At 42.1% G+C, this 115,343-nt stretch carries 106 protein-coding genes, 1 riboswitch and 1 other annotated feature (1 of these 108 only partly in view); of the genes, 54 read left to right on the top strand and 52 right to left on the bottom strand.

Translation table 11 applies throughout. From position 1 onward, the window contains the following. Positions 1–29 precede the first annotated feature (29 nt). The 5 genes from A9260_RS07485 to A9260_RS07505 are packed head-to-tail and all read left to right on the top strand — an operon-like array spanning position 30 to position 5,253. Positions 30–1,637, top strand: a complete 1,608-nt coding sequence (locus A9260_RS07485; protein ID WP_373604470.1) for an ABC transporter substrate-binding protein — start codon at positions 30–32, stop codon at positions 1,635–1,637. After that, a complete protein-coding gene (locus tag A9260_RS07490) occupies positions 1,637–2,599 on the top strand; it encodes an ABC transporter permease (protein WP_068697671.1) in 963 nt (320 codons plus the stop codon). The genes A9260_RS07485 and A9260_RS07490 overlap by 1 nt, the downstream gene beginning before the upstream one ends. Then, a complete protein-coding gene (locus A9260_RS07495) occupies positions 2,586–3,473 on the top strand; it encodes an ABC transporter permease subunit (protein WP_068697672.1) in 888 nt (295 codons plus the stop codon). The genes A9260_RS07490 and A9260_RS07495 overlap by 14 nt, the downstream gene beginning before the upstream one ends. After that, entirely contained in the window at positions 3,473–4,468 is a 996-nt protein-coding gene (locus A9260_RS07500; RefSeq protein ID WP_068697674.1) for a peptide ABC transporter ATP-binding protein, read from the top strand. The genes A9260_RS07495 and A9260_RS07500 overlap by 1 nt, the downstream gene beginning before the upstream one ends. Further along, on the top strand, positions 4,465–5,253 hold the full coding sequence (locus A9260_RS07505) for a peptide ABC transporter ATP-binding protein (RefSeq protein ID WP_068697676.1): 789 nt from the start codon (positions 4,465–4,467) through the stop codon (positions 5,251–5,253). Before A9260_RS07500 ends, A9260_RS07505 begins: the two co-directional genes overlap by 4 nt. 110 nt (positions 5,254–5,363) lie before the next feature. Here the strand turns inward: A9260_RS07505 and A9260_RS07510 are convergent, their stop codons facing one another. Next, positions 5,364–6,269: a manganese-dependent inorganic pyrophosphatase gene (locus A9260_RS07510; RefSeq protein ID WP_068697678.1), complete on the bottom strand. Its 906-nt coding sequence runs from the start codon at positions 6,267–6,269 to the stop codon at positions 5,364–5,366. A 341-nt stretch (positions 6,270–6,610) separates the two neighbouring features. Here A9260_RS07510 and cmoB point away from each other — a divergent pair, with 341 nt between their 5' ends. The 4 genes from cmoB (at position 6,611) to A9260_RS07530 (ending at position 10,992) form a co-directional block, all read left to right on the top strand. After that, positions 6,611–7,585 (top strand): tRNA 5-methoxyuridine(34)/uridine 5-oxyacetic acid(34) synthase CmoB, encoded by a 975-nt coding sequence (cmoB, locus tag A9260_RS07515; RefSeq protein WP_068697679.1) that lies wholly within the window; start codon positions 6,611–6,613, stop codon positions 7,583–7,585. 136 nt (positions 7,586–7,721) lie between these two features. Beyond that, positions 7,722–8,483: an ATP-dependent zinc protease family protein gene (locus A9260_RS07520; RefSeq protein ID WP_068697680.1), complete on the top strand. Its 762-nt coding sequence runs from the start codon at positions 7,722–7,724 to the stop codon at positions 8,481–8,483. 34 nt (positions 8,484–8,517) lie between these two features. Beyond that, positions 8,518–10,023: an inactive transglutaminase family protein gene (locus tag A9260_RS07525; protein WP_068697681.1), complete on the top strand. Its 1,506-nt coding sequence runs from the start codon at positions 8,518–8,520 to the stop codon at positions 10,021–10,023. Between the two features lie 3 nt (positions 10,024–10,026). After that, on the top strand, positions 10,027–10,992 hold the full coding sequence (locus A9260_RS07530) for an alpha-L-glutamate ligase-like protein (RefSeq protein WP_068697683.1): 966 nt from the start codon (positions 10,027–10,029) through the stop codon (positions 10,990–10,992). Positions 10,993–11,153: 161 nt separating this feature from the next. Here the strand turns inward: A9260_RS07530 and A9260_RS07535 are convergent, their stop codons facing one another. Together A9260_RS07535 and cysS are read right to left on the bottom strand one after the other, a co-directional pair. After that, positions 11,154–11,732 (bottom strand): thymidine kinase, encoded by a 579-nt coding sequence (locus A9260_RS07535; protein WP_068697685.1) that lies wholly within the window; start codon positions 11,730–11,732, stop codon positions 11,154–11,156. A gap of 99 nt (positions 11,733–11,831) precedes the next feature. Further along, the gene (gene cysS, locus A9260_RS07540) at positions 11,832–13,211 is read right to left on the bottom strand and encodes a cysteine--tRNA ligase (RefSeq protein ID WP_068697687.1); all 1,380 of its coding nucleotides are present in this window, start codon (positions 13,209–13,211) and stop codon (positions 11,832–11,834) included. A gap of 156 nt (positions 13,212–13,367) precedes the next feature. On the opposite strand from cysS, the gene A9260_RS07545 reads away from it, so the two are divergent. From A9260_RS07545 to A9260_RS07560, 4 genes are all read left to right on the top strand, one after another. Beyond that, on the top strand, positions 13,368–13,862 hold the full coding sequence (locus A9260_RS07545; RefSeq protein ID WP_068697689.1) for a peptidylprolyl isomerase: 495 nt from the start codon (positions 13,368–13,370) through the stop codon (positions 13,860–13,862). A gap of 64 nt (positions 13,863–13,926) precedes the next feature. Next, positions 13,927–14,646, top strand: coding sequence for a UDP-2,3-diacylglucosamine diphosphatase (gene lpxH / locus A9260_RS07550; RefSeq protein ID WP_068697691.1), 720 nt, complete (start codon positions 13,927–13,929; stop codon positions 14,644–14,646). An 82-nt stretch (positions 14,647–14,728) separates the two neighbouring features. Then, the gene (locus A9260_RS07555; protein WP_231892548.1) at positions 14,729–15,505 is read left to right on the top strand and encodes an EAL and HDOD domain-containing protein; all 777 of its coding nucleotides are present in this window, start codon (positions 14,729–14,731) and stop codon (positions 15,503–15,505) included. Positions 15,506–15,557: 52 nt separating this feature from the next. Then, positions 15,558–16,052, top strand: coding sequence for a YchJ family metal-binding protein (locus A9260_RS07560; protein ID WP_082957018.1), 495 nt, complete (start codon positions 15,558–15,560; stop codon positions 16,050–16,052). A 167-nt stretch (positions 16,053–16,219) separates the two neighbouring features. Here A9260_RS07560 and hisIE read toward each other — a convergent pair whose 3' ends face one another. The 9 genes from hisIE to A9260_RS07605 form a co-directional block, all read right to left on the bottom strand. Continuing rightward, entirely contained in the window at positions 16,220–16,855 is a 636-nt protein-coding gene (gene hisIE / locus A9260_RS07565; protein ID WP_068697692.1) for a bifunctional phosphoribosyl-AMP cyclohydrolase/phosphoribosyl-ATP diphosphatase HisIE, read from the bottom strand. Next, positions 16,852–17,625 carry an imidazole glycerol phosphate synthase subunit HisF gene (hisF, locus tag A9260_RS07570; RefSeq protein WP_068697693.1) on the bottom strand — a complete coding sequence of 258 codons (774 nt, stop codon included), beginning with the start codon at positions 17,623–17,625 and terminating at the stop codon, positions 16,852–16,854. Before hisF ends, hisIE begins: the two co-directional genes overlap by 4 nt. Positions 17,626–17,664: 39 nt before the next feature. Continuing rightward, positions 17,665–18,399, bottom strand: coding sequence for a 1-(5-phosphoribosyl)-5-[(5-phosphoribosylamino)methylideneamino]imidazole-4-carboxamide isomerase (gene hisA / locus A9260_RS07575; RefSeq protein WP_068697695.1), 735 nt, complete (start codon positions 18,397–18,399; stop codon positions 17,665–17,667). 28 nt (positions 18,400–18,427) lie between these two features. Further along, entirely contained in the window at positions 18,428–19,048 is a 621-nt protein-coding gene (hisH, locus tag A9260_RS07580) for an imidazole glycerol phosphate synthase subunit HisH (protein ID WP_068697697.1), read from the bottom strand. A 9-nt stretch (positions 19,049–19,057) separates the two neighbouring features. After that, on the bottom strand, positions 19,058–20,131 hold the full coding sequence (gene hisB / locus A9260_RS07585) for a bifunctional histidinol-phosphatase/imidazoleglycerol-phosphate dehydratase HisB (protein WP_068697698.1): 1,074 nt from the start codon (positions 20,129–20,131) through the stop codon (positions 19,058–19,060). Positions 20,132–20,158: 27 nt separating this feature from the next. Next, complete coding sequence (hisC, locus tag A9260_RS07590) at positions 20,159–21,211, bottom strand: histidinol-phosphate transaminase (RefSeq protein ID WP_068697699.1); 1,053 nt, start codon at positions 21,209–21,211, stop codon at positions 20,159–20,161. A 13-nt stretch (positions 21,212–21,224) separates the two neighbouring features. Beyond that, on the bottom strand, positions 21,225–22,520 hold the full coding sequence (gene hisD / locus A9260_RS07595) for a histidinol dehydrogenase (protein WP_068697934.1): 1,296 nt from the start codon (positions 22,518–22,520) through the stop codon (positions 21,225–21,227). Between the two features lie 3 nt (positions 22,521–22,523). Next, positions 22,524–23,420 carry an ATP phosphoribosyltransferase gene (gene hisG, locus A9260_RS07600; RefSeq protein ID WP_068697705.1) on the bottom strand — a complete coding sequence of 299 codons (897 nt, stop codon included), beginning with the start codon at positions 23,418–23,420 and terminating at the stop codon, positions 22,524–22,526. Between the two features lie 44 nt (positions 23,421–23,464). Continuing rightward, positions 23,465–23,593: a sequence feature (His leader region), on the bottom strand. A gap of 421 nt (positions 23,594–24,014) precedes the next feature. Beyond that, a complete protein-coding gene (locus A9260_RS07605; RefSeq protein WP_068697707.1) occupies positions 24,015–25,610 on the bottom strand; it encodes a Na+/H+ antiporter NhaC family protein in 1,596 nt (531 codons plus the stop codon). 89 nt (positions 25,611–25,699) lie between these two features. Continuing rightward, a riboswitch (Lysine riboswitch) is annotated at positions 25,700–25,884 on the bottom strand. 457 nt (positions 25,885–26,341) lie between these two features. On the opposite strand from A9260_RS07605, the gene A9260_RS07610 reads away from it, so the two are divergent. Continuing rightward, positions 26,342–26,764 (top strand): H-NS family histone-like protein, encoded by a 423-nt coding sequence (locus A9260_RS07610; RefSeq protein WP_068697712.1) that lies wholly within the window; start codon positions 26,342–26,344, stop codon positions 26,762–26,764. A gap of 301 nt (positions 26,765–27,065) precedes the next feature. Here the strand turns inward: A9260_RS07610 and A9260_RS07615 are convergent, their stop codons facing one another. Together A9260_RS07615 and topA are read right to left on the bottom strand one after the other, a co-directional pair. Beyond that, positions 27,066–28,370 carry an inosine/guanosine kinase gene (locus A9260_RS07615; protein ID WP_068697714.1) on the bottom strand — a complete coding sequence of 435 codons (1,305 nt, stop codon included), beginning with the start codon at positions 28,368–28,370 and terminating at the stop codon, positions 27,066–27,068. A 186-nt stretch (positions 28,371–28,556) separates the two neighbouring features. Next, entirely contained in the window at positions 28,557–31,193 is a 2,637-nt protein-coding gene (gene topA / locus A9260_RS07620; protein WP_068697716.1) for a type I DNA topoisomerase, read from the bottom strand. A 245-nt stretch (positions 31,194–31,438) separates the two neighbouring features. Between topA and A9260_RS07625 the strand changes: the two genes are divergently transcribed. Both A9260_RS07625 and A9260_RS07630 read left to right on the top strand, forming a co-directional pair. Beyond that, positions 31,439–31,684 (top strand): YciN family protein, encoded by a 246-nt coding sequence (locus A9260_RS07625; RefSeq protein WP_068697717.1) that lies wholly within the window; start codon positions 31,439–31,441, stop codon positions 31,682–31,684. Positions 31,685–31,855: 171 nt separating this feature from the next. Beyond that, entirely contained in the window at positions 31,856–32,659 is an 804-nt protein-coding gene (locus A9260_RS07630) for a glucosaminidase domain-containing protein (protein WP_068697722.1), read from the top strand. Between the two features lie 84 nt (positions 32,660–32,743). On the opposite strand, the gene aroA is transcribed toward A9260_RS07630, so the two are convergent. Continuing rightward, the gene (gene aroA / locus A9260_RS07635; RefSeq protein ID WP_068697723.1) at positions 32,744–34,024 is read right to left on the bottom strand and encodes a 3-phosphoshikimate 1-carboxyvinyltransferase; all 1,281 of its coding nucleotides are present in this window, start codon (positions 34,022–34,024) and stop codon (positions 32,744–32,746) included. Positions 34,025–34,142: 118 nt separating this feature from the next. Next, on the bottom strand, positions 34,143–34,598 hold the full coding sequence (locus A9260_RS07640) for a glycine zipper 2TM domain-containing protein (RefSeq protein WP_068697724.1): 456 nt from the start codon (positions 34,596–34,598) through the stop codon (positions 34,143–34,145). A 6-nt stretch (positions 34,599–34,604) separates the two neighbouring features. On the opposite strand from A9260_RS07640, the gene aat reads away from it, so the two are divergent. The 3 genes from aat to infA all read left to right on the top strand — a co-directional run bounded on the left by aat (position 34,605) and on the right by infA (position 36,328). After that, positions 34,605–35,309 (top strand): leucyl/phenylalanyl-tRNA--protein transferase, encoded by a 705-nt coding sequence (aat, locus tag A9260_RS07645; RefSeq protein WP_068697725.1) that lies wholly within the window; start codon positions 34,605–34,607, stop codon positions 35,307–35,309. Between the two features lie 32 nt (positions 35,310–35,341). Then, positions 35,342–36,040, top strand: a complete 699-nt coding sequence (locus A9260_RS07650) for an arginyltransferase (RefSeq protein WP_068697726.1) — start codon at positions 35,342–35,344, stop codon at positions 36,038–36,040. Between the two features lie 69 nt (positions 36,041–36,109). Then, entirely contained in the window at positions 36,110–36,328 is a 219-nt protein-coding gene (infA, locus tag A9260_RS07655) for a translation initiation factor IF-1 (protein WP_001040192.1), read from the top strand. A 174-nt stretch (positions 36,329–36,502) separates the two neighbouring features. Here the strand turns inward: infA and clpA are convergent, their stop codons facing one another. Both clpA and clpS read right to left on the bottom strand, forming a co-directional pair. Continuing rightward, positions 36,503–38,770, bottom strand: a complete 2,268-nt coding sequence (gene clpA, locus A9260_RS07660) for an ATP-dependent Clp protease ATP-binding subunit ClpA (protein ID WP_068697731.1) — start codon at positions 38,768–38,770, stop codon at positions 36,503–36,505. A 57-nt stretch (positions 38,771–38,827) separates the two neighbouring features. After that, positions 38,828–39,148: an ATP-dependent Clp protease adapter ClpS gene (clpS, locus tag A9260_RS07665; protein ID WP_068697733.1), complete on the bottom strand. Its 321-nt coding sequence runs from the start codon at positions 39,146–39,148 to the stop codon at positions 38,828–38,830. A gap of 444 nt (positions 39,149–39,592) precedes the next feature. On the opposite strand from clpS, the gene cspD reads away from it, so the two are divergent. The 3 genes from cspD to A9260_RS07680 all read left to right on the top strand — a co-directional run bounded on the left by cspD (position 39,593) and on the right by A9260_RS07680 (position 41,680). After that, positions 39,593–39,814 (top strand): cold shock domain-containing protein CspD, encoded by a 222-nt coding sequence (gene cspD, locus A9260_RS07670; protein ID WP_068697734.1) that lies wholly within the window; start codon positions 39,593–39,595, stop codon positions 39,812–39,814. A 420-nt stretch (positions 39,815–40,234) separates the two neighbouring features. Continuing rightward, the gene (locus A9260_RS07675; protein WP_373604471.1) at positions 40,235–41,140 is read left to right on the top strand and encodes a DMT family transporter; all 906 of its coding nucleotides are present in this window, start codon (positions 40,235–40,237) and stop codon (positions 41,138–41,140) included. Positions 41,141–41,152: 12 nt separating this feature from the next. Further along, positions 41,153–41,680, top strand: a complete 528-nt coding sequence (locus A9260_RS07680) for a MerR family transcriptional regulator (protein ID WP_068697736.1) — start codon at positions 41,153–41,155, stop codon at positions 41,678–41,680. Positions 41,681–41,693: 13 nt separating this feature from the next. Here the strand turns inward: A9260_RS07680 and A9260_RS07685 are convergent, their stop codons facing one another. Together A9260_RS07685 and A9260_RS07690 are read right to left on the bottom strand one after the other, a co-directional pair. Continuing rightward, positions 41,694–42,344, bottom strand: a complete 651-nt coding sequence (locus A9260_RS07685) for a DsbA family oxidoreductase (protein ID WP_068697738.1) — start codon at positions 42,342–42,344, stop codon at positions 41,694–41,696. Positions 42,345–42,426: 82 nt separating this feature from the next. Continuing rightward, complete coding sequence (locus tag A9260_RS07690; protein WP_068697740.1) at positions 42,427–42,975, bottom strand: carboxymuconolactone decarboxylase family protein; 549 nt, start codon at positions 42,973–42,975, stop codon at positions 42,427–42,429. A gap of 211 nt (positions 42,976–43,186) precedes the next feature. On the opposite strand from A9260_RS07690, the gene A9260_RS07695 reads away from it, so the two are divergent. Both A9260_RS07695 and A9260_RS07700 read left to right on the top strand, forming a co-directional pair. Further along, the gene (locus A9260_RS07695; protein WP_068697742.1) at positions 43,187–43,771 is read left to right on the top strand and encodes a TetR/AcrR family transcriptional regulator; all 585 of its coding nucleotides are present in this window, start codon (positions 43,187–43,189) and stop codon (positions 43,769–43,771) included. Positions 43,772–43,816: 45 nt separating this feature from the next. After that, the gene (locus A9260_RS07700) at positions 43,817–44,497 is read left to right on the top strand and encodes a haloacid dehalogenase type II (protein WP_068697743.1); all 681 of its coding nucleotides are present in this window, start codon (positions 43,817–43,819) and stop codon (positions 44,495–44,497) included. A gap of 187 nt (positions 44,498–44,684) precedes the next feature. Here the strand turns inward: A9260_RS07700 and A9260_RS07705 are convergent, their stop codons facing one another. Together A9260_RS07705 and A9260_RS07710 are read right to left on the bottom strand one after the other, a co-directional pair. Continuing rightward, positions 44,685–45,665, bottom strand: coding sequence for a nicotinate phosphoribosyltransferase (locus tag A9260_RS07705; RefSeq protein ID WP_269451465.1), 981 nt, complete (start codon positions 45,663–45,665; stop codon positions 44,685–44,687). Positions 45,666–45,756: 91 nt separating this feature from the next. Beyond that, complete coding sequence (locus tag A9260_RS07710) at positions 45,757–45,984, bottom strand: glutaredoxin family protein (RefSeq protein ID WP_068697940.1); 228 nt, start codon at positions 45,982–45,984, stop codon at positions 45,757–45,759. A 238-nt stretch (positions 45,985–46,222) separates the two neighbouring features. Between A9260_RS07710 and A9260_RS07715 the strand changes: the two genes are divergently transcribed. Next, complete coding sequence (locus tag A9260_RS07715; RefSeq protein WP_068697745.1) at positions 46,223–46,879, top strand: NAD(P)H-dependent oxidoreductase; 657 nt, start codon at positions 46,223–46,225, stop codon at positions 46,877–46,879. A gap of 22 nt (positions 46,880–46,901) precedes the next feature. On the opposite strand, the gene A9260_RS07720 is transcribed toward A9260_RS07715, so the two are convergent. After that, positions 46,902–47,696, bottom strand: coding sequence for an esterase/lipase family protein (locus A9260_RS07720; protein WP_068697747.1), 795 nt, complete (start codon positions 47,694–47,696; stop codon positions 46,902–46,904). 334 nt (positions 47,697–48,030) lie between these two features. Here A9260_RS07720 and A9260_RS07725 point away from each other — a divergent pair, with 334 nt between their 5' ends. After that, positions 48,031–49,455, top strand: coding sequence for a basic amino acid/polyamine antiporter (locus A9260_RS07725; protein WP_068697749.1), 1,425 nt, complete (start codon positions 48,031–48,033; stop codon positions 49,453–49,455). A gap of 118 nt (positions 49,456–49,573) precedes the next feature. Here the strand turns inward: A9260_RS07725 and A9260_RS07730 are convergent, their stop codons facing one another. Continuing rightward, positions 49,574–51,802 (bottom strand): NADP-dependent isocitrate dehydrogenase, encoded by a 2,229-nt coding sequence (locus tag A9260_RS07730; protein ID WP_068697751.1) that lies wholly within the window; start codon positions 51,800–51,802, stop codon positions 49,574–49,576. A 304-nt stretch (positions 51,803–52,106) separates the two neighbouring features. Here A9260_RS07730 and A9260_RS07735 point away from each other — a divergent pair, with 304 nt between their 5' ends. Continuing rightward, positions 52,107–52,799 carry a pseudouridine synthase gene (locus A9260_RS07735; protein ID WP_068697753.1) on the top strand — a complete coding sequence of 231 codons (693 nt, stop codon included), beginning with the start codon at positions 52,107–52,109 and terminating at the stop codon, positions 52,797–52,799. A gap of 122 nt (positions 52,800–52,921) precedes the next feature. Here A9260_RS07735 and A9260_RS07740 read toward each other — a convergent pair whose 3' ends face one another. Continuing rightward, the gene (locus tag A9260_RS07740; RefSeq protein ID WP_068697755.1) at positions 52,922–53,227 is read right to left on the bottom strand and encodes a hypothetical protein; all 306 of its coding nucleotides are present in this window, start codon (positions 53,225–53,227) and stop codon (positions 52,922–52,924) included. A 165-nt stretch (positions 53,228–53,392) separates the two neighbouring features. Between A9260_RS07740 and mnmA the strand changes: the two genes are divergently transcribed. From mnmA to purB, 3 genes are all read left to right on the top strand, one after another. Continuing rightward, positions 53,393–54,523, top strand: a complete 1,131-nt coding sequence (gene mnmA, locus A9260_RS07745) for a tRNA 2-thiouridine(34) synthase MnmA (protein ID WP_068697757.1) — start codon at positions 53,393–53,395, stop codon at positions 54,521–54,523. Positions 54,524–54,539: 16 nt separating this feature from the next. Continuing rightward, complete coding sequence (gene hflD, locus A9260_RS07750; protein WP_068697759.1) at positions 54,540–55,157, top strand: high frequency lysogenization protein HflD; 618 nt, start codon at positions 54,540–54,542, stop codon at positions 55,155–55,157. A gap of 183 nt (positions 55,158–55,340) precedes the next feature. Next, entirely contained in the window at positions 55,341–56,711 is a 1,371-nt protein-coding gene (purB, locus tag A9260_RS07755; RefSeq protein ID WP_068697761.1) for an adenylosuccinate lyase, read from the top strand. 303 nt (positions 56,712–57,014) lie between these two features. On the opposite strand, the gene glgA is transcribed toward purB, so the two are convergent. Together glgA and A9260_RS07765 are read right to left on the bottom strand one after the other, a co-directional pair. Further along, a complete protein-coding gene (gene glgA, locus A9260_RS07760) occupies positions 57,015–58,463 on the bottom strand; it encodes a glycogen synthase GlgA (RefSeq protein ID WP_068697763.1) in 1,449 nt (482 codons plus the stop codon). A gap of 271 nt (positions 58,464–58,734) precedes the next feature. Then, positions 58,735–59,766 (bottom strand): porin, encoded by a 1,032-nt coding sequence (locus tag A9260_RS07765; RefSeq protein ID WP_068697764.1) that lies wholly within the window; start codon positions 59,764–59,766, stop codon positions 58,735–58,737. A gap of 538 nt (positions 59,767–60,304) precedes the next feature. Between A9260_RS07765 and dinG the strand changes: the two genes are divergently transcribed. From dinG to xthA, 5 genes are read left to right on the top strand one after another with little or no spacing between them, the layout of a single operon-like run. Next, positions 60,305–62,374: an ATP-dependent DNA helicase DinG gene (gene dinG / locus A9260_RS07770; protein WP_068697766.1), complete on the top strand. Its 2,070-nt coding sequence runs from the start codon at positions 60,305–60,307 to the stop codon at positions 62,372–62,374. A 17-nt stretch (positions 62,375–62,391) separates the two neighbouring features. Next, positions 62,392–63,171, top strand: coding sequence for a sulfite exporter TauE/SafE family protein (locus tag A9260_RS07775; RefSeq protein WP_068697768.1), 780 nt, complete (start codon positions 62,392–62,394; stop codon positions 63,169–63,171). Positions 63,172–63,180: 9 nt separating this feature from the next. After that, the gene (locus A9260_RS07780; protein WP_068697769.1) at positions 63,181–63,729 is read left to right on the top strand and encodes a primosomal replication protein; all 549 of its coding nucleotides are present in this window, start codon (positions 63,181–63,183) and stop codon (positions 63,727–63,729) included. Positions 63,730–63,744: 15 nt separating this feature from the next. Continuing rightward, positions 63,745–63,906, top strand: coding sequence for a pleiotropic regulatory protein RsmS (rsmS, locus tag A9260_RS07785; protein WP_068697771.1), 162 nt, complete (start codon positions 63,745–63,747; stop codon positions 63,904–63,906). Positions 63,907–63,937: 31 nt separating this feature from the next. Continuing rightward, entirely contained in the window at positions 63,938–64,744 is an 807-nt protein-coding gene (gene xthA / locus A9260_RS07790; RefSeq protein WP_068697773.1) for an exodeoxyribonuclease III, read from the top strand. A gap of 82 nt (positions 64,745–64,826) precedes the next feature. Here the strand turns inward: xthA and A9260_RS07795 are convergent, their stop codons facing one another. From A9260_RS07795 to A9260_RS07810, 4 genes are all read right to left on the bottom strand, one after another. After that, the gene (locus A9260_RS07795) at positions 64,827–65,510 is read right to left on the bottom strand and encodes an ABC transporter permease (protein WP_068697775.1); all 684 of its coding nucleotides are present in this window, start codon (positions 65,508–65,510) and stop codon (positions 64,827–64,829) included. A 3-nt stretch (positions 65,511–65,513) separates the two neighbouring features. Beyond that, positions 65,514–66,254 (bottom strand): ABC transporter permease, encoded by a 741-nt coding sequence (locus tag A9260_RS07800; RefSeq protein WP_068697776.1) that lies wholly within the window; start codon positions 66,252–66,254, stop codon positions 65,514–65,516. A 167-nt stretch (positions 66,255–66,421) separates the two neighbouring features. Further along, a complete protein-coding gene (locus A9260_RS07805) occupies positions 66,422–67,198 on the bottom strand; it encodes an ABC transporter substrate-binding protein (RefSeq protein WP_068697777.1) in 777 nt (258 codons plus the stop codon). 77 nt (positions 67,199–67,275) lie between these two features. Beyond that, positions 67,276–68,046 carry an ABC transporter ATP-binding protein gene (locus A9260_RS07810; protein WP_068697778.1) on the bottom strand — a complete coding sequence of 257 codons (771 nt, stop codon included), beginning with the start codon at positions 68,044–68,046 and terminating at the stop codon, positions 67,276–67,278. A 611-nt stretch (positions 68,047–68,657) separates the two neighbouring features. Between A9260_RS07810 and A9260_RS07815 the strand changes: the two genes are divergently transcribed. The 5 genes from A9260_RS07815 (at position 68,658) to A9260_RS07835 (ending at position 75,368) form a co-directional block, all read left to right on the top strand. Further along, complete coding sequence (locus A9260_RS07815) at positions 68,658–70,196, top strand: DUF3360 family protein (protein WP_068697779.1); 1,539 nt, start codon at positions 68,658–68,660, stop codon at positions 70,194–70,196. Between the two features lie 330 nt (positions 70,197–70,526). After that, on the top strand, positions 70,527–72,803 hold the full coding sequence (gene pflB, locus A9260_RS07820) for a formate C-acetyltransferase (RefSeq protein ID WP_068697780.1): 2,277 nt from the start codon (positions 70,527–70,529) through the stop codon (positions 72,801–72,803). Positions 72,804–72,925: 122 nt separating this feature from the next. After that, on the top strand, positions 72,926–73,930 hold the full coding sequence (locus A9260_RS07825; protein ID WP_068697781.1) for a lipid A deacylase LpxR family protein: 1,005 nt from the start codon (positions 72,926–72,928) through the stop codon (positions 73,928–73,930). 127 nt (positions 73,931–74,057) lie between these two features. Then, the gene (gene pflA, locus A9260_RS07830; RefSeq protein ID WP_068697782.1) at positions 74,058–74,792 is read left to right on the top strand and encodes a pyruvate formate lyase 1-activating protein; all 735 of its coding nucleotides are present in this window, start codon (positions 74,058–74,060) and stop codon (positions 74,790–74,792) included. 75 nt (positions 74,793–74,867) lie between these two features. Beyond that, positions 74,868–75,368 carry a YfbU family protein gene (locus A9260_RS07835; RefSeq protein WP_068697783.1) on the top strand — a complete coding sequence of 167 codons (501 nt, stop codon included), beginning with the start codon at positions 74,868–74,870 and terminating at the stop codon, positions 75,366–75,368. 47 nt (positions 75,369–75,415) lie between these two features. On the opposite strand, the gene A9260_RS07840 is transcribed toward A9260_RS07835, so the two are convergent. After that, the gene (locus tag A9260_RS07840; protein ID WP_068697785.1) at positions 75,416–76,177 is read right to left on the bottom strand and encodes a MipA/OmpV family protein; all 762 of its coding nucleotides are present in this window, start codon (positions 76,175–76,177) and stop codon (positions 75,416–75,418) included. A gap of 184 nt (positions 76,178–76,361) precedes the next feature. On the opposite strand from A9260_RS07840, the gene A9260_RS07845 reads away from it, so the two are divergent. From A9260_RS07845 to A9260_RS07855, 3 genes are all read left to right on the top strand, one after another. Beyond that, entirely contained in the window at positions 76,362–78,296 is a 1,935-nt protein-coding gene (locus tag A9260_RS07845; protein WP_068697787.1) for a PrkA family serine protein kinase, read from the top strand. A gap of 229 nt (positions 78,297–78,525) precedes the next feature. After that, positions 78,526–79,797: a YeaH/YhbH family protein gene (locus A9260_RS07850; RefSeq protein WP_068697789.1), complete on the top strand. Its 1,272-nt coding sequence runs from the start codon at positions 78,526–78,528 to the stop codon at positions 79,795–79,797. Between the two features lie 22 nt (positions 79,798–79,819). Further along, the gene (locus A9260_RS07855) at positions 79,820–81,346 is read left to right on the top strand and encodes a SpoVR family protein (RefSeq protein ID WP_068697791.1); all 1,527 of its coding nucleotides are present in this window, start codon (positions 79,820–79,822) and stop codon (positions 81,344–81,346) included. Between the two features lie 90 nt (positions 81,347–81,436). On the opposite strand, the gene kdsB is transcribed toward A9260_RS07855, so the two are convergent. Genes kdsB through A9260_RS07880 form a run of 5 tightly spaced genes read right to left on the bottom strand, consistent with a single transcriptional unit; the run spans position 81,437 to position 87,431 of the window. Then, positions 81,437–82,189 (bottom strand): 3-deoxy-manno-octulosonate cytidylyltransferase, encoded by a 753-nt coding sequence (gene kdsB / locus A9260_RS07860; RefSeq protein ID WP_068697793.1) that lies wholly within the window; start codon positions 82,187–82,189, stop codon positions 81,437–81,439. A 1-nt stretch (position 82,190) separates the two neighbouring features. Continuing rightward, on the bottom strand, positions 82,191–82,370 hold the full coding sequence (locus A9260_RS07865; RefSeq protein WP_068697794.1) for a Trm112 family protein: 180 nt from the start codon (positions 82,368–82,370) through the stop codon (positions 82,191–82,193). After that, the gene (gene lpxK, locus A9260_RS07870; RefSeq protein WP_068697796.1) at positions 82,360–83,358 is read right to left on the bottom strand and encodes a tetraacyldisaccharide 4'-kinase; all 999 of its coding nucleotides are present in this window, start codon (positions 83,356–83,358) and stop codon (positions 82,360–82,362) included. The genes A9260_RS07865 and lpxK overlap by 11 nt, the downstream gene beginning before the upstream one ends. Before the next feature lie 3 nt (positions 83,359–83,361). Next, positions 83,362–85,110, bottom strand: coding sequence for a lipid A ABC transporter ATP-binding protein/permease MsbA (gene msbA / locus A9260_RS07875; protein ID WP_068697798.1), 1,749 nt, complete (start codon positions 85,108–85,110; stop codon positions 83,362–83,364). A gap of 32 nt (positions 85,111–85,142) precedes the next feature. After that, positions 85,143–87,431 (bottom strand): DNA internalization-related competence protein ComEC/Rec2, encoded by a 2,289-nt coding sequence (locus tag A9260_RS07880; RefSeq protein ID WP_306763794.1) that lies wholly within the window; start codon positions 87,429–87,431, stop codon positions 85,143–85,145. Positions 87,432–87,439: 8 nt separating this feature from the next. On the opposite strand from A9260_RS07880, the gene A9260_RS07885 reads away from it, so the two are divergent. Further along, on the top strand, positions 87,440–87,967 hold the full coding sequence (locus A9260_RS07885) for a DUF2062 domain-containing protein (protein ID WP_068697800.1): 528 nt from the start codon (positions 87,440–87,442) through the stop codon (positions 87,965–87,967). A gap of 290 nt (positions 87,968–88,257) precedes the next feature. Here the strand turns inward: A9260_RS07885 and lolE are convergent, their stop codons facing one another. The 3 genes from lolE to lolC are packed head-to-tail and all read right to left on the bottom strand — an operon-like array spanning position 88,258 to position 91,395. Next, entirely contained in the window at positions 88,258–89,502 is a 1,245-nt protein-coding gene (lolE, locus tag A9260_RS07890; RefSeq protein ID WP_068697802.1) for a lipoprotein-releasing ABC transporter permease subunit LolE, read from the bottom strand. Beyond that, positions 89,499–90,194 (bottom strand): lipoprotein-releasing ABC transporter ATP-binding protein LolD, encoded by a 696-nt coding sequence (lolD, locus tag A9260_RS07895; RefSeq protein WP_068697804.1) that lies wholly within the window; start codon positions 90,192–90,194, stop codon positions 89,499–89,501. Before lolD ends, lolE begins: the two co-directional genes overlap by 4 nt. Beyond that, positions 90,187–91,395 carry a lipoprotein-releasing ABC transporter permease subunit LolC gene (gene lolC / locus A9260_RS07900; protein ID WP_068697806.1) on the bottom strand — a complete coding sequence of 403 codons (1,209 nt, stop codon included), beginning with the start codon at positions 91,393–91,395 and terminating at the stop codon, positions 90,187–90,189. Before lolC ends, lolD begins: the two co-directional genes overlap by 8 nt. Positions 91,396–91,622: 227 nt before the next feature. Between lolC and mfd the strand changes: the two genes are divergently transcribed. Both mfd and A9260_RS07910 read left to right on the top strand, forming a co-directional pair. Then, positions 91,623–95,078 carry a transcription-repair coupling factor gene (mfd, locus tag A9260_RS07905; protein ID WP_068697807.1) on the top strand — a complete coding sequence of 1,152 codons (3,456 nt, stop codon included), beginning with the start codon at positions 91,623–91,625 and terminating at the stop codon, positions 95,076–95,078. A gap of 167 nt (positions 95,079–95,245) precedes the next feature. After that, on the top strand, positions 95,246–96,025 hold the full coding sequence (locus A9260_RS07910; protein WP_068697809.1) for a peptidoglycan binding protein CsiV: 780 nt from the start codon (positions 95,246–95,248) through the stop codon (positions 96,023–96,025). A gap of 67 nt (positions 96,026–96,092) precedes the next feature. Here the strand turns inward: A9260_RS07910 and A9260_RS07915 are convergent, their stop codons facing one another. The 7 genes from A9260_RS07915 to A9260_RS07945 all read right to left on the bottom strand — a co-directional run bounded on the left by A9260_RS07915 (position 96,093) and on the right by A9260_RS07945 (position 102,328). Then, on the bottom strand, positions 96,093–96,974 hold the full coding sequence (locus tag A9260_RS07915; RefSeq protein WP_068697811.1) for an amidohydrolase family protein: 882 nt from the start codon (positions 96,972–96,974) through the stop codon (positions 96,093–96,095). Positions 96,975–97,226: 252 nt separating this feature from the next. Continuing rightward, complete coding sequence (locus tag A9260_RS07920) at positions 97,227–98,516, bottom strand: NAD(P)/FAD-dependent oxidoreductase (protein ID WP_068697813.1); 1,290 nt, start codon at positions 98,514–98,516, stop codon at positions 97,227–97,229. 296 nt (positions 98,517–98,812) lie between these two features. After that, on the bottom strand, positions 98,813–99,352 hold the full coding sequence (ycfP, locus tag A9260_RS07925) for an alpha/beta hydrolase YcfP (RefSeq protein WP_068697815.1): 540 nt from the start codon (positions 99,350–99,352) through the stop codon (positions 98,813–98,815). A 236-nt stretch (positions 99,353–99,588) separates the two neighbouring features. Beyond that, positions 99,589–100,179 (bottom strand): penicillin-binding protein activator LpoB, encoded by a 591-nt coding sequence (gene lpoB / locus A9260_RS07930; RefSeq protein ID WP_068697817.1) that lies wholly within the window; start codon positions 100,177–100,179, stop codon positions 99,589–99,591. Positions 100,180–100,188: 9 nt separating this feature from the next. Then, entirely contained in the window at positions 100,189–100,578 is a 390-nt protein-coding gene (locus A9260_RS07935) for a YcfL family protein (RefSeq protein ID WP_068697819.1), read from the bottom strand. Next, positions 100,578–101,978, bottom strand: coding sequence for a COG3014 family protein (locus tag A9260_RS07940; protein WP_068697821.1), 1,401 nt, complete (start codon positions 101,976–101,978; stop codon positions 100,578–100,580). Before A9260_RS07940 ends, A9260_RS07935 begins: the two co-directional genes overlap by 1 nt. Continuing rightward, positions 101,978–102,328, bottom strand: a complete 351-nt coding sequence (locus A9260_RS07945) for an HIT domain-containing protein (RefSeq protein WP_068697823.1) — start codon at positions 102,326–102,328, stop codon at positions 101,978–101,980. Before A9260_RS07945 ends, A9260_RS07940 begins: the two co-directional genes overlap by 1 nt. Before the next feature lie 220 nt (positions 102,329–102,548). Here A9260_RS07945 and A9260_RS07950 point away from each other — a divergent pair, with 220 nt between their 5' ends. After that, positions 102,549–103,709 carry a Card1-like endonuclease domain-containing protein gene (locus A9260_RS07950; protein WP_068697826.1) on the top strand — a complete coding sequence of 387 codons (1,161 nt, stop codon included), beginning with the start codon at positions 102,549–102,551 and terminating at the stop codon, positions 103,707–103,709. Between the two features lie 89 nt (positions 103,710–103,798). Here the strand turns inward: A9260_RS07950 and udp are convergent, their stop codons facing one another. Both udp and A9260_RS07960 read right to left on the bottom strand, forming a co-directional pair. After that, positions 103,799–104,569, bottom strand: coding sequence for a uridine phosphorylase (udp, locus tag A9260_RS07955; RefSeq protein ID WP_068697828.1), 771 nt, complete (start codon positions 104,567–104,569; stop codon positions 103,799–103,801). Between the two features lie 335 nt (positions 104,570–104,904). Next, on the bottom strand, positions 104,905–105,321 hold the full coding sequence (locus tag A9260_RS07960) for a CBS domain-containing protein (protein WP_068697830.1): 417 nt from the start codon (positions 105,319–105,321) through the stop codon (positions 104,905–104,907). Between the two features lie 266 nt (positions 105,322–105,587). On the opposite strand from A9260_RS07960, the gene A9260_RS07965 reads away from it, so the two are divergent. Then, complete coding sequence (locus tag A9260_RS07965; protein ID WP_068697832.1) at positions 105,588–106,757, top strand: HlyD family secretion protein; 1,170 nt, start codon at positions 105,588–105,590, stop codon at positions 106,755–106,757. Continuing rightward, positions 106,747–107,805 carry a DUF2955 domain-containing protein gene (locus A9260_RS07970; RefSeq protein ID WP_068697834.1) on the top strand — a complete coding sequence of 353 codons (1,059 nt, stop codon included), beginning with the start codon at positions 106,747–106,749 and terminating at the stop codon, positions 107,803–107,805. The genes A9260_RS07965 and A9260_RS07970 overlap by 11 nt, the downstream gene beginning before the upstream one ends. 72 nt (positions 107,806–107,877) lie before the next feature. Here the strand turns inward: A9260_RS07970 and A9260_RS07975 are convergent, their stop codons facing one another. Further along, positions 107,878–109,314, bottom strand: coding sequence for a M48 family metalloprotease (locus A9260_RS07975; RefSeq protein WP_068697836.1), 1,437 nt, complete (start codon positions 109,312–109,314; stop codon positions 107,878–107,880). Between the two features lie 220 nt (positions 109,315–109,534). On the opposite strand from A9260_RS07975, the gene A9260_RS07980 reads away from it, so the two are divergent. The 5 genes from A9260_RS07980 to A9260_RS08000 all read left to right on the top strand — a co-directional run bounded on the left by A9260_RS07980 (position 109,535) and on the right by A9260_RS08000 (position 114,625). After that, complete coding sequence (locus A9260_RS07980) at positions 109,535–110,437, top strand: 1,4-dihydroxy-2-naphthoyl-CoA synthase (protein WP_068697838.1); 903 nt, start codon at positions 109,535–109,537, stop codon at positions 110,435–110,437. A gap of 253 nt (positions 110,438–110,690) precedes the next feature. Continuing rightward, positions 110,691–111,266: a hypothetical protein gene (locus A9260_RS07985; protein ID WP_068697840.1), complete on the top strand. Its 576-nt coding sequence runs from the start codon at positions 110,691–110,693 to the stop codon at positions 111,264–111,266. A gap of 13 nt (positions 111,267–111,279) precedes the next feature. Continuing rightward, a complete protein-coding gene (locus A9260_RS07990; protein WP_068697842.1) occupies positions 111,280–111,966 on the top strand; it encodes a response regulator transcription factor in 687 nt (228 codons plus the stop codon). After that, positions 111,963–113,348, top strand: a complete 1,386-nt coding sequence (locus tag A9260_RS07995; protein WP_068697843.1) for a sensor histidine kinase — start codon at positions 111,963–111,965, stop codon at positions 113,346–113,348. Before A9260_RS07990 ends, A9260_RS07995 begins: the two co-directional genes overlap by 4 nt. A 95-nt stretch (positions 113,349–113,443) precedes the next feature. Continuing rightward, complete coding sequence (locus A9260_RS08000; RefSeq protein WP_068697844.1) at positions 113,444–114,625, top strand: multidrug effflux MFS transporter; 1,182 nt, start codon at positions 113,444–113,446, stop codon at positions 114,623–114,625. 47 nt (positions 114,626–114,672) lie between these two features. Here the strand turns inward: A9260_RS08000 and A9260_RS08005 are convergent, their stop codons facing one another. Next, positions 114,673–115,272 (bottom strand): LysE family translocator, encoded by a 600-nt coding sequence (locus tag A9260_RS08005; RefSeq protein WP_068697845.1) that lies wholly within the window; start codon positions 115,270–115,272, stop codon positions 114,673–114,675. 59 nt (positions 115,273–115,331) lie between these two features. After that, a protein-coding gene (locus A9260_RS08010; protein WP_068697847.1) for an acyltransferase crosses the window boundary here: on the bottom strand, positions 115,332–115,343 show its 3' portion. Its footprint extends 885 nt past the window's final position; 12 of the gene's 897 nt are visible here — the last part of the coding sequence; the start codon falls outside the window, past its right edge; it ends in the stop codon at positions 115,332–115,334.

Below are 115,343 nucleotides of genomic sequence, written 5' to 3' on the forward strand. Positions count from 1 at the left end.
CGGTGCGTCAGCAGATGAAGACGGATATCTTGGAAAAACTGAAACTACTCTTTCTAGGGGCATGTGTTGTCACCCTGTCAGCTTGTGGTGAAGTTAACGTCTCAGATCAAATCAAGAATGATGGATTCATTTTTTGTGGGCAAGGTACGCCTAGCTCTTTTAATCCACAACTGGTGGATAATGACCTATCAGCTGATGCTATTGGCCCGCAGATATTCAATACTCTCGTGCACTTTTCTAATAAAGAATCCCGCCTAGAACCTATGCTGGCAACCCATTGGAGCGTTGACAAAACGGGTACTCGTTATCAGTTTACCTTGCGAAAAGGGGTTTCATTCCAAACCACAAACTGGTTTACCCCTAGCCGTGAATTTAGTGCTCAAGATGTTGTCTTCACATTTAAACGAGTCATAGACAGCCGCCATCCGTTTCACTATGTGGGAGGGGGACATTACCCTTGGTTCGACGCGATAGAATTTACTCGTATCTTAAAAGATGTCAGAGCCATTGGTGAGCATACGGTGGTATTTGAGTTGTATAAGCCGGATAACACCTTTTTATCGAATCTATCCACTTCCTATGCCAGCATTCAATCATCCGAGTATGGCGCATCATTGGTGGCTATCGATCAAAAACAACGCTTAGATCAATACCCTGTTGGCACTGGACCTTTTTATCTTGATCAATACAGTGTTAATGATTTCATTCGCCTTAGACGCAACCCGAACTTCTGGGGTACGCCGGCTAAAATGAAGCAAGTCGTGTTAGATGTTACCTCTCGCGGCACAGGCACATTAGCCAAATTGTTACGCGGGGAGTGTGATGTGTTATTTTCCCCTCGCTCAAGTCAAATACCGACCATTCAAGCTCACCCCGATCTGACGCTGCAAGCCTCACCGAGTATGAATGTCTCTTTTGTAGCACTTCGCACTTTAAATCCAGCGCTTAGTGATAAGCGAGTACGCAAAGCCTTAAATCTTGCCATCAATCGTAATGCCATTATTGATTCTGTCTATTATGGTTACGGTAGTGCCGCTTATTCGGTACTGCCTCCTGAGTCATGGGCGTATCAGCAAAACTCATCACAAGTACGTTATGACCGAAACTACGCCAGAGCGTTAATTCGTGAAGCTGGTTATAGCGATGGATTAAAGCTTTCTATGTGGGTTTCTCTGGAACCGACACCTTATAACCCTAGCCCGAGAAAAGTCGCTGAATTATTGCAGGCCGACTTTGCAGATATTGGCGTAAAATTAGACATCTATCTTGATGAACGCTCGACTTACCGTAGCCTTGCCGATGCCGACCTCATTCTTACCGGTTGGAGCGCTGATACCAGCGATCCAGACAATTTCTTTAGACCACTGCTTTCTTGTAGCGCCGACCGCACACGCATAAATATCGCGTCTTGGTGTAATTCAGAATTTGATTCTTTGATCAATTTGGCCAAAGAAACCGCAGAGCGACGTTATCGTCTCAATTTATATCATCAAGCTCAGTATTTATTGGATGACGAAGTGCCGATTCTACCGATTGCTCATGGCATGCAATTTAGAGCAAAACACAAGTCACTAAAAGGGTTCGACGCTAACCTGTTTAGTACACTCAGTTTTGAAAACGTTGAGAGGAAAAAATAGTGTTTATATATGCCATTCGACGTTTCAATCTATTTATCATTACATTAATGATACTGACATTAGTGGGTTACAGCATACTGCGACTTGATCCCACTTCACCTTGGGCTATTTCAGATTTTTGGCAAGGTTGGTGGCTCTATCTACAAGAGATCTCCCACCTTAACTTTGGCACGACCGCTCAGGGACAACCGGTATTTGAAGAAGTTAAAGTGGTCTTTACCGCCACTTTAGAATTATGCTTTTTTGCATTTATTTTAGCGCTTTGTATTGGTCTACCACTGGGGACGCTTGCCGGAGTAAGACAAAACAAATGGGCTGACCGACTGATTTCTTTCTTTTCTATGGCTGGGTATTCCGCTCCCCTATTTTGGGTCGCGCTATTATTGGTCATGTTGTTTTCACTGCGCTTAGAATGGTTGCCAATTTCTGGCCGCTATAACTTGCTCTATGATATTCCGCACATTACCGGCTTTGCTATGATTGATGCATGGCTAAGTAATAATCCGAATCGAGAAGCGGCTTTTGCCAGTGTAGTGATGCATTTAGTTCTGCCTGCGTTGGTGTTAGCGCTCGCTCCTACCACCCATTTTATTCGTATCATGCGCGCATCTGTTGCCGATGTGATTGGTAATAATTACATTCGAGTAGCCAAGATCAAAGGCTTATCAAAAATGGAAATTATTCTGCAGCATGTTTTACGTAACGCCATTCCGCCTATTATACCGCTGATCGGAGTGCAGTTATCGAGCATGTTAACCTTTGCCATTATTACCGAATCTATTTTTAATTGGCCCGGAATTGGTCGTTGGTTGCTCGATGCCGTCAGTAATCGAGATTACGTGTCAATACAAGCAGGCGTTATGGTAGTGGCAAGTTTCGTATTAGCTACTCAGATTTTATCTGAACTGATTGGTACTGTGATTAACCCGCTTGCAAGGAAGGAATGGTATGCTAAATACTAGTGTTTATCTTGAAGAGAGCATACCCACACAACGTGAGCGTTTCTGGCGTCACTTTAGAAGCAACAATTTGGCGATGTTTGGATTGTGGAACCTTGGTTTCATCCTCATCATCACCCTAATTTCGCCGTTCATTGCCCCACATGATCCCCTTACTCAGTCTTCGGTACTGCTGCAAGCGCCTTCATGGGCTAAAGAAGGCAGCATTGAGTACTTTCTAGGAACCGATGATTTAGGACGAGATATTTTATCGCGCTTACTCATGGGATCGCAGATAACGTTAGGTTCAGCCGTTTCCATCACCTTAATCGCCGCTTTTATTGGGTGCATTGTTGGTGCTCTTGCGGGAATGACCAAAGGTCTACTATCGAGTACCTTGAATCACCTACTCGATACCGTTATGTCCATTCCATCTTTGTTATTGGCTCTTATCTTTGTGGCATTTTTAGGCACCGGAATGGTCTCCATTATGTTAGCCATTTGTCTGGCATTGATTCCAAGATTCATCCGCAGTGTCTATCAAGCCATTCATACCGAAGTTGAAAAAGATTACATCATGTCGGCCAAGCTTGATGGCGCAGATAAATGGTACTTGCTGACCGTTTCTATGTTGCCAAATGTCTTAGCACCGATTGCAGCAGAGTTTACCTTTGCATTGACTATCGCCCTGCTTGATATCACGGCACTGGGCTTTCTAGGTTTAGGCGCTCAAGCACCTAGCCCGGAATGGGGCGCCATCCTTGGTGATTCGGTGGAACTGATTTACCTTGCACCTTGGACCGTTGTTTTACCCGGACTTGCCATCATGTACAGCGTTATTAACATTAACCTTGTGGGTGAAGGTATCCGTGATGCCCTCAATGCAGGAGTCGAGTAATGCCCGTTTTAGACTTTAGACACGTCACCATCGAAATAGATACGCCACAAGGGACCGTAAAGGCCGTTGATCGCATGAGTTTAACCATCAACGAAGGTGAAATTCGCGGGCTTGTAGGGGAATCTGGCTCAGGGAAAAGTCTATTAGCCAAAGCGATTGTTGGCCTAGAAAAAGACAATTGGAAAATTACCGCTGACCGAATGCGTTTGGGCAATGTTGACCTATTGGCACTCAAACCAAAAGAACGTCGCAAAGTCATTGCCAGTGAAATCGCCATGATCTTTCAAGAGCCTTCAACTTGTCTTGACCCAAGTGAGCGAGTTGGTCAACAGCTTGCAGAGTCGATTCCTTCACGGACTTTCCAAGGTAAGTTTTGGCAACGATGGGGCTGGCGCAAGAAAACATCCATTGCGCTACTGCATAAAGTGGGTATCAAAGATCACTCTCGTATCATGCGCAGTTACCCATACGAGTTAACCGATGGTGAATGTCAAAAAGTCATGATCGCAATGGCCATTGCTGCAAAACCAAAGATTTTGATAGCCGATGAACCCACCAATGACCTTGACCCCATTACTCAAACGCAAATTTTGCGCTTGCTTAGCCGAATGAATCAACTGCACAACACCACTATCATTCTTATTGGTCACGATCTTGCCGCGATTACGCAATGGGCTAAAAAGATCACGGTCATGTACTGTGGACAAAGTGTTGAATCTGCCCCGACAGAAAAACTGTTAACAGCACCTAAGCATCCTTATACACAAGCATTACTTGAAGCCCTACCCGACTTTAGTGGCTGGCTTCCACATAAACAAAAATTGCAGTCATTGCCCGGGAGCATCCCTCCTTTGCAACATTTACCGATAGGCTGTCGCCTTGGCCCTCGTTGTCCTTATGCGCAGCATAAATGCGTAAAAGCGCCGTTTTCTAAAAAAGAAAAAGGCCATAAATACAACTGCCATTTCCCTCTCAATACCAAGGTGGTTGAATGAGTTCGTTATTAGAGGTTAGAAACCTAAGTAAAACCTTTGTCAATCGCTATGGTTTGTTTAGAAAACAATATTTTGATGCGGTAAAACCGGTCAGCTTTACCTTAGAGCCGGGGCAAACCTTAGCCTTAATTGGACAAAACTCATCGGGAAAATCCACTCTTGCCAAAATGATTGCAGGGGTAATAAAGCCCAGTTCTGGTGAGATTTTTGTTAATGGCGATAAGCTTGAACATAGAGACTACTCTACTCGCTGTAAATTGATTCGCGTTATTTTCCAAGATCCTAATTCATCATTAAATCCAAGAATCCAAATTGGACAAATTTTGGAAGGACCTTTAAAAAGAAATACCGCCATGACAGCCGAAGCACGCAGAAAACGTGTGGTGAGCACCTTACGTCGTGTGGGGTTATTACCTGAGCATGCCTATTTTTATCCTCAGATGTTAGCGGCAGGACAAAAACAAAGGGTGTGTATTGCCCGAGCTCTGATCTTACAACCGTCCATTATCATTGCCGATGAAGCATTAAACGGACTCGATATGGCAATGCGCTCGCAAATCATTAATTTGTTGCTCGAGCTGCAAGACGAAATGGGACTGTCATTTATTTATGTATCTCAACAAATAGGGATCGTAAAACACATTTCAGACAAAGTGATGGTAATGGCCAATGGTGAAGTGGTTGAGGCCGGTGATACTCAGCAAGTACTGTCACAGCCACAGCATATTATTACGCAAAAACTGGTTGATAATCACTTTTTCAAAGCCCCTAACTATTCTAAATAATCTCGTATTGAGCGTTTATACCAATCGCAGTAAATCCCTCAAATCATAGATAAAAAAAAGCAGGATGATCTCTCATCCTGCTTTACGTTTAACTTAGCGATTATACGAAATTAAACTAGCTCAGCTTGTAGCCAAGGCCAGCCTTGTTTCTTACGGCTTAGTGTGTTTTCCATCATCAGTACGCCATTATCAGCGTGCTTGTCTAATTTAGCTGCCCACTCACCTTTGTAAAGAAGACGAGTTGTTGCAGTAGTAATGTCTGTCAGCATAACAGCAGCAAAGGCTAGGCCTTGCTCATCACAACGACGAACCAAATCTTGCTCTAGTGCCTCAATTTGACCATCAACTTGCTCTAGAGTGGCTAATTCGATTTGACCTACAACAACGTCACGACCATTAAATGGGTACGCTTTAAGATCTTTTTCTACTAGCTGTGCAGGAGATAGACCTTCAATGTCAGTTTTAGCAATCAGCAATGCTTTGATGAAAGCATCAACATCATCAACACCAGCAATTTGTGCTAGCTCTTGTACTGCGTCTTTATCTTTTTGAGTACAAGTTGGAGAAGCAAAACCGACAGTGTCAGATAAGATTGCAGACATCATTAATTTTGCAATCGGCGCTGTAATTTCTGCACCTTCAATCTTAAACATGTTGAAAAGAACAGTACAAGAACAACCAACAGGCCAAATCCAAGCTTCAAGTGGGTTCACTGTCATTACGTCACCTAGACGGTGATGGTCAACAATGCCCAAAATTTCAGCTTCGTTAACATCGTCAGGTGCTTGAGCTAAATCACTGTAATCAACTAGCCAGATTTTTTCGCCTGCAACTGAGTTACAAAATTCTGGTTGTTCTACGCCCGCAACTTCAAGGATATGTTGAGTTTCACGGTTGATTTCGCCTTGACGAATTGGCTTAGCGTCTAGGCCACGCGCCTTAAGAAGTTCGGTAGCAGCCAATGCTGAACAAATACTATCGCTATCTGGGTTTTTATGACCAACAACTAAAATCATTACTGTTCCTATAATGTTATCTAATGTTACGTCTACTATTAGACGTTAGAGTGCCAACATTATACCCAATCGATTGCAAGTTTCTAGTTATCTACTTGGGTTAACGCAACTGAATTGATACGCATTTAAGCTAGATCGAAGAAACAGTGGCTTCGGGGTCACTCTTGCCTCCCTTTGAAGAATTAAAGTTGGCCTCAGCGCCGTTGATAAAGACGCCAATATCACACTGGTTTCATTTGACTTAGATTTGACATTCTAGCTCGATTAAAACTATCAATTTTGAGCGATGCAGTGTATCGTTTTTCTCGCTCATATATCCATTTTGTAACAAGTTGAATTGCATGTTTAATTTCGCTAATTTTTATCAGTTAATCGCTCAAGACACACGCCTACAACCGTGGCTAGAAACCCTTCCTAAGCAACTTGCCGACTGGCAAAGTGCAGAACATGGCGACTTTGATCGCTGGTTGCGCGCGCTTAATAAAATTCCTGCGTTATCGCCTGATAACATTGAATTAAAAAGTGAAGTCAATGTTTCTAATGCCCAACCTCTGATTGACGGTGAAAAGAGAAAGCTAGAAAACCTACTCAAGACCTTCCACCCATGGCGTAAAGGCCCTTTCACTGTACATGACATTCATATTGATACCGAATGGCGCTCAGATTGGAAATGGGATCGATTGCTTCCTCATATTACGCCACTGCAAAACCGCTCAGTATTAGATGTCGGCTGTGGCAATGGCTACCATATGTGGCGCATGCTCGGTGAAGGAGCACGTCAGTGTGTCGGCATTGATCCATCACACTTATTCTTAGTGCAATTTGAAGCAATTCGAAAGCTAATGGACAACGATCAACGTATTCATTTGCTGCCTCTTGGCATTGAGCAACTGCCTGAATTAAAAGCCTTTGATACCGTGTTTAGTATGGGTGTCTTGTACCATAGACGCTCACCTCTTGACCATATTCTGCAATTAAAGAATCAACTTGTGCCGGGGGGTGAACTCATTTTAGAAACCCTAGTCATAGAAGGGGATGAAAACGCAGTACTGGTTCCAGCGGATCGTTATGCCCAAATGCGCAATGTCTATTTCTTCCCTTCGGCGAAAGCACTCAAGGTGTGGATGGAAAAATGTGGTTTAGTGGATGTGAAAATCGTCGATGAAAATACCACCTCGGTTGGTGAGCAACGAAGCACACAGTGGATGAAACATAATTCATTGCCTGAGTATCTTGATCCTGAAGACCCAAGTAAAACGGTTGAAGGCTATCCAGCTCCTCGTAGAGCGATAATGATTGCTAGAAATCCAAGTTAAAACATTGAAAGTGTTGTAAGTTTTTTATTTTACTACCGATAAATTCAAATAAGTGTTCTACACTTATCATTGCATAACTGGCTAGTTTTCTAACAAACAACAAGACAAGCTAATTACAAATATTAATAGGTTTATAATGCTCAAGTATATCGTCACCCTATCCGGCGCAATACTGCTATCTGGATGTGTAACATCTAAAGCGACACAACAAGAAACACGACAATATAGACAGGAATCTATACAAGCGGTTAAGTCGTCTGAAGATCACTTATCTAGCAAAATGGACTCCGTGCAAGTGTCCGTTGATGATCAACATAAGCAAATAGAAAAACTAGAAAAACAGCTTATTGTGATGTCAAAACGTATCGATAACTTAGCAAAACACAGTGCACGAGCGTTACTTGAGTACACAGCAAAACCTAAAAAAGAAGAAGTAGTCATCAAACCTAAGCAACAACCTCTGAGCGATCATTTGATTATTTTAGGATCTCTTGAAACGGTTCACTTAGAGGATGCAAATCAATCATTTGAAGCTCGCATTGATACTGGAGCGGCGACATCATCGTTAAACGCAACCGAACAGCATGAGTTTGAACGCAACGGTGATAAATGGGTGAAATTCAATATATCCAACAGTGATGTTGAAAATGAGCAGCAAATTTGGGTTGAAGCACCATTGATACGATATGCCAAAGTTCGCCAATCAAATACCAACAAATCACATCGACGTCCCGTTGTGGAGTTATGGATAAGCTTGGGAGACATTAAACAAAAGGCTCAGTTTACCTTAGCCGACCGTTCTCATATGACGAACCCTGTTCTATTGGGACGAGAGTTTATTAAAGACATTGCGTTAGTCGATGTTAGTAAAGAATTTATTCAAACAAAAAAACAGTAATACGGAATAGTTAGCCTCAATAATAGGGATTGTTATGACTTCAAGAGTGCCTTTTTACATATTTATTGCTTTGCTGGTAATTGCCGGAGCAACGCTATCATTCATGCGCCATGACGCTTATGGCGTGCCTTGGACTCCTGGTGAGAGCCGAGAGCTCTGGGATATTGAAGCCAGAGTAGAACTGGTCGCACAAGGTGAACCGGTCACGGTTTCATTAGCCGCTCCGGGGACGCAAAATGGATATACGTTAGTTGATGAATCAGCATCGTCACCAGGTTATGGTGTCGCTTATGTTAATTCTGATATTGGCCGACGCGCGGAATGGACAATCCGCTATGCCGAAGGTCCGCAGACTATTTACTACAAAGCGCAGTTTTTAGTCGACCCGCAAGCAAAAGTCGAAGCCGACGTCCCTAAAGGTGAGATAGAAGTACCTACCTTTGATGGCCCACAGCAAGCTGCCGCACAATCAATTGTTGATGAAGCAACCAAACGCAGTGCTAATGATGAAACATTAACCAGAGAGGTTATTCGCAAGCTTAATGATGCCAATAGCCAAAACTCGGCATTATTGCTTAATCAGTTTACCAAGCAAGAAGCGCTAGCTGCCCTACTCTCTTTAGCAAAAGTTCATAATAAAACCGTTGGGGTTATTCACCTAGAAGATGGCCGTCGCCGTCAATCTATTAACCCTATGGTTCAGGTCTGGAATGGCAAGGATTGGCTGTTGTTTGATGCTGAAACAGGGATTCAAGGTCAAAGCGAAAACACGCTAATCTGGGATCAATCAAACGTATCATTGCTTGATGTCACCGGTGGTCGTAATAGCCAAGTCTTATTCTCTATGATTGCGCAAGACATCACGCCACGAGCGGCGACGGAAAGCAAAGTTAATGCCGACGATCTACTGAACTTCTCTATTCACAGCTTACCCCTTGAAGAGCAATCGATGTTTAAAACCATCATGTTGATTCCTATTGGGGCACTGATTGTTGTATTTTTACGAATCATCATTGGTTTAAAAACCTCTGGTACCTTTATGCCAGTGCTGATTGCGGTGGCCTTTGTGCAGACACAATTAATCACCGGTATTGTGGGTTTCCTATTAATTGTCGGTACCGGCTTGGTGATTCGTAGTTATCTCTCCAAGCTCAACTTATTGTTAGTTGCGCGAATATCGGCAGTCATCATCACGGTAATATTGATCATTTCCGTCTTTACCATCGTTGCCTTTAACATAGGTTTGGTTGAAGGTCTGTCAATCACGTTCTTCCCTATGATCATTCTTTCTTGGACTATCGAACGTATGTCGATTCTTTGGGAAGAAGAAGGTCCTAAAGAAGTGGTATTACAAGGTGGCGGTTCATTATTAACGGCGGTGTTAGTTTACCTAGCAATGACCAATATCTACATTCAGCACTTAACGTTTAACTTTATTGGTGTACAGCTGATTGTTCTTTCGATCATTCTTATGCTTGGTAACTACACAGGATATCGCTTAACAGAACTGCGTCGCTTCAAGCCATTAGCGGAGGATTAAATTATGCTTAATCCATTTACTTCGCCATTTAAGATTCGTGCAAAAGGCATTATGGGCATGAATCAGCGTAATCACAGCTACATCAGTAAATACAATGATCGTAGAAAGTTCCCTTTAGTGGACGATAAGCTAAAGACCAAAAAAATCGCTGAGCTGCATGGTGCAACAACACCGGCTCTTATTGGCGTGATTGGTCAACAAGCGCAAGTAAAACGCATTCATAAAATGGTTAAAGAGTGGCCTGGATTCTGTATCAAACCTGCTCAAGGCAGTGGTGGTAAAGGAATATTGGTCATTATTTCCCATAAAGATGGGGTGTATACCAAACCCTCTGGGGATACGGTCAATGAGCAAGATGTTGAACGTCATATTAGTAACACCTTAGCGGGGCTGTTTTCTCTCGGTGGCAAGAATGACGTTGCCGTGGTCGAAAACCTCATCAAATTTGATGAGTGCTTTGAAGGTTACAGTTATGAAGGTGTACCTGACGTACGAATCATCGTATTTAAAGGCTACCCTGTTATGGCGATGATGCGTTTATCCACATCAAACTCGGATGGTAAAGCCAATTTGCACCAAGGTGCTGTTGGTGTCGGTATTGATATTGCGACAGGTAAAGCTGTGCGCGCGGTGCAATATGACTTACCGGTCACTCACCATCCTGATACCGGTAAAGATCTGATGCAATTGCAAGTGCCTCACTGGGAGCGTTTGCTTACTCTTGCATCAAGTGCTTGGGAAATGACCGGCTTAGGTTACATGGGTACTGATATGGTTTTAGACCAAGAAGAAGGCCCAATGGTACTGGAATTGAACGCTCGACCAGGTTTGGCAATTCAGATTGCTAATGGCGCTGGTTTACTGCCAAGACTGCACCATATAGAAAACCTAGGGGAAACGATTGAATACCCCAAAGCGGCAGAGCGCGTAGCGTACGCTGCGAAACAATTTGCGGCAAAGTTTGATTAATCGGTTGTCTCATTGGCAACAAACTGACTATAGCGACTAACGGTTATAGTCACTCACTAGCCAATAAGACCCTTATCATAAAGCCCTCATGATCATCATGAGGGCTTTTATTTTGGCTGCTTACTTTTGCCAGATCGTTCACAGTAGGATCGTGGGGATGACTAGCGCCCTAGTGCTTCTTTATAATGAACACGGCAAACGGACACATACTTATCATTGCCTCCAATGGCAACCTGATCACCTTCTGCAATCGGATTACCCTGCTCATCGGTACGAATGACCATATTTGCTTTGCGCCCACAATGGCAGATGGTTTTTAACTCGACCAACTTGTCAGCCCAAGCTAATAAATGAAGGCTACCTTCAAACAGTTCACCTAAAAAGTCCGTTCGCAATCCATAGCACAATACAGGAATATGCAATTTATCAACGACTTCGGTTAATTGATAAACCTGCTCTTTTGACAAGAACTGACACTCATCAACAAGCACGCAGTGATACTGCATTTGCTCAGTCAGTTCTTTCATCTTTTTATAGAGATCGGTGCTGTTATCAAATAAATGCGCATCAGCTTGTAGGCCAATTCTGGAGGTGACTTTTCCTTCACCGTAACGGTTATCTAACGCTGCGGTAAAGATTAGCGGGTTCATTCCTCTTTCTTGATAGTTGAAGGAGGATTGCAACAATGTTGTCGATTTACCTGCGTTCATTGCAGAGTAATAAAAGTACATTTGAGCCACGTTAAAGCCTTTCTTTATTGTTGTTCAAGGGAGTGTTACTTTTGATTAGTCAAAGAAAAGGGCTGATAAACATCAGCCCTATTTATACTAGGTCGGCAGCTACTTACGACGCCAAGTCGTACCTTGTGCGCTGTCTTCTAGAACAATCTTCATCTCGTTTAATTTATCACGAGCTAAATCAGCGTTGGCCCAATCTTTGGATGCACGAGAGTCGTTACGCAATTTAATTAGCGCTTCAATTTCTGCCACGTCGTCTTCAGCTTGACCGCCTTTCAAAAAAGCGTCTGGGTCTTGATGTAGAATACCAATAACATCAGCGAGTTCACGCATTAGCGCGCCTAGTTGGCTGGCTTTCTCAAGTTCTGCACCCTTTAAGCGGTTGACTTCACGAGCCATCTCAAATAATACAGCGTATGCTTCTGGTGTATTAAAATCATCGTTCATCGCCGTTGAGAAGCGAGAAACGTACTCTTCACCACCAGCAGGTGTTGCTGTGCTGTCGAGTCCACGCAAAGAGGTGTATAGACGCTCTAGTGATGCACGAGCCTGATTTAAGTTATCTTCACTGTAGTTTAATTGACTACGGTAGTGACCAGACATTAAGAAGTAACGTACTGTCTCTGTGTCGTAATGTTTTAACACATCACGAATAGTAAAGAAGTTACCAAGAGATTTAGACATTTTCTCTTGATCAATCATCACCATGCCACTGTGCATCCAAGTATTAACATACTGGGTATCGTGAGCACAGCAAGACTGAGCAATTTCATTCTCATGGTGAGGGAATTGCAAGTCTGAACCACCGCCATGAATATCAAAATGATCACCCAAAATAGATGAATTCATTGCTGAACATTCGATGTGCCAGCCTGGACGACCGTCACCCCATGGAGATTCCCATGTTGGCTCACCGGGTTTAGACATTTTCCACAACACGAAATCTAAAGGACTGCGTTTTGCGGTTTCAATATCAACACGAGCACCCGCTTGCAGTTGCTCAAGATCTTGTTTTGATAGTTTGCCATATTCGCCAAATTTGCTGACCTCAAACATAACATCGCCATTGCTTGCGACATAAGCAAAGCCACGTTCAATCAGCTTTTGCACAAGTGCAATAATTTCATCAATAAAGTCAGTCGCACGAGGCTCAATATCTGGGCGCTTCATATTCAATGCATCAAAATCAGCATGCATTTCAGCGATTAGACGCTCTGTAAGCACTTCGCAGGTTTCATTGTTCTCAGCTGCACGCTTAATGATTTTGTCATCGATATCGGTGATATTACGAACAAAAGTTAAATCATAGCCAAGATATCTCAGATAGCGTGACACGACATCAAAAGAAACAAATGTACGACCATGACCAATATGACATAAGTCATAAATCGTCACTCCACACACATACATTCCAACTTTCTTTGCATTGATGGGTTTGAATTCTTCTTTTTGGCGCGTCAGCGTATTGTATATCTTGAGCATTTCTTCAGCTTTAACTTCTACAAGTGGAAATAATGTGGCTAGTATACCAACACATAACTACATAAGTAACATAAAACTCGGTTAGCGGTTGATTGTGCTGACAGTTTGGTTAGAATTTGAGGCGATCTCTCTATTAAAAACGTTAAGGACGCTCTTATGATCACCCTTCACACCAATCACGGTGACATCACACTAGAACTGAACCACGAACTTGCTCCAATTACAGCAGCAAATTTTGTTCAGTATTGTAAAGATGGTTTCTACGACAACACTTTGTTCCACCGTGTTATCGATGGCTTTATGATCCAAGGCGGCGGTATGACGTCTGGTCTACGCGAAAAACCAACTCGCGATACCATTAAAAACGAAGCAAGCAACGGTCTTAGCAATGCGGTTGGTACAATCGCAATGGCACGTACTATGGAACCGCATTCAGCGAGTTCACAGTTCTTTATCAACATCAACAACAACACTTTCTTGGATTTTAAATCAGAAGACATGAATGGTTGGGGTTACTGTGTATTTGGTAAAGTGACTGACGGCATGGACGTTGTAAACAAAATTAAAGGCGTGAGCACTGGTAGCATGGGCATGCACCAAGACGTTCCTTTAGAAGAAGTTATCATTACTAGCGCAACAATCGCTGAGTAATGCATTACAAACCGCTTTAAATTCTATTTGAAGCGGTTTTTTAACCTAAATGGAACCCATGCCGATGCGCACACTGTTTATCTCCGATCTTCACCTAACGCCTTCCCACCATGCAATGACTGAAGCTTTTATTCGTTTTATGCGTGAAGACGCACCTAACGCGGATGCTGTCTATATTCTGGGTGACTTATTTGAGTTTTGGGTTGGTGACGATGATGATTGCCCACTAAACAAAACAGTGATGAATGAAATCCGAACTTTAGTCGATTCGGGCACGCCTTGCTTTTTTACTCAAGGCAATAGAGACTTTCTGGTTGGCAAGAAATTTGAGAAAAAAAGTGGTGCGACACTGCTTGGCGATGAAACATTAATTGATCTGTACGGCATTCCGACACTGCTTTTACACGGTGATACTCTTTGTACCGATGATGTAAAATATCAAAAATTTCGTCAAAAAATGCACATGCCATGGCTGCAATGGTTGTATAACCGCATTCCCCTTTCTTTTCGTCGTAAACTGGTCAAGAAAGTACAAAACAATGCCAATAGCCAAAAACAAACTAAATCTTACGACATTATGGATGTGAACCAAGATGCGGTTATGGATGCAATGCAAAGACACCATGCGCAAAACATGATTCATGGACATACTCACCGCCCTAACATTCATAATCTGGATCAGGGAAAAAAACGCATTGTGTTAGGTGACTGGTATACCCAAGCCTCAATACTTGAAGTAACACAACAAAGCACTCGCCTGTACAATCATCCATTTAGTGAGTGATATGGCTTCATCCAACAACACTTTTGATTTATCACAATTAAAAGTGACCTGATAACCGATATATTGAATGTACCCCTTATGAATGACGACTTTTTTTGTGTATAGCTCTTATATTGCACGCCAACCGATCTCAGACCGAAATGGTAATACCGTCGCCTTTGAGTTGCTGTATAGAAATAGCCCATTAAATCGATGCCCTAAAATCAATGGGGAATATGCCACTTGTTCAATTTTGGTCGATTTATTACTTGATGAATCACATCGATTGCTAAAAGGGGTTGATGCTTATATCAATTTTACCCACGACAGCATTATTCAAGGTCTACCTTTATGCCTTCCTCCTGAGCACTTAATCATTGAAGTTTTAGAGGGAGATTCTCCAAGTCCTGCATTAATTAGTGCCATAAAAGATCTGCACTTACGCGGTTATAAAATCGCTCTTGATGATTTTATACCTTCAGAACTCTGGGAGCCGGTGCTGCCTTTTATCTCGATCATTAAGTTTGATATTCAGTTGTATTCTCTTGAAGATTCCTATGCCTTCATGCAATCACATAGCGAATTTGACATTGTGTATGTCGCTGAAAAAATTGAAGATTATGATCAATATCAACAAGCGCTTAGATTTGGGTTCCACCGTTTTCAAGGCTACTACCTAGCAAAACCAGAATTACTCAAAAAACAAATACTCAACGACAGTTACCCTATTCACTACTATAAACTGCATAAACAAATCCATCATACTCAATTTCCAGAAGCCGATGCGATTACCCTACCAGATACCTTAGTAGCCAATGAGATTGAAGCATCCCCCTATCATCAGTTCATTGCCTTTTCTAAAGTGAATCGCAGTCAATAAATTTAACTAATGGGTGTATAATCAACAAAATTTTGTTAATTAAAGCCCATCTATGAATAGTATCGCTACGTCTGCTTGCCGTTGTCATAGCAAGAAACTTTATAAAGATTGCTGTCAACCAATCCACTTAGACCCTCGAAATGCCCTGCAACCTGAGCAACTCATGCGTGCGCGTTACTGTGCCCACGAACTCGACCTAGTCCAATTTGTCATTGATACTTACCATCCTAATTGTAATGCCCAAGCAGAAGCCGATGCTATTGCAGAGTCAGTACATGGAGAGTGGACTAAATTAGAAGTAGTAGAAAGCGCACAAGGCAGTCATGACAACGAAGGTTTTGTCACCTTTAATGCCTATTTTATCGAAGATAAACGCCAATATAGCTTTACTGAGAAGTCGCGATTTTTAAAAGAAGAAGGACAATGGTTTTATATTGATGGTGAGATGTATGACTACCCTCTTGCGGTAAAAAAACCAGCGGTTGGGCGCAATGATCCTTGTGCATGCGGCAGTGGCAAAAAATACAAAAAGTGCTGCGGCGCGTAAATCATACCAATCATAGTAAATCTCTGTTCAGCCTAGTTGAACATTTACTTACTGTTATTGTATAAAAAAGCCACTGAATTAAACAGTGGCCTCCTCTGTAACGTATCTCAATAAACTCTCTCAATAAGCTATCTTAATAACTTATCTTAATAACCTAGAAAGCGGGTCTATTTATGACGTTCTTTTAGTTTGTTGACCACATCATTTAAAGACAGCTCTTGATCGTTTAGCAACACAAGCAAGTGATAGATAAGATCAGCAGACTCACACACTAATTCCGCCTTATCACCCGACGTCGCCGCAAGCGCGACTTCAACGCCTTCTTCGCCCACTTTCTGCGAAATACGTTTGGTGCCACGGGCATACAAACTGGCAGTATAGGAAGAATCAGGATCGGCAAACTTACGCTCGCCCAGCAAAGTTTCAAGCTGATGAAGCCAAACCATTTGCGACTCTTCTTGCTTATCAGCGTCCCAACAGGTAGTTGTGCCCGTATGACAAGTAGGGCCGACAGGCTCAACTTTTACCAACAAGGTGTCGTTATCACAATCTAAAGCAATGTTTTTTAGTCGTAGACCATTACCTGAGGTTTCACCTTTAGTCCACAAGCGCTGTTTAGTGCGAGAGAAGAACGTAACTAACCCAGTTTCACCTGATTTTTGCAGTGCTTCAGGCGTCATATAGCCCATCATCAACACTTGGCTAGAGGTAAAATCCTGTACGATTGCTGGCACTAAACCATCAACCTTATCCCAATCAATTCTTTCTGCTAACGTTGTTAGCTCACTTACTGTAAAACTCATATTCTCACCTCGACTGCTTGGGTTTTAAGGTACTGTTTTAGCTCACCAATATTGATGATTTGTTTGTGGAATACAGAGGCAGCTAAAGCACCATCTACATTAGTTTCATTAAATACTTGCGCAAAATGCTCCATTGCGCCGGCTCCGCCTGATGCAATCAAAGGCACTTTACACACTTCACGAACCATATTCAGCTGTGTAGTATCATAGCCATTACGAACGCCATCTTGGTTCATCATGTTTAATACAATCTCACCGGCTCCGCGACGCTGAACTTCCTGCACCCAGTCTTTCGTTTCCCATTGCGTTGCTTTAGTGCGCGCTTCGTCACCCGTAAACTGATAAACCTGATACTTACCGGTTTCTTTATCAAAGTAAGAATCAATACCCACCACAATGCATTGCACGCCAAACTTATCGGCTAAGTGAGTAATTAACTCAGGGTTAGCCAGCGCCGGTGAGTTAATTGACACTTTATCAGCACCAAACTCTAAAATGCGTGAGGCATCTTCGGCTGTTTTTATGCCACCAGCAACACAGAATGGGATATCAATCACTTCGGCTACGCGAGCAACCCAGCTTTTATCTACCACTCTACCGTCACTTGAAGCGGTAATATCATAAAATACCAACTCATCGGCGCCCTCTTCAGCATAACGCTGAGCTAGAGGAACGATATCACCAATGATTTCATGGTTACGAAACTGAACACCTTTAACAACCTGTCCGTCTCGTACATCTAAACAAGGAATTATTCGCTTTGCTAACATAACACCTTCAATCCTTTTAAAAGCTAAATCTATTTACTGCTACGATTTCCAGCTTGCAAATGCTTGCTCAGCGGTAAACTTACCGTCCAGTAATGCACGACCGACAATCACGCCGCGTACACCACTGCCCTTTAGTGCTTCAATATCACTCAAGCTGCCAATGCCGCCTGAAGATTGAAAGTGTACTTGTGGGTAAAGCTGGCAAAGATCGACGTACAGCTCAACGTTAGAGCCTGTCAATGTGCCGTCTTTTGAAATATCGGTACACAGTACATGCTTTAGGCCGACGGTCAGAAAATCATCCAATAGCGCTTCGATAGTCACGCCCGAATCTTCTTGCCAGCCCGAAACGGCAACGTGACGCTTGCCTTCGCTATCAATATTCACATCCAGAGCTAAAACAATATGTTCAGGGCCGTATTTTTCCATCCAGCCTTTGACAAGCTCAGGTTGCTTAACCGCTGTTGAACCCACTACGACACGCTCAGCGCCAGCATCAAGCAAGTCAATCACATCTTGCTCAGTTCGCACGCCGCCGCCAATTTGAATATTAGCAGGGGTACTTTTTAGTAGCTTGCCAATCAAGTCTAACTGACGAGCGGTGGTATCTTTAGCGCCCGTTAAATCCACCAAATGCAGCCAATTTGCGCCCGCTTGATGGTATAAATTAAACTGCTCAGCAGGGTCTACTTTATATTCAGTTACCTGACCATAATCGCCTTGATACAATCTAACAACTTGACCTTCAATTAAATCTAATGCTGGAATAATCACGTCTTGTCCCTAAAGTCTGATATTTGAGCTACAGCTCTAAAAAGTTTTTAATTAATTGTGAGCCCGCTTTTGAAGAGCGTTCTGGGTGAAATTGCACCCCATAGTAATTACCACTTTGAATGGCTGCGCTAAAACGACTGCCGTAATCACAGCTTGCAATCGTATAGTCGCCTTCTGGCATCGCAAAGCTGTGCACAAAGTAGAAGTACTCGCCCGATTCAATGCCTTTAAATAGCGGATGCCCTGCCGTGGCTGAAACTGTATTCCACCCCATATGTGGCAGTGGTAAGTCCTTGCTATCTAGCTTGCGAACCTCTCCGTCACACAAGCCAAGACAAGGAACAATCTCATCGGCTTTTTGGCCTTTTTCTTCAGATAATTTGCCAAGCAACTGCATACCTAAGCAAATGCCCAGCATGGGTTTTTCTACGCGCTTAACAAGCTCAATTAAATTGCGCTCTTGTAAGTTACGCATCGCTTCACTGGCTGTGCCAACACCGGGCAAAAACAGCTTATCGGCCCCAAGAACAACCTCAGGATCTTTAGAGATGCTGACATCAAAACCTAGACGCTCTATAGCAAAACGAACTGACGACACATTAGCGCATCCAGTATCAATAATTACCACGGTTTGTGATTGATTTTCCACACTAACTCCTTACAACATTCCCTTGCTACTCGGTAGCTCAGTGCCTTCAACCTTAATCGCTTGGCGCAAAGTGCGGCCAAACGCTTTAAATAGACTTTCAATAATGTGGTGATCGTTATCACCGACAGAAGACAGGTGCAATGTACACGCCATGCCATCGGCTAATGAACGGAAGAAATGCACCGCCATTTCTGTAGAAAATCCGCCTACTTCTTCACGGCTAAATTTGGCATCAAATTTTAGATAGGCACGACCGGACAAATCAAGACAACATTGCGCCAGACACTCATCCATCGGCAAGCTAAAGCCAAATCGACCAATGCCACGCTTATCACCCAAGGCTTCTTTTAACGCCTGTCCAAGCGCAAGCGCGGTATCTTCTACAGTGTGGTGATCATCAATGTGCAGATCGCCATCAACAGAAAGTTTCAGCTGAAAACCGCCGTGTGTGGCGATTTGGTCAAGCATGTGGTCAAAAAAGCCAAGACCCGTTTCAATCTTATTACCGCCGATTTCATCAAGATTGACCGCAACACGAATGTCCGTTTCTTTGGTAGTGCGAATCACTTCTGCTGTGCGTGGGTTAGTGGTCAGTCTTTTGACAATGGCTGGCCAATCCAAGCTTTGAGGGTTGTATTGAATACCTTGAATTGCCATGTTCTCTGCTAGTTGAAGATCGGTTAAACGATCGCCAATAACCGCAGAGGTTTTAAAGTCGACTCGACCTGCTTGCAGGTACTCACGAACCAAACCTAATTTTGGCTTGCGACAAGAACAGTTATCTTCATTAAAGTGTGGGCAAATCAAGACTTCATCAAAATGAACACCTTGAGATTCAAAAATGTGCATCATTAAGTCATGCGGGGCATCAAAATCGGCTTGAGGATAGCTATCTGTGCCAAGACCATCTTGGTTTGTCACCATGACCAAACGGTAACCTGCGTCTTGCAGAGCCAATAAACTAGGAATCACTAGTGGCTCAAATTGCAGTTTGTCTAATCGATCAACTTGAAAATCTACCGGTGGCTCAACAATTAAAGTGCCGTCACGGTCGATAAATAAAATCTTTTGGGCTGTGCTCATTATTATTCCTTATTGTAATTCGGCGTCCTACGCTGCAGATTGAGCCAATTGTTGCTTAATAAATTCCAGTGTTTTGTTGCACTCTTCAAGGCTGCCAATACTAATGCGTACACAGTCTTTAATTGGAGAGTTACGTAAAATAATACCTGCATCCCACGCGGCTTTAAATAGCGCATCACCATCCGCAAAGCGAACTAGTAAGTAGTTACCAAAACCGGCATAAACGGTGACATTCGCCAACTTTTGAAGCTCAGTCTCGATATAGCCACGATGAGTATTCAAGGTGGTAATTTGCTTGGTTGCTCGCTCAAGCCCCTCTTTAGATAAAGCTTGAGAAGCAATATCCGCGACAGGCACAGGGACTGGGTAAGGTGCAATAACCTTTAATAAAACTTGAATAAGCTCTTGATTGGCTAAAGTAAAACCACAACGTAGCCCTGCCAAAGCAAAGGCTTTAGACATTGTGCGTAAAATAGCTAAGTTGGGATAATCTTTTAATAAGTCGACTGTTGACGCTTCTGGGCAAAAATCGATATACGCCTCATCCATTACCACGATGGCTTTATCTTTGGTCATTTCAAGCAGGGAAATAATATCCTCACGCTTAATCAAATTACCGGTCGGATTATTAGGTGAGCAAACAAACACTAATTTGCTGTTATCTAAATTGCGTTCAATAGCCGCTAAATCTAACTGCCACTCATCGGTTAACGGCACAACTTTACGCTCAACACCGATGGTTTCAGCACTTATGGCATACATGCCATAAGTGGGAGGACAATAGATAATGGCATCCTCACCCGGCTCACAAAAGGCACGAACTAAAAGCTCGATACCTTCATCTGCGCCGCGAGACGTCAATACTTGCTCTGGCGTAACGCCTGCATAAGAGGCGTAGGCGTTAATAAGTTGAGGTGGCTGACAGTCGCTATAACGATTTAAGCGAGATGCTTCAATCGTGTACGCATTATCAAAAGGCGATTCATTGGCATTAAGCCAAACGTCACCACTGCCACCGATTCGACGTGCAGACAAATAAGGGGTCAGTGCCTGAACTTGTTTACGAGCTAACTTTTCCATGTCTACTGCTTTCCTACTTAATGGCTGATAGTTTTTCCACTCGAATAGTCACGGCGCGTTTATGCGCATCAAGACCTTCGGCTTCTGCCATCGTAACAACCGTTGGTGCTAGAGCAGATAAACCATCAGCGCTAAGCTCTTGTACTGTCATACGCTTACTAAAGTCGGCTAAACCTAAACTTGAGCAAGTGCGAGTGTAGCCATAAGTCGGTAACACATGGTTAGTACCTGACGCGTAATCACCTACTGATTCAGGAGACCATTCACCAAGGAAAATTGAACCCGCATTATCCAGTAGCGGTAGCAACTCTCTTGGGTTACGAGTTTGAACAATTAAGTGCTCAGGACCGTAGTAATTAGAAATCGCAACAGATTGAGTCAAAGACTCTGAAATCACAATTAGGCTAGATGCTAACGCTTGCTGAGCGATGTCTTTACGAGATAATTGCGCCAATTGCTTTTGAACAGCATCGGTCACTTTATCTGCAATAAGAACTGATGGCGTCACCAACACAACTTGAGAATCAGGACCGTGCTCGGCTTGGCTCAGTAAGTCAGCCGCCACAAAATCAGCATCGGCAGTTTCATCGGCAATCACCATCACTTCTGAAGGGCCGGCAGGCATATCAATAGCCGCGCCGCCAAACTCATTACTCACTTGACGCTTCGCTTCGGTAACATACGCATTACCAGGACCGAAAATTTTGTCTACTTTAGCCACTGTATCAGTGCCATAAGCCATCGCGCCAATCGCTTGACCGCCACCCAGGTTATACACTTCATCAATATTACATAACTTAGCCACATACAGGATTTCGTCAGCAATCGGTGGTGGTGAACAAAGAACCACTTTATTACAACCGGCGATTTGCGAAGGTACGCCAAGCATCAATACGGTTGAAGGTAATGGCGCACTGCCACCTGGAATATACAGTCCAACAGTATTAATTGGACGTGTTACCAATTCACATACCACACCCGGCTGTGTTTCAACCTTTAATGGCGCAGGCTTTTGAGCTTGGTGGAACTTAGAAATATTACTGTAAGCTTGGTTAAGTGCTGCTTTCATTTCGTCAGACAAACGCGCTGATGCAGATTCAATCTCATCATTTGATACACGAATATTCTCAGGACGTACACCATCAAACTTTTCAGTCAGGTCAAGTAGTGCCTTGTCCCCTTCTTTTTTTACCTGATTTAATACTGCTGAAACCGCAGCCGTAATATTAGCGCCATCAGTTACCGCTGGTCGTTGAAGTACCGCGCTTTGTTGCTCTGCACTTAATGATTCCCAAGTTACCGTTCTCATCATTTACTCCATCATTTTTTCAATAGGTAGAACTAGGATTGAACTTGCTCCTAGTTCTTTTAACTGTTCCATCGTTTCCCAGAATAGATTCTCAGAGCTAACAAGGTGGATTGCCGCTTTTGATTTATCTGTAGAAAGAGGTAATACCGTTGGATCTTCTGCCCCTGGCAATAGCGCTGTTACTTCGTCTAATTTATCAAGAGGTGCGTGCAGCATGATGTACTTAGATTCTTTAGCTTGCTGTACACCTTGCATGCGAGTCAGTAGCTTATCGATAAGATCCAATTTCTCTTGGTCAAACTCGCCATTACGCTGAATAAGCGTAGCTTTAGAGCGGAAAATAACTTCGGCTTCTTTTAGACCGTTCGCTTCTAGCGTGGCTCCGGTTGAAACCAAATCAGCAATACCATCGGCAAGCCCTGCGCGAGGAGCCACTTCGACTGAACCAGTAAGCATACAAGTACTAAAGTCGATACCTTGCTCATCCATATACGCTTTAAGTAGGTGCGGATAACTTGTTGCGATACGTTTACCAGCAAGATCTTGAGGACCGGCATAGTCCAACTCTTTATCAACCGCGATAGAAAGGCGACATGTACCAAAATCCAAACGACGTAAAGATTTAAACTGATGCGGTTCACCTTTAGCTTTACGATCAAGACGAACTTCTTCTAGTTCATTTTCTCCGATAAAACCTAAATCAACCACGCCATCCATAATTAGGCCTGGGATATCGTCATCTCTAACTAGCAACAGATCGATAGGAGTATTTAAAGAATGAGCAACCAAACGCTCACCCATGATGTTGAATTTAACACCACTTTTTTTCAATAATTCCTGACACTCTTTACTCAGTCGACCTTTTTTCTGAATAGCAATTCTTAGACGTTGTGTTTGCATTGCAGATTCCCTTTGCTGATGTTCTAAATTAATAAACGTATAAAATGAAAAAACCCTTGGGGCTTAGCTCCCAAGGGTTTAAATCTGTATTGATTGATTTAACCACCGAGAGCTGTATCTCCCGGGTACGCGCAACTCACCCGAAAGATTAATATAGGCGATGATGGTGATGATGAATTTTCATATCTTGTTGGCGCATGTTTTTTAAGGCTTATTCAATTGGCTTACAAACACACTAACCAAGCGGTAAATATTTTGCAACCGTTAAATGGTGAAAAATTCGTTTTCAGAGTTATTTTTCTTATTCCTCTTGCCATTGCTAACAAACCTTCTTTTACCTAAGCCAAGGATTCATACCAATCACAGTAAGTAAATGATCAGAAATAGCGCAGGAAAAACACTTGAGAACAAGGCGAATATTTTTGATAAGTAGTTATTCTACAATCAAAAATTTCAACGCGGTTATCAAGTGTTTTAACCAGCTAGGCTGATCAGAGATTTACTACGATTGGTATCAGACTTAAAGTCATCATTTTTGGATGTAAAAAAGGGAGCTAAGCTCCCTTTCAATCGTTTAATGATGTTTTGTGCCCGCTAGCCTTTCTGGCAAGTCAGCTTACTCTTCGACAGAATTGATAGTACAAAACATACCGCCACAAATGCGCCACTCGCGGCCGCAAAAGAAATCAACACTGAATCCGTCATTCCCAAAACAATAAAGCCAACACAAGATATAAGCGCCACTGATAATGCGTATGGTAACTGTGTTGATACATGGTCAATATGATTACAGCGTGCGCCGGTTGAAGACAAAATTGTGGTATCGGAAATTGGAGAACAGTGATCACCAAATACCGAACCTGCTAATACTGCCCCTAACATAGGTAACATAAGAGCGATATCCGTAGACGCAGCCATATCACCTGCAATAGGTAACATGATGCCAAACGTTCCCCAAGAGGTTCCCGTTGAAAATGCCATAATGCCTGCCAGTAGGAACAAAATAACCGGTAACCAACCCGCATCAATATTTGCAACTTGCGCTAAAGAGGATAAATACGATCCTGTTTTCATATCGCCAATCACACTGCCGATAGACCAAGCAAAAATCAGAATAAGGATGGCACCAAACATTGATTTAAGGCCAACCCATAATGCATGACCAATTTTTGGTAGAGGTAAACCTTGGCGTAGTACGGTTCCTAACGCAACAGTCATACCAACCAGACCACCATAGATGAGAGAAGTACCCACATCCGTATTCTCAAACGCACCAAGCACGGTAAATGGCATACCAACATCGACTAATGCTGCTCCGCCGGTATACATCATTGCACCAACCGTTGCGATAATAAGTGCAAAAATAGGCAACACAAGATCGGCAATGCAGCCACTTGAACTTTGCTCAATATTTAGATCTTCATCGATAAGATCAACTTCATTACCGTCTTTATCATTATCAAAACCTCGACCTTGCGACGCTTTGATTTCATGATCGCGCATTGCGCCAACATCAATTTTGAACCACGCAACAGCAAACACCATTAATAGTGCAAATACTGCGTAGAAGTTCATCGGGATAAGGCGAATGTAAGCACCAAAGGCTGAATATTCTGTCACGTTATGGCTGACTAATATTCCACCTATAATGGTCATAATATAGGCACCCCAGCTTGATGCTGGCATGAGTACGCACATTGGAGCGGCGGTAGAATCTAAGATATACGCCAATTTTGCTCGGGAGACATAAAAACGGTCAGTCACCGGACGCGCAACCGCCCCTACCGCTAAGCTATTGAAATAATCATCAATAAAGATAAATACTCCAAGAAAGGCAGCTAATAGTTTTGAACCACGTTTGGTTTTTACACGCTCTTGTGCCCACTGAGCAAAGGCGCGAGTACCACCCGATAATGTCAATAAAGCGGTAAGCATGCCAAGTAGTAATAAAAACCCGACAATACTCATATTCCAAGCATTGATAGTACCGTCTTCAATAAATACGCCATAAACGGTATTAAAAATGTAGCTAGCAGCTCCGGTAAACGAATAATCTGCTAAAAGGAAACCGCCTAAAAGTATACCGGTCCCCAAGGAAAGGAGGACTCGACGAGAGATAATAGCCAACCCTAAAGCCAATAAGGGAGGCAGTAAAGAGATTGGAGATGAAGCAAAATCCGTTAAATTCATGATCTTCTTAATTTATATAATTAGTAAGAGATCTACTGCAGATAGGTATTCGACTAGATGTTGAATAAGCAACCCACCTAAAGATAGGTTCCCACAATAGCGCTCCATAGTTTAACAACACAATAGACTATGGCAGTGTTATCTCTTTCGAAAATAACCCCAACAAATGTTCATGATAAAAGCACTTGTTTCGGCAACGATTCCTTTCATTAACAATTACAACGGCATCACCCTATTGCTAACTACTGATAATAATTGCACCTCAACCCTAAAAAATCACACTTTGATACATTTTAATATGCTACCAGGTGTTCTAGGAGCGGAGCATTTTACTAACATAAAATAGAATTGCAATAGAAAGCCATCTTAGTTTATACAAGTGTTAAAGCGAACACGCCATTCATATTAGCTCATTACAAAAGCTATGATTTTAATATAACTTATTAATATATATCATGCATTTGTAGACCCCTATCTCTATTTGATTGTAATTTAAAACATTATTTATATGTATCATTAGGCCGAATCTTGAATTGTTTACACACAATTTTGTTTAAACTTACTATAAATTTATTGCTGTAATGATTAATCCCACTAGTATTTTCTTGAATTTAATTAATTTATATTTAATTATACAACTAGCTCTTATATAATCGATTTACTCTGTAGCACGATGGTGCACGTTGCTAAGTCAATATTTATTGACGATATTAATCTGATGGGATCCAAATATGTCTGAAATCACAAAAACACTCCTTAATATCCGTAGCCTTCGCGCTTTTTCTCGTGACCTAACTCTAGAGCAACTAGAAGAAGCACTTGATAAATTAACAACTGTTGTTGAAGAGCGTCGTGAAAACGAAGCAGAAGAACGCGCAGTACGTGAAGAAAAAGAAAGAAAGCTTGCTGAATATGCACAACAACTTCTAAAAGAAGGTATTGATATTGAAGAACTCGTTGCTGCTGTTGCAGGCGACACTTCAACTAAATCAAATAAAGCAAAATCAAAACGCGCACCTCGTCCAGCTAAATACGAATACGTAAATGAAAATGGCGAGCAAAAAACATGGACAGGCCAAGGCCGTACTCCATCAGCAATTCAAACTCAACTTGATGCTGGTAAATCTGTAGAAGATTTTCTGATTAAAGCGTAATAGTCATTTATTAGATTTACATTAGATACTAAAAAGCCCCTAAATTAGGGGCTTTTTTATTTGCGCAAATTAATGCTACGTTTTCAACATGTAAAAACGGATTCAACATCAGCTCAAATGTTCCACATTTATAAGCGAATATTCTGTATAAAACGATAATTTTTCAGCCGAGAATATACGGCTGAGTAAATAGTGAAGTAACGACAAAGCTACACCACAATGCCTTACACTCCGAATTCTTAGTATTGCTCTCTCAACATTTAATTGCGTCTGTTATCTTTATTCTACAAGCAAACAGCAATTATCTCTCCCAATACGCTTCTTCTAAGCTATCTTCTCTTTCCGGCAATCCTTTTGATAGTCGAGGAGAGTGTTGTGTTAACACTTCGTAGCTCACTCGATTAGAATATTTACAGACTTGAGAAAAAGAAGAATACGTTAAATATTCATATTCATGTTTACTTGAATTAGGGATGTTTTGTTTATGAAAACTATTTGCTGAAAGATCATGTAATAGAGCGGATAACGCTGCATCCCCTGCCCCGTTAGTATTTTGTATTTTTTCCGGCCCGCCCATATAAGGTGCAATATGAGAATAGACCTTTAATGGCGTACGACACTGGGATTTTAAAGCCGGACGACTAAACTCATAACGATTAAACTCTGCAATCTCTCCTGGTAAAAGAGGCAATGATGTTTCACGCTTTGTTGATTCTTCGGTATATCCAGCCATAAATAGCCCTACAGGACCTGCGGTACACAATACTAAATCGGCCCAATCAAGAACTTTATCTGCCGCAAGCAATGGATCGCTCTCTCCAGTTAACGCTTCAGCTTCTTCTTCATTCATCGCAATGACAGAAACATGATCTGAAATGAAATCCACCCAAAATTGCGGGTCATCTTGAATCACAAACTTTGTGCCTAAGGTTAAGACCACAGGGACATTATGCTTTTTCGCGTACTCTACCGCTCTCATGGTCGCTTTAGGCATAGGGTCGCCATCTTTACAGCGTACAAGGTAAGATGTCAGTACCAACGCTGACGCTTCTTTAAATACAGACTCAGGGATACTTTCAGGATGGAGTTGGTTCATCTTGCCTTCACTAATTGCAAAGGTGCGCTCGCCATTGTCAGAAATTAGAGTAAAACAACGTCCAATTGCGCCATCAACCCCTTGCAGATAGTTCAAATCCATTCGACTTGAGGTGTTACACAAGTAACGAAACCCATAACTGCCAATCTTAATATCAGCGCTCATAACGCCTAATAAAACAGACTTATCATCCGCTAATACAGAGTAGTTATGTAAGGTATTACCAATCGTGCCACCAGCGTATTCATTACTGATCAATTGCTGTTGTTTTAACTCGTTATACAACGACTCTGCGGTGTGATCGTCAATAACCAAAGAATGGCCTTTGCTTAGATTGAACTTGGCAATAAAGTCATCAGAGACTCTCGCCTCTATATCCACCAAAGTCTGGTCAACACCCACGACGTAAGTTTGATTGATGCTCGCGTCTGTTTTTGTTTTAGGGACTAAAGGATCACGAGTATTAACGGGAAAATAATGCTTTGATTTACGCTGGCCAGGAAATTTCATTCAAATTCTAAAACTGAGAGGATAGATGTAGAAATTGTAGACGTTAGAAATATGACCTTCAATACGTCGGCAAAACGCAAACGGTTAACTCATTTTTTTTAATGCTGAATGATTAAATAATAAACAAAAAAGAGCCAGACCGCTAACTGCGATACTGACTCTCATTGTTAAACGATAAAAAATACCTTATTCAGCTTTTGCTTTAGGCTTCTTACGTTTATCTGTGATTTCCCATTTACCATCGATAAATAGACCCGTCCAACCTGATGGTTTGCCATCAATTTCTGAACGAACATAGTTTTCTTTACTCTTACGACTAAAGCGAACAACGGTTGGTCTTCCATCTGGGTCCTCTGTTGGTGCATCCGCTAAGTATTGGAACTTAGGTGATAATCTCTCTTTAAATCGAGCCAACTCTTCAACCAATGGAGCGCGAGTCTCGCGAGATTTAGGGAAATTGCTGGCCGCCATGAATAGACCTGATGCCCCGTCACGTAATACAAAATACGCGTCGGACTGAGTACAAGGTAATTCAGGAAGATGCACTGGATCTTCTTTTGGTGGAGCCACTTCGCCATTACGCAAAATCTTACGCGTATTTTTACACTCTTCGCTGGTGCAATCCATGTACTTACCAAAACGGCCGTTTTTCAACACCATATCAGAACCACATTTATCACACTCAACCACAGGGCCGTCATAGCCCTTCACTTTAAACTCGCCGAACTCGACAACATGACCTTCACAGTTAGGGTTATTACCACACACATGAAGCTTACGCTTATCATCAATCAGATAAGCATCCATTGCCGTTTCACAGATTGGACAACGACGCTTAGCGCGCAATGCCGCCGTCTCTGGATCTTCCTCTAAGACGTTAATAATTCCGTCTTCATCACCTAGGTTAATGGTGGTTTTACAGCGCTCTTTTGGTGGCAGTGCATAACCAGAACAACCTAAGAAAACACCGGTAGAGGCGGTTCTAATGCCCATTGGGCGAGAACAAGTTGGACATTCGATATCCGTCATAACGATATGGTTTTGTTCCATACCACCTTGATCAGAATCAAGCTCAGCCGTTTCAAGTTCTGTCGAGAAGTCTTTAAAGAAACGATCAAGGACTTGTGTCCAAGTTGCTTCACCTTCTGCGATTTGGTCAAGCTTTTGTTCCATTCGCGCAGTAAAGTCGTAGTTCATTAAATCGACGAAACTGTTATCCAAACGGTCCGAAACAATCTCACCCATTTTTTCAGCGTAGAATCGACGTTGTTCTACTTTTACATAGCCACGATCTTGAATCGTAGAAATGATAGAAGCATACGTTGACGGACGACCAATACCACGTTTTTCAAGCTCTTTTACCAAAGCCGCTTCTGTAAAGCGCGCCGTTGGTTTTGTAAAGTGTTGCTTAGGCTCAAGCTCTTTTAGAGAAAGAGTATCGCCTAGTTTTACTTCTGGCAGGATCTGATCTTCGTTTTTACCCATTGGGCGTTGAACACGAGTCCAACCATCAAACTTCAGAATTCGACCTTTGGCTTTTAGCGTAAATTCGGCAGCTTTCACACTAATGGTTGTCGAATCGTATTGAGCGGGTGTCATCTGACAAGCCACAAACTGATTCCAAATCAACGCATACAGCTTGTGAGCGTCCTTATCAACGCCAACCAGATCAGGTTCTTGCACATCTACACTAGAAGGACGAATCGCTTCGTGCGCCTCTTGAGCGCCCTCTTTGCTGCCGTAAACAAGTGGTTTAGCCGGTAAATACTTGTCACCGTATTCGCTACCAATGAAACTGCGCAGATTTTCGACCGCTTCACTACTCAAGTTAGTTGAGTCAGTACGCATATAAGTGATGTAACCCGCTTCATACAAACGCTGCGCTAACATCATGGTCTTTTTAACGCCATACCCTAGTCGGGTACTCGCCGCTTGTTGCAGAGTCGAAGTAATATAAGGAGCAGATGGCTTACTTCTGGTTGGGCGATCTTCACGTTTACAAACTTCGTATTCGGCCTTTTCTAACAAGCTCAATGCCGCTTTGGTATCGGTTTCGTTAGTTGGTTTAAAGGCTGTGCCATTTTTTTGCGCCACTATCAGACGAAAATCAGCTGCACTTTGCGTGACCGTATTAGCATGAATGTCCCAGAACTCTTCTGGAATAAACGCTTTAATTTCACGTTCACGCTCAACAACAAGTTTTGTTGCAACAGACTGAACTCGCCCTGCAGATAATCCGCGAGCGACTTTCTTCCATAACAGCGGTGACACCATAAATCCTACAACACGGTCCATAAAGCGACGCGCTTGTTGAGCATTTACACCATCAATATTTAATTCACCCGGAGTTTCAAATGCCTGTTGAATGGCATTTTTGGTGATTTCGTTAAAGACTACACGTTTATATCGCTTTTCATCGCCGCCGATGATCTCACGAAGGTGCCATGCGATAGCTTCTCCTTCGCGGTCCAAATCGGTTGCGAGATAGACGTAGTCAGCGTCTTTTGCCAGTTTTTGAAGTTCAGCGACGACCTTCTCTTTACCCGGCAAGATTTGATAATTGGCTTCCCAATTGTGATAAGGGTCGATACCCATTTTTTTGATCAGCGACTTTTTCGCTTTTTCTTTTTTAATGCGTTCTTTTTCTTCTGCGCTCAATCCTTTGGTGGATATAGGCGTAGCCTTTTTACCGCTGGATTGACCCGCGGTAGGTAGATCACGTACGTGACCAACACTGGATTTAACAATGAAATCTTTACCAAGGTATTTATTAATTGTTTTTGCCTTAGCTGGTGACTCCACTATAACAAGAGACTTACCCATAACTGAACGTTCTGTCCTATATTTTGGTTCGCAAAAGATGCAAACTCGAATTTTGATTCTTTTTTTACTATTGAGCGATAATTTTACAAAATCAACCCATTTTTTCGATTTTGATACTATTTGTGCGTAAATCAATCAGCACGCTTTGCGTAAACGATAGACTGTTTTGCATGAATCTGCTGTTGTTTTGCTTAATTATCGATGTACACTTAGCGCCAATATTGACTAGAACAACAGGTAACAATATGAGTGATAAAAAACTGATTTCAGAGTTTGAGCTATTACTGATCGCAAACAACATCATCCAAGATCACGCAGACTATATAGAAGGGATGAGAGCAACATCAGTAATAGAAAACGAAGATGTCTTGATATTTAAAGGCGATTACTTCCTTGATGAAAACGGCTTACCCACTCCGACTACAACCGCTGTTTTCAATATGTTCAAATACTTAGCGCATCATCTGTCTAAAGAATTTACTCTACAATAACGTCTATTGAGCTCCTAAAATGGGGCTCTTTTTTTACGTTATTTTCAAATCTTCGACGTATCTAAAACTCACTAAATCACGAAACATAAGGTTACACTGATATCTAACAGATTATCCTTTTCATATAATGAGCGATATCACACTTTTAGCATATTCAGACAAGGAAAATTTGTGAGCTTTAAAAAATACAGACCAACAAATGGGGCAATTATTATTGGTAGTGTTGCTATCATTTTAGCTGCTTCACTTTTTTATCATTTTGGAATGGCAAGCAATAATTCCACTCTACGCTTTAAATCAGTCCCTTTACCTGACTTTGCGGCAATAACCGATGTGCATCAAAAGAAAAGTGAGTTTTTTGCTTTTATAAAACCTTATGTACAGAAGAAAAACGCCTTTGTTCAACAACAGCGAGATACGTTAGTTGCACTTAAAGCTAAGCTCGCTAAAAAAGAGACTCTATCTCAATCTGAACGTGATACTTTCTCTGAAATTGCCGCGCAATATCGTACAGAAATTAAAGATTTCAGTTTGAAAGAAATGAACACTTTATTAGTGCACGTTGATGTTATTCCCGAGCAATTAGTGCTTATTCAAGCAGCGAATGAAAGTGGTTGGGGAACGTCTCGATTTGCCAAACAAGCGAATAACTTTTTTGGTCAATGGTGCTTTAAAAAAGGCTGTGGTGTTGTACCTAGTCAACGTAAAGCTGGGATGACTCATGAAGTAGCAACATTTAACTCAGTCGGCGACTCTGTTGCCGCTTATGTAGACAATCTCAATACCAACCAAGCGTACTCAGGCTTTCGTGAGCTTCGTGCCAACATCACAGCTCAGCACAAAACACCAACCGCTGAACAGTTGATTTATGGCCTTAGCAATTACTCAGAGCGCTCTGATGACTACATCAAAGATATCTTAGCCATGCTGCGCCATAACAAAGCAATCTTGGAAGAAGCACCTAAAAGTAAATAGACCATTAAGTTACTTTTTCTAACAAAAAAAACGGGCTCCTATTTAAGGAGCCCGTTTTTATTTGCTTTTATTTCAATAGATAAATTACTTATCCGTAACCAGTCCTAGTAACTTATCAAAGTAATCTGGGAATGTTTTAGAGGTACACTTAGGGTCATTAATCGTGACAGAAGAGCCAAATGCAACCAAAGAGAAACACATCGCCATTCTATGATCATCATAAGTATCTATCGCAGCGTGATTGATTTGTTCCGGTGGTGTCACAATAATGTAATCCTCACCCTCTTCCACTGTCGCACCCACTTTGCGTAGCTCTGTTGCCATAGCCGCTAAACGGTCAGTTTCTTTCACGCGCCAGTTATAGACATTACGAATCGCCGTTGTGCCTTTTGCAAATAATGCCGCTACCGCAATGGTCATTGCCGCATCAGGAATATGATTAAAGTCCAAATCTACGGCTTTAAGCTCACCTTTACGCGCAATAATATAATCACTGCCCCACTCAATCTCAGCGCCCATTGCTTGCAGCGCATCAGCAAATTGAATATCGCCTTGAATGCTGTCTTTACCAATGCCCGTGACTTTGATTTCACCACCAATCGCCGCTGCCGCAAGGAAATACGATGCCGATGAAGCATCACCCTCAACTAAGAAATCACCGGGAGCAACATAATGCTGACCACCACGAACAATAAATTTTTTGTAGTCATAATTTTCAACACTGACACCAAACTGCTCCATGATGTGCAATGTGATATCGATATACGGCTTAGACACTAAGTCGCCATCAATATTAATCGTAATATCACCGTCAGCAAGTGGCGCACTCATCAAAAAAGCGGTCAAAAACTGGCTAGAGATAGAACCATCGATGGATACTTCGCCAGATTTAAGTCCAGTACCTTGAATTTTCAATGGTGGAAATCCATCATTCTCTAGGTAAGTCACTTCCGCTCCAGCCTCACGAAGTGCCGTCACTAAATGCCCGATTGGGCGCTCTTTCATGCGCGGCTCACCGGTAAGAACAAACTCACCTTTACTGGCACATAATGCCGCGGCTAAAGGACGCATCGCCGTACCCGCATTACCTAGAAACAGCTCTAAAGCATCAGGGGCATTAAATACACCGCCTAGGCCATCAACTTCACAGGTGGTCTTATCTTCTGAAAGACGGTATGAAACCCCAAGCTGTTTTAACGCATTAAGCATGTGACGGATATCATCACTGTCGAGTAGGTTCGTTAAACGCGTAGTACCTTGAGCTAAGGCTGCCAGTAACAAAACACGGTTAGAAACACTCTTAGAACCCGGCAGATTAACTTCGCCATTCACTTTTGATATTTGTTGTAGAGTTAAGCTTTCCATTGACTGTTTTCCTTGAAAGCAATTTTATGCCAAATCATGATGTTAAATATCATTTCAGATTATCGAAATTGAACGCAGAAAAACAGACTGAATTGACACTAAATTGGATAATTTTAATTTATTGTTGTAAATCGACTCGCACGCCATTGTCAAAATAGAGAATACGGACACTATCAGAGGCTGAAAATAGCATGTTTCGATCAATGTCTTGAATCACATCAATGAGGCGATCGTCATCTGTACGAATCAATAGCTCGACCAATTTATGTTCAACTTTATATTGCTGATGACCATAATGTTGCACGACGCCAGCACCGGCGACCGCGCCTAATGCTGTCGCCACCTCTCTTCCCGTTCCATCACCAAATTGATTACCAATCACACCACCGACTACCGCCCCTAATAAGGTTTGCCAGCCCTTTGCTTTAGAGTCGATAATTTGCTGCTGGGAAATATAGCGAACGGTCTCTACATGACCATAGACAACGTTATTAACCGGGCGCGCTGTATTTCTTTGATAGGCCGCTTGTGTTAATAATGGAAACAATAATAAAAGTGTAATTAGTATTCTCATTGTCTCATGACCTTATATCTTTCCGAATTAACCGCTGATAATAGCGAATTTCCTGACCCAAGTTTAGCATTGACTAAACCCAATGGGTTACTTGCATTTGGTGGCGATTTATCCACTGAAAGGTTACATAATGCTTATCGGCAAGGCATTTTTCCATGGTACAGCTATGGTGAACCTATTTTATGGTGGAGCCCATCGCCAAGGGCCGTCTTCATTCCTGAGACATTTACCCCATCGAAAAGTTTGGTTAAATTTCAGAAAAAACAAAATTATAAGGTCACAATAAATCATGCAACGGACCAGTTGATTGACCTTTGCGCCAGTACTCGGCCTGATGAAGAAACTTGGATAACGGATGAAATGTTGCATGCCTACCAAATGCTGGCTAAAGCGGGACATTGCCATTCAGTCGAAGTATGGCAAGACGAACAGTTGATTGGCGGCCTATATGGGGTCTCTGTGGGCAGTGTCTTTTGTGGTGAGTCGATGGTCAGCATCAAAACAAACGCTTCAAAAATAGCCTTGTGGTATTTTACTCAGCACTTTGTAAAACAGGGTGGCAAACTGATTGATTGCCAAATAATGAACCCTCATTTAGCGTCATTAGGCGCAATAGAGATACCCAGAAGTGAATTTCAAGGCTATCTTTTATCACATAGAGATCGGCCAATGGTCAGTCACTGCTTCTTCCCTCAAACCCTGTCTATTTAAGTTGATACCAGATTAAGGACGCGATTTAGCCAATGAATTCCGAGTTACAACAAATTCAAGTGGGCTTTACTCAAAATCACCCATGCAGCTATTTAAAAGACCAGCAAGAACGCGTTGCGGTCGCTTTGGATGAAGAACTGCAGTCAAGCCAAGGTTATGAGCTTTTATTGGCCAATGGCTTTAGACGCAGTGGCGAGACTATTTATCGCCCATACTGTGAAAGCTGCAATAAATGCACTGCGATTCGAATTGATGTAGAGCAGTTCAGAGCCTCAAAAAGTCAAAAACGATTACTGAACAAAGCCAAGCACATGCATTGGGAGGTCACTCACGATATCAGCGCTCATTGGTTTGAATTATATCGTCAATATATCGAGATTAGGCACTTTGAAGGCAGTATGTACCCGCCTAATGAAATGGATTTTAAGAAATTTATTCATTCAAATACGGTTCCAAGTGGCTTTTTACACATTTATGAGCAAGAAAAGCTCATCTCAATTGCCGTGACCGATCAACTCAACGATGCCAATAGTGCTTTTTACACCTTTTATAGCCCGCAACACTCGCTATCGCTAGGGACACTGTCAGTGTTATATCAAATTCAATATACCCGCTCACAGGGCAAAAAGTGGCTATATTTGGGCTATCAAATCGATGAATGTCCTGCGATGAATTATAAAGTCCGATTTGATTCGCATCAAAAGCTAGTAAATCAACGGTGGCAAGGGTAGAATATCGCCCAATGCGAATAGGTAGCTAATGAGGCTACCGAGATTACCCTTATTCTGATCGAGGATTCAATGGCTAAAGAAGACGTAATTGAGATGCAAGGCACAGTCCTAGACACTCTGCCAAACACTATGTTCCGTGTTGAACTAGAAAACGGTCACGTTGTGACTGCTCACATCTCTGGTAAAATGCGTAAAAACTACATCCGTATCTTAACGGGCGATAAAGTGACAGTAGAAATGACTCCATACGACCTAAGCAAAGGCCGCATCGTCTTCCGTGCTCGTTAATATCTCTGTTAACTATGCATAAAAAAACGGAGCTTAAGCTCCGTTTTTTTATGCACGCTCTATAAGACCAATCCGTAATACTAATCACAGTAAGCCTCTGATCATTGACTTACTGTAATTAGTATAAGTTTGAGCCTGCCATTACAAACTCAAACTTATTCAGAATGGCATCAATTAATGATGCAACGCTTCTTCTTCAGTATTGGCATAATGAAAGTTCAGTTCATCATCTTGTAGATTAACCGACACAGAGCCTCCATTCACCAACTCACCAAACAATAGCTCATTCGCTAAAGGTTTCTTCAGCTTCTCTTGGATCATACGAGACATCGGTCTTGCGCCCATCGCTTTATCGTAGCCTTTAACCGCCAACCAATGGCGAGCATTATCGGAAACTTCTAAAGAGACGCCTCGAGAATCTAACTGAGCCTGAAGCTCAACAATAAACTTATCCACGACTTGATGAATAACTTGCTCATCTAAGCTGTTAAACCAAATAATATTATCTAGGCGATTACGAAACTCTGGTGTAAATACGCGCTTGATAATAGCCATTGCATCAGGTGCATGATCTTGCTGAATCAGACCAATCGATTGTTTCTCAGTTTCAACGACACCAGCATTGGTCGTCATCACTAAAATCACATTTCTAAAATCAGCCTTACGTCCGTTATTGTCCGTCAGCGTCCCGTTATCCATCACCTGCAACAGCAAGTTAAAGATATCTGGGTGTGCTTTCTCTATTTCATCAAGCAGCACCACAGAGTGAGGCTGTTTAATAACTGCATCGGTCAGCAAACCACCTTGATCGTACCCTACGTAGCCAGGAGGCGCGCCAATCAAGCGGCTGATAGAGTGACGTTCGCCATACTCAGACATATCAAAGCGTAGTAGCTCAATACCTAGCAGTTTCGCCATCTGAGCGGTGACTTCCGTTTTACCTACCCCTGTTGGGCCGGCAAACAAGAATGAACCTACTGGTTTGTTTTCAGCGCTCAATCCTGCTCGTGATAACTTAATCGACTCACTAAGCACATCAATTGCCTGATCTTGTCCAAATACCAGCATCTTCATTTTGCGATCAAGATTTTTCAGGATGTCTTTATCTGAAGAAGATACTGATTTTTCTGGAATACGAGCCATCTTAGCTACCATAGCTTCGATATCCCCTACCCCAACGGTTTTCTTACGACGACTGCTTGGCACAAGTCGGCTCTTAGCACCCGCTTCATCAATCACATCAATGGCCTTATCAGGCAAGTGACGTTCATTAATGTATTTAGCCGAAAGCTCAACCGCAGCACGAAGTGCTTTATTGGTATAACGCACCTCATGATGCTCTTCGTACTTGGATTTCAATCCCATCAAAATCTTGGTCGTATCATCTAATGAAGGTTCAACTACATCAATTTTTTGGAAGCGACGAGACAGCGCACGCTCTTTTTCAAAAATGGTGCTGTACTCTTGATAAGTTGTTGAACCAATACAACGTAGTTTACCGCTACTCAGCAATGGTTTAATTAGATTAGCCGCATCCACTTGACCACCCGATGCCGCGCCTGCGCCAATAATGGTATGGATCTCATCAATAAATAGAATCGCTTCATCTTGCTTTTCTAGTTGCTTGAGAATGTTCTTAAAACGCTTCTCAAAATCACCACGGTATTTAGTACCCGCAAGTAAAGAACCAATGTCCAATGAATAGATCACAGAATCTGCAATGACCTCAGGTACGTCACCTTGCACTATTCGCCATGCTAGACCTTCAGCAATGGCCGTTTTACCAACACCTGCTTCACCTACCAACAAAGGATTGTTTTTGCGACGACGACACAGCACTTGAATGGTACGTTCAAGCTCTTGATCTCGTCCAATCAAAGGGTCGATATTGCCGTTTCGAGCCACAACATTGAGATTAGTGGCAAAATTTTCTAGCTGATCTTCTTGTTGCGCGGTTTCTTCCGTTGTTTCAGCATTACCAAACAATTCTGATGAGTCGTCTTTTGGTGTTTTAGTAATACCATGAGAAATGAAGTTAACAATATCTAAACGGCTAACGTCATTTTTCTTCAATAGATAAGCGGCGTGGGATTCTTGTTCGCTAAAAATAGCCACCAGCACGTTAGCACCAGAGACTTCATTTCGACCTGAGGATTGCACATGAAAAACAGCACGTTGTAACACACGCTGAAAACTCAATGTTGGCTGAGTTTCTCGGGTTGCGTCATCCACAGCAATCAGTGGTGTTGTTTGTTCAATAAAGGTATCCAGTTCTTGACGGATAGTTTCTAGATTTGCGCCACAGGCTTTCAGAGCCTCATTAGCCGATTGGTTGTCTAGAAGCGCCAACAGCAGATGCTCTACCGTCATAAACTCATGTTGTTTATCTCGCGCTTGAGAAAAAGCGCCATTTAAACTTGTTTCTAGTTCCTTGTTTAGCATACAGGCCTCCCTAAAACTTCAAAAACAACCACATCATTAATAGTAATTCGAATATGGTTATGCTCTTTCCATGGTGCATAGCAAAGGGTGTTCTTCCTGCTCAGAGTACAATGTAACCTGTGCAACCTTTGTTTCTGCTACTTCAGCTGTGTAAGTGCCACAACGTGCTTTCCCCTCATAATGCACCTGAAGCATGGTTTGAGCGGCTCTATCGGCATCCATACCAAAAAAGCGCTCAAGGATTTCAATAACAAAATCCATCGGGGTGTAATCATCATTATTTAAAATAACGTGATACATAGGGGGTGGTTTCACTTCGGTTTTTTCTTTCTCCAGCAAGTCAAAACCCGGAGTCACCCATTCATAAATCTCATTCATTTTTACGTCTTTTGTAGAAAAAACAATCACTCTTAATCGCAACAATTTATTACTGCTACTTAAGAGACTAATAGAGCAATTGTATCCCTGCAAATAAAACATTGCTATCGTTATCGACCGGTGAATATTCCGCCACTATTTGCTGTAAATCACCGCTATTCAGCCGGTAAATCATTCACAAACCATTACCGCGTAAACTAAGGATAAAAACGTCGCACTTGTCTAATTATCGACCTATAGTTAACATTCTGTTAAATTAACTCGGTCTATGTATTGACGAAAATGATTCTTTGTCTACATTATTCTATTGTTTGAATGAAAAATTGACGCGCTATTGTCCCCAATAGTAAACAGCATTCAATTTTCACAAACCTACACAATAACGAAGTGAAACTGTAACGAACACAGCGCACAACAAGCAGAAAATGCATAAGGATGTAAAGCATGGCAACAGGTACTGTTAAGTGGTTCAACAACGCCAAAGGATTTGGATTTATCTGCCCAGAAGGTGAAGACGGCGATATTTTCGCTCACTACTCAACGATTCAGATGGATGGCTACAGAACATTAAAAGCGGGTCAAACTGTCAATTATGAAGTAGAGAAAGGCCCTAAAGGTTCACATGCTAGTGCGGTTGTGCCAATAGAAACAGATTTAGCGAAGTAATCCATACTTTGTAAACAGTGTTTTAGACATAAATGTCTCTATCAAAAAATAAAGGAGGTATATATACCTCCTTTATTGTGTCTGCAATTTAACAACTGCTCCTTACAAGGTGAGATCACGAACGTTATTTGAACAAAATCATGTGCATTATCGGAACAAGCCTTTGTGGCATGGATGCCACAATGAAGCCATCAAGGATGATTTCACGGCGTCTTGTGGAGATGATGTTCATGATTGGTCGATAAGTGTTCACTCATGCGTTCGCCCTACTGCCCCGTAGATATGCACACTCCGTTATTACTCGCTTGACCTGTCTATAGGTATAGGCTCTAACATTTACCTCACTTCAAGTTCATAACGACAATTGTCGTCAAAAATAAAGAGGTAAGAGTGACGATATCTAAGAGCATAATTTCATTCATATTCCAAAGCAGCATCTTTCAACAGTGTCAAAATAAGCTAACGCCAAATCAAAAAGGCATTTTGCTGGCTCTGATCTCTACGGCAATGTTTACTTTTGTCGGAGTTTTAGTCAGAACACTCAGCAAAGATATCGATCCCTTTCAGATTCTATTTTTCCGCCAAGTTGTGTTTGTGTTTCTTTTATTGCCTTCTATGACGAAGAACATATCGGTGCTACTTAAACCCACACACAAGGGTCTGCACGTTATGCGTATCACCGGCGCTTTTATTGCCCTTTACTGTGGGTTTTTAACCGTCAGCAACATCCCTTTTGCCGATGCGACTGCATTAGGTTTTATTCAAGTGCTGTTTGTTGCACTTATTTCTCGATTTTTTCTTTATGAAATTATCAGTAAAGAGAGAGTATTTACCATCATTGTTGGCTTTGCTGGTGTCATGTTAGTCGTGCAACCCAGTTTTGATAATAGCCATGTTTTCTATATTTTTAGTGGTATTCTGGGCGCATTTGGCGCCGCTATTGCGGTAATTTGTGTGCGCAAAGTCGCTCAAGTTGAACCAAAAATAACCTTACTTGCTTATCAGGCTATTTTTGTTGGGCTGTTAGCCGTAATACCTGCATTAAATACTTGGCAATGGCCTAATCTTGAACAGTTAAGCCTACTTATTTTGGTTGGTGTGATTTCTTCGCTAGCGCAATGGGTTGGTGTGAGTGCCTACAAGTATGGGCAAGCCAATATTATTGCCAATGTTGAATACACAAAGATCATTTATTCATTATTATTTGGCTACTATCTATTTTCTGAAGTGCCTAACCAATATGCGATTTTAGGGGCTATCATGATCATTTTAAGTGCCCTATTGCCTTATATTTACAAAACAAAAATTACGTCAAAAGAGACATAACAAGGAATTATCATGCTCACGGTTACCCAACTTGCTCAGCAGTTTAATCTATCGCGCACGACCATTTTATATTATGAGCGTGAAGGGTTATTAATGCCGACAAGCCGTACTAGTCATGGTTATCGGCTCTATGGTGAAAAAGCGGTCGAAATACTGAGTAGAATCACTGAATATCGAGCTTTTGGCGTTTCGGTTAAAGACATTGGGCTGATACTTAAGCAGCACAATGAACCACTACGTGAGCAAATATTAAAGCAACAATTTACTCAGCTAGATCAAGAGATTAAGACATTACGTAAACAACAAAGTGCCATTATGGCTTTGTTGCAAGATCAGCCTCTACTCAACAGTGAACAGTTAACCAAACAACAATGGACAGAGGTCATGCGTGCCTCAGGTCTTAACGATGAAGACATGAAAAACTGGCATAGAAGATTTGAAAGCATGCAGCCCAATGGGCATCAAAAATTTTTAGAATCATTGGATATAAATGAACAAGAAATAAAAACAATCCGAGCATGGTCAAACCGCACAGATTGATTTATCAATAATATTAATCTTTATTTTGTTGCGCCATAAGCTCGGTCAAAACTTGTATATACGTTTCTTTTGGATGTGCACCTGTCAGTGCACTTTGCTGATTAAAAACGACAGTTGGCACGCTATCCACACCCATTTGTTGCCATTGAGCTTCAGTGTCTTTTACTTTAGTTCGAAGATCAGCATTCGCAAATAGCGCTAAATCAACGGATAAACCAATTTTAGCGGCCTCTGTCAGCAATACCTGACGATCTGAGATATCTTGATGCTCAGTAAAAAAGGCTGAAAATAAGCGCAGCTTTAACGCCGTCTGCAAATCAAATTGCTTAGCGTGTTCTAGCAAAATGTGCGCATCAAATGTGTTGACCATTTTCATGTCTGCAAAATAATCAAACTTAAAACCATATTCAGCACCGCGACTGGCAATTTGTGCCCGAGCTTGATCGCTATCTTCTGCTGAAGCGCCATATTTACGTGCAACATGAGCCCGCAGATTTTCGCCATCACTTGGCATATCAGGATTTAATTCAAACGGCTGCCATTCAATTTCGACACGTTCTTGTAAATCTAATTCTTTAATTGCCGCTTCAAGATATTTGTAGCCGACAATGCACCAAGGGCATACCACATCAGAAATAATATCGAGCTTAATTTTCTTATTCATCACAACACACCCTTCTCAAAATATCACTCAGACAAAGTCTATTTTATCAGCCTGAATGATATTTCTGTTTATTATTAGTTCATTACTTAGTCCAAGCAAACTGCTCAAACATAGGATCAACTGGCGTTTTGGCTACATGGTTAACATAGTTACTAATCACTTTTTGCGATAAACCCAGAATCACTTCCATGACTTGTTGTTGACCATAACCGGCAGCAAAAAACGCGGTCATTTGCTCACTAGTGACATTGCCACGCTCACGCACCATTGCCAGAGTAAAGTCATGCAGTGCTTGTAATTTTTCCGTCGGCATCGCCTCTTGATTGCGTAGCGCTTGTGTTAGCTCAGGATCAACATTCATTGAGTTAGCAATTGCGGTATGAGCAGGAACACAATATGTACATTCGTGTTCTACATTAATGGTTTGCCAAACTACGGTCAGTTCCTGCGCATCAAAAGAGCTTGCCGTGAATTGCTGATGCAGTTGTTGGTATGCTTTTAACGTTTCTGGAGACTCCGCCATAGCCGCGTATAAACCCGGTACTGCGCCCATTTGTTTAACGGCGCCTTCTAGCATCGGCTTGCTCTGCTGTGGTGCGCTATCTACGGTATGGAATTTGAATTTGCTCATTGTTGTTACCCCAATTGTGCTGGATGCCCTGTCAATGAATTAACTATAAACATACTTGAACGATCGCTCAAGTATTATTTTGAACGACCGTTCAAAACGTTAAGAGTCTTCTCTTTAGTTAATTAAAACCATCCTATATTTAACTTTACCTACCCACGATCCCCACTTACAATTGAACGAGTGTTCAACCCTTAATATCGAGATCATCAGCATGGCTAAAACAGCAAAATTTGACCGTCAGAAAGTCATTGATAAGGCCACCAATCTTTATTGGAAAAAAGGCTTTCATGCGACATCAATGCGTAATTTACAAGATGAGATTGATATGCGACCAGGCAGCATTTATTCAGCCTTTGGTAGCAAGGAAGGGTTATTTAAAGAAGCGTTGAGACATTATACGGATATGGGTTTGGCGCTCATCGAACGTTATAAAAATGAATTGACCTCCCCTAGCGAAATTTTGCAAGCATTTGTCAAAGCTCAAGTCATCGATACACAAGATAATGCACCAAATGGAATGTGCATGCTGGCAAAAACGATCGGTGAACTCACCGAAGAAAACCAAGAGTTGCTTGAGACGACCAAAAACCACCTAAATGAAATTAGTAACGAATTTTCCAAACTGATCCAAGAAGCTCAGTCATTAGGTGAAATCGACGCAGATAAAGATCCAGAAAACCTTGCCAGTCATCTTCAAATTCAAATTGCAGGCTTGCGAACCTTCGCTAAAATGAACAATGACAAAGCACTATTAGAAACAAAAATTGACGATATTTTCACTCATTATCCGTTCTAAATATCAGCTCTGAATATCCGAGCATAAACACTATGGGAAATCAGTATGCCAACGCAAGTAATCCTATTTGATATCAACGAAACGGTGCTAGATTTAAGTGTTTTAAAACCTAAATTTTTACACTATTTTGCTGATGAGCATTACATGAACACATGGTTTGCCATGCTACTTCATTCATCGACTGTTTGCTTAGTCACGGAAGTAAAAACGGATTTTAAAAGCCTAGCGCTTGCCAGTTTACATTCACTGGCCTCTCGCTTAGGCAAGCCTCTTTCAGATGAAGGTTGCTCAGATATACTCAGCACCATGGCAAACTTGCCGGCGCACCATGATATAAAACCGGCACTTACAGCATTAAAACAAGCAGGGTTTAAACTGGTCGCTTTTTCAAATTCATCCACAGCATTGCTTCAATCACAACTCTCCAATGCAGATCTAATTGAATATTTTGATGATGTCATTTCTGTAGAAAGTGCTGCGACATTCAAACCGTCGGCTAAGGCTTATCAATACGCTGTAGACACGTTGGCTTTACCGCCAAGTGAGATCTGTTTAGTCGCCACTCACGACTGGGATACACATGGGGCATTAAGCTGCGGATTAAAAGCCGCCTTTATTGAGAGATTGAGCGCCTTTTATAATCCACACTACCAAACACCAGATATCATAGGCACAGATATGGAAGAGATTGCCCAACAGATTATTACCAAATGGAAGCATCACTAATAGCCGCGATATCGATTTATAAGGTGAACATCCCAATATCTTCAATCTTAAATGATAATTGGTCATATGAATATTGACTGCGATGGAGTCAACTGTTTAGAGATTATCGTTGGCAGGTTGTAGCATAATGGTCAATATTCATTGACCATTAATAATAAGAAAGCGATTCAAAAATAATAATCAATAACTAAAACGGCTTATAACCTCGGCCAACTTTAGCAATTTCTTTACCATTGATACGAACAGCATCGGCAGTAAAAGTGTTGTTTATTTTTAGAAGTGAAGCACCAACGCCATAGACATCTACTGGTGTCTTTTCTTTTTCAAACAGTACAATTTTATCAATATCGAATCCTGACGAAACAATGATCTTAACGTGCTGTCCTTGATGTTTGTCCAAAGCTTCTCTTAACGACTTAATCATCAAAGGAGTCACACCAAACTCTTCATCATTAACGAACATCGCGTCAGACATATTGCCTGATGTGTCAACTCGTATAGAGACTAGATCTTGACCAAAGGCTTCAAGCGCCTTTAATGAGTCGGTAATGACGTCATTATTGAAATCGACTAAAGCACTTAATGCTTCGTCAGGGAAAGTGTCTTGATAGGCATGCAGCGCAGCAACAAGATCGCCCTCAAACATTTGGATTAAAGCATGAGGGACAGTGCCCACTGCTTTACCGGTATGCTGAGAAACGTGCGCATCTGTAACTTGAGTCTGAATGCCACCTAATGCAATCGCATACCCATCAAGTTCTTGATTCAGATAATGATCGGCTCTATCTCCCATAAAGATCACATCTTTACCGTTGGCAACTTGCATCACTCGGTATGCATTCGTTGCCAATGAAGTGCTTCTTGATAGTATTCCATCAATAATGCCTTCGTATTCACCAAAGTCAGAATAGTGCCCTTCTAGCTCTAAAACGATATCCCCTTTATTAATAAGGTCGCCTTCACTACGATGTTTAATAGCGTACTTTGAGGTATCAGTTTGTTTCTTTAGAAGCTCAAGAGACTCATTAAGACCACCAAGAATCGAATTATCCACTCGTTGGAAGAATTGCAAAGTCACCACAGAGTTTGGTCTGTGTTTTTTAACTATCTTTGATGTTTTGTCGAAGTATTTAGCTGAATAGCGAAGCATTCTCACTTCCTTTATCATTTCTGTCTTACAGTATTCTTTCAAAACTCACTGTAAATACAATATTTGGCAATGTAATATTTTTGGAAACTAATCTTTATCGAACCTAGAATTACGCTTTATACATACGCTCAAAGTTTTTAGGCTCCCAACCCACCATATACTGATCACCAATTTTGAGTACCGGTAACGAGCGCGCGCCGATTGCATCCAGTTCTTTACGACCGCGTTGCATTTTTGCATTGGTTAGTCGGTATTTATAGCCTTTAGCGTCTAAATAACGTTGCGCATCCTTACAGTGAGGGCATTTGTCCTTCACATACAAAACCAGTCTTTTCATTGTGCACCTGTAAGAGAATTTTTGCTGATTATGCGAGATCATCAATATGATCGCAAACTTCATCCATAATTTGTCCTTTATTATCCTTTTACATTGATGATTGTTAAATAGTATTTGAAAGTGAATTGCATAAAATGCGGTTTATCTACTATCTGTAATCCAATACGCTAGATTGATATACCCAATCATTTGATAAAGTGTGGAGACACACGCTTCCAACTAACGAAGGTTCAAAATTATGACTCATCCAATTATTACTGATTTAGAAAACCGTTACACTGCAAAACGTTACGACACATCAAAGCGTATCCCGCAACAAGATTTAGACGTCATCTACGAAGCAATTCGTTTATCTGCTTCATCTATCAACTCTCAACCTTGGAAATTCATCGTCATTGAAAGTGATGAAGCTAAGCAACGTATGCACGATACCTTTGCTAACAAGTTCCAGTTTAACCAACCTCACGTAAAATCAGCATCGCACATCATATTGTTTGCCTATAACCCTCGTTATTCAAAACACGATTACGCTAAAGTAATCGATAAAGGCATCGAAGACGGTCGTACTCAACAAGAGCAACGTGAAGCTGCATTTGGCGCGTTTGCCTTTGTGGATCTCAACACGGATAAAACCGGCAATAACGCTACGTGGACCAAATCTCAAACTTACCTAGCATTAGGAAATACTTTACACGTTGTGGCAAGATTAGGTATCGATTCAACTACAATGGAAGGTATCGATAGCGAGCTTATCGGTGAGGCATTTGCAGAAGAATTAGATGGCTATGTTTGTGATGTTGCTCTGGCTATTGGCTACCATCACAAAGAAGAAGATTATAATGCTAGCTTGCCAAAATCACGCTTAGCAATGGAAGACGTATTGAAAGTTCTCTAATTCTTTATTATAGAACTCAATATTAGAATTCGATAACTTCGGCGTTTTCACTACTAGTAAAGCGCCGTTGATTCAAATAGCTCACAACTAAATCAGTGACTAATGGGTCACTGCGTAATGTGTCATGTTTTATATCCACCGAAATAAAATCTTGCATCCCTTCCAATTGCGTAGACTCAACCGAGACTAGCCCATCGTTTGAATTATCAAACATGTACTTCAAAATGGGATAACTGTGAGTCCCTGCAATCACGCCAAATGGGTAATCGGGGTTAGGTAAAGAGTTTGGTAAACTATCAGATTTAGTGGTGAGTGATGCCGCTGTACCTCCAGCTAAAGGCAGCAACTTAACACTAGAAAAGAAATCGGCAACGTCACTGCCTTTATTTGGCGTCCCTAAAAACACTACTTCACCAAAGTGAGATGAGTGAGTCACCATTGGCTTTTTAGCCAGGTAATCCCGAATCACTAACCCCCCAAGAGAATGCCCAACAAAATGGATTCGGCTACCTTTATCTTGGGCAAACTGACTCTCAAACTGATCAATACATTCATCAATCTGCTGTGTACTGTCTTGTAGGGTTTTATCTAAGGCACGTCCAAGGGTTGAGTAATCGACCACACACACTTGATAGCCGTGTTTAGATAATCGAGTGGACATCTTTTCCATTGAGGAGGCACTACGAGCAAGACCATGCACAATAATGATTTGTTGATTTTGATGAGAGGAGAATTCGTCTTCTACGATCGGCATATCAGACTGGCTACAACCAAATAAGCCAATACCAAATAAGGTAAGTAACGTGTTTTTTTGCATAGATTAGACAACTCCTACAACTCATAAAATCAGCATAACAAACCGGGCGATATCCCTCATCCATTTTTTATGGAATATTAGATAACACTATGCATATCACCCAGTTGATTATCGACTGGGAATTCTAGGCCTATCTTCCCGCTTTAAACCGATCAACATTGGAATGATAGTTTTTATATCAAACCCCGATTTATGCTACTTATTCATATCAGCGATCAGTATAATTCCGCTCCTTTACGGCAATTTACGTCTATTAAGCTCATAAATTGCTTATTGAACATTCATTTTGACAAAATTACAGCGCTGTAATGTCGATTAAACGGTTTATAAAAATATGAGTAAAAAGAATTCTGTCGGTTTAGCGGGCTTAATTGCCATCGTATTTGGTTCTATGATTGGCAGCGGAATATTCAGTATCCCGCAAAATATGGCAGAGCAAGCGTCTATCGGCTCTGTTGCGTTAGCCTGGCTAATTACTGGCCTTGGGATGTTATTATTGGTACAAACATTCAGAATCCTTGCAGAACACAAACCTAACCTCAACTCAGGTATTTTCTCTTACGCAAAAGCAGGTTTTGGCGAATACATCGGCTTTCATTCTGCTTGGGGCTATTGGTTAATGAGCTGTATGGGCAACGTTGCCCTTGCGGTCATGATCAATGACTCACTAGGTTTATTTTTCCCAGTATTACTACAACATGGTATTGAGACTGTCGCTCTTTGCTCTGCCCTACTATGGGGAATGAATGCCATTGCATTACGCGGCACAGCAAGCTCTTCATTCATCAACATCATCTCAACAATTTGTAAGCTCATTGGCTTGATCGTTATCATCGCTATTATTTTGTATAGCTTTGAACCCGCAAAGCTGTCCGTTGACGTCTGGGGCGAGCAGCAACACTTGGGCTCAGTAATGACTCAAATCCAAAGTACAATGATGGTGACTTTGTGGTGCTTTGTTGGGATAGAAGGTGCGGTTGTATTATCAGGCCGTGCTCGTAAGAAATCGGACATTGGTAAAGCAACGTTAATTGGTTTTTTAGTTGCGATTAGCATGTACAGCCTAATCTCAATCTTATCGTTTGGTATTCTTCCTCAGCAAGAGCTTGCACAGCTTTCTAACCCGTCTGCGGCCTCTTTGTTAGCGGTTGCTATCGGTCCATTTGGGCATTTACTGGTGAACATCTGTGTGCTGGTCTCTGTGTTTGGTGCATTGATTGCTTGGACTATGCTAGTAGCAGAAGTACCGTATGAAGCGGGTAAAGTTGGCGAATTTCCTAAGTTCTTTAGCCGTACTAACAAGAATGAAGCTCCGGTTGCGGCATTAAATGTCTCGACGATCTTTATGCAATTTTGTGTGTTACTGGTCGTCATGTTTGAAAATGTCTACCTTGCAGCCATTAACATCGCCTCAGTTATGGTGCTTCCTTGTTATTTTCTTAGCTGTCTCTACTTATTGAAGATCTCAATCAACCATAAAGAACTTGGTCTTGAAAAACGTAATTATGGCTATGTCATATTATCGGCTGTTGCGGCACTATTTTGTGCATGGCTAATTGCGGCTGCAGGTCTTAAATATCAATTGATGGCAACCATTTTGTACACTATTGGTATCCCATTTTTCAAATACCAGCATTCTTCTCGAATCAAAGCGGGTGAAAAAGTCTATTCCACCACAGATAAATGGATTGAACGTATACTCATTATACTTTCTATTATTTCAATTTATCTAATGGCTACAGGCGCTCTTCAGGCCTAACTAATCCCCTATATGGATCAAAAAAGCCCCCAACAGCACAATACTGCTCTTGGGGGCTTTTTGTTATCAAGTGTTTTAATCAGCTAGACTGATACGTTACTTGCTACGATGGGTTTAACTACACGTTATCAATAATTTGGTTCAACGTATCACTTGGGCGCATCAGCTTAGAAGCAACAGCATCGACTAGTGCATAATATCCACCTAAGTCTCCTGCAACGCCTTGTGCTTGATTCAACTCAGCAACAATGGCAACTTCATTACTTGCCAGTGTCTTAGCGATATCAGCAAATTGGCTAGCTAACTCTGCATTCTTATTCTGACTTGCCAAAGCTTCAGCCCAGAATCTTGCAAGGTAGTAATGGCTACCACGGTTGTCCAACTCCCCTACGCGGCGAGATGGGGATTTGTTCTCATCTAAGAACTTACCCGTTGCAGCATCAAGAGTTTGCGCTAATACACGTGCTTTCTCGTTACCAGTCACTTCACTCAAGTGCTCTAAAGAAGCCGCTAGAGCTAAGAACTCACCCAGTGAATCCCAACGTAAATGGTTTTCTTTTTCCACTTGTTGAACATGCTTAGGCGCAGAGCCACCAGCGCCAGTTTCAAATAAACCGCCGCCATTCATCAGCGGTACAATTGACAGCATTTTAGCGGATGTGCCTAGCTCTAAAATTGGGAAAAGATCCGTTAGGTAGTCACGCAATACGTTACCAGTAACGGAAATAGTATCTTCACCCTTAGCAATACGAGCAAGGGTAAATAATGTCGCGTCTACTGGTGACAATACGCGAATATCTAAACCGTCAGTATCAAACTGAGGTAAATACGCTTCAACTTTCTTAATCAGTTCAGAATCATGTGCGCGGTTCGCATCAAGCCAGAATACGGCTGGAGTATTTGACAGACGAGAACGGTTAACCGCAAGTTTAATCCAATCTAGAATTGGTGCATCTTTTACCTGACACATGCGGAAGATGTCACCTTCCTCAACTGACTGCTCAAGAAGTACCTTGTCGTTTGCATCAACAACGCGAACAGTGCCCGCTTGAGAAAGAATAAAGGTCTTATCATGAGAGCCATATTCTTCTGCTTTTTGCGCCATAAGACCGACGTTTGGCACACTACCCATCGTCGTCGGATCAAATGCACCATTTTCTTTACAGAAATCAATAACTGCTTGATAAACACCAGCGTAACAACGATCAGGAATCATTGCTTTAGTATCTTTAGGCTTGCCGTCTGGACCCCACATCTGTCCAGAAGTACGAATCATCGCCGGCATAGAAGCGTCAACAATCACATCAGATGGGACATGCAAGTTAGTGATGCCACGATCAGAGTCAACCATTGCCAGTTCTGGGCGAGTTTCATAAACCGCATTGAGCGCAGCAATAATTTCAGCTTTTTTCGCTTCAGGTAATGATTCAATCTTCGCGTAAACGTCGCCAAGACCGTTATTCACATCAACACCGAGTTCATCAAACAATGCACCGTATTGATCAAATACTTCTTTATAGTACACCTTAACTGCGTAACCAAAGATGACCGGATCAGACACTTTCATCATGGTTGCTTTTAGATGCAATGACAGTAATACGTCTTGCTGTTTCGCTTCTTCAATTTCTTTTTCAAAGAAGGCAACTAACGCTTTCTTATTTAAAACAGAAGTATCGATGATTTCTTTATCTTGTAGAGCAAATGCAGATTTAAGAGGTTGAACACTGCCATCGTCACCATGAAGTTCGATACGAACCTCGGTTGCTCCGTCAGTCGTTAATGATTTTTCACTACCGAAGAAATCGTTTCCCTCCATGCTCGCAACGTGTGACTTAGACTCTTTAGACCAAGCGCCCATTGAATGTGGATTTTTCTTAGCGTAGTTTTTTACAGAAGCAGGAGCACGGCGATCTGAGTTACCTTCACGCAATACAGGGTTTACCGCACTGCCTTTAATTTTATCGTAAATAGACTGAACTACTTTTTCTTCGTCAGTCTTAGCTTCTTCTGGGTAATCGGGTAAATCGTACCCTTTTGCTTGCAGTTCTTTAACTGCTGCTTTTAGCTGTGGAATCGAAGCTGAGATATTTGGCAATTTGATAATATTGGCTTGTGGCGTTTTCGCCAGTTCACCCAATTCGCTCAGAGCATCACCGATGCGTTGCTCTGGTTGTAAATATTCAGCGAAGTTGGCAATGATACGTCCTGCCAATGAAATGTCTCTTGTTTCTACTGCGATATCTGAAGAGGCAGTAAAGGCTTGTACCATTGGCAAGAATGAGTAAGTTGCCAGCGCTGGAGCTTCATCTGTAATAGTGTAAATAATGGTGGGCTTTTGTGCAGACATGAAATTTCCCTATCGTAATTTTTGGTTCACTAGCGTGAATCGTTGCTAGTGTCTGTCAGATTGTTATATTCGCATCATGCGAATTATTATTAATGTAATAATTTGGGCTTTGTAAACTTTGGGTTATCAATACCTAAACGCCATTAATAATACAAGGCGCACTCACTAACCTATCAAATAATCGGCAGTGATAGCAATCGTGTTATCATTGGCTTAACTCGTTTGCTGCGCGTATCATAAAGCAAATGTTGTTTGGTGAGAATAAACTCACACAGTTTGTTTACAAAAATGCAAGGTAGTTAACATGTCTAGCGGCAACCGCCGATCGCAAAGCGCGGCTTACCCTTCCGGTAAAACAGAAAAATCCAATACAAAAGCGTTCAACTCGAGCTCTCGTTCTCGCTCTGATACGCGGAAAAAACAGCCTAGACAGAATAAACGCGTCTCATTAGCTGAACAAAAAATTGTATTATTTAATAAACCGTTTGATGTATTGAGCCAATTTACCGATGGTGATGGTAGACAAACACTGGCGGATTTTATTGATGTTAAAGATGTCTATGCCGCAGGGCGTCTTGATAGAGACAGTGAAGGGTTACTGTTATTAACTAATGACGGCATTTTACAAGCCAAGCTTACCCAACCTAACTCTAAGTCGCCCAAAACCTATTGGGTGCAAGTTGAAGGTGCGCCAAGTGAAAACGAACTCGATAAACTTCGTCAAGGTGTTGAGCTTAAAGATGGTATGACACTGCCTGCGACTGTCGAAATCATGACTGAGCCAGCCGTTTGGCCAAGAAATCCCCCAGTAAGATTTAGAGCTGCAATTCCAACCACTTGGTTATCTATCACCATTATTGAAGGACGTAACCGACAAGTTCGCCGAATGACCGCCAATATTGGCTATCCAACATTACGTTTAATTCGTTATTCGATAGGAAAATACAGCTTAGGCGAGTTACCTAATGGTCAGTGGAAGATGGCTGAGTCGATTTAATTCATTGATTATGCGGTTATTTCCAGAACGCATTTAATCCCAGAACACGGTTAATCCCAGAAGATAGATATAAGCTTCTGGGATTAGCAATACTGGCCATTGTGATTATTCACAAATGACCGTTATTCGCCTTCCATAAATCCTAAGTCAGGCAAACGGTCTAAATGCTCGGCGTAGCGTTTTTCATTAAATTCAGCGCCATTATTGACCACATCAAACACTTCAATCGCCACTGCGCAACCGATCATCGCTACAGAATCATCACGACTATTGCCAGTCATCATCAAACGCATCAAAGTTTCTTTAACTTTCAGTGGATTGCCCGATTCAATTTGGTTCTCAACGATTTCCAATAACTGGTCTTGAGCTTCTTGCTCTTGTTGATCTAGATCTTGCGATTGTTGCTCTTGCTGCGGTTGATCTTCCATAGTTACTGCGCCTTTCATCAAAAGTAATAAAATAATCGCGCACAGTATGACAGAATTTCTTTATACTTTTCACTCAATTTAAAGGCTGATTTTGCCCTGTAAACTGTCCCTATGACAATGTTTCTGGTAAAATCTGCGACCGTGTTTATCTAGTGGTATTATTGAATGTCTGACAACAGCCAAAAGAAAGTCATCGTCGGCATGTCCGGTGGCGTTGATTCATCTGTCTCTGCATATTTACTTCAACAGCAAGGTTATCAAGTTGAAGGCCTGTTTATGAAGAACTGGGAAGAAGATGATAATGAAGAATATTGTACAGCAGCAGAAGATCTCGCTGATGCACAAGCGGTCTGTGACAAATTAGGCATTCATCTGCATACCATTAACTTTGCTGCAGAATACTGGGACAACGTGTTTGAATATTTCCTTGAGGAATACAAAGCAGGTCGTACTCCTAACCCTGATATTCTGTGCAACAAAGAAATTAAATTTAAAGCTTTTTTAGAATTTGCAGACGAAGTACTCGATGCCGATTTTATTGCTATGGGCCATTACGTGCGCCGCACCTTCCCTACCGCAGAACAAATTGCCGCAGGTGAAAACCCGCGCATGCTTCGTGGACTCGATGGCAACAAAGACCAAAGCTACTTCTTGTATACTTTAAGTCACGAGCAAGTTGCTCGCAGCCTATTCCCAGTTGGTGATATCGAAAAACCTGAAGTTCGCCGCATTGCAGAAGAACAAGGCTTGATCACGGCTAAGAAAAAAGATTCTACTGGGATCTGTTTTATCGGCGAGCGCAAATTTACTGATTTTCTTTCTCGCTATTTGCCTGCTCAGCCGGGTAAAATTGAAACGCCAGAAGGTCAAGTTATTGGTGAGCACATGGGACTGATGTATCACACTCTAGGCCAGCGTAAAGGCCTACACATTGGTGGCCAAAAAGGCGGCGGTGGTAACGAAGACCCATGGTACGTTGCAGAAAAAGACCTAAAACGTAATGTTCTTATTGCGGTTCAAGGTGCAGACCACCCATTGCTAAAATCTGAAGGTTTAATGGCCTCTCAGCTACATTGGGTTGATCGCACACCAATTCGCGAAACAATGGTCTGTAGCGTAAAAACAAGATATCGCCAAAGCGATATTCCATGTACCATTATTCCTGTAGACGACGAAAACATAAAAGTGATTTTCGACGAAGCACAAGTGGCTGTTACACCAGGACAATCTGCCGTATTTTACAACGGCGATGTCTGCTTAGGTGGCGGCATCATCGAACAAAGAATTACAAAATAAGATAAGGAGTTCTTAAGTGGCAAATACAAACTATGACCGTACCATCGCTTTTGCTGGCATCTGCCAAGCTGTTGCTTTAGTTCAACAAGTGGCAAAAGACGGACATTGTGATTCTGCTGCTTTTGAAACTTCCATAGCTGCGATTATCAATACCAACCCAGCCGATACTATCAGTGTTTTCGGTAATGAACGAGACCTTGCATTAGGCCTTAAATTCTTATCTAAAGGTCTCGATAGTTCAACTACTGGTAACGATTTAACCCGCTATATAATCAGTATTATGGCATTGGAGCGAAAGCTGAGTCAGCATGATGATGCGATGTCAAAACTGGGTGGTAGAATTCAACAGATTGAGCGTCAAACAGAACATTTTGACCTTTTTGAAGAGCAAATGATCAGCAACCTTGCCAGTGTCTACTTAGACGTGATTAGCCCTATTGGTCCACGTATTCAAGTGACTGGTAATCCTGAGATGCTGCAACAGACCCCAGTGCAAAGCCGTGTACGCGCCCTACTTCTCTCTGCTATTCGAAGTGCCGTATTATGGAGACAAGTCGGCGGAAAACGCCGCCATCTCATCTTTGGTCGTAAAAAAATGATCGAGCAAGCAGAGATCCTTTTAGCAAGAATTTAATCAATAGCTCGCATTTTGTTGCGGGCTATTTTTTTATGATCTCTATCGCGGCAAGCTCTTTATTGCTCACTCTTTATTACGAATAAGTAAATTAGCGCAAACGTTTGCGCAATAGTAGTGACAAGTACGCTTGTTACTGGTATAAATCTCACAAAATTTAGAAACTCAACTCGGGAGAACAACATGGAATTGTCAGCATTAACTGCTGTTTCACCAGTAGACGGCCGTTACGGAAGTAAGACAATTGCGCTACGTAGCATCTTTAGTGAGTATGGCCTCCTAAAGTACCGTACTATCGTTGAAATCCGCTGGCTACAAAAGCTTGCAGCAACCGATGCAATCGCAGAAGTACCAGCGTTTAGCGCTGAAGCGAACCAATTTCTTAATAACGTAGCGGCTAACTTCAATGAAGAGGATGCACAACGTATTAAAGATATCGAGCGCACAACTAACCACGACGTTAAAGCGGTCGAGTATTTCCTAAAAGAAAAAGTAGCGGGTGTACCTGAGCTTCACGCAGTAAACGAGTTCATCCACTTTGCTTGTACTTCAGAAGATATCAACAATACGTCTCACGCTCTAATGCTTAAAGAAGCACGTGAAACTGTCATTCTTCCTGAAATCAAAAACATCATTGATGCGATTAAAGCGCTTGCAGTTGAATACCGCGATATTCCTTTGCTATCTCGTACCCACGGTCAGCCGGCTTCACCTTCTACTCTAGGTAAAGAAATGGCAAACGTTGCCTACCGTATGGAACGTCAATACAAGCAAATCGAAGCAGTAGAAATTCTAGGTAAAGTCAACGGTGCAGTAGGTAACTACAACGCTCACCTTTCTGCCTACCCTACCGTTGATTGGCACCAGTTTGCAGAAGAGTTCATCACTGAATCTCTTGGCGTAACATGGAACCCATACACAACACAAATTGAACCACACGATTACATCGCTGAGTTGTTTGATGCTGTTGCTCGTTTCAACACTATCTTGATCGACTTTGATCGTGACGTTTGGGGTTACATTGCACTTGGTCACTTTAAGCAAAAAACCATTGCTGGCGAAATTGGCTCTTCAACTATGCCGCATAAAGTTAACCCGATTGATTTTGAAAACTCTGAAGGTAACTTAGGTCTAGCGAACGCAGTATTTGGTCACTTAGCTCAAAAACTGCCTATCTCTCGCTGGCAGCGTGACCTTACTGACTCTACGGTTCTTCGTAACCTAGGTGTAGGTGTTGGCTATGCAATCATTGCTTATACTTCAACGTTGAAAGGTATTAGTAAGCTTGAAGTTAACCGCGCTGCATTGCTTGCTGAGCTAGACAAAAACTGGGAAGTATTGGCAGAACCAGTACAAACAGTCATGCGTCGCTACGGCATTGAAAAGCCTTACGAAAAACTGAAAGAATTGACTCGTGGTAAGCGCGTTGATGGTGAAGCTATGCGTAACTTCATCGACGGCCTAGAGCTTCCAGAAGACGAGAAAGCTCGCCTGAAAGAGATGACTCCAGCAAACTACATTGGTCAAGCTATTGAGTTGACTGATAAGCTGTAATTATACCAATCGTAGTAAATCTCTGATCAGCCTAGCTGGTTAAAACACTTGATAACTGCGTTGAAATTTTTGATTGTAGAATAACTACTTATCAAAAATATTCGCCTTGTTCTCAAGTGTTTTTCCTGCGCTATTTCTGATCATTTAATTACTGTGATTGGTATTACTAAGCTATATCATTAAAAATAAAAAGCCTGAATATCATATTCAGGCTTTTTTTTGGTTAAACCATTTTTTAGTTAAGTCACTTTTTGGTTGAACAATAGGCATTAAATTTTAATGCCTATTTCATCGACTTAATGATTAAAATGCACTTTTAAACATTTCTAAATATTTTTCAGCCGCGACATCCCAGCTAAAGTCTTTAGTCATTGCGCGCAGCTGCATCTCAGAAAATTCACTTGGCTGCTGCAGATACAATAACAAAGCGCGCTGCATACAAATCAGTAACTCTTCAGCTTTTGGCTCACGGAAAGCAAAACCTGTGGCAATACTTGGGTCTGTATCGTAATCGTTCACAGTATCTTTTAATCCACCTACACTGCGTACGATTGGCAAAGTGCCATACGCCATTGAGTACAGCTGGTTTAAACCACACGCTTCAAATTCTGATGGCATCAAGAAGAAATCAGAACCTGCTTCGACAAGGTGCGCTAAACGATTGTCGTATGCTTCAACAAACGTAAATTTATCGAGATGTTGCTCAGAAACCTGACGAAGTTGCGCGGCAATAGCAGGATCGCCAGTACCGATAATCACAATCTGCACGTCATTTTTCAAAAAGCGCTCAAGGATCGGCAAGATATAATGGAAACCTTTCTGATCGGTCAGGCGACACACCATACCAAACATAGGAAGCTTAGCCACTGGAAGGCCAAATTCATTTTGCAGTGCAATTTTATTGGCGGCCTTACCCGTTTTAAAGCTTGCTTTAGTAGCTTTAAATTTCTTCGCTAAATATTTATCCGTTGCCGGATCCCACTCGCTGTAATCACAGCCATTCACAATGCCGCAAAAATCGGCTTGGCGAGCAACAAAGTCATTCACTAAACCATGAGAACCCAGTGGCGTTTTTAACTCTTGAGCGTAATTAGGGCTAACAGCATTTAATTTGTCAGCATATTGAATACCAGCACGGAGCATACTAATGCAATCGTGGCCATAATTCACTGTGCTACTTTCTACCTGACTAAGCTCAGGAATAATGCTGACCTCACGATAAGGATAAATACCTTTAAACAACGCATTGTGAACACTAAGTACACTTTTCATGTTTTTATAAAATTCGTTATTGGCAAAGCGGGTTTTCAACAAAAATGGTACTAAACCTGTATGCCAATCATTGGCATGTATCACATCCGGTTTAAAATCGAGCTTTGGCAGTGCATCTAAACTTGCCGCAGAGAAAAAGGCAAAACGCTCGCCATTGTCTGCATATGCTTCATTACGCTCTGCATATAATTCTGGGCGATCGAAATATTGATCACACTCGAAGGCATAAACAGGTACACCATTTAAATCAAGTTTACGAACTTGATATGACGTATGAGGAAAGTGATCAAGCTTCGTCGATAAAACTACAGGGCTTTGATCAAAGTTAGGTAACTTTGTATAGCCAGGGATTGCAATGGCAACCGTTGAACCTAAATTTTGTAATGATTTTGGTAGCGCTTTACCAACATCAGCCAAGCCGCCGCTTTTTACTAATCCTTCAGCTTCAGAGACGGTAAACCAAACTTTTAATTGTGACATTTTTCGGAAAATCCTGTTTTCAATAGAGCTGTAGACAGCTTCTGGTTATGTTTACTTATGAAGTTGACATGCGTCATTTCTAAGCAATTTTAACATAATAAACAAACGATTGCGCGAAACGCATTCACCATATTGGTAACACTTTATTGATAGAGAAATGTTTAATTTCACTATAAACCGCTTTCAATATGATACGCACCATTTAGCACAACATTCAGAAACGAAAATGCCCAGCACAAGGCTGGGCATTGAAGTATTTTTTAACTAGTGATTACCAGTAAACGCGAGCACCGATAGCAAAGCTACTTGCTCCATCAGCATCTCCTACGATACCGACTGAATTATCAGAGTCTTTGTTTGTGTAACCTAAAGTAGTACCATCACCATAACCGTATTCTGCATAAATACGAGCCCAAGAGTTAAACTTATGCTCAACACCTACGTATAAAAGAGTACCATCAGAATCACCATCGTTGAAAATATTTTTAGCGTCTTGAGTTACGTATTCCGCACCACCATAAAGTGCGGTTTTGTCCACTACTTGGAATTTACCCGCAAGAGAGAAACCATTTTGTTCAATTTTAGCATTACTATTTTGATCTGCTAATTCAGAAAAGTAATAAGTAAAGCCAACTTTATGGGCATCAAAAGCATATTCAGCAGTCAATTCAGCAAATGTATTTTCTAGACGTGCTACTGAAGGTACTTGAACATCATCTTCATCACGTTCTATTGCATCACCTTCATAACCTACACCTGCGTGTAAAGATAGATCACCAAATGCGGTTCCTGCAAATACTTCATAACGGTCAGACTTTCTCTCATCATTATTCAAAGCATAAGTAGCTTGAACCCAAAGATTTTCACCATCTAGCTTATATTTGATTAAAGAATCATTTGTTCCTTCAGTATAAAGAAGAGCAGAGCCACCAAAGAAATATGAATAATCTGCACCGTATACATCATCCGCTACAGTGATTTGCTTACCAAAGGTAAGTGACCCGAAATTACTATCAACACCAACCCAGTGATAACGATTAGTAACACCGGAATCACCAATGCCAAGCTCAACATTACCAATTGCAACAACAGAGTCGGAAAGTGCGTAAGACGCATTAATACCTGTACGGGATGAACCTGAGCTCAAATCAGCTTTATGGTCATTTGATTCTTTAAACTTAAGTTCTTGACGAAGTTGTCCGTAAAAGTCTACAGAACCATCTTCAGACTTATAAATTTCTGCAGCGTTTACAGAGGTAGCAGCTAGAGAAGCTACTGTTAGTGCTAATAGTGTTTTTTTCATGTTAATTTACGTCCTTTTCTTTTAACTAGAATCTAATGTGATTCATAAAATTCATTTATTTTTATAATTATCCAAAAGATAAATATCTACCGTATTTACTATCTCTCTGGAGTTGCTGATACATTGCAATTTTTATAAAGCACTGTCAACAGTTCTAAAAACAATGAAAATTAAAATAAAAATCATTAAAAAACAGCTACTTGCGAGCGTTCAACGAAAGAGTTCACATTTTTAACAACTGAGACAGAATGCAGTGACAACTATTTCAGCTTCATGTCACGCAAACTAATATTCTATAAATGACAGGCATTCCAGTTGAAAACACTAATTGAAATCAAGCCAAAGAAAACTTCACAAACTTTTTCACTAGTGGCTCTCGACCATCAACATCAAACAAAGTTTCAAACGATGCTTACCCCCTTTAATGGTTTTGTGATAGTGGTCACGCTATTTCTTTATTAAATAGCCTAATACGAAGCCCTCTTTCCATTTTGTAGATGTGTTATTATGGTTTCAGCATGTCACTGTCTGAATTCCAATGAACCCTAAAATCCAACAAGCAATCCGTCACAGCTACCAGAATCTGCACGACCAATTGGATAATTTTATTCCTCGTCGAGCGCAAAACTATTTAGTAGCAGAAATCACAAAAACACTCACTGGCACCTACCATAAGAGCAATCGTTTAATGGTTGCTGAAGCGGGTACAGGAATTGGTAAATCACTCGCTTATTTAATGTCAGCTATTCCAGTGGCTAAATTCAATAATCGAAAAGTGGTGATTTCAACGGCAACAGTGGCGTTACAAGAACAGCTTATTAACAAAGACCTGCCTTTATATCGTCGCCTTGTTGATTTTGAGTTTTCTTTTATCTTGGCTAAAGGACGTCAACGATATTGCTGTGCGGAAAAATTAGCCGCAGCATCAGGGGCAGACGATTCACAAATCGCAATGTTTGAAACCAAGCCTAAGCCTTCTGATGTTCATTTACTTGAAAACATGTATAAAGCGCTGTCCGAGAATAAATGGGATGGTGATCGGGATTCGTGGCCTAAGCCGATAAAGGATGATGTGTGGCAAAGTATTGTCAGCGACAAACACAGCTGCAATAACGGTCTCCCTGCACACAGGGGTTGTCCATTTCAGAAAGCACGCTCAGAACTGGATAAAGCTGATGTGGTTATTGCCAATCATAGCTTAGTCATGGCCGACCTTGATTTAGGTGGCGGCGTGATCCTATCTGAGCCTGAGAATACTATTTATGTGTTTGATGAAGCGCATCACCTGCCAAAAGTAGCAAGAGATCACTCTTCAGCATCAGCAAGCTTAAAAGGTGCCGCTGCGTGGCTAGAAACTCTCAACAAAAACAGCAGTAAGCTATCCTCTTTGGCTGATTCGAAACGTGTTGACCGTTTTTTAACTGAGCTGCAAAATTCCATTGCTGAGATCATCCCTAGCCTAAATAATGTTTCCCGCCAGCTTGATCCGGCAGGCTTTAAAGAAAATCGACTGCGTTTTGAACATGGCGAATTACCACCGTGGCTTGTTGAACAGAGTAAAGAGCTCAAAACCATTTGTACTAAGGCTGCGCAAGCATTAGCAAAGATAACCGACTTAATTACAGAAAGAGTCAAAGATGGTGAAGTGTCAGCAAGGCTTGCCGAGCCGGCGCTTGCTGAGGCTGGTTTCTTTTTACAAAGACTTGAAAACCTAGCCAAGGTTTGGCATTTGATGGCTGAACCATCAAGGGATAAAGGTGCTCCCCTTGCTCGTTGGATAGAAACAAACCCAGAACGAGAATTGGATTTCATCGTTAGCGTGTCACCTTTAGAAGTTGGTTGGTCATTGGATCAGCGACTTTGGAGTAAATGTGTCGGCGCGGTATTAACATCGGCAACCTTAAGAGCGCTCAATTCATTTAATTTCTTCTGCCAACAAAGTGGCGTTAGCTATGACAAAGAAGACGGCACTCAATTTCTTGCCCTAGCCTCACCTTTTGACTATCAAAACAATGCAGAATTGATCGTCCCTAACACTAAATATGAGCCACAAGCCCCGCAATTTACCGAATATCTGAGTGAAGAGCTTATTAATTGGCTAGTTCCTGATAAAGCAAACCTTGTACTGTTTGCTTCTTATTGGCAAATGAATCAAGTTGCGGATGCTTTACAAAAAGAACTCACTAAGAAAGGCTGGCAACTGCAGGTTCAAGGCGACAGTTCACGAATTGAAATTATAAAAAATCATAAAAAAGCCATTGAGAAAGGCAAAACCAGTATTTTGTTTGGCACAGGCAGTTTTTCTGAAGGGTTAGATTTACCGGGGAATCTATTAGAGAATCTAGTGATCACTAAAATTCCATTTGCGGTACCCACCTCTCCTGTCGAGGAAGCGCATGCAGAATATATCGAAAGTCGCGGCGGAAATCCGTTTATGCAGATTGCGGTACCCGAAGCGAGCAAAAAGCTGATTCAATCGGTAGGTAGATTACTGCGAAAAGAGCAAGATTCTGGTAGAGTCGTACTATTCGACCGTCGCATTGTCACTAAGCGCTATGGCAAAGCATTATTAGAGTCGTTACCCCCATTTAAACGTCGTATCGATTAGGATTAACTTAGTACTCAATGGAATACCTAGAACCAAGCATGCTGCTAATATTGGCCATTGTTGCCTTTATCGCAGGTTTTATTGATGCGGTCGCCGGAGGCGGAGGAATGTTAACCGTCCCTGCCCTGTTGTCTATTGGCTTACCTCCACATATGGCTTTAGGTACCAATAAACTGGCGGCCTCTTTTGCGTCTTCAACGGCTGCATTTACTTATTATAAGAAGAAACTGTTTAAGCCAAAATTGTGGTTTCCTAGTTTTATTGCCACCTTAATAGGCGCAACCTGTGGCACCTTGTTTGTCGATGCTATATCGACGCAATGGTTAGAAAAGGCGCTGCCGTTAATCATATTAGCGACGGCTCTTTATACGATCATTCATAAAACGCCAGATGCGAACAAAAATGCACTCCCAGAACCCGGTACTAAACACACTGCCACACAGGTGGCGCAAGGTTTAGGACTGGGATTTTACGATGGCGTAGCCGGTCCTGGTACTGGTGCTTTCTGGACAGTCAGCAGTATGGCATTGTACCGCCTGAATATTTTGCTAGCATCAGGTCTGGCCAAGGCGATGAACTTTACCAGCAATTTCACCTCTTTAATTACTTTTGCAATTTTGGGGCATATTGATTGGGTTTTAGGGTTAACCATGGGATTTTGTCTCATGCTTGGCGCTTATTTTGGCGCGCATTCCGCAATACGCTTTGGCGCTAAATTCATCCGTCCGGTGTTTGTTACTGTAGTAACCATTTTAGCGGCTAAACTTGCCTATGACGCTTGGTTTGTTGCACTTTAAGGTGAAGATATGAGTCAATTTTCCCAGCTCAAAGAAAAACTGACACAAATGGCCTATAGCGCAGGTCAACTTGATAAACAGCGCGGTGAGCACCATCAAGCGTTATTTGATAGCAGCTTGTTCACTTGTCGCTCTAGACTACTTTCACCATGTGTTGAAGAAGTTAAAAAAACTTATGACGCTATTTGTCGTGAGCAGCAACACGGACTTCTCACAACACAACGAGCTGAATACCTTTCCGAGCGATTGCTGGCTCAAATTAGCGCAATCACTCGCGAGCTCTCAACGTCTCATTTTCGTAAAGACGAACCAAAGCATAAAAGCTACTATCGCAAACCTATCAACGTTTATTACCAAGATCTTGCCAAGCATAAAGATTGGGAGCGTCAGTTGATGGAAATGGTAATGGATCGCCAGCAGTCTTTAGATAACGCCACCGGATTTAATCAAGGTCAAGCCCAACAAGCTTTACTGACCGCAGAGCAACGTCTTAAACGCTGCCAAGAAGCCATCATAAAAATCGAAAAACAAATCACCTTTAGAGAGCAACATCAATAATGAGTAGCCACAATCATGAGTGAGCCTAAATCACCATTAGAGAATGCCCCAGATGATATTAAATTAGCTGTCGACCTCATTTATTTGTTCGAATCCAATGAGGTGGATATTGATACCGCTCTTTCAGCATTAGAGATTGTTAAAAACGATCTTATTAGCAAAAAACTAAACCAATAGAATAGTCACGCTCAATCAATGGAATTACATAATGAAAGTAATTAGTTTTAACATTAATGGTCTTCGTGCCCGCCTTCATCAACTGCAAGCCATCATAGATAAGCATCAACCAGACGTCATTGGCTTACAAGAAATTAAAGTTCATGACGAGGCATTTCCTTTAGCGGATGTTGAAGCTATGGGCTATAAGGTTTATCACCATGGTCAAAAAGCCCACTACGGCGTTGCCATGCTATGCAAAAAAGAACCAATATCGGTACAAAAAGGCTTTGCCAGCGATACTGACGAACACCAAAAACGCATGATCATGGTGACTGTTGAAGATGAGCAAGGTCAACCCGTCACAGTCCTAAACGGTTATTTCCCGCAGGGTGACAACATTGCGCACGAAACTAAATACCCATATAAACGTCAGTTTTATAAAGATTTAATGACTCATTTACGCACTCACCACAACAGTGACGAACAAGTTATTGTAATGGGCGATATTAATATTAGCCCTAGCGATTTGGATATCGGCATCGGCGAGCCAAATCGTAAGCGTTGGCTAAAAACCGGAAAATGCTCATTCCAACCAGAAGAGCGTGAATGGTTAAAAACCTTAATGGATTGGGGATTTACAGATACCTTTAGAGCGCTACAGCCAGAAATCAACGACCGTTTTTCATGGTTTGATTATCGCTCAAAAGGATTTCCTGATAACCGAGGTTTGCGTATCGACGTAATATTGGCAACCCCAAGTTTAGCCAGTAAGTGCATTGAATCAGACGTTGACTACGAATTACGCGGTATCGAGAAACCTTCAGATCACGCGCCGATTTGGGCTACATTCAAATAGCCTTACATCAATAACAAAAAGCCGAATCATATTAATATGATTCGGCTTTTTTATGCTTGAGTCGTTTATAGGCGACGCAATACTATTTTGACTCTAAAGGCCTTAAATACGCTAGAAAACGCTTTTCCAAGTTTTTGAAGGTAAACAAAATGATAAAGCTTAAGCACATATAAAATAGGCCAGCGGTCAAAAATGACTCAAATGGCGCATAATAACGAGAGTTCACTAAACGTGCCGCGCCAGTTAAATCAAGAATGGTAATAATACCGGCCACCGCTGAGCCATGAAGCATAAATATCACCTCATTACTGTAAGCGGGCAGTGCTCTGCGCAGTGCACTAGGTAAAATAATTCGGCGGTACGTAGTAAAAGGGCTCATGCCATACGCTTTAGCTGCTTCTACTTCACCTTTTGGTAAGCCATTTATCGCGCCACGGATGATTTCTGAGGTATACGCTGATGTATTAAGCACAAATGCCACTAACGCACAAAACCATGCATTTTCCCACATAGTGTCTTTAACAGGATAAAACTGGTCCATTCCGTAATAGATAAGGTAAAGCTGCACTAAAAGCGGGGTTCCACGGAAAAAGTAAATAAATGACCACGTTGGTGCAACCAACAGCCAGTTTTTACTATTTCTGGCAATGGCTAAAGGAATCGCAATACAAATACCAAGAACCAAAGACAACGCCACCAGCCAAGCTGTGGTATACAACCCTTCTAGATACACATCAATGCTATCGACGATAATAGAAAAATCCATAGGTTATCTCGCTTGAATGCTGAACTTGCGTTCAACGATCTTTAACAGACCAGTTGAAACCGCAGTAAATAATAAGAAAATAATCGAAACCGCCATATAGAAAGTAAACGGCATTTTGGTGGTGCCAGCCGCAAGAGAGCTCACTCGAACCATATCTTCTAAACCGATAATTGAAACCAATGCCGTCGTTTTAAGCAGCACTAACCAGTTATTACCAAAACCAGGCAATGCATGTCGTATCATCTGTGGCAGTAAAATGCGTCGAAAGGCAAGCACTGGGCTCATGCCATAAGCTTTACCCGCTTCTAATTCGCCACTGTCTACAGCCAAAATTGCACCGCGGAATGTCTCGGCCATATACGCACCAAAGATAAAACCAATGGTTAGGATACCGGCAACATAAGGACTGACATCAATATAATCGGGTAAGTATGAAACCCACTCATGACTTGGGTCACTGGCAGTAAAGTAATTGTTTAACCATTCATTTACCGCATACAGGCTATTGTTGAGAAGGATTTGTCCGCCAAAGAAAATCAGCATCATTAAGACTAGATCTGGGATACCACGGATAATCGTAGTATAGAGCGTAGCAATGCCTTTTAAAATTCGATAAGAAGACAGCTTGGCTAAGGCCCCTAACATGCCCAATATAGTCGCAAGCAATAATGAAAATATTGCCACTTCTAATGTCAGCAATGCCCCTTTTAAAATCGTGGCTTCATATCCCTGTAAATCAAACATAATTTCTTTTCAACTCTATCATGAAGGCCAATTACCAATTTAATGTCGATTTTTATTCGTAATGTTTTCATCTCGCTAAGCTGCGAACATAAGCACTATGAGTAAAATGAACATAATCTGGCCCGAAAACCATGCGTTCTCGGGCCACAAATTATTTATCGTGCAGGTTAGTCACCGTAGACATCAAAGTCGAAATACTTCGCTTGGATTTCTTGGTAAACACCTTTTTCACGTAGCGCAAGAATGGCCTTGTTCAATTTTTCTGTTAGGTCTTTGTCTTGCTTACGAGTTGCAATACCAAAGCCATCACCAAACCACTTAGGATCTGTAAGTGATGGACCAACAAATTCATATTTGTCGCCATCTGCAGAATTAAGCACACCTTCTTCTAACGCTGATGCATCACCCAATACTGCGGTAATACGACCGTTTGCTAGATCAAGATAAGCTTCATCAAATGAACCGTAACGTACGATTTCAACTTCATCGCCGTAGTTATCCGTTAGGTATTTGTCGTGAGTTGTTGCACGTTGCACACCAATCTTCACCCCTTTAAGTCCCGCTTTAGTGAACTCAAGGTTTGCGCCTTTCTTAGCAATGAAGTTATTTGGTACTAGTGCGTATTTATGAGTGAAGTCGACTTTTTTCTTACGCTCTTCAGTAATGGACATCGCCGCGATAATTGCATCGTATTTGCGCGCAAGTAGTGAAGGAATCATTCCATCCCAATCTTGAGCAACTAACTTACATTTAACCTGCATTTCTTTACAAAGTGCATTGGCCATATCAACATCAAAACCGCTTAATGTGCCGTCAGCTTCTGTTTTACTAAAAGGAGGGTAAGCGCCTTCAATACTAAAACGAACTTGCTTCCATTCCTTTGCTTGTGCCATACCGGAAAGTGCTGTTGCTGCTAAAGTTGCAGCTAGTAACCACTTTTTCATATCCATACTCCTGTGATTTTAGTATTTTCAGTTGTGTTTAAGTAAGCGCTCATACGCGCTTTTTTTAGAACATCGATTTAGTAAATAGATGAAATAAATTGTTGTAGACGTTCTGATTCTGGTTGAGTGAATAGCTTGGCAGGATCGCCCTGCTCTTCAACAAGACCTTGATGTAAAAACATAACGTGACTTGATACATCGCGAGCAAATGCCATTTCGTGAGTCACCACCAACATGGTTCTGCCTTCTTCGGCAAGATCGCGCATAACGCCAAGCACTTCTCCGACCAATTCAGGATCCAGTGCCGAGGTAGGTTCATCAAATAACATGACTTCGGGATCGACCGCTAGTGCTCTTGCAATCGCAGCGCGCTGTTGTTGCCCACCGGACAAGTGTCCAGGGTAGTAGTCTTTTCGCTCGTACAAGCCCACTTTTTGTAAAATTTGCTTTGCTTTTTCAATAGCTTGAGCTTTAGGTACGCCTAATACGTGTACAGGCGCTTCGATAACATTTTCGAGCACGGTTAAATGAGACCAAAGATTAAAGCCTTGAAAAACCATCGCGAGTCGAGAACGAATACGTTGAACTTGCTTTGCATTGGAAGGCATAGACTCGCCAAGACGATTATTTTTCATCTCGATCAATTCGCCGTTTACCCAAATCTCGCCTTTTGTTGGCGTCTCTAGCAGATTGATACAACGTAGAAATGTGCTTTTACCAGAGCCTGAACTGCCGATAATAGAAATGACATCGCCTTTGTTAGCCTCTAGAGAAATACCTTTAAGCACTTCGTTCTGCCCAAAGGTTTTATGCAAATTGTTGATGGTGAGCGCGGATACATCCGTCATGCGCTTGATTCTCCCTGTAATCCTAGAGTCAGCCTAAGTTGATGAAAGCAAGGTATCATTTGCAAAAAGGTTTAGCAATGACCAAACCTGCCTGCTTAATGAGGATATTTAATCATTATACCTGCCTATATATCCGTTCGACATCATAAAAATCAAATAAATTCACGATTAACAACATGTTAACTAACTATAAATGTAAATGAAAAACCACAAAAGTCACTAAAAAACTCACAATTTAGCAACAAAAAGCAAAGCTTTTAACGCTAATTAAGCTCAATGGTGCAAATACTAAAACGCTACATATTTGAAACAAATGTCAGCAAGCAATTCACTAAACTGAGCGTAATAAGAGCTAACTAGAATAGGGATTAATAGTTTTATTTCAGTAGGTTCTTTCACTGATCAAGATCAAAAGATTATGATGATAGGCTTGTTACACTTCGCTACAAATTCAAATTTGGTAAGTATTTTTCAAATTATTACCTAAAATTATTCCTATATTTACGTGCCACAACGCTATAAATATGCGAAATTACACCGGCGCGGAACAACAGTACGCGTTTTGATTAAATAACCTAGATTCATTTCTACCCATAAGTTAACGAGGATTTATGTCCGACGCTGTCAACAACGAGCAGTCTGATACTGAAGAAAAAAGCTATTCAGAACTGCATAAACCAGCCTCAGAATTCGCAAGCCGATCTGACTACCTAGATCATGAACTTCAAATCATGAAGCCACGCCGTTTCGGTTTAAACCTACCAGGGCGTGATTTCCGATTTGAGCTTGAAGATTTAGTTCCTGCCCTTGCTGGTACTATCGGTATTATTGCAATGTACTCAGCAGTAATGATGTCATGGGCTGACGGTTTATCCCAAGCACATGGTATTCACCTGGGTAAAGAATTCGCCATTGAAGTGGCACGTGTAGAAATGCTGATCCCAGCACTTCTTTTCTGTGTTTTAGCTTCTGGTTTTATTAACCCGAGAGCTAACTTGGCCGGTAACCACGGCCCAATGATTCCATTAATCGGTTCTATCGCACTTGCCGGCGCTCACCCTTTAGCTCTTGCTATTTTGATCGGTATTTTCGGTTTACTACTGAGCTTCTTTAAAGGGGGGTCGAAACTCGTTAACCTCACCTCAGAAGGTACCGCAGGGGGATTATTAATGTTCCTCGGCTTTACCGGGACCATGAGTCAGATTGGCGATATCCAATCTTGGGCTGTTGGTCTACAGTCAGCTGACGTTGCTGCGGGTAGCTTGGGTTATATCGGTTTAGTGGTATTAGGTATTAATATTGCTATCTATGCTTTCTTAGCAAAAATTGGTATGCGTTGGTTGGCCATTCCTGTTTGTGCAATCGCAGGCTTGATTATTGCTCTAGGCTTGGGTGCAGGCTTTGACCTGACATTTGAAACTCAAATGGGTATTCCAAACCTAAACCCTGTTTACTGGTGGGGCAGCACAGAGCAAGGTTGGCAACTTGGACTACCGGGTATTCCACAATTTATTGCCTCTCTACCATTTGCAATTCTTGCAGTAGCAATGTGGTCTCCTGATTTCCTAGGTCACCGTATCTTCCAAGAATTGAACTATCCTAAGAAAACTGAAAAAGTTCTTATGGACGTAGATGACACAATGACTATGTGTTCTATCCGTCAAATGGTGGGTACCGCTGTGGGTGGTGGTAACATCACTTCATCTTGGGGTACTTACATGATCCCAGCAGCCATTGCTAAACGCCCTATTCCAGCCGGCGCAATCTTGCTTGGTCTAATGTGTATCGTTGTGGCTATTCTTGGCTTCCCTATGGATGTTGCCGTATGGCCTCCTGTTATGCGTATCGCTCTGCTTGTAGGTGTATTCCTACCGCTACTTGAAGCGGGTATGCAAATGGTTCGTGAGACAAAAGACTCACAAGCTGCCGGTATCTGTATCTTTGCCGCTATCGTAACGAACCCTGTATTGGCATGGGCTCTTACTATGTTCTTAGATAACAATGGCTTTATCGGTGACAAAGCACGTGCAGAGCGTCTGTCATTTGCTGATAAAATCATCATTCCTGTTTCTGTGTTTGTAGTTTGTCTTGTCGCGATGTTGGCAGTAGGCATGCTAGAGCCACAATATGGTTTGAAAGCGTTCCTATAACAAAATCAAAGGGTAGTGCTAAAGCACTGCCCTTTTTTCTTTAAAAGTTTGATTAACCCTATAATCTCGACTAAACATTTTGAAGCACTTTTAATGTCGAATTGCAGTTATTGAACACAAAGTTTTCAAAAAAACCCTTTTATTAATTTAGTTTAAAACTTATAATTATTTTTGAGGGAATTGAGTGGCAATATGAATAAGCTGCGTTACTGATCAACTTATTCATATTGTTATTAATCTTAAGTGTGCTGTGTCTTTTATGACACTTAGCTAACCAATTGTGGGAAGCGAGACAGCACGTATTTTTGCTACTAATAAGGTAGGTACATCATGGCAGAGCAATTTGCTAAAGCTTGGGAAGGTTTCGCTGAAGGTAACTGGCAGACCGAAGTTAACGTTCGTGAATTCATTCAAAAGAACTACACCCCGTTTGAAGGCGACGAGTCATTTCTTGTAACTGAAGGTACTGAAGCAACTGATACGCTTTGGGCTAAAGTTATGGAAGGCATCAAGCTAGAAAACAGCACCCATGCTCCTGTAGATTTCGATACTTCGGTTATCTCTACCATCACGTCTCATGACGCTGGTTACATTAACAAAGATCTTGAAACTATCGTTGGTCTTCAAACTGAAGCTCCTCTTAAGCGTGCGCTTATCCCTAACGGTGGTATTCGCATGATCGAAAGCTCTTGTAAAGCATACGATCGTGTACTTGATCCAGAAGTTAAGAAAATCTACTCTGAATACCGCAAAACACACAATGCTGGTGTTTTCGATATCTACACTCCAGAAATCCTAGCTTGTCGTAAATCAGGCGTACTAACAGGTCTTCCTGATGCTTACGGCCGTGGTCGTATCATTGGTGATTACCGTCGTGTTGCTCTTTACGGTATTGATTTCCTAATCAAAGACAAAAAAGCTCAATTCAACTCTCTTCAAGAAAGATTTGAAAAAGGCGAAGATCTTCAACTGACTATGCAACTTCGTGAAGAAATTGCAGAGCAGCATCGTGCACTAGGCCAAATCAAACAAATGGCTGCATCTTACGGTGTTGATATTTCTGAGCCAGCTCAAACTGCTCAAGAAGCTATCCAGTGGACTTACTTCGGCTACCTAGCTGCTGTTAAATCTCAAAATGGCGCGGCAATGTCTCTTGGCCGTACTTCTTCATTCCTTGATATCTACGTTGAACGTGACATTGCTGCTGGCAAAATCACTGAAGAACAAGCTCAAGAAATGATTGACCATTTCGTAATGAAGCTACGTATGGTTCGTTTCCTACGTACTCCTGAATACGACGAATTGTTCTCTGGTGACCCAATCTGGGCAACAGAATCAATGGGTGGTATGGGTCTTGACGGACGTACACTAGTTACACGTACTAACTTCCGTTTCCTAAACAGCCTATACACTATGGGTCCAAGCCCAGAGCCGAACATCACTGTTCTTTGGTCTGAAAAACTACCTGACGGCTTCAAACGTTTCTGTGCAAAAGTATCTATTGATACTTCTTCTATCCAGTACGAAAACGATGACCTAATGCGTCCTGACCTTGAGTCTGATGACTACGCAATTGCTTGTTGTGTATCTCCAATGGTTGTTGGTAAGCAAATGCAGTTCTTCGGAGCTCGTGCTAACCTTGCTAAAACTATGCTTTACACTATCAACGGTGGTGTTGATGAAAAGTCTAAAGCACAAGTTGGCCCAGCAATGCCTAAAATCACTGAAGAAGTTCTAGACTACGATGACCTAATGGATCGTATGGACCACTTCATGGATTGGCTTGCTACGCAATACGTGACTGCACTAAACAGCATTCACTTCATGCATGACAAATACAGCTACGAAGCAGCGCTTATGGCTCTACATGACCGTGACGTTAAACGTACTATGGCATGTGGTATTGCAGGTCTTTCTGTTGCAGCTGACTCATTGTCTGCTATTAAATATGCAACAGTTAAACCAGTTCGTGACGAAAATGGCGTTGCTATCGATTTTGACATCGAAGGTGATTACCCTAAATTTGGTAACAATGACCCACGCGTTGATGACATCGCATGTGGCCTTGTTTCTACGTTCATGAACAAAATCCGTCAGCTTAACATGTACCGTGATGCTATCCCGACTCAGTCAATTCTTACTATCACTTCAAACGTGGTATACGGTAAGAAAACTGGTAACACACCTGACGGTCGTCAAGCTGGTGCTCCTTTCGCTCCTGGTGCTAACCCAATGCACGGTCGCGATGAGAAAGGTGCTGTAGCATCTCTAACTTCAGTAGGTAAACTACCGTTTGCTGATGCACAAGATGGTATTTCTTACACTTTCTCTATCGTACCAAATGCGCTAGGTAAAGAAGAAAGCAGCCAACGTGCTAACCTTGCTGGTCTAATGGATGGTTACTTCCACCATGAGAACGCAGTAGAAGGCGGTCAACACTTGAACGTTAACGTTCTAAACCGCGAAACTCTACAAGATGCAGTTAAACACCCAGAGAAATACCCTCAGCTAACTATCCGTGTATCGGGTTACGCTGTACGTTTTAACTCTCTAACTGCAGAGCAACAAGCTGACGTTATCGCACGTACATTTACTGAGTCTTTCTAATATTAGAATTTAAACTTAGTTACTAATAATATGAAAACCTCGCCTTGGCGGGGTTTTTTGTTTTTGGTATTTGTAATAAGCTCTAGGGATATGACAGGATGTTTATATGAACACGGAGTAGTATGTCTAATCTATCACCTTTAGCTCGTTTTTTTATTCCCTCCATTTTCGCAATGGCCCCCCTACTTTCATTTGCACAAACCAACAGCTCCTTTAACTTTGTTATTGATAACGACAGTATTGTTACCACAGACAAAGATTATTCAAATGGACTTTTTTTGTCCTATTCAAGTGATCTTGATATTAAGCCCAATGGCTTTTTTGACTCTCTCCCCGGTACTCACTTCAGTGCTTCGACAAGCGATGGCACCGTGCACAAGTTCAGTATTGAGCTAGGACAAAAAATGTGGACGCCTAAAGACATTGAAGACCCCAATCCCATTATTGATGAACGACCGTATGCAGGGCTTTTATATCTGTCTTCAACCCTCTACTCAATTGCCCCTTCAACGGTAAACTCATACAATTTTTTGCTCGGCACTGTAGGGCCTAATGCCTATGCAGAAGAGACACAAAAATATGTGCATAGCATTATTAAGTCTGAAGACCCACAGGGCTGGGATAACCAGATTGAAAATCAAATGGTGCTGAACTTTGCCTATCAAAGAGCCGATAAGTGGTACCAATCACCGCTATCTGGCACAACCACCCACGAAGTGAGTACTCCTAGCCGATTGATGCTAGGTAACTATAGAAGTGAAGTGGCGACTGGGATAATGTGGCGCTGGGGTTCAAACCTAAACGATAGTTTTGCCAGTGCTAAAGTGAATAATGAATCGACTCTAGACCCAAGCCTTATCATTAGAGGCCAGAGTGGATGGTTCTTATTTTCTGGCATCGAAGGTCGCGTTCGCTTTAATGACATCACTATTGATGGTGACCGACCAGATGATGACATTACTGCCAATGATATCGAGCATTTTCAAGGCACTGCCACTGTGGGAATGACTGGCTATTACAAAGGATGGGGAGCGAGTTTAGCAATATCCACAAAAAGTCGTGACTACACAGAAGACCAAAATTCCGTTCATACAAATGGTTCTTTAGCTCTGTTCTGGCTATTTTAATTTTTGGTCACTATGAATCCATAAAAATCGATGGATATAGAAGCTTTATCGATACTCTGGTCTAGGTAATGACCTTTGTTTGTAATACACTTACCCCATTCTTGAAACGTTAGAATTGAGAACATTTATGATAGGTAAAATTCACTCATACGAGTCATGCGGAACTGTTGACGGACCTGGTATCCGTTTTATTGTATTTCTACAAGGCTGTCTTATGCGCTGCATGTATTGTCACAACCGTGATACATGGGATACGCATGGCGGTAAAGAAGTCACTGTTGATGAACTAATCAAAGAAGCGACGTCTTACCGACACTTCATGAACGCCTCTGGTGGCGGTATTACTTGTTCTGGCGGTGAAGCGATGCTTCAGCCTGAATTCGTTCGTGATTTCTTCCGTGCAGCACAAGCTGAAGGTATTCACACCTGTCTAGACACCAATGGTTATATTCGTAGCCATACTGACGTTGTTGATGAGGTTCTTGAAGCCACTGATTTAGTGATGCTTGACCTGAAACACATGAAAGATGAAATCCATCAAGATTTCATTGGTGTTTCCAACAAACGTACGCTTGATTTTGCTCGTTACCTGAAAAAAATCGGCAAAACAACTTGGATTCGTTATGTCATTGTTCCTGGTTATACCGATGATGATGAATCTGCGCATATGTTAGGCGAGTTCATCAAAGACATGGACAATATCGAGAAAGTAGAGCTTTTGCCTTACCATAAACTTGGTGCACATAAATGGGAAGCTCTTGGCTATGATTATCCTTTAGAGGGAACAGAGCCACCGTCAAAGGAAACAATGGATAATATTGTTAGCATCCTTAGTCAATATAACGATAACGTAAAATATTAACTTAAACTCTATCCCAGTGATCTCAACACTGATGGGATAGAGTATTTTCATCAAATATATAGAGGCCATTGATTTATGGAAATGACCAACGCACAGCGTTTAATCCTTTCAAACCAATACTACCTAATGTCTAAACTTTCTCCTGAAAGCCAAGACAAATACGAGCGTCTACAAACGATCGTTGAACGTGGTTACAGTCTACAAATGCGTGAACTGGATAAAGATTTTGGTTGTATCAGTGAAGACGAATGCCGTCAGGTAATCGATATCATGGAAATGTACCATGCGATGCAAGAATCTTTTAAAATGCTCAACGAAACAGAACAAGCAAACGTTGATAAACGTCGCCTAATGTTCCTTGGATTTGACATTGCAACAGAAGCAAGCCTAGTAAACTACGTGCGTTTCTTAACTGAATCTGAAGGTCTATACCCTCAATTCGAAAAAGCGACTCACCAGTTCAACAGCCAAATGCGTATGCTAGAAAAATACCTACGCATGCTAACAACATGGCGCAACTGCCCTCGTCAATACCACTTATGTGCTACTGAGATCACTCAGATCTTTAACGCATAATATGAGTTGATGAGTTAGAACCTAGAATGCTTAAACTGTTCTAGGTTCTAAAAAGCGTAAACCACACCCATATTAACCGCAAATGAATCGGTTTTATCTAACAGAGGACTGGCCTCTAAGTCTCCTTCTAGATTAGTGTAACGTACCCCCGCGGTTGCAATAATATGCTGCGTAAATTTGAATACCCCTCTTAAACTTAAAAAGAATTCTCCATCACCATCAGGTGTAAACTCCTGTAGTCCATTAATACGCGCAGCTTCTTCTGCAGAAACCCCGTATAAATGGTTGTTCAGCTTAGATGAATTCCATGAGTAACCTATAGAGGGCGTTAACATCCAACGCTGAGTACGAATAGGGACGCTATAGACTGTTTCCGCATACATACCATCATGCACCCCTGCAACATCCCCAGCGAACGTCACCTGAAATTGGCCAACAGAACGGTTAACGTATTGATATGTCACACCACCGAGCCCTGTGCTTTTTCGTTTGTCGACTTGCTGAATAATCGGGTCATCAGAATCAGAGGGATGTAATGTCCGAGGATCATAGGCTAGACGAAAGATGACGTTGTGTGGTGAGCGACGCTCCCATATTCGATAACCCGCAGTAAAACCGCGCAAATATACATGTTCACCTTCATAGCCAATAATCGGGATCACCACCTTGTTAGATGGCGTATCTTTGTATACTGCTGGAGAATAAGATGCGCCAACCCCTAATGACCAACTAGCAATAACAGGACTAGACGTAAGCGAAACTAACACGATAGCTAAACTACACAACTTCACAGGCAAATCCTTTTGCATTAGCGTTGAAATATTGTTACGTATTTGTATCTCTTATAGTACACCTATTTTATTCAGTGGCTTAATGCTAAAAAGAAAATCTTTTATGTTTCAAGCAAATCTGTTTTTTCATGTCTAGTCTTAATGTTGGGATAAGCGGAACGACTAGCTTGGATCTTATAACATTTTAAAGGGGATTTTTGTTATGAGTATTTTTGAACATTTCCAGCATAGATATGAAGCAGCAAAAGAAGAAGAGCTCTCCATTCAAGAGTTTTTATCATTGTGTCACGACGATAAGATGGCGTACGCCAACGCAGCTGAGCGCCTACTACAAGCCATTGGCGAGCCAGAACTGATTGATACTGCACTCGATCCACAAATGAGTCGCATCTTTTCCAATCGGGTAATCGCGCGATATGACACTTTCAAAGACTTTTATGGCATGGAAGACGCGATTGAACAAATCGTTTCCTATCTCAAACATGCCGCTCAAGGTCTCGAAGAGAAAAAACAAATCCTCTACCTGTTAGGCCCTGTTGGCGGTGGTAAATCATCCATCGCAGAAAAACTCAAAGCCTTAATGCAACAACTGCCTATTTATGTACTGTCGGCTAATGGTGAACGCAGTCCGGTCAATGACCATCCTTTCTGCCTATTTGACCCTGTAGAAGATGCTGAAATACTTCGCAGTGAGTATGGCATCAACAAACGATACTTAGGCTCAATTATGTCACCGTGGGCAGCCAAGCGTTTGCACGAGTTTGGCGGCGATATTACCCAATTTAAAGTCATCAAATTACGTCCGTCCATTCTTGATCAAACCGGCATAGCAAAAACAGAACCTGGGGATGAGAACAACCAAGACATCTCATCATTGGTCGGTAAAATTGATATTCGTAAACTAGAACACTATTCACAAGATGATCCTGATGCCTACAGTTACTCGGGCGCTTTATGTAAAGCAAACCAAGGGCTAATGGAGTTTGTCGAGATGTTTAAAGCGCCGATCAAAGTGCTTCATCCATTACTCACAGCCACCCAAGAAGGCAACTTTAACGGCACAGAGGGCTTATCTGCCCTTCCCTTTGACGGAATGATACTTGCTCACTCCAATGAATCAGAGTGGCAAACATTTCGCAATAACAAGAATAACGAAGCCTTTTTGGACCGTGTCTATATTGTCAAAGTGCCCTACTGTCTTCGCGTTTCTGAAGAAGTCAAAATATACAATAAGCTTTTACAAAACAGTGAATTATCACATGCACCATGCTCACCTAGCACTCTTGATATGCTGGCACAATTTAGTATTTTGTCGCGCTTAAAAGATCCAGAAAATTCATCTCTATTTAGTAAAATGCGAGTCTACGATGGTGAGACATTAAAAGACACCGACCCGAAGGCAAAAAGCCATCAGGAATATAAAGATTTTGCCGGCATGGATGAAGGCATGTCAGGTCTATCGACGCGATTTGCTTTTAAAATTTTGTCACGAGTGTTTAACTTTGACCAAACCGAAGTCGCCGCTAACCCTGTGCATTTATTCTATGTGATTGAGCAACAAGTAGAGCGAGAGCAATTTCCCGCCGATCAAGCAGAGCGTTACCTAGAATTTGTAAAAGGCTTCTTAGTGCCGCGTTACGTTGAATTTATCGGTAAAGAGATTCAAACCGCCTATCTTGAGTCTTACTCTGAATACGGGCAAAACATCTTTGACCGTTACGTCACCTATGCCGACTTTTGGATACAAGATCAAGAGTATCGAGATCCAGAAACCGGACAATTATTTGACCGTTCATCGTTAAACGGTGAGCTTGAGAAAATCGAAAAAACCGCCGGCATCAGTAATCCCAAGGATTTTCGAAACGAAATCGTAAATTTTGTTTTACGTGCTCGCGCCAATAACGGCGGAACCAACCCTCTTTGGACAAGCTATGAAAAGCTGCGCACGGTCATTGAAAAGAAAATGTTTTCCAATACCGAAGAGCTGCTTCCTGTTATCTCGTTTAATGCCAAAACATCCACAGAAGATCAGAAAAAGCACGATGATTTTGTAGCAAGGATGATGGAGAAAGGTTATACCGAAAAGCAAGTGCGCTTACTTTCTGAGTGGTATTTACGCGTTCGTAAATCATCCTAAACGCAATCAGATGGACTATAGCCCTTTTATTAATACGCCCTTAGTAATTTTAGTAATTTTAGTAATTTTAGTAATTTTAGTAATTTTAGTAATTTTAGTAATTGTTGAGAAAGAGCTATAGAGGCAACCTTAGGTTGTCGCGCAAGGAATATACTCGTGTCACCACAGCTAGACGGCACGAGTATCACCCCACTATATTTTTATTAGATATGAGTAATCGAGGTGGCGCATGGCTCAGTTTATTGACCGAAGGCTAAACGGCAAAAATAAAAGTACTGTCAATCGACAGCGCTTTATTCGTCGTCATAAACAAAAGATAAAAGAAGCGGTGTCCGATGCGGTCAATCGACGTTCAATTACGGATACCGAAACTGGCGAAGACATCACTCTACCTAAAAGCGACATTACCGAACCTTTTTTTCATCAAGGTAAAGGGGGCTTACAAGAGCGAGTTCACCCCGGTAACGACCAGTTTATCCGTGGTGACAAAATAGATCGCCCACCCGGTGGCGGTGGAAACGGTGGTGCTGGTGAGGGAGACGCTAGTGCTGACGGAGAAGGCCAAGATGAGTTTATTTTTCAAATATCCAAAGACGAATATCTGGATATATTATTTGAAGATCTCGCCCTTCCTAACCTAGAAAAAAAACAAGTCAACAAGATCACTGAATGGAAAACGCATCGCGCTGGTTATCAAACTGCGGGCATCCCCTCTAATATTTCCGTTGTACGCTCTCTTAGACAATCTCTCGCACGGCGCACTGCAATGTCAGCTGGTAAAAAACGTCGCCTCAATGAACTAGAGCAACAACTCAGTTTTTTGAGCCACAATGAGCCGGCAATACCATTGCAAGAAAACGAGATTAAACAACAAATCGAAGATATTCGCGATCAAATCCGCCGAGTACCCTTTATTGATACCTTTGATCTTAGGTATAAAAACTACGAAAAACGTCCCGTGCCTTCAAGCCAAGCCGTTATATTCTGTCTAATGGACGTATCTGGCTCAATGGATCAAGCAACTAAAGATATCGCCAAACGATTTTATGTCTTGCTGTATATGTTCTTAAATAGAACCTATGAAAATGTTGAAGTGGTTTTTATTCGCCATCACACCCAAGCAAAAGAAGTGGATGAGCAAGAATTTTTTTATTCTCAGGAAACGGGCGGCACTATCGTTTCTAGCGCATTAAAATTGATGGATGACATTCTTAAAGAGCGCTACCCAACAAATCAATGGAATATCTACGCCGCTCAAGCATCCGATGGCGATAATTGGGCCGACGACTCTCCTCGATGTAAGAAAATACTCAGCGAAGATCTGCTGCCCATTTGCCAATATTATTCCTATATCGAAATCACTCGTCGTAGCCATCAGACCCTATGGCATGAATATGAAAAACTTGGCAACGAAACGGATAATTTTGCGATGAAAAATATCCGAACAACGGAAGACATCTTCCCTGTCTTTAGGGAGCTGTTTCAAAAGGAAAGCAGTTGAGAAATACCGTTAAGGATGCGCTATGTCAGTAGAAACAAAATCAAAAACATTACCAGATGGTCCCGATTGGACATTTAATCTGCTTGAGCAATACCACCAGCAAATTAAACGGGTTGCTCAGCACTATAAATTGGATACCTACCCCAACCAAATAGAAGTCATCACGGCCGAACAAATGATGGATGCCTATTCCAGTATTGGCATGCCAATTAATTACCATCATTGGTCGTTTGGTAAGAAATTCATTCAAACACAGCAAAACTATAAACATGGGCAAATGGGTCTAGCCTATGAAATCGTCATCAACTCTAACCCTTGTATTGCCTATTTAATGGAAGAAAATACCGTCACCATGCAAGCGTTGGTCATGGCTCATGCAAGCTATGGTCATAACTCGTTTTTTAAAGGTAACTATCTATTTAAGACTTGGACTGACGCCAGTTCCATTGTCGATTATCTGTTATTTGCGCGTAACTACATTACGCAATGTGAAGAAAAATACGGAGTCGATGAGGTAGAAAAGCTATTAGACTCCTGTCATGCCTTGATGAACTACGGTGTCGATCGCTATAAAAGGCCAGAAAAGATTTCCATTGCCGAAGAAACTGCCCGCCAACAAGAGAGAGAGCAATACCTGCAATCACAGGTTAATGAGTTGTGGCGTACGGTGCCTAAACACTCAGACAGTTCGACTATGGAGAAGACACGCTTTCCTTCTGAGCCTCAAGAGAACATTTTATACTTTATAGAGAAACACGCGCCACTGCTTGAGTCTTGGCAGCGAGAGATCGTGCGTATCGTTCGTAAGGTAAGTCAGTACTTTTACCCGCAAAAGCAAACTCAAGTGATGAACGAAGGCTGGGCCACTTTCTGGCACTATACCATTTTAAATCACCTGTATGATGAAGGGTTAACCTCCGATAAATTCATGCTTGAATTCTTACATAGCCATACCAGCGTTGTCGCTCAACCGGCTTATAACAGCCCTTACTTTAATGGAATTAACCCCTACGCGCTTGGCTTTGCCATGTTTCAGGATATTCGCCGAATATGCGAACAGCCAACCGATGAAGACAAAGAGTGGTTTCCTGAGCTTGCCGGCAGTGATTGGTTAACCTCCCTACATTTTGCAATGCAGAACTTTAAAGATGAAAGCTTTATTAGCCAATATTTATCACCAAAACTGATTCGAGAATTTAAGCTATTCTCAATAAAAGATAATGACCGTAAAAATTACATTGAAATTGGCGCAATACACGATGAAATGGGTTACAAAGAGATCAGAGAAAAGCTCGCCGCTCAATACAATTTAAGTAATTTAGAACCTAACATTCAAGTCTGGAACGTCGATGTGAGAGGCGATCGATCCCTGACTTTGCGTCATATCCCCCATCAAAGAATTCCATTGGCTGAAAATCATGATGAGGTGCTCAAACACCTTTATCGATTGTGGGGCTTTGATGTGAAACTTGAAGAATTGAAAGAGTCAGGTCATAGCGACCTATTGGCCAGTTGCCCTAAACGCACCGATTATGGCAAATACATCTAATGGTATTTACTCAAACAACAAAGGGAAGCGATAGTCGCTTCCCTTTTTATATTCATCAATGCCAAACCATACTTATATCAATCGTAGTAATTAACGTTGAGAAAGTATCGCTCGCACCGCATCGAGATCATCTTGCGTATCCACACCCGGTGCTGGCGTTTCTTTTGCTAAGGCTACGTGAATTTTCTCACCATACCAAAGCACTCTTAGCTGCTCGAGGCTTTCGATTTTTTCAAGTACCGAAGGTGCCCAATTGATATAACGGCTAATGAAACCTGCACGGTAGGCATAAATACCAATATGCCTCATCAAAGGTTGCTTCAACTCAGATTTATCGACGCTAAATTGGTCACGATCCCAAGGAATTGCGGCGCGACTAAAATATAAAGCATAGCCTTGATCATCGGTCACTACTTTAACCGCATTAGGGTTAAAGGCTTCATCGGCATCTTCAATAGCCACACCCAATGTCGCCATCGGCGCAATTGAAGCGGCTAAGTTATCGGCGACTTGTGAAATAACCGAAGGCGGGATTAACGGTTCGTCACCTTGTACGTTAACGACAATGTGTTCGTCGCTAATTCCTAATTTTTCAACAACCTCAGCTAAACGCTCGGTACCTGACTCGTGGGCTGTTGAGGTCATGCATACATCACCACCAAAGGCTAACACAACATCAGCAACTCGCTTATCATCAGTAGCAACAACAACCTGATCGGCGCCAGACTGAATCGCTTGTTGATAAACATGCTCAATCATCGGCTTACCACAGATATCCGCTAACGGCTTACCAGGAAGTCGAGTTGATTCATAACGTGCAGGAATAATGACCGTAAAAGCCATTTTAGCGTCCCTCATCCATTGATATAGTACGAGCTTCAGATTCAAGAAGCACTGGAATACCTTCTTTAATTGGGTAGGCCAATCGGTCTAGCTTACACACCAACTCATTTTTATCTTTATCAAAAGCCAGCTTACCTTTACACACTGGGCAAGCAACGATCTCTAACAACCTATGATCCATATTCCTTCAAAACCTCTTGAATTTTGTTCATGATCTTGTGACGATTTTCATCACTAATTTGTGCAGATACCGGTAAATACCACCAATTATCATCGGCAAATTCACGGCATTTAACAGCGTCTTTTTCTGTCATTATCAATTGCTCACCCTCGGTGAGCAAAGAGATAATCTCTGATTTGTGTAATGCTTTATGATCGGTGAAGCCTTTGCTATTAACCACATCCGCTTGCATTGATTTTAAAGTATCAAAAAATCGAGGAGGATGACCAATGGCGGCAATCGCAAAAAGAGGCCCCAGTTCATTCACTGAACGCTTCTCACCTGAAAGTAAATTGACCGCCAGCGTTGCTTGTAATGTCATGCTAATTTCGTGGTGTTGAGCAACACCACCATTAGTAATCAAAAAATCAACATCACTTAAACGCGCCATACCTTCTCTCAAAGGCCCAAGAGGAATAAGCTGCTGATTACCAAAACGTCGCTGCCCATCAATCACAATCAACTCTATATCTCGCTGCAAGGCATAATGCTGTAGACCATCATCGGTAATCACAATATCAACATTGTGTTGCAATAAATGCTGCACAGCGTTTGCTCTTATGGGATCGACAACTACAGTCGCACCCGTGCGCTGCGCAATCAGTTTTGGTTCATCACCGCAATACTGAGTCGGGGTTTCATTTCCGACAAGCAGAGGATAGCAAGGCGCTTTTCCTCCATAGCCGCGAGAGACCACACCGACGTTAAGCCCTTGAGCTTGTAAAGTCTCCACCAACCAAACGACAACGGGTGTTTTCCCGTTGCCTCCCGCAGTAATGTTACCCACTACCACCACCGGAATCGGCGCTTTAAAGCTGGCCTTTTGTCCGTTCAAATACGCGTATTTTCGTCTTTTGCTAATCCAAGCAAATAACAAGCTCAATGGCCAAAGTACAGGCCAAAATAGCCAGCGAAGTGGATTAGAACTAAACCAAAGTAGGTGAATCACGAATCAATCACCGAACTGGATTTTATGTAGTTGTGCGTAGGCTTCGCCTTTTTCTAACAACTCGGCATGCGTACCACGTTCAATGATTTCACCGTCATCAACCACCAGTATTTCATCGGCGTTTTCGATAGTCGATAATCTGTGTGCAATCACCAACACCGTTTTATCTTTTTGTAGCTCATCAAGTGCCGACTGAATCGCTCTTTCTGATTCGGTATCTAATGCAGAGGTTGCCTCATCAAGAATCAACACAGGCGCATCACGAAGCAGAGCACGAGCAATCGCCACTCTTTGGCGCTGTCCACCCGATAGGCTCGCGCCATTCTCACCAATCATGGTGTCTAAGCCATCCGGTAAGTTCTTAGTAAACTCAAGAGCGTGAGCCAATTTAGCCGCATGTTCAATTTGCTCTCGGGTATATTCCCCTTCAGCAGCATAAGCAATGTTGTTGGCAATAGTATCGTTAAATAGGTGTACATTTTGCGAAACCAAACCGAACTGCTCACGTAAATTAGTCAGTTTATATTGATTAATATTCTCGCCATCAAGCCAAATTTCGCCATTGTCTACTTCATAAAAACGAGTGAAGAGATTGGCAATGGTACTTTTGCCTGAGCCTGACCGTCCCACCAGTGCGACGGTCTTTCCTTGGGGAATGGTAAAGTCGACATGAGACAATGCTGGAGTCTCTTTACCTTGATAGGTAAATGTCACATCTTTTACTTCTACACGGCCTTTAGCACGTTCAATGTGTTTATGACCACTGTCTTTCTCGGTATCTAAATCCATAAGAGAGAACAAGGTATGCGCTGCAGCCATACCGCGTTGGAAATCAGAAGTAACGTTAGTCAGAGATTTAAGCGGTCTCATCATGCCAAACATCGCTGAGAAGATAACCGTGAATGCACCCGGTGTCAGGGTGGCTCTGATTTGATCAAAGCTTGCTAAGTACAACACTGCCACCAAAGCAAAAGAGGCAATCAATTGTACGATTGGGTTAGCAGCCGCTTGCGCTGTGACCATTTTCATAGTCTGTTGGCGCATGGTGTTGCTCACTTTATCAAAGCGCTCTTCTTCAACCTTTTGACCGCCATAACTTAATACGACTTTATGCCCTTTAAGCATTTGCTCAGCAGAAGATGCCACGCTACCCATAGCGGTTTGCATATTTTTACTGATTTTACGAAAACGTTTTGACACGACACGAATGGCAAACGCAACCACAGGTGCAACCACCAGAAGAACTAACGATAACTGCCAGCTATTCCAGAACATTAAGGTCAGTAGCCCAATAATGCTAGCCCCTTCACGTACCAGACTGACGAGTGCTTTACTGGTTGCAGCCGCAACTTGTTCACTGTCGTAAGTAATGCGCGATAGCAATCCCCCCGTAGACTCTCTATCAAAGAAAGGAACAGGCATGTGCATGAAATGATTAAATATCGCACGGCGCATTAACATCACGACATTACCCGATACCCAACTCAAGCAGTAAGTCGATACAAAGCCCGAGAGACCTCTGACTACGATCATACCAAAGATGATAAACGGTAATATTTTTAAGAAATTAGACTCGACATCACCAAAACCTTCATCCAGTAAAGGCTTTAATAAAGAGATCATATAGGTATCGGCAGCAGCATTAATAATCAATGCGAAGGCTGCAACGGCAAGTCCCAATTTATATAAACGAATGTATTTCCACAGTCGCGTAAATGTTTTCCAAGTAGACTCGTCTTCTAGTTGTGACATAAGAATTGCTTTATTTTTTATTCAGTTAATTACTATTCTACTCTGTTACGCAAAATCTGCCTATACCAAGCGTCGTTTTGTGTGCCACGTAAAGTGGTAACCTTTGTTTTACCATTCAAAAAATGGACAGTTATCTGTCCCGCCTCACCCGTATCTAGCCACTGAGTCCCTAATTTCTCATAGCGTTGCACAACTTTTGGACTAGGAAGCAACCAACGACCATTTTTGGCCAATGAGGCTATTGCGACGTCAGCATCGACATTTTGCACAAAAGAGGAGGTTGAAGAGGTTTGACTGCCATGATGAGGCACAATAACGATATCGGATTTAATCATTTGATGCGCTAAATGATATTCCGCAACCGCATCAATATCTCCAGTCAGTAACGCGCTATGTTGTCCATCGGTCACTCGAACAACGCAAGAATGAGGGTTATACGCTCGTTTCACCGTTTTTGGGGGCCACACAACTTGAAAACTTAATCCTTGCCACCACCAAAACTGTCCTCTAACACAGGGATTAGATTGAGTATTACTCTGTGGAGTTACCTTTTGAGAGGTAAAAAGATAAGGCGGCAAAAAGCGCTGTAAAACATACTCCATGCCACCTTGATGATCATTATCCCAATGACTGACAAAGACTCCCTCTAATTGCGCGCCCCTAGCCAGAATAATGGGCTCAATCACTGACTGAGCGATGCTTCCCTCATCCCAAGCCGCGCCAGTATCATAAAGCACAATTTTATCCCCAGATTGAATTAAGATCGCAAGGCCATGCCCTACATCTAATACATCAATGCGCCAATCCGGTTGTTTACCAGTTAACGCTGTCATAGCCAACACACAACATAAAGATAGGACGGCGATGACTCGAAACCAACGACTTAAACACACCACACAAAATAACAGCGCCAGTAACATAATCTGTAAGTGTGAAGTCTGTAGCCACAGTAAAGAGTAGGATTCAAATAAGGTGAGCAGATTTTGTAATAGCATCAGACCTTGATTGGCTAAACTCAGCATGAATAACCCAATAGGCTCTGAAACTGTATTGAATAAAATTCCAAGCAACAACAGGGGTACTACATACAAAGAGACTAAAGGCACAGCAACCGCATTAAAGGCGATAGACAACCAAGCAATACCCCCTAATATCCATGCCGATATTGGAGCAAGACCTAAGCTTAAATACAGCTGAACTTTGAACCAAATACGCCAACGTTTGGTTATCAATCCATCATTGGATGTCAAACTAGGATCAATGTCTTTATTAACTGATGGCTCTAAAGCCAACAAGATAACCATCACTGCGCCAACACTTAGCCACAAACTTGATGACACCGCTGACATAGGTGATAGACCAAGAACTAATGCTAAAGTCAGCCATAATATACGCCAGCGAGTGAGCCTAATCCCGAGGAGCCATGTACAACTAAATAAAATACACATCAATAAAGCACGCTGAGTCGGCAAGCTAAACCCTGCCAGCCATGCGTACAATGAAGCTAAGATAATCGCTGAAAAAATCGGCAAGCATATTAAAGCGGGGCAAAAAATCCGCAATATATGCCCAATCCACCACCCAAGCATTGCCGCAAGACCAATGTGTAACCCCGATATGGCAATAAGGTGAGCCAATCCAGTTTGCCTAAAATTATGCCATTGCTGCTTATTAATTAGGGAGCGGTCACCAAATAGCAGTGCTAGCACTACCGGTTGAGATTGCAAATCCATCGTTTGTTGATAAACACGTTCAAACCAACGACCCCGTAAATTGGCCGGTGCCACTCGCTCTAAAACATCCGTTACTTTTGCTTGTGCCTGTACCCGCTGCGAGAAATAATATCGCTCCGCATCAAAGCCGGCTTCATTACGTAATCCATAAATAGGTTTTAATCTGGCGGACACCTTCCATGTCTCACCCACTTTCATTTGTGATGCCAGTTCTATTGGGACTTTAAGCAAAACTCGCCCTGAAAAAGTATCCCTACATGCATATATTTTTGATATGTTAACTACTGAATTTGCAAAATAAAGATTTACTCTAAACGTGCTGTCCAATTGAATATTTATGGTAAGATCCTCAGCACATTCAAACAAGGTGTTGATGTCTCTTACAAAAATATGACTGTGTACTAGACTAATCACTGACGCTAATAAGATACCTATCAAGCCTCTAAGTATCTTTAATCGATAGCAAAGCAGCACTAAGATAAGTATAGGGATACACCACTTTACATCATGAAGTGTATGCCAATGCATTGCGGCGATGATCGTCGCTGAGAATGAAATTAAATTCCAGTTACCTAGTAAGAGAGCCATTTTCCCTCATGCCTAGAAAATTTATTCAACGCTTCATGCCGGACCATGAACTGATAAAACGTCAGAAAGCGCTTAGGATATTCGGAAATGTTCTTTACAACCCAAACCTGTGGGTTTTGAACCGCCGCTCAGCTTCTGGTGCATTTGCTGTTGGCCTATTCATGTGTTTTGTGCCACTTCCAAGCCAGATGATCATGGCAGCAGGACTGGCTATCGCCTTTGGCGTTAACCTTCCGCTGTCCGTTGCTTTAGTGTGGATCAGCAACCCCATCACTATGCCTATCATGTTTTACTTAGCCTATAAATTAGGGGCTTGGGTATTACAACTCCCTACCCAATCGTTTCACTTTGAACTGTCGTGGGATTACCTTATTTCGCAAATGTCGACCATTGGTCCTCCGTTTTTACTTGGTTGTGCAATTTGCTCTATTGTTCTCTCTATCGTCGGTTATTTCGGTATCCGCGCTCTTTGGCGATACTCAGTGGTACGTAGTTGGCAAAAACGAAAACTCAAACTAAATTTGTTTACCAAATAAATTAACGACTTAATTGAAAAGCCTAGACATAAAAAAAGCGTTGCTCATTCAGCAACGCTTTTTTAGTTCTTTATTCATACCTAATCGATTCTAAAACTAGGGCGAACGCATGAGTGAACACTTATCGACCAATCATGCACATCATCTCCACAAGACGCCGTGAAATCATCCTTGATGGCTTCATTGTGGCATCCATGCCACAAATCCATACAACAAAGACTGGTTCCGATAATGCACATGATTTTATTCAAATAACATTCGTGATCTCACCCTGGTTCTAAGATCCATCGTTATTTGGAACTCAGCACCGTTGCGGGGTTGAGTTTAACCGCCTTACTGGCCGGAAACCAAGTGGCCAACAAACTAAGAACAATGGCGGTACCCGATACAATTAACACATCCATAAAGTTAACTTCTGATGGTAAAAAGTTTACAAAATACACATCACCAGATAGAAACTTATGTCCAATTATGCTCTCAACCACCTGAACTAACGATGTAAGGTTCAGCGCAATTAACACGCCAAACACACTACCAGCCACTGCGCCCAGTACGCCCGATAACACGCCCTGCCACATAAAGATGCCTTTAATCAATGAGTCTTGAGCGCCCATAGTGCGTAAAATAGCCACTTCTGCTGCCCTATCTTTGACTGCCATCATTAAGGTTGAAACGATATTAAAAGAGGCGACACCAATAACAAGAACCATCACCAAATACATGATGGTGCGTATCATCTGTATATCGCGATAGATATAACCAAAATCTTGCTTCCAACTATTAATGTAAACATACACAGGTAAATGGCTACCCAGCGTACGCATAAGATGAGTCGCGTCAAAAACATCGGTTGTTTTAACTGAAATACCACTGACGGTATCGCCTAATGCAAGATAAGACTGGGCGTCTTGTAGCGGTATTAAAGCTAATCCATGATCAAGCTGACCACCAAGCGAAAAGATACCACTGACATTTAAACGAACTCGCTTCGGTGCCTGTGTCCGCCCATTTTTAGACGCAACCGGAATCATTAAAGAGATCCCATCCCCCACATCAACACCCAGCTGGCGAGCAATACCTTGCCCTAAAATCACTTGTTTGGAGCCAGCTTCAAAATGCTGCCACGCATCACATTGAATATAATCAGACAGTTTAGTCACTTGCCCTTCAAGCTTAGGGATAACTCCCCTCACCTGAATGGCTTTTAGATGAGTGCCTTTTTCTGCAAGCGCCGTAAAAGTCACATAAGGCGCAGCTGCCACCGCTTGTGGCTGTTTTTCGATCACTTTGACCAGCTGTGGCCAGTCTTCTAACGGTTTATTCACTGCTGCAAATTCGCCATGAGGAACAACGGATAGCACTCGGTTATCTAACTCTCGTTCAAAGCCATTCATTGCCGAAAGACCAACAATGATGACCGCGACACCAACCATAATGCCCAATGTTGATGACAAAGAGATAAATGACACCATTTTATTGCGTTGCTTTGCTCGACTAAAACGTCCGCCAATGAAAAGGGATAAAGAGCTAATCACTCGACTACCTCATCATTTGCCTGCACTAACAACCCATCTTGCATATACATTTTTCGATCCATCTTGCTGGCTAACTCACTATCATGAGTCACCACTAAAAACGCCGTGCCTGATTTTTGGTTTAACTCGCGCATTAAATCATAAATACCCAATGCCGTGGTGTGGTCAAGATTACCGGTGGGTTCATCCGCCAAAACAAGCGATGGTTCATTCACGAGCGCTCTTGCAATCGCAACCCTTTGTCTCTCGCCGCCAGACAACTCAGAAGGTCGATGCTCCAAGCGATGATCTAAACCAACACGGGTAAGCAACTCTTGCGCTGCCTGCTTTGCTTTAGCCGGTTTTACACCGCCAATTAATAACGGCATTGCCACATTTTCTAAGGCGGTAAAATCGGCCAATAGATGATGGAATTGATAGACAAAGCCTAAATGTTGATTGCGTAATTTAGCTTGTTGATTACTGCTAAGATCGCTTAAATCCTGTCCATTAAAGAGCACATCCCCCACTGTCGCATCATCCAATGCGCCAAGGATATGCAGTAAAGTACTCTTACCTGAACCAGAACTGCCAATAATTGAAACTAATTCGCCTTGGCCAATAGAGAAGCTCACGCCTCTAAGAACTTGAGTATCGACATTCCCTTCAGAATAGGTTTTTTCTAAATTGTGACACTCTAATAAATTACTCATATCTTAACGCCTCGGCGGGTTTAACTGATGCTGCTCGGTAGGAAGGATAAAGGGTGGCAAATACGCTTAAACAGACGGCAAGGCTAACCACGACGAGCACTTGTCCATAATCAATCAATATCGGTAATTTACCGCCGTACGCATATAAAGAAACACCAAGCACTTGTAAGATTGAATTGAGATTACTGGCTAATAAGATACCCAATAAGCCACCAAATACGGCACCCACAACGCCACTACTGGCACCTTGTACCACAAAAATAGCCATAACTTGCTGCTTGGTCATGCCTTGAGTCTTCAAAATAGCCACTTCGGATTGTTTTTCCATGACCACCATGATCAACGCTGAAATAATGTTAAAGGCGGCAACGCCGACAATAAGCCCCAGCATTAAACCCATCATGTTTTTTTCCATTCTAACTGCTTGGAACAATTCACCTCGTTGAGCACGCCAATCTTGCCAAGTCCATCCTTCGCTTAAAGGCAGTTGGGCTAAACGACTCACCGCAAATGGATCATCTAAATACAAACGCCAACCTGATATTTGGCTCGAATTCATTTTGAGTAGACGACCAGCATCTTCAATGTTGGCCACCATCAATTGGCCATCCACATCAGAACCGGTATTAAATATGCCAGACACCGTGAAGTTTCTCTGACTAGGGATACGTCCTATGGGTGAATATTGACTGGTACTGGTCACCATCAGGCGCACTTTATCGCCCTGACTTACTTTTAACGTCCGCGCTAAAGTATGCCCAATTAAAATGTGATATTTGCCTTTTTCAAGAGAATCGACACTCCCTGAAAGCATAAATTTACGCAGCGGTTCATTAAGATTGCCATCAATACCAATCAGTTGTCCCGCAGCCAAATGAGCTGGGCTTTGCAAAACCGCTTCACTGGAAACAATCGGAGCGGTATCAACAACATGCGGTAAAGCGGTAATAAATTGAGGAGGCAGTTCTGTACGAACAGTTTTTCCAGAAACATCCCCGACAATCGCCTGCGGAAGTACACCTAAAATGCGCCCTTTTAATTGCCCTTCAAAACCGTTCATAACCGATAAAACAGTAATTAAAGACAGCACGCCAATCGTAATGCCAGCTGTAGACATATAGGACACAAATCGACTAAAACGATCTCCCGAACGCCCTCTTAGGTAACGTAGGCCAATATAAAGTGGAATAGGTCGAAACATAACCAACCGATAAATAATAATAGTGCCATTAATGTAACCACTAATTGTGCCTTCGAGTAGTGTTTGACTCTCTTTTTATTCAGAATCATTCACAAAACGTCAATAATTGAGCAATCACACTATGATTCCGCATTTTTTCGACAGTTATTGATAGATAAACGCGCTTGGGTTTACGATAATCAGGTACATTACATGCAGATCATTTTATCTTGGAATCTCACGCTCTTATGGATAACCACTCACTTTTTGCTTTACCTATCGCCTCAAAAGCAGGAGATAGAAAACAGCTAGGTAACCTACAAGGTGCATCGCTTGCTATTGCTGTAGCGCAACTGGCCAAACAGCACCAAAATCCGATACTTTTAGTGGTGAGTGATCCACAAACAGCATTGAAATTACAAATGGAGTTAGAGCAATTTAGCGCCGTTCCGGTATCGGTATTCCCTGACTGGGAAACCCTACCCTATGATAATTTTTCGCCGCACCAAGATATAATTTCTGATCGCATCGCAACGCTATACAAACTGCCGACATTAAATAATGGCATCGTGATTGTTCCAGTAAGCACGCTGCTGCAACGTCAATCGCCTAGAGAGTTTTTGCTGCAACATACATTAATGGTCAAAGCCGGCGATCTATTCTCCTTAGATAAATTAAGAATGCAGCTAGAGAAATCAGGATACCGTAACGTTGATCAGGTATTTGGACCGGGTGAATACGCCAGTCGCGGATCCATTTTAGATTTATTCCCTATGGGAAGCTCCGATCCATACCGCGTTGATTTCTTTGATGATGAAATTGATACCATTCGTACCTTTGATCCAGAAAACCAGCGCTCCATTTCTGACATTGAGCAAATTCGATTACTCCCCGCGCATGAATTTCCAACCAATGAAGAAGCAATAGAAGATTTTCGAATTCGTTGGCGTCAGCAGTTTGATGCAAGGCGTGAACCCGAATCTGTGTATATGCAAGTATCAAAAGGCACTTGGCCTGCTGGTATCGAATATTGGCAGCCGCTGTTTTTTGATCATACCGACACCTTATTTGATTACCTGCCAGAGCAGACATTACTGCTTTCTGTTGGGGATATTGAACCGGCGATTGATACCTTCTTAACTGATGTTGAATACCGCTACGAGCAACGCAAAGTTGATCCGTTGCGTCCATTACTTGCTCCGTCCGAGTTGTGGATGAAAAAGGATGAGCTTTTTACATCGGTTAAGCAATGGCCTCAAGTTAAGCTCCTAAAAGAACAAACCCAGCAAAAGGCCGGACGATTCGATCTAGACATTCAGCCTTTACCTGCTTTAGCCGCCGCCCCGCAAACTAAAGAACCAATGTCGGCACTCAGACAATTTAGCGAAGGTTATACCGGCAAGATTATTTTTTCCGTGGAATCAGAAGGTCGCCGTGAAGCGCTCTTAGAACTGCTTGCTCCGGTAAAAATCGCCCCTAAAGCGGTCGCAGGGCTTGATGAAGCACTGACAAGCAAAGACAAGTTCACGCTTGTTTTAGGCTCCTCTGAACATGGTTTTATTCATGCAAACCCTGACTTCGCGCTTATCTGTGAAAGCGATCTTCTCGGCGATCGCGTCATTCAGCGACGCAAAAAAGATAAGAGAAACATCAACACCGATACTGCCATTCGCCATTTAGCCGAGCTAAAACCGGGACAACCGGTTGTACATTTAGATCACGGCATCGGTCGATACATTGGCTTGCAAACCTTAGAAGCAGGTGGCATTAAGACAGAGTACGTCACCCTTGAGTATCTTAATGAGTCCAAGCTATACGTACCAGTTTCTTCGCTCAATCTCATCAGTCGTTATTCTGGCGGCGCAGAAGAAACAGCACCTTTGCATAAACTGGGTAGTGAGTCATGGACTAAAGCTCGCCGTAAAGCCGCTGAAAAAGTGCGTGATGTCGCCGCAGAGCTTTTAGATGTTTACGCTAAGCGAGAGCTTAAACCTGGTCATAAGTTTAAATTAGACAGAGAACAATACGCTCAATTTAAAGCCGGATTCCCATTTGAAGAAACCGAAGATCAGCATCAAGCCATTAATGCTGTCTTGTCGGATATGTGCCAAGCAAAAGCAATGGATCGCCTAGTGTGTGGCGATGTAGGCTTTGGTAAAACAGAAGTGGCCATGCGCGCCACATTTGTCTGTACCGATAACGCTAAGCAAGTGGCAGTATTAGTGCCGACCACCTTGCTCGCTCAGCAACATTTTGAAAACTTCAGAGACCGCTTTGCCAACCTTCCGGTGCGTGTCGAAGTATTGTCTCGCTTTAAAAGCGCTAAAGAGCAAAAACAAATTCTGGCTGACGTTGCCGAGGGCAAAGTTGACATCATCGTAGGTACACACAAACTACTGCAAGATGATATTAAGTTCGCCGATCTTGGGCTACTTATCGTCGATGAAGAGCACCGATTTGGTGTGAGACAAAAAGAGAAAATGAAATCGATGCGTGCCGATGTCGATATTCTGACGCTTACCGCAACGCCAATTCCTCGAACCCTAAATATGGCAATGAGTGGCATGCGTGATTTGTCTATTATCGCCACTCCCCCTGCTCGCCGCTTAGCCATTAAAACCTTTGTACGTCAAAGTGATGATGCCATTGTTAGAGAAGCAGTGCTGCGAGAAGTGATGCGTGGTGGTCAGGTTTATTTCCTACATAACCAAGTCGATACCATCCATAAAGTGGCGGAAGACTTAGCAAAACTCATTCCAGAGGCGCGCATCACCACCGCTCATGGGCAAATGCGTGAACGCGAGCTAGAATCGGTGATGAATGACTTTTATCATCAGCGCTTTAACTTGTTGGTGTGTACTACCATTATTGAAACAGGTATTGATGTTCCGACAGCCAACACCATCATAATGAATCGCGCGGATAACTTAGGCTTAGCTCAGCTTCATCAGTTACGTGGCCGTGTTGGGCGCTCCCATCACCAAGCTTATGCCTATTTACTGACTCCGCATCCTAAGGCGATTACTAAAGATGCAGCCAAACGTTTAGAAGCCATTGCCTCTTTAGAAGATCTCGGCGCAGGCTTTACCCTAGCAACTCATGATCTTGAAATTCGTGGTGCAGGTGAATTACTTGGCGATGAGCAAAGTGGTCAAATACACACTATCGGCTTTAATTTGTATATGGAAATGCTCGAACAAGCCGTGGAAGCACTCAAAGAAGGTAAAGAGCCATCTTTAGATGACTTGTTACGTGAACAAACCGAAGTAGAATTGCGTCTACCCGCCTTGCTACCGGATGATTACATTCCAGATATCAATACCCGATTATCACTGTATAAACGCATCGCCAGTGTTGCCAATGACCGTGAGTTAATTGAAATGAAAGTGGAATTAATTGACCGTTTCGGTCCGCTACCAGATGCGGCGAAAAATCTACTTCAAGTCTCTGAGATTAAGGTTGCGGCCGCGGCGATTAAAGTTGATAAAGTAGAAGCGCATGATAAAGGCGGTTATATCGAGTTTTATCCAGACGCAGACGTCAACCCAATGTATTTGGTCAAACTGCTGCAATCACAACCTAATAAGTTTGCCATGGAAGGACCAACAAAAATCAAATTTATGCAAAACCTAACCGACCGACGAGATCGGATTTCTTATGTTAAACAATTAATTGAACAGTTTTCACAAAATAGAGTTGCGTAAATGCAGGCTAGACGATAGCAATAAAATGATATCTGCTATACTGCGTAAATCTAGAAAAGTATTGCCCTTTCATGATTGTTTTACTCATAGTAATCTGGTCATGTTGAGTGCACTACCCTTTAAGTATTAATAAAGATAAACGGCCTTTGATAAGCCATGGAGACAGAATGAAAAAAATTATTCCTCTATTGATGATGCTTTTGCTGATTCCCAACCTAGCACAAGCTCAAAAGAGAGAATTTGATGTTGAAGTGTTGATTTTCAAGCGTTCAATTGATCCTGAAACAACGGCAGAATCATGGCCAAATGAGCTAGCCCCAATTGATTTACAAGGGGTTGAGCCGTTCAGCAATCAAGCATATAGACATAAAAAGCATGCACAAATGCTTTCTTTTAGTCATTACAAACTGCTTAAAGAGCGTGATGTTCTAAAACGACATGCGGGTTTTGAAGTATTACTTCATAAAGCTTGGCGACAGGGTGACCAAGGTAAATTTAGTGCGCCTAAATTCCATATTCAAGCAGGTAAGGATTACTCTAAACAATTCAACGCCGATGGCTCAAAGATTGCCTCTGAGGATACTCACACTCATCATGACCCATTGTATGAGCTTGATGGTATGATTCAGGTTTATGTGCAGCATTACCTATTTGTAGAAACCAAGTTAGATCTTCACCAACCAAGTGTACGCAGTATTACGTTCACTGAGAAATCACCTGAACAGCTAAAAGAGAGTGATAATTTTGCGGTATTGGCGGATACTGAAGCAGACAGTGCTAACGTTCAGGCTGGTAATTTAGAGCAAGTTTCACCTAAGAAAGTCGAAGAGACTTTTTTGAAAGGCTACCGCATGGATCAAAAACGTCGTATGCGTAGCGGTGAAACCCACTATTTGGATAACCCGCTAATGGGGATGATTATTCAAGTAAGACGCGTAGAAAACTAATCGATACTCCTAATACAAAAATGGCTTCCTTTATAGGAAGCCATTTTTAATTCCAGTCAATGATTTATCAATCAAATCCATATAACTTGGCAGGATTTTCCACCAGTATTTGCTCAACTAATTGCGCGCTTGTTGCTTGCTCAATTAATAAATCCAGCACGCTCACATCATTGGGCATTTCTCTGTTATTGATGTATTCACTCGGATGCGGCCAATCTGAACCCCACAAGATACGGGTTGCACACGCCTCCACTAGAGCTTTGCCAATGGAAATATTGTCACTATAGTGTGGTGCGCCGGTCATTGAATTTTGGTATGCCGAAGATATTTTTACCCAAGCTCTATCTTGTTGCATTAAAGTACTCATTATCTCAAAAGCGGGATGCTGTATGCCTTTATCAGCGGGTAATTGCCCTCGATGATCAAACACAATCTGGCACTGTAAACTCTCTAATACTGATTTAAACTGAACAATAAGATCGGCTTTAATCCAAAAACAAATATGCCACCCTAGCCGAGCTAATGCTTTGGCACACTGACGAATAAAAGCCTCATTAAAGTCCTCACTTGAAGACACCGAAAAACGAATCCCTCGCACCCCCAATCGATGCATAAACTGCAGCTCTTCTTGACTCGGTAAAGTACTAATAGCAATGACCGCTCTAGCACTACTCCCCATATGAGCTAACGCATCTAACGTGCAACGATTGTCATTTCCGTAGGCGGAAGGCGTAACAATAACGTTTCTGTCAAAGCCAAAGCGTTTTTTCAACATCCTATAACACGCGACTGTCGCAGGTGGCATATTGCTAGTATCACTTTTGCGATATTCAAACTTTACTGGATCAAAAATATGATGATGAGCATCACACGCTCCGGCAGGAACGGACAATTGCGGAAGATTTCTTCCCGTTGAGTAAGGCACTTGAGCTGGGATAGTATGCGTCATTCTTTAGATCACTCCAGTTTCTAAATCCATCGTTAACTATACGAATATTTTTGATAAGTAGTTATTCTACAATCAAAAATTTCAACGCGGTTATCAAGTATTTTAACCAGCTAGACTGATCAGAGATTTGCTAAGATTAGTATAAATGCTTAACAAAAAGGAGGAGCATCAAGCTCCTCCTCTAATCGTTACCATTACTGTGGGTAAAACCCGTTCACACTTATCGCAGTTTTAAGTTAGTACGGTTTTAACTTAGTGCAGTTTTAAGTTTGGACGAAGTGCTCGGTTAATACGACCCACCAGCATCATCAAGCCGGTCTTGATCATTCCGTGCAGCGCAACTTGGTGCATTCTGTATAGGGAAATATACACGACGCGAGCGATACGCCCTTCTACCATCATCGATCCCTTAGTCAGGTTACCCATTAAGCTACCTACTGTAGAAAAGCGGCTTAATGAGACCAATGAACCATGATCTTTGTATTCATACGCTGTCAGCGCTTTGCCGTTCATCATTGCCATAATATTACGGAATGCATGACTGGACATCTGGTGAGCGGCTTGAGCACGAGGCGGAACAAACTTACCGTCTTTTTGTGTACATTGCGCTAAATCACCAATAACAAAGATATGCTCATCACGGGTCGTTTGCAGAGTATCTTTCACGATAAGCTGATTAATGCGGTTTGTTTCAAGACCTGCGATATCTTTGATGAAATCAGGCGCTTTGATGCCAGCAGCCCAAACCATAATTTGTGCAGGGATCTTCTCACCATCTTTGGTGGTTAAACCCGTTTCATCTGCCAATGTCACCATGGTCGCAGTGCGTACATTTACCCCAAGCTTAGTCAACTCATGGTGCGCAGCTTGTGAGATACGAGGTGGTAACGCAGGTAAAATTCGCTCCCCTGCCTCAACCAAGCTTACGTTTAGCTTACTTGAGTCTAAATCACCAAAGCCGTAGTTACGCAGCTCTTTTACTGCATTATGCAGTTCTGCTGATAGCTCTACGCCTGTTGCGCCAGCGCCAACAATGGCAATATCAACTTGCCCTTGAATAGGCTGTGCATGCAGTTTTAAAAACTGATTGTTCATCTCTTCACGGAAACGATGCGCTTGCTCAGGGCTATCAAGGAAAATACAGTTATCACGAACACCAGGAGTGTTAAAGTCATTAGAAGTAGAACCAATTGCCATGATCAGGTAATCGTACTCCAGTTCTCTTTTCGGAATTAAAAGCTCGCCATGGCTGTCTTTTAGCTCTTCAAGAATGATCACTTTACGCTCGCGATCAATATCACTTAGGCTTCCCATCTGGAATTCAAAACCATGATTCTTAGCATGAGCGCGATAACTCAGCGCATCCACACCAGCATCTAGAGAGCCTGTTGCCACTTCGTGTAGCAAAGGTTTCCACAAGTGACTCGCTTTACGGTCAACTAGGGTCACTGTTGAGTCTTTATCTCGTCTAAACTTGTGTCCCATTTTGGTTGCAAGCTCTAGTCCACCAGCGCCGCCGCCTACGATAATAATACGTGCCATTTCAACACTCCTTGATTCAAATAATAATTTTGATGACAAATTCACTTAGTGTGAATTCGTGAGAATTTGGTTTGAGCATCGGTAGACACTTCATTTTCACGTTGAGAAAAGCTGGCGATTCAAGTTCGCTTCTTAATTTTATTGATCTAAATCAATTTATTTATCGCATTATATCCAAATTGACTTACTGAGCAACCAACAATGTCGATATACCCTTAATTTAAATAGTGTTATAGAATTTAACACAAAAAAAAACCTGCTAGGTGCAGGTTTTTTATAAAATCGTTAATTATTTGTTATGCGTTCTTAAATGCCTTCATTGTTTGCAGATGCTGTGAAAGCTTTTTGAACTTATGGGATTCATGTTCATCCCAAACGATTTGGTAATAATCTTCTAGCGCTTTAGCCGTATAACTGTTGTCATGAATTTCGTCATATTTCGACAAAATCACCATACAACGATCTTTGTTTTTGATGCGATATTGTTCAACACACTTGGTTGCAATATCTTCATACTCTTCTGGTCGATCAATACGTCCCTGCATTGTTTTTTCAGGATACAGATTAGGATTAAATATCACCTGTTTAATCCCGCATAAAAAACCAATGCGTTCCGACCAAAATGCGCCCAAACCCACGCCACAAATTATTGGGCTAGGATCATCTGAAGACTCTATCGCTTTATGCACTTCTTTTAAAAGGTGCGCCATATCATGCTTAGGATGCAAAGTACTGTAGTTAATGAAACGTACGTCATCATCGATAAACTGAAGTTGCATTATTTTTTCGTGGTTACCAGGGCTTGTTGAATCAAAGCCGTGAAGATAGATAATCATTGAACCTTCCTTGCTAATGCCGGCAGTCAGTAATTGAGAAGTTATCGCTGCCAATAATCGTCACTACTTACTTAAATCTAACACGTATTTCAGTAATAAGAAGTTGCCTCGCAACAATTGTGCCCTTCATTTATTGAGCTACATCAAGTAATGAGGAAAATAATGAATACGATTAAGTGTCCTAGACGCAAATAAAAAAAAGGCCAGTAAAACTGACCTTTTATTTTAGATGATGCTTACAGCCCTAATAGACTTTTAGACTGCTGCTTTCTAATCTCGGTTTCATCAGCCCATTCAATCAGGCCAGTTTCAAGATCCATCAAACGCATGGTCATTTTGTAATAAACATCTTTATCACTGCCCGCTTCTTTCACGATGCTTGATAGGTTGCCGTACAGCATGTATTGAGCGCCAACCATTTTACCAAACTGAATCGCGCTGCTTTGGTCAACCAACTGATCATTATTTTGGAAATTCAGTTGTTTACGAACAGAATCTACGCGATCCATATCCACAAAGCGGAACTTACCAGAGTTAAGCATTTTGGTACTCACTGAATCAGTAATCGATTCTGTATCAATATGCTCACTGGTTTTATTCTTAATACGCTCAACAAATACGATCGGACGCTGATCTTTAGTAATAGCGGCAACTGAACCAGAGCTCAGCATACTATCCACCATTTCTGCGGCAATTTTTTGTAAATCCGTAGAGCCGAAGTCTACTGTAGTGGTTTCTACTGCTTGAGCATCACCATAATTTACTTTGTTGGAACAGCCACCCAGAATGACAGCTAAGCCTAGCAACGCAATTACACTTTTTTTCATCATATTTCCTTAGTTGTCCGACTCTCGGATTTGAATTCTAAATTGAGTACCTTCCGGATTAATTGATACTTCTGAGAAAGATCTTGTTTCAAGCCCACGAATGACGTCTTGTCGCCATGCTGAAGGTTTGGCGTTGACCTCTAAACCATTATCATCGTACCAATAGAAGCGATATTGAATACGTAAGTCACCTTTATAATGGCTACTTACAGTTACAATACCTCTTGCTCTATCATTTTTTTCAACGGTCGCAATCTCATCCACAATGAGGCGGCTTCCTAAAACATTATCACCAAAAAGTACTTTTTGACTTTTACCATCAACTCTCAAACCAGCGGTATTTGGAGAACAACCCGCTACAGCCACTAATGTGACCAGCAGTAGCACCAGTTTTTTCATTATTCTATCGCTCCCAATTGTTTATGCCAGAGGGTGACATTATTACCCTGTCGAGATAACCATACTAATGTGGTCTGCCCATCCCTTACCTCAAAATGGTAAGGCTTACCTTGTACAAATAGTTCATGTGAGCCTACATCAAGTGTAGCACCAGAACTGTAGACCTCAGCAGGAAGTGATTGCCAGCTTCGAGTATCGGGCTGCTCAGTTAAGGTATTGAACACATTAAATAGAAGGTTGGTGACATCATCGCCATTAGCCGCTTCTCTGCGCAAATTATCTTTTGTTACGACACGTAAAACCTGACGCAGTAATATGCTCGGCATTTGCTCTGACAGCTGATTACTTGCCATTAAATTGACATCAACTAATTGGTCACCATCAATGCCTTTTCCATCCAGTTGCAGTGCGCCAAAACGTTGTGGTGCAGTGTCGTTGTAATAGGGCAAAGCTACCGAATAGAGCCCCATGCTACTACTACCATCAACCGGAATTGTCAGTCTCCAGTTATCCATCGCTTTGACTACGCCGCGCTCATCAATAATGATTACGCGCCCCTCACCTTTGGGTAACGGATGGTATGACCCATATTGCTTGGTGAGCAATTTAAGGTCTTGACGCATTCCTAGCAGTGTCGCCACTCGTAACGCGCCATCAATCACTTGTTTGTTATCCGGTGCCACAGCCAGCGCTCGGCGATAATCGACATAGGCGCTGTTAGGATCGCCTTGTGTTTCATACAACAATGCAGATAAATACAATAAGTAGCCGTTCTGAACCGCTTTAAGCTTATCTCCAGCATCAGGATAACGAGACAGGACACTGCCCAAGTTAGGGCTAAGACCGCTCTTTTTCATGTCCGATTCTGCTGATTTTAAATCCGCAGCACGTTTTCTTTCTGCTCGCTCTTGCACTTGGTTGGCACGGCGCATCTCGACCATTGCGCCTTCTAAGCTATTTTGCTGGACATAATTCAAGCCAAGATAGAGATGTAAAAAACCCAACTCATAATCTGCCGGCTGATAATTAGTTAAATTATCATTCACGGCTAGCGCGCCAACATTGGTTGCGGTATCACTGACCGATACCACCGGCTGATCTTGCCAGTCGCGCACCGCTTTATCACTGAGTTCGAAAGAAGCTTTACTACTAGGGTAAGCAGAGGCAAGAAAGTGCACTCGACCTTTTTCCATATTATCGAGAATGTCACCAGCTCGATAATCAGGTAGTTCTTGTTCAGCTTGGGAGTATTGTCCGCGTTGCACCGCTTTATACACCGACTCATTTTGCGGTGTGTAATGACTAAAGACATTACCCGCGGTCAAAGAGGCGCAAGCAGACATAGCGATACTGCTTGTTACAATCAATGCTAAACGAAATGATTTTTTATTTAACAACATTATCCAACCAGCATGGGTCCTAGTGGCTTACCACCGACAAGATGCATGTGTATATGGTAAACCTCTTGTCCGCCATAGGAATTACAGTTAACAATTACGCGATATCCATCTTCAGCAATGCCTTCTTGTTTTGCTATTTTTGCAGCCACGGTAAATAGTCGGCCCAAAGCACGTTCGTCTTGTTCTGTTGCATCATTAATCGTAGCAATAACGTGGTTGGGTACAATTAGGATATGAGAGGGTGCACGAGGGTTAATATCACGAAACGCAGTCACTAAATCGTCTTGATAAAGTAGGTCTGTTTTTATCTCTTGGCGTATGATTTTGCTAAAAATTGTTTCTTCAGTCATTGTTTTGTCTACCCTGATCTTTAGATACATCAAGATTGCATCATGACCTGAATAAATGCAATGTTCATATAGGGTTAAAAATAAAGAAGTAATTTCAAAAATGGAAACTAATATTAATTACGACAGTCATAATTTTTAGATACCCACCCTATCTATAAAGATAAGATGATCAAGCACATTCGTTACGACGAATTCTATAAGTGAAATAGAAGGACACTTTATGCCAATCCAGCTTGGTATCATCGACAAGGACCCAATTAGATTGGTCACTCCATTACTCGATGATAGAGCCTTAAGCCGTCATGCAATATTTATAGGCGACTCAACACAAAAGCCTATGTTCGATAAACTCAGCATAGTACTTAATATGCGAGGCATCAAAAGTGAATTTTTTGAAATCTCAAATGTTTCCGATACCGCAATAATCAAACAAGAAATCACTCAATTGGCAGAACGTCTCAGACTGTCGGGCGATGACATCAAACTCAATGCAAGCTGCGGACTTCGCCACCGTTTACTCTCAGTCTATGAAGTTGTACGTAGCTACAAATGGCCTATTTTTGTTGTGGAGCCAAACAGTGATCGACTAAGCTGGTTGTACCCTAATAGCTTCAAAGATGTGCAGGTTCAAGATCGAATTACCATTGCCGACTATCTCACTATCTTTGGCGCTCAAGCTCAATTCCCGGATCCCAACGAAGCCATTCAAATTGATAGCGCATTATTGAAGATCTGTGAAAAGTGGGCAAGCCACGCTTTAGAGTTAGGCCCCGGTCTTGCCACTCTTAACTTTTTAGCCACGACCTGCCGTAAAGAGCAAAAGCTCGATGTCGAGCTGTCAGAGAAACAGCAAGGTTATCGCGAACTTAATATTTTGCTGCAAGATTTAGTGGATGCAGAACTGGCGACATATCATGCTGGTACCCTTGTCTTCCGCTCAGAGCAAGCAAGGCGCTTCTCTAATGGCGAGTGGCTAGAGTCTTACGTTCATACTCAAATCAAATCGGTAGAAAAAGAGCTCAGCACAATTCAAGACTGCTCATTGAATGTTCAAGTCACACGAAAAATTGGCGATAAAGAAGTTCGAAATGAGCTGGATGTCGCGACCGTTGTGAATAACAAGCTGCATATCATTGAGTGTAAAACCAAAGGTATGCGTGATGACGGTGATGATACGCTGTATAAGTTGGAATCGCTTCGAGACCTTCTTGGCGGGCTGCAAGCACGCGCAATGTTGGTGAGTTTCAGACCGCTTCGCTATAACGATATTACCCGAGCAATGGATTTAGGATTGGGCTTAATTGGTCCTGAAGAACTCAAAGATCTTAAACTCCATTTAAAAGAGTGGCTGGTTAAAGCCGGTGGTATCGACGTTATTTAATACCGATAAGATCTATTATCCATAACTAAAAAATCCAGATTCAATATTATTGAGTCTGGATTTTTGTTATTACGGCTTAGTTAATATCATTACGCCGTTAATACGCGTCTGGCCGCTTCGATGACCGTCTGAATAGACAGCACTTCAATGTCTTTCATTTTGGCTTGATCTGGGATTTCTTGCTGAGTTCGATTGATGATTACCCCAGCAACACAACCTGCACGCAAACCAGAGCTTGCGCACATAGTTAATAGCGTCGCAGATTCCATTTCAAAGTTTAATACGCCCATATCCTGCCATTCTTGCATAGAACCTTGGAAGCGCTTCACCACTCGCCCGCTGAATGTATCGTAGCGTTCTTGGCCTGGATAGAAGGTATCACTTGAAGCGGTCACCCCCATATGCACATTGGCTTTTTCACTGACCGCCGCTTCTTTCATGGCCAGTGCAATATCGAAATCAGCAACAGCCGGAAATTCCATCGGCGCAAAGTGTAAGCTCGCGCCATCAAGGCGCACAGATGCGGTAGTGACAATCATATCACCCACATTGACATGAGGCTGGATTGCGCCAGTAGTGCCAACACGCAAGAAAGTATCAACGCCTAATTGGGCTAACTCTTCAACAGCAATAGAGGTTGATGGGCCACCAATACCAGTAGAGCACACCACCACTTTGTGCCCTGATAACTCCGCTAGGTAGACGGTATATTCACGATGACTGGCGAGAAATAAAGGATTGTCCATACACTCAGCAATACGTTTAACTCTAGCTGGGTCGCCTGGAATAATCGCCAGTGTCGCGCCCTGTAAATCGGACTTATTGATACCAAGATGAAACACGTTTTGTTCAGTTGCCATTGACATACCCTTCTAATGCTACAAGTTTCTAATCATCTTCATTGTTAGTATTCACTCTAAACAAACAACCCGCGAGCTATCGTGATTCACTTCACAGCGTTTATGTTCCTAACGCCCGCAATTTCATAGTTAAACGTTTGCCATCACAGTTTTCATTTTCATTTATTCTATTACCACTATTCTCATTAGCCCATTTTAATGGCGCTCATTTCCACTGCCACAATTGTAGAATGGATCGAATAGAAACGTGTTGCCATTTTCACAACGAGTAGAAATAAAAAAGCCTCGAACAATCGAGGCTTTTATAGTGAGAAGACAATTATGTACTTTTAAAACTAAATTGGGTTTTTAAAACAAGCATCAATGGATGCCCCCACAGCTTTAAGCACATCACTTCGTGAAATAATGCCCACTAGCTTGCCATTATCGACCACTGGGTAGACTTTGGGTTTGCCCACTTTCATCATATCCGCCAATTCAATGATCGACATTTCTGGAGAGACTGAAAGCACTTCTCGATACATACAATCACTGACTATATGCGTATCTTGACAGTGATAGCTGACTTTAATCAGTTTATCTAGCAGATCTTGCTCAGACAAAAAACCGACCACTTGCTCTTGGTCATCAATGACCGGTCCACCAACATGAATTGAATTGAGCACTTTTTTTAAGGCAGCAGATAGTGACATATTCGGGGTAAATGTCACCGCTTGATGATTCATATAATCTTTTACTTTTAACAACTGCATTTTTGAACTCCTTTCATGCAAGTCACTCTATTCATTAATTGTCGACCATATTCAGAGAATTACTAAATTGTTTTTACCTATTTCACTGATTAGCCATTCCTACCAACAAATACTCCTGTTTTACTCACCAATTCAATGCTGAACAACGTCATACCAAAAATTTATTGTTTTATTCATGATAATTTCTTCAAACTGTCTGTTTTTTAACGAAAAACAAGCTAAATTTTAAGAAGACAAAAGGATTTGATTTAGCTATAGAGGCAAAAATGAGCGACGATAAAGTAACGCAAGAGACCGCGACACAAGAACAAGCGAGCCCACAAGACGTTGACAAGGATATTAACGCTGAAAGTGCAGATAGCACCCCGACAAAAAATGACGACCCAGTAAAAAAACTCACACGTAATGTCTTTATTGTGGCAGCACTGATTTTCACTTGGTATCTCATTGCTGACCGTCAAACACCGTGGACAGATGAAGCCCGTGTTAATGCCTATGTTATCCCTATTACGCCACAAATTTCAGGCAAGATAGTTGAAGTCAATGTTGCGCAAAATGACATTGTCGAGCGGGGTTCCCCTCTATTTAAAATTGATCCTGCCGATTACCAATTAAATATTGAACTGGCTGAATCCGAAGTGGAAATGGCCGGACAAGAAATAGGCGCAGGCATGGCAAGTGTGGTCACCGCTCAAGCTGGTGTAGTTGAAGCGCAAACGAATCTAGAGCATGTCATGGTGCAAAGTGCTCGTGTTTTTGAGCTTGAGCAACGTAAGCTCTATTCTAAATCAGATGGTGATAAAGCGCGCGCAGCCATTAAACAAGCTAAATCCCAAGTAAGAAGTGCCAAGGCAAATTTAGACAAAGCCAAACAATCTTTAGGTCCTGAAGGGGAAGCAAACCCTAGAGTGAGAACCGCTATGGCAAAACTGCAACAAGCGCAGTTAAATCTAAGCCGAACTCAAGTGTTTGCCCCCACGACCGGCGGCATTACCAATTTGCAAGTCGACGTAGGCCATTATGCGAATACAGGTTCACCTGTCATGACCTTTGTCGATGCTGACGATATTTGGATAGAAGCGAATCTAAAAGAAAACAACTTAGCAAATTTAAAAATAGGTGACCCTGTTGAAATCTCATTGGATGTCACGCCAGGTAAAATCTATAAGGGCAGCGTTCGCAGTATTGGTTTTGCCGTTGCCAGTGGTTCAAGTGATGCGATTGGCGGCTTAGTGTCAGTCAAATCCAGTTCAGGTTGGCTACGTGACCCGCAGCGTTTTCCTGTTATTGTCTCTTTTGATGAACAAGTACCCGCCGGTCTGCGCCGCGTAGGTGGGCAAGCCGATGTGCAGTTTTACTCTAGCGATAATATTATTTTGACTGGAATTGCCAAAACCTACATCCGATTGCTGAGTTGGATCTCTTATGTCTACTAATAAAAGGCCCTTCTTATCGATTAAGAGCCTTATGCAAGATGCGATGATGGTGCGTCAATTGCGCTTTGGGGTCGGTGTTTCAGCCTCCGCTGCCATCGCCTATGCCATTAACTGGCCTCTGGCTTTTTTGTTTCCGATATTTACCACCTTATTGCTGTCGATGCCTCTTGGTCAAATGACCCCAAAACAATTGCTGATGGCCTTGTTTAATACCGTAAAAGGTTTTTGTTTTGGTTTGCTTTTTTCCGTTGTATTGATCAAGTTTCCGGTCATTTTCTTACTGCTAATGTTCGTTTCACTGTTTTATATTTATTACTATCTCAATCGCGGTGGATCATTTTGGCTGACCCTAATGTTGATGCTATCTATCTTGATACTGCCGATGCTTAATACCATGTCAGAAGGGTTAGCCATTGGCTTTTCACTAGGGTTTGTGGGCTCTGCATGGGCGGCCATCGTGTTTGTCTTTGTGATGTATTATGTCGTCCCCGACACTGAAAAAGTCAATTTCCCGCCGGCCAAGCCTTTTAGTCATACTTATTCTCCCATTGCCGCACAATTTGCCTTAAAAAGTACCTTGGTCGCCTTTCCGATCGTGGCATTTTGTATCACCTACGCTCGCGCGGATTTATTACTGACAATGATTTTTGCCGCCATGTTCACCTTAAAACCGGAGTTAAGTGCTGGTAAGGAAGCAGGAAGAAATTCACTTATTTCGACTGTATTAGGGGGGGCAATTGCGTTTGTTTTCTATTGGGCTCTAGTGGCTGTACCGCTGTTTCAGTTTTTCATTATTTTAATGTTTGGCATTGCGCTGTATATGGGCATGAATATATTTTCTAGTAACCCAACGGGGAAATATTATGGCTCAGCCATGACCTGCGTTATCGTACTAATCAACGGCAACATGGGTGCAGATTCAGACTTTATTAGTGCCTTAGTGTCGAGGATATTATTTATCTCTCTCGCGATACTTTATATTGTGGTGACACTGCGTATTCTGGATGCCTTTATCTTTAATAAAAAGTCACCAACAAAAACCCATTAAATCGTTCAAAAAGAGCATAAAGCAGTTGCACGATAAGCCTTCAGTTCGCTTATTCGTGCAACCTCAATACCGTTACAGGTAATCCGCTTCAACAACCAATTTTACTTTCTGGTTAGGCTCAAGATGCTCCGTTTCATCCAAAGCATTCATCACCGCCAGCAAAGCCGCAGGGCTCTGACTGTCATTTTGTTTAATCAAGTCATCAAGGGTGTCACCTGCTTTAGCCTGCACAATCTTCACTTCTAACTGTTTAATAGAAGCGAGCTCTTCATCGGTGATAGGACGAAATGTTTGCGCGCTTTTATCCACTGTAGCGCGAGTGTTTTCTGGCGCGATGGTGATTAACTGATAAGTATCAATGCCTAGGTTAATCCAGCTGCGTGTCATGTAGCTATTTGCGCCCTTCTCCTCATTGGTTAAAGTCACGCTATAAAGTGAACTGCCCCACTCTAATGCTTGCTCATCCACATCAAGCTCCACGCCATAACGCCTTTGGATCTCATTAGAGAAACGCATCGCATGTTGCTTGGCGGTAAACTCATTAGAGGCAAGGCTTAGCACCACCGCAGCATCTTGTTTTTTATTAATAGCGGCAACTGCTGATGCTTGATTTAGCGTGACCCACTTTTCAGGAAAATCGATGACAAACTTCATTTCTGGCTGTAAAAAGGTGCTGTCTCGAAATAGTCCTTTGTTTGGATTATCACCAACCACTAACCCTGCAATTTGCGAAACAAAGTCTTGATGAATTGGTGAGATATCAGCCACGCTCAATGTTTTAGCTTCACTGGTCACATCGGCAATACGATCTGGGGTAAATGGATGTGAATCAAAGTAACTTCTCTCAGAAGGGTGCTCTGTTTCAATCTCAACCGTTTGATTTAAGCGACTTAAAATGCTGTTCATTGCCAGCGGGTCATACCCTGCCTTGGCCGCAAGTTGGATGCCCAGTTTGTCCGCTTCACTTTCATGACCTCGGCTATAGCCTGCCATCAATAAGCTATTGCCGGTTGTGATTGGTGCATTGATGAGGTTGCCTAAATCTTCATTGATCACCCCACCCACAATATTACCGGGAAGTTCAATAATGCTTGGTAATACGCTCGATTGCATTTGCTTGATTGAGTGACGCTGGGTGACATGAATGATTTCATGGGCCATCACACAGGCCAATTCGTCTTCGTTATTAACTAAGCTCAGTAAGCCTCGGGAAATGAAAATATAACCACCAGGCAGTGCAAAGGCATTAGGCGCAGCATCATCAACAATATGAAACTCAAACGTGAACTCTGGATTGTCTATATGACTGACCAAACGAGCGCCTATCTGTTGAACATAGGCTTGCATATTATTGCGGTCATAAGTGCCCATCTGCGCTTCAACGGCGGCCGCATTTTCTGCACCAATTTTTCTATCGTAATCGGTGCTCACACTGCATGCAGTAAGCGTTAACATTAATCCTGACACAGCTAAGGTGCGTAATGGTTTTTTTGCTATTATCGTTCTCATATCATCCTTGATTTATAGCTGTTGCATATCAATCGATAATAACAAAAGTGACAAAGTAAGATAGTTGCTAATCACACTATTTCATAAACCTAGATTCAAATATGCTCAGATTGCACAAATAAACAGCCATACTTAAAAAATATTCAAACAAATCATAGACTCATATTGACTGGCAACGGCCAACTTCCTAGCCTAAAAGAAACATATAACGAGAATCATCATGACTGACAACACGCAAGCTATTTTTAACGCGGAATTATGGGAATCGGTACCCGGCTTTGACTTTGAAGATATCACCTATCACAGAAGCAAAACTCAAGGCACTGTTCGCATCGCATTTGATCGTCCCGATTGCCTCAACGCATTTCGACCAAAAACCGTTGATGAACTGTATACCGCTCTTGATCATGCAAGACAATGGTCTGATGTAGGCTGCGTGCTACTGACCGGTAATGGTCCGTCGCAGAAAGGTCAGTGGTCTTTCTCTTCTGGTGGCGATCAGCGCGTTCGTGGTCGTGATGGATATAAATATGAAGGGGATGGCGAAAACGTTGCCGATGTGGCAAGAATGGGCAGACTTCATATTTTAGAAGTACAGCGCTTAATTCGCTTTATGCCTAAAGTGGTAATTGCTGTCGTACCAGGCTGGGCAGTCGGTGGCGGTCACAGCCTGCACGTTGTTTGCGACCTGACTTTAGCCTCAAAAGAGCACGCGGTATTTAAACAAACCGATCCTGATGTCGCATCGTTTGATTCGGGCTATGGCTCAGCTTATTTAGCCAAAATGATCGGACAAAAACGCGCTCGCGAAATCTTCTTCTGTGGTTTTGATTACACCGCCCAAGAAGCATTTGAAATGGGTATGGTCAATAAAGTCATTGAACATAAAGACTTAGAAACCGAAGCTCTGCGCTGGGCAAGGGAAATTAATAGCAAGTCACCAACCGCTATGCGCATGTTGAAATATGGATTTAACTTGCCTGATGATGGCCTAGTTGGACAACAACTGTTTGCAGGCGAAGCAACACGCTTAGCTTATGGTACAGACGAAGCACAAGAAGGGCGTGATGCCTTTTTAGAAAAACGCGCCAAAGATTTTTCTAAATTCCCTTGGCATTACTAACCCCTAGATCTAAGTCTAAGTCCTAAAATTCTGACTTATCGGGAAGATTAATTATATTTAATCTTCCCTCCATCTTCAGTTTACCTCAGCACGTTATAGTTATTCCATATCAAGCACAGGGAGTACAACGAAAATGAAAAGCACACATCGACGTGGACTCATTATATGCGCGGCAGCCTATAGTATTTTATTTTCAATGACTCATGCGCTTGCTCACTATTATCCACTGAATTACTAACTGAGGAACACAACTATGAAACTACTTAAAGCCGGATTATTTGCCAGTCTTCTTTGTGTTGTTCCATTTGCTCATGCTAATGACCAACAAGAAGCTGCGATTAGCCTTATGGCACTCAATGCAGGTACAGAGTCTATTTCTACCCTTGCACCAAAGGTTCGCAACGTTTCCAATGGGGTGATTACCGAAGTTGAGCTTGATGACTATAAAGACACTCAAGTTGTGTATAAGTTTGAAATCATTGATATTAACGGTGGTAACAAGCATAAATTAAATTACGCAGTAAATGATGGCGCACTTTTAAAAGACAAATCAAAAAATCTAACCACTTTTGGTTTTAGTGACCTAGATCGCGAAGATCGTCATGCGATCACACAGGTAGAAACGGCGCAGTTTGATATCATCAAGACTCTGATAGAGCTTGAAAACAAGTATGCGGCAAAAACACTAGAAGCCGAGTTGGAAACTGAAAAAGGCATTGTGTTTTACAAAATTAAACTGGTTAGTGCTCAAAAGGGAATCCAGAAACTGCTGGTTAACGTTGCAACAGGTGAAGAAATTCCGGTCATGAGCCGCCACAAACATAAATAGGAATACACGACGGGTGAAAGTACTCATCATAGAAGACGACAAAGAAACCCGAGAGTATCTTTGTCAGTCTCTCAAGCAGCAAGGCTGGGAAGTAGACCAAGCAGATAACGGCCAAGATGGTTTGTTTTTGGCCCTTGAGGGTGAATATCAGGTGATCATATTAGATCGCATGTTACCTGCACTGGATGGTCTCACCGTACTTTCAACACTTCGCGCAGCAAAAAATGCCGCGCGAGTGCTTATTCTTAGCGCTTTAGACAGCGTTGATGAACGAGTAAAAGGGCTCAAACACGGTGGTGATGATTATCTCACTAAGCCCTTTGCGTTAGCCGAACTGATTGCTCGCGTGGAAATATTGGCCAGTCGCAGCGCAACAACCGCTCCACAAGGCGTGCAAAGCCAATTAAATAATGGCCACATTCAATTGGATCTTCTGTCTCAGGAAGTGTTTGTCGCATCAAAAAAAATCAATGTACAAGCTAAAGAATTTAAGCTGCTACGTTATTTAATTGAGCATGCAGGACAAGTTATCACCCGCTCTTTATTATTTGAAGCCGTCTGGGACTACAACTTTGATCCTCAAACCAATGTTATTGATGTCCATATCGCGCGACTAAGAAAAAAGTTAGAAAGTGAAGGAAACCCTAACTTAATCGAAACGGTGCGCGGCGCAGGCTATCGCATGGTCAAAATCAAATGAAGACTCTGTATGCTCGCGCTAAACAAGTAATTATTTCAACTTGGCGCAAGCATTCTCTTTGGCGTTTATCATTATCTATTGCCGCAATGCTCTGGCTTGCAGTGGCCGTTGCGCTATTTAGTATCTATCAGTTAAGCATTCAACCACTGATTAAATCACGCCAACAAATTTTATTACAACACGCTCAGCAGTTGCAAAGTGCCAGCGAAGCCAATAAAACCAGTACTTTACCGCAAATTCTTGATGATACTTTATATAGTCCGCAAGGCATTATTACTGTACTGCGCAGTGATTCGGGTGAATTACATGGCTCGTTAAACCATTTTCCCAAGACACTGCCACACTGCCCTACATTAGAGCCGTTTCCGGTGGTGCGAGATCATCAAGGTATCGTACTTTTAGAAGGGTGCCAGTTTGAAATAAGAGGCTATTCGGTATTAGTTGCCACTGACAGTGAGTATCTCTGGCAAGTGCAAGACAACTTTGAAAACGCTGCCATTATTGTCCTTATCTGTACCTTTTTTATCGCCCTTATCCCAAGTTGGATTATTCGTCGCAAAATGAAAGCTCAATTATATGGGATACATTCGGTTGTTTCGCAGATAGAAAAAGGACGTTTTCATAGCCGTATTACGACCAATAATTCTCATGATGAGTGGGATAATATCGCCCATTACATTAATGCTATGCTCGATGAAATTGAATCATCTATCACGCAAATTCAAAGTGTTACCGATGCTATTGCCCATGATCTAAGAACGCCACTGACTCGAATTAAAAATCGCATATCCACCATAGAACACTGGCCTGAAGATAAACCCATTTGTCCTGATTTCATCGCGCAGATTAATGATGAGTTTGATTCTCTGCTGCATACTTTTAACGCCATGCTTGAGCTGAGTAAGTTAGAGTCTGACCATGACAAAAGCCATTTTGTCAGCCTTGATTTCGCCAATATCATCACCGATGCCACCGATCTTGTTGAGCCTGCTCTCGAGGAGAAGCAGCAATCACTGAATATGCAGTTACAGTCGGTTGCTTTTCAAGGTGAACCATCATTGCTGTTTCGTTTGGTGTATAACTTATTGGATAATGCGCATAAATACTGCCCAGAAAATTCGACCATTAGTATCTCGCTAACTCCCGAAAGCCTTATCATCCAAGATGACGGGCCTGGCGTTGCTGAGCAACAACAGCAGAAAATTTTACAGCGTCTTTATCGCGCAGATAAATCACGTAATACACCGGGGCATGGCCTAGGGCTAACATTAGTTGCAGTTGTAGCAAAACGTCATGATATGGGTATTGATATTGGCTTTAGTTACCCAGAACAAAATAAAGGGTTAAAGATAACTTTACAATTACCTCACACAAAAGCCTAAGTCATAAGCTCTCAAGCTTGGTATACTGCTGATGAACCTTTGGTTCAATTTTATTTGTTTGGTTTGCATCGGCAAACACAGCGTAGTAGACACCAATGACTCACCTTTTTCGTAAGAAACCGATATTTCTCGCCTGTTTAATCATCAGTATCGGTCAGTTCAGTATGGGGCTAGTTTTCCCTTCCCTGCCGTGGATTGCCAAAGATTTCAATATCAGTCTTGATCAAGCGCAGCTGTTGGTCAGTATTTACTTATTGGGTTTTGGTCCTTCACAATTCATCTATGGGCCAGTATCCGATGCTCTAGGGCGCAAGAAAGTACTACTCTGTGGGCTTATTCTTGCCATGTTAGGCTTGGTTTTTATCATTGTCTTTGCCGATTCATTTCATGCAATGATATTGGGTCGATTCTTACAAGGATTAGGCACTGGGTGCTGCGCGGTATTGGCAAGAGCCACCACACGAGATAGCTATACTGGCGATCAGCTACCTACTGCTCTTTCTTATATTGCAATGGCCGCTTCTTTAACCCCACTTGCCTCTCCTGTTATTGGTGGGTTCATAAACCATTACTTTGGTTGGGGTATGGTCTTTATTACATTGCTTTGCTATGTCGCTGTGGCGTGGTTAGCTCTGATGATGAATTTCAAAGAAACCATGCACCATCGAAAAGAAATCCCTTCACCAAAGGTGATGTATCATCAATATAAAGGGTTGCTAAAATCGAAGTATTTTGTCAGCTTTTCGAGTATTGCTTGGCTTAACTTTAGTTTAGTTGTCACGACCATTTCTCTGATGCCTTTTATCATGCAAAATCAAATTGGCATGACTTCAGACACCTATGCATTATGGGCACTGATCCCAACCGCAGGCATGTTGATAGGCGCATCACTAAGCAATCGCTTAAGATCCTTAATTGGGATTCATAACACTTTAAAAATCGCCCCTTTTGTACATATATTTAGCGCTATCTGGCTAATTTCATGTCCTATTGAGCCCTTATGGCTGATGATTGGACAGCTGTTTTTAGTATTGGGGAATGGTCTGGCTATGCCGTGTGCTCAAGCGATGATCATGCAGCCATACAGCAAGCGAGCAGGCGTTGCCGCCGCTATGTCTGGCGGTGGACAAATGATTGTGTCATCGCTTGTGAGCATGGCACTCATGAATATGGGGCTTAGCCAAGTATGGCAATTGGGCTGCGTAATCGCAGTATTTGCTTTAATCACCAGTTTGAATATTCACCGAGGATTTAAAGCTGAGGTACCACAAGGCTAAAGTTAACCTTGCTCGATAGTTAGACAGTTAGACAGTTAGACAGTTAGTTAGATGTATTCGAACGCGACCGGTGCAATAGAAAGCACCAATAGAATCGCCATACAGACATTGAATATTTTTTGCTGTTTAGGCTGAGAAAGTAATCCTCTCACTTTAGAGCCAAAAACCAGCCACATACCAACGCAAGGGAAAGCCACCAGCAAAAATATAGCTGCGATTAAACCCACTTGCGCATAAATATTAAGAGATTGGCTCGTAAATGTGGCTACCGCGCCCATCCCCATAATCCAAGCTTTTGGGTTCACCCATTGAAATAGAGCCCCTTGGATAAAAGTAAATGGGTCGGTTTTCTTAGAATATAATGAAGCAGTTTCAGCGCTGGCGATTTTCCAAGCTAAATACAATAGGTAAATAATACCAAGAACTTTAATCACGTCATGCAGCACCGGCATCCAGGTAAATACCGCCCCTAAGCCAAGCCCAATGGCAATTACCATTGTTGGAAAACCAATACAAATACCGAAAAAGTGAGGCAAGCTGCGCTGAACGCCGTAATTCATTCCCGATGCCATAATCATAATATTATTAGGACCGGGAGTGATTGTACTTGAAAATGCAAATAACAGCAGTGCAGAGAACAGTTCCATTGATTTCGCGATCCATTTGGTTGTCTAACCATTAATTACAGTTAAGTAAGTGGCTGGTATTAGTCGTTTTT

This window comes from Vibrio sp. UCD-FRSSP16_30 (assembly GCF_001676025.1).
Classification (GTDB): domain Bacteria; phylum Pseudomonadota; class Gammaproteobacteria; order Enterobacterales; family Vibrionaceae; genus Vibrio.

Excerpts from the sequence above, each read along its gene's own strand:
- A9260_RS07530 (WP_068697683.1), top strand. The coding sequence starts at position 10,027 with ATGCTTAATCCATTTACTTCGCCATTTAAGATTCGTGCAAAAGGCATT.
- cysS (WP_068697687.1), bottom strand. The coding sequence starts at position 13,211 with ATGCTCAAGATATACAATACGCTGACGCGCCAAAAAGAAGAATTCAAA.
- kdsB (WP_068697793.1), bottom strand. The coding sequence starts at position 82,189 with ATGGCTTTTACGGTCATTATTCCTGCACGTTATGAATCAACTCGACTT.
- A9260_RS07840 (WP_068697785.1), bottom strand. The coding sequence starts at position 76,177 with ATGCAAAAGGATTTGCCTGTGAAGTTGTGTAGTTTAGCTATCGTGTTA.
- A9260_RS07705 (WP_269451465.1), bottom strand. The coding sequence starts at position 45,665 with ATGATAAAGGAAGTGAGAATGCTTCGCTATTCAGCTAAATACTTCGAC.
- hisC (WP_068697699.1), bottom strand. The coding sequence starts at position 21,211 with ATGGAAAAGTTAGCTCGTAAACAAGTTCAGGCACTGACCCCTTATTTG.
- aroA (WP_068697723.1), bottom strand. The coding sequence starts at position 34,024 with ATGGAAAGCTTAACTCTACAACAAATATCAAAAGTGAATGGCGAAGTT.
- A9260_RS07625 (WP_068697717.1), top strand. The coding sequence starts at position 31,439 with ATGAGTGATAAAAAACTGATTTCAGAGTTTGAGCTATTACTGATCGCA.
- xthA (WP_068697773.1), top strand. The coding sequence starts at position 63,938 with ATGAAAGTAATTAGTTTTAACATTAATGGTCTTCGTGCCCGCCTTCAT.
- dinG (WP_068697766.1), top strand. The coding sequence starts at position 60,305 with ATGAACCCTAAAATCCAACAAGCAATCCGTCACAGCTACCAGAATCTG.
- A9260_RS07965 (WP_068697832.1), top strand. The coding sequence starts at position 105,588 with ATGAGCGACGATAAAGTAACGCAAGAGACCGCGACACAAGAACAAGCG.
- rsmS (WP_068697771.1), top strand. The coding sequence starts at position 63,745 with ATGAGTGAGCCTAAATCACCATTAGAGAATGCCCCAGATGATATTAAA.
- A9260_RS07970 (WP_068697834.1), top strand. The coding sequence starts at position 106,747 with ATGTCTACTAATAAAAGGCCCTTCTTATCGATTAAGAGCCTTATGCAA.
- lolC (WP_068697806.1), bottom strand. The coding sequence starts at position 91,395 with ATGTTTCGACCTATTCCACTTTATATTGGCCTACGTTACCTAAGAGGG.
- aat (WP_068697725.1), top strand. The coding sequence starts at position 34,605 with ATGACCTTATATCTTTCCGAATTAACCGCTGATAATAGCGAATTTCCT.
- A9260_RS07805 (WP_068697777.1), bottom strand. The coding sequence starts at position 67,198 with ATGAAAAAGTGGTTACTAGCTGCAACTTTAGCAGCAACAGCACTTTCC.
- A9260_RS07765 (WP_068697764.1), bottom strand. The coding sequence starts at position 59,766 with ATGAAAAAAACACTATTAGCACTAACAGTAGCTTCTCTAGCTGCTACC.
- lolD (WP_068697804.1), bottom strand. The coding sequence starts at position 90,194 with ATGAGTAATTTATTAGAGTGTCACAATTTAGAAAAAACCTATTCTGAA.
- A9260_RS07960 (WP_068697830.1), bottom strand. The coding sequence starts at position 105,321 with ATGCAGTTGTTAAAAGTAAAAGATTATATGAATCATCAAGCGGTGACA.
- infA (WP_001040192.1), top strand. The coding sequence starts at position 36,110 with ATGGCTAAAGAAGACGTAATTGAGATGCAAGGCACAGTCCTAGACACT.
- A9260_RS07560 (WP_082957018.1), top strand. The coding sequence starts at position 15,558 with ATGAATAGTATCGCTACGTCTGCTTGCCGTTGTCATAGCAAGAAACTT.
- A9260_RS07825 (WP_068697781.1), top strand. The coding sequence starts at position 72,926 with ATGTCTAATCTATCACCTTTAGCTCGTTTTTTTATTCCCTCCATTTTC.
- udp (WP_068697828.1), bottom strand. The coding sequence starts at position 104,569 with ATGGCAACTGAACAAAACGTGTTTCATCTTGGTATCAATAAGTCCGAT.
- A9260_RS07605 (WP_068697707.1), bottom strand. The coding sequence starts at position 25,610 with ATGAATTTAACGGATTTTGCTTCATCTCCAATCTCTTTACTGCCTCCC.
- A9260_RS07525 (WP_068697681.1), top strand. The coding sequence starts at position 8,518 with ATGACTTCAAGAGTGCCTTTTTACATATTTATTGCTTTGCTGGTAATT.
- A9260_RS07725 (WP_068697749.1), top strand. The coding sequence starts at position 48,031 with ATGAGTAAAAAGAATTCTGTCGGTTTAGCGGGCTTAATTGCCATCGTA.
- A9260_RS07910 (WP_068697809.1), top strand. The coding sequence starts at position 95,246 with ATGAAAAAAATTATTCCTCTATTGATGATGCTTTTGCTGATTCCCAAC.
- ycfP (WP_068697815.1), bottom strand. The coding sequence starts at position 99,352 with ATGATTATCTATCTTCACGGCTTTGATTCAACAAGCCCTGGTAACCAC.
- A9260_RS07950 (WP_068697826.1), top strand. The coding sequence starts at position 102,549 with ATGCCAATCCAGCTTGGTATCATCGACAAGGACCCAATTAGATTGGTC.
- A9260_RS07920 (WP_068697813.1), bottom strand. The coding sequence starts at position 98,516 with ATGGCACGTATTATTATCGTAGGCGGCGGCGCTGGTGGACTAGAGCTT.
- A9260_RS07610 (WP_068697712.1), top strand. The coding sequence starts at position 26,342 with ATGTCTGAAATCACAAAAACACTCCTTAATATCCGTAGCCTTCGCGCT.
- cmoB (WP_068697679.1), top strand. The coding sequence starts at position 6,611 with ATGTTTAATTTCGCTAATTTTTATCAGTTAATCGCTCAAGACACACGC.
- A9260_RS07730 (WP_068697751.1), bottom strand. The coding sequence starts at position 51,802 with ATGTCTGCACAAAAGCCCACCATTATTTACACTATTACAGATGAAGCT.
- mfd (WP_068697807.1), top strand. The coding sequence starts at position 91,623 with ATGGATAACCACTCACTTTTTGCTTTACCTATCGCCTCAAAAGCAGGA.
- A9260_RS07520 (WP_068697680.1), top strand. The coding sequence starts at position 7,722 with ATGCTCAAGTATATCGTCACCCTATCCGGCGCAATACTGCTATCTGGA.
- pflA (WP_068697782.1), top strand. The coding sequence starts at position 74,058 with ATGATAGGTAAAATTCACTCATACGAGTCATGCGGAACTGTTGACGGA.
- A9260_RS07685 (WP_068697738.1), bottom strand. The coding sequence starts at position 42,344 with ATGAATAAGAAAATTAAGCTCGATATTATTTCTGATGTGGTATGCCCT.
- A9260_RS07615 (WP_068697714.1), bottom strand. The coding sequence starts at position 28,370 with ATGAAATTTCCTGGCCAGCGTAAATCAAAGCATTATTTTCCCGTTAAT.
- A9260_RS07500 (WP_068697674.1), top strand. The coding sequence starts at position 3,473 with ATGCCCGTTTTAGACTTTAGACACGTCACCATCGAAATAGATACGCCA.
- A9260_RS07940 (WP_068697821.1), bottom strand. The coding sequence starts at position 101,978 with ATGTTGTTAAATAAAAAATCATTTCGTTTAGCATTGATTGTAACAAGC.
- A9260_RS07980 (WP_068697838.1), top strand. The coding sequence starts at position 109,535 with ATGACTGACAACACGCAAGCTATTTTTAACGCGGAATTATGGGAATCG.
- purB (WP_068697761.1), top strand. The coding sequence starts at position 55,341 with ATGGAATTGTCAGCATTAACTGCTGTTTCACCAGTAGACGGCCGTTAC.
- A9260_RS07975 (WP_068697836.1), bottom strand. The coding sequence starts at position 109,314 with ATGAGAACGATAATAGCAAAAAAACCATTACGCACCTTAGCTGTGTCA.
- A9260_RS07835 (WP_068697783.1), top strand. The coding sequence starts at position 74,868 with ATGGAAATGACCAACGCACAGCGTTTAATCCTTTCAAACCAATACTAC.
- A9260_RS07810 (WP_068697778.1), bottom strand. The coding sequence starts at position 68,046 with ATGACGGATGTATCCGCGCTCACCATCAACAATTTGCATAAAACCTTT.
- A9260_RS07545 (WP_068697689.1), top strand. The coding sequence starts at position 13,368 with ATGATCACCCTTCACACCAATCACGGTGACATCACACTAGAACTGAAC.
- lpxH (WP_068697691.1), top strand. The coding sequence starts at position 13,927 with ATGCGCACACTGTTTATCTCCGATCTTCACCTAACGCCTTCCCACCAT.
- lpoB (WP_068697817.1), bottom strand. The coding sequence starts at position 100,179 with ATGAAAAAAAGTGTAATTGCGTTGCTAGGCTTAGCTGTCATTCTGGGT.
- A9260_RS07650 (WP_068697726.1), top strand. The coding sequence starts at position 35,342 with ATGAATTCCGAGTTACAACAAATTCAAGTGGGCTTTACTCAAAATCAC.
- clpS (WP_068697733.1), bottom strand. The coding sequence starts at position 39,148 with ATGAATGAGATTTATGAATGGGTGACTCCGGGTTTTGACTTGCTGGAG.
- A9260_RS07780 (WP_068697769.1), top strand. The coding sequence starts at position 63,181 with ATGAGTCAATTTTCCCAGCTCAAAGAAAAACTGACACAAATGGCCTAT.
- A9260_RS07775 (WP_068697768.1), top strand. The coding sequence starts at position 62,392 with ATGGAATACCTAGAACCAAGCATGCTGCTAATATTGGCCATTGTTGCC.
- A9260_RS07640 (WP_068697724.1), bottom strand. The coding sequence starts at position 34,598 with ATGAGAATACTAATTACACTTTTATTATTGTTTCCATTATTAACACAA.
- A9260_RS07800 (WP_068697776.1), bottom strand. The coding sequence starts at position 66,254 with ATGTTTGATTTACAGGGATATGAAGCCACGATTTTAAAAGGGGCATTG.
- A9260_RS07885 (WP_068697800.1), top strand. The coding sequence starts at position 87,440 with ATGCCTAGAAAATTTATTCAACGCTTCATGCCGGACCATGAACTGATA.
- pflB (WP_068697780.1), top strand. The coding sequence starts at position 70,527 with ATGGCAGAGCAATTTGCTAAAGCTTGGGAAGGTTTCGCTGAAGGTAAC.
- topA (WP_068697716.1), bottom strand. The coding sequence starts at position 31,193 with ATGGGTAAGTCTCTTGTTATAGTGGAGTCACCAGCTAAGGCAAAAACA.
- A9260_RS07865 (WP_068697794.1), bottom strand. The coding sequence starts at position 82,370 with ATGGATCATAGGTTGTTAGAGATCGTTGCTTGCCCAGTGTGTAAAGGT.
- A9260_RS07510 (WP_068697678.1), bottom strand. The coding sequence starts at position 6,269 with ATGATTTTAGTTGTTGGTCATAAAAACCCAGATAGCGATAGTATTTGT.
- mnmA (WP_068697757.1), top strand. The coding sequence starts at position 53,393 with ATGTCTGACAACAGCCAAAAGAAAGTCATCGTCGGCATGTCCGGTGGC.
- msbA (WP_068697798.1), bottom strand. The coding sequence starts at position 85,110 with ATGTCACAACTAGAAGACGAGTCTACTTGGAAAACATTTACGCGACTG.
- A9260_RS07505 (WP_068697676.1), top strand. The coding sequence starts at position 4,465 with ATGAGTTCGTTATTAGAGGTTAGAAACCTAAGTAAAACCTTTGTCAAT.
- hisIE (WP_068697692.1), bottom strand. The coding sequence starts at position 16,855 with ATGAGTTTTACAGTAAGTGAGCTAACAACGTTAGCAGAAAGAATTGAT.
- A9260_RS07495 (WP_068697672.1), top strand. The coding sequence starts at position 2,586 with ATGCTAAATACTAGTGTTTATCTTGAAGAGAGCATACCCACACAACGT.
- A9260_RS07680 (WP_068697736.1), top strand. The coding sequence starts at position 41,153 with ATGCTCACGGTTACCCAACTTGCTCAGCAGTTTAATCTATCGCGCACG.
- hisD (WP_068697934.1), bottom strand. The coding sequence starts at position 22,520 with ATGAGAACGGTAACTTGGGAATCATTAAGTGCAGAGCAACAAAGCGCG.
- A9260_RS07815 (WP_068697779.1), top strand. The coding sequence starts at position 68,658 with ATGTCCGACGCTGTCAACAACGAGCAGTCTGATACTGAAGAAAAAAGC.
- A9260_RS07710 (WP_068697940.1), bottom strand. The coding sequence starts at position 45,984 with ATGAAAAGACTGGTTTTGTATGTGAAGGACAAATGCCCTCACTGTAAG.
- A9260_RS07915 (WP_068697811.1), bottom strand. The coding sequence starts at position 96,974 with ATGACGCATACTATCCCAGCTCAAGTGCCTTACTCAACGGGAAGAAAT.
- A9260_RS07700 (WP_068697743.1), top strand. The coding sequence starts at position 43,817 with ATGCCAACGCAAGTAATCCTATTTGATATCAACGAAACGGTGCTAGAT.
- clpA (WP_068697731.1), bottom strand. The coding sequence starts at position 38,770 with ATGCTAAACAAGGAACTAGAAACAAGTTTAAATGGCGCTTTTTCTCAA.
- A9260_RS07985 (WP_068697840.1), top strand. The coding sequence starts at position 110,691 with ATGAAACTACTTAAAGCCGGATTATTTGCCAGTCTTCTTTGTGTTGTT.
- A9260_RS07740 (WP_068697755.1), bottom strand. The coding sequence starts at position 53,227 with ATGGAAGATCAACCGCAGCAAGAGCAACAATCGCAAGATCTAGATCAA.
- A9260_RS08000 (WP_068697844.1), top strand. The coding sequence starts at position 113,444 with ATGACTCACCTTTTTCGTAAGAAACCGATATTTCTCGCCTGTTTAATC.
- A9260_RS07695 (WP_068697742.1), top strand. The coding sequence starts at position 43,187 with ATGGCTAAAACAGCAAAATTTGACCGTCAGAAAGTCATTGATAAGGCC.
- A9260_RS07850 (WP_068697789.1), top strand. The coding sequence starts at position 78,526 with ATGGCTCAGTTTATTGACCGAAGGCTAAACGGCAAAAATAAAAGTACT.
- A9260_RS07995 (WP_068697843.1), top strand. The coding sequence starts at position 111,963 with ATGAAGACTCTGTATGCTCGCGCTAAACAAGTAATTATTTCAACTTGG.
- A9260_RS07845 (WP_068697787.1), top strand. The coding sequence starts at position 76,362 with ATGAGTATTTTTGAACATTTCCAGCATAGATATGAAGCAGCAAAAGAA.
- A9260_RS07945 (WP_068697823.1), bottom strand. The coding sequence starts at position 102,328 with ATGACTGAAGAAACAATTTTTAGCAAAATCATACGCCAAGAGATAAAA.
- hisB (WP_068697698.1), bottom strand. The coding sequence starts at position 20,131 with ATGAGCACAGCCCAAAAGATTTTATTTATCGACCGTGACGGCACTTTA.
- A9260_RS07880 (WP_306763794.1), bottom strand. The coding sequence starts at position 87,431 with ATGGCTCTCTTACTAGGTAACTGGAATTTAATTTCATTCTCAGCGACG.
- glgA (WP_068697763.1), bottom strand. The coding sequence starts at position 58,463 with ATGTCACAATTAAAAGTTTGGTTTACCGTCTCTGAAGCTGAAGGATTA.
- hisF (WP_068697693.1), bottom strand. The coding sequence starts at position 17,625 with ATGTTAGCAAAGCGAATAATTCCTTGTTTAGATGTACGAGACGGACAG.
- A9260_RS07795 (WP_068697775.1), bottom strand. The coding sequence starts at position 65,510 with ATGGATTTTTCTATTATCGTCGATAGCATTGATGTGTATCTAGAAGGG.
- A9260_RS07735 (WP_068697753.1), top strand. The coding sequence starts at position 52,107 with ATGTCTAGCGGCAACCGCCGATCGCAAAGCGCGGCTTACCCTTCCGGT.
- A9260_RS07690 (WP_068697740.1), bottom strand. The coding sequence starts at position 42,975 with ATGAGCAAATTCAAATTCCATACCGTAGATAGCGCACCACAGCAGAGC.
- A9260_RS07855 (WP_068697791.1), top strand. The coding sequence starts at position 79,820 with ATGTCAGTAGAAACAAAATCAAAAACATTACCAGATGGTCCCGATTGG.
- cspD (WP_068697734.1), top strand. The coding sequence starts at position 39,593 with ATGGCAACAGGTACTGTTAAGTGGTTCAACAACGCCAAAGGATTTGGA.
- A9260_RS07935 (WP_068697819.1), bottom strand. The coding sequence starts at position 100,578 with ATGAAAAAACTGGTGCTACTGCTGGTCACATTAGTGGCTGTAGCGGGT.
- hisG (WP_068697705.1), bottom strand. The coding sequence starts at position 23,420 with ATGCAAACACAACGTCTAAGAATTGCTATTCAGAAAAAAGGTCGACTG.
- A9260_RS08005 (WP_068697845.1), bottom strand. The coding sequence starts at position 115,272 with ATGGAACTGTTCTCTGCACTGCTGTTATTTGCATTTTCAAGTACAATC.
- A9260_RS07720 (WP_068697747.1), bottom strand. The coding sequence starts at position 47,696 with ATGCAAAAAAACACGTTACTTACCTTATTTGGTATTGGCTTATTTGGT.
- A9260_RS07715 (WP_068697745.1), top strand. The coding sequence starts at position 46,223 with ATGACTCATCCAATTATTACTGATTTAGAAAACCGTTACACTGCAAAA.
- A9260_RS07555 (WP_231892548.1), top strand. The coding sequence starts at position 14,729 with ATGACGACTTTTTTTGTGTATAGCTCTTATATTGCACGCCAACCGATC.